Genomic DNA, 115343 nt, shown 5'->3' with positions numbered 1-115343 from the left:
ACCGATTTCAACCGCGAGCTGGTGGGGCAGGGCGCCGCCAATATCGTGTCGGGCACCGTAGGCGGGCTCCCGATCACCGGTGTCATCGTCCGCAGCTCGACAAATGTCAACGCGGGGGCCAAATCCCGCGCTTCGTCGATCATGCACGGTGTCTGGATCCTGTTGTTCACCATCCCGTTCGCCGGGCTGGTCGAGGAGATCCCGACCGCCGCCCTCGCCGGTCTGCTCATCGTCATCGGGATTCAGCTGCTCAAGCCGGCCCACATCGAAACCGCAATGAAGCACGGTGATCTCGCGGTGTACGTCGTGACGGCCGTCTGCGTGATCTTCCTGAACCTGCTGCACGGGGTCATGATCGGGCTCGCGCTGGCCATCACGCTGACCGGCTGGCGGGTGATCCGGGCCAAGATCGAAGCCACGCCGGTGGACGACGAATGGCGGGTGAGCATCCACGGCGCGGCATGCACCTTCCTGGCGCTGCCGAGGCTGACACGGATGCTGGCATCGGTTCCGCAGGGCGCGACGGCGACGGTGGCCATTGCGGTGCATTACCTCGATCATGCTGCGCACCAGGCGATTACCGACTGGCAGCATCAGCATGAGGCGACGGGCGGGACGGTTCACATCCAGGGTTTGATCGAGACGGGTGACCGCGGCGCGGACGAACCGCTGGTCGACGCGCAAAGGCCCGAGGCCGCAGCGTAATTGGAGTCGGGCGCGGGCCCGCTCTGGCACGGTCTCCGGGGACCATATGGGTTGCTCCGATTCCGCTAGCGCATGCGCTATCGGAATCGGAGCTCACTCATTACCCGGAGAGAGCGCCCTGCAACGGTCAGTCGACGTCGATGCGGATGTGCAACCGCTTGCCGCACACCTGCGCCAGCCGTTCCAGCACGTCGACGCGGGGCACTTCGGTCCCGTCCTCCCACGCGGCGACGGCTTCGTGCGTGGTGCCCAGCGCCTCGGCCAATTGGGCCTGATTCATGCCGGCACCGGCACGTGTTTCGAAGATCAAGTCGGGCAGATCCAGCGCCAGCCCGGCTTCGTGGATATCCATCGCGTTGGGTTCAGTCATCGCCATCACCATCCAAATCCGATGGTACGTGCGAACTCGGGCTAGCGCCCGGCCATTTGCTCCAGCCGGCGGATACGGTCCTCCATCGGCGGGTGCGTCGAAAACAGCGACCCGATCCGCTCGCCCGCCCGGAACGGGTTGGCGATCATCAGGTGCGCCTGGCTGGCCAGCTGGGGCTCCGGCGGTAGCGGGGCCGCCTGAACCCCACCGGAAATCTTGCGCAGGGCCGACGCCAGCGCCAGCGGATCGCCGGTCAGCACCGCGCCCGATTCGTCCGCCTGATATTCGCGTGACCGAGACACCGCCAACCGCACCACGGTCGCGGCGATCGGACCGAGCAACGAAACCAGCAGCAGCGCAAAGGGATTCTCGCCATCGCGATCGTTACCGCCGAACATGCCGGCGAACATGGCCATGTTGGCCAGCGCGGTGATCACCGACGCCAGCGCGCCGGCGATGCACGAGATCAGGATGTCGCGGTTGTAGACGTGCGAAAGCTCGTGCCCCAGCACGGCGCGCAGCTCGCGCTCGGTGAGGATGTCCAGAATGCCGGTGGTGCAGCAGACCGCCGCGTTGCGGGGGTTGCGCCCGGTGGCGAACGCGTTGGGTGCGTTGGTGTCGCTGATGTACAGCCGGGGCATCGGCTGGTGCGCGGCGGTGGCCAGCTCACGCACGATCCGGTACATCGCCGGCGCCTGCACCTCGGAGACCGGCTGCGCGCGCATCGCCCGCAGCGCCAGCTTGTCGCTGTTGTAGTACGTGTAGACGTTCATGCCGATGGCGAACAGCACGGCGAGGAACATCGCGGTCCTGCCGAACAGCGAACCGACGAACACGATCAACGCGGACATCCCAACCAACAACGCGAACGTCTTGAACGTGTTGTGATGCGGATGCCAGGTCATCGGTGTCCTCCTTGGAACACTCGGGTGCGCGCGTTATTGCCGATTACAGCTCATTGAACGCGCGAGACGGCCCCGTTGGTTCCACAGGGCTGGTGGAGGCGACGCTAGCCGTGCCGGCTGATGGTGTAGTCGACCAGCGTCTGCAAGGCACGGCGGCCGGGGACGTCGGGCAACAAGGCCAGCTCCTGGTGGGCCTGCGCCGCGTATTCCTGCAGCGAGTGCTTGGCCTTGGCCATGCCTGGCGACGCCCGCAACAGCGCCAGCGCCTCGGCCACCGCCTCGTCGTCGTCGATGGGCCCGACCAGCAGCTCACGCAGCCGCGCCGCCTCGGGGCCTGGTTCGCGCAGCGCGTAGACCATGGGCAAGGTGTGCACGCCTTCGCGGACGTCGGTCCCGGGCAGCTTGCCGGACTCGTGGGAGTCGCTGTCGATGTCGATGATGTCGTCGGAGATCTGGAACGCGGTGCCCACAATGCCGCCGAGGCGGCTCAGCCGCTCCACCTGATCGGGGTCGGCGCCCGAGAACATGGCACCGAACCGGCCCGCCGCGGCGATCAGGCATGCGGTCTTCTCGTACACCACTTTCAGGTAGTGCTCGATCGGGTCGGATCCCCCGACGAACCCCCGCGTCTCGCGCATCTGCCCCGTCACCAGCTGGGCGAACGTCTCGGCGATCAGCCGCACCGCTTCGGGCCCCAGCCGGGAGACCAACCGGGAGGCCGTGGCGAACAGGTAGTCCCCGGCCAGGATCGCGACGTTGTTGCCCCAGCGCACGTTGGCGGTGGGGGTGCCGCGACGAACCTCGGCCTCGTCCATCACGTCGTCGTGGTACAGAGTGGCCAGGTGCACCAGCTCGATGACGGCGCCGGCGATGGTCACGTCCACGCTGTCCGGGTTGGGCCCGATCTGCGCCGACAGCACCGTGAACAGTGGCCGGAACCGCTTGCCGCCGGCCTTGAACAGGTGCGTCAGCGACTCGGTCATGATGTCGTCGGCGCTGCGAAATTCCGCTTCCATGAGCTGCTCGATGCGGCCGACACCGTCCCGCACGGTCGCCGCGAAAGCGGGATCACCGAAGTCAACGCCCGCCACCACCGTCGCCGGAGTACTCACGGGACCAAACATACTGGTGTGCATGAAGACGGCAGCGACCCGAGCCCAAGTGGTGATCGTGGGCGCAGGGCCCGCCGGCTCGGCGGCGGCGGCCTGGGCCGCCCGCGCGGGCAACGACGTACTGGTCATTGATTCGGCGAGCTTCCCCCGCGACAAGGCCTGCGGCGACGGGCTGACCCCCCGCGCGGTCGCCGAGCTGGAACGGCTGGGGCTGAGCGGCTGGCTGGACACCCGCATCCGGCATCGGGGGCTGCGGATGAGCGGGTTCGGCGGCGAGCTGGAGGTCGATTGGCCCGGCCCGTCGTTCCCGTCGACGGGCAGCGCGGTGGCCCGGTTCGAGCTGGACGACCGGATCCGCAAGGTCGCCGAGGATTCCGGGGCGCGGATGCTGCTCGGTACCAAGGCCGTTGCTGCACAACATGATTCATCGGGACGGGTGACGTCGGTGACGCTGGCCGACGGCACCGAGGTCAGCTGCGGCCACGTGATCGTGGCCGACGGCGCGCGTTCGTCGCTGGGCCGCAAGCTCGGCCGGCGCTGGCACCAGGAAACGGTGTACGGCGTCGCCGCGCGCGGATATCTGACCACCACGCGCGCCGACGACCCCTGGCTGACGTCGCATCTGGAACTGCGCGGACCCGACGGCTCCAAGGACAAAGTGCTGCCCGGCTACGGATGGATCTTCCCGCTCGGCAACGGCGAGGTGAACATCGGCGTCGGTGCGTTGTCGACGTCGAAACGGCCCGCCGACCTGGCGCTGCGGCCGCTGATCGACTACTACACCGACCTGCGCCGCGACGAGTGGGGCTTCACCGGCCACCCGCGGGCGGTGGCCTCGGCGCTGCTGCCGATGGGCGGCGCGGTGTCGGGGGTGGCCGGCGCCAACTGGATGCTGATCGGCGACGCCGCGGCCTGCGTGAACCCACTCAACGGCGAAGGCATCGACTACGGGCTCGAGACCGGGCGCCTGGCCGCGGCGCTGCTGGACTGCCCCGACCTGTCACAGGTGTGGCCGTCGCTGCTGCAGCAGCACTACGGTCGCGGCTTCTCGGTGGCGCGCCGGCTGGCGCTGCTGCTGACGTTCCAGCGGTTTCTGCCCTCGACCGGACCGATCGCGATGCGCTCGACGACGTTGATGACCATCGCCGTGCGCGTGATGGCCAACCTGGTCACCGACGACGACGCGGATTGGGTGGCGCGCGCCTGGCGCGGCGGCGGACGGCTGTCCCGGCTGCTCGACCGCCGTACGCCGTTCAGTTGACCGAGCACTCCCATCGTCGCAGGTCGGCGGGGTTCCGCGGCCCGCCGCGGGGCCGTCGATCGGCGATGGACTTTCCTCCGCGCACCCCCGGCGAGGCGTGTATAGTCCAGCTAATGAAGGGAACGAGCCTGGCTACTATCGGAGCCGCTGCTGCAATCGCTCTGGCCGCGCTGGCCATGCCGGCGCAGCTCTCCGTGCCGGCGCAGGCGGATCCGCCGCCGACGGCGCCGTACCCCACCCCGCGCACGCCGTCGCCCCCGAGCGACTACGACGCGCCGTTCAAGAACACCGTCAACGGCTTCGGCATCTACCAGCCGCAGGACCAGTTGGCGTGGCTGGGCAAGATCACCTGCGACCGCATTGGCAGGGGCGTGGACGGCGACGCTTACAAGTCGGCCACTTTCATCCAGCGCAACCTGCCGCGCGGAACCACTCAGGGCCAGGCGTTCCAGTTCCTCGGCGCAGCGGTCGATCACTACTGCCCCGACCAGGTCCCCTTCGTGCAAGCCGCCGGCAATCACTAGGTCTTTCTCAGCGCGACGGTTTGTACCCCGCGTGTAGCGCGACGATGCCGCCGGTCAGATTGCGCCAGCGCACCCCGGTCCAGCCGGCCTGGGTTATCTGCTGCGCCAGCGCCGCCTGATCGGGCCACGCCCTGATCGATTCCGCGAGGTACACGTACGCCTCGGGATTGCTGGACACCGCCCGCGCCACCCGCGGCAGCGCCCGCATCAAGTACTCCTTATAGACGGTGGCGAACAGCCCATTGCTGGGCGTGGAGAACTCGCACACCACCAACCGGCCGCCCGGGCGCGTGACGCGGGCCATCTCGCGCAGCCCGGCCTGGGTGTCGACGACGTTGCGCAACCCGAAACTGATTGTCACGGCATCGAATACGTCGTCGCCGAACGGCAGCCTGGTGGCATCACCGGCGACCTTCGGCACGTCGCGCGCCGCACCCGCCGCCAGCATGCCGACCGAGAAGTCGGCGGCCACACACCACGCCCCGGACTTCTCCAGCTCCACGGTGGACACCGCGGTGCCCGCGGCGAGGTCCAGCACCTTCTGTCCGGGCCCGATGGCCAGCGCCGACCGGGTGGCCCTGCGCCAGTACCGGTCCTGGCCCAGCGAGAGCACGGTGTTGGTCAGGTCGTACCGGCGGGCGACGCCGTCGAACATCGACGCGACATCCCGGGGATCCTTGTCCAACTCCGCACGGCTCACCAGAAAGACGCTACCTCGTGCGGGAATGAGGAGGCGTGGGCGGCGTTGTAGGAGGGCGTGACTGAAAAAGTGTGGTTTATCACCGGTACATCGCGAGGTTTCGGACGGGCGTGGACGATCGCGGCGCTGGAGCGCGGCGTCAAGGTCGCCGCCACGGCACGCAACACGGCCTCCCTGGACGATCTGGCGCAGAAGTACGGCGACGCGCTGCTGCCGATTCGACTCGACGTCACCGACCGGGCGGCCGACTTCGCGGCGATCAAGCAGGCGCACGACCACTTCGGACGGCTCGACATCGTGGTGAACAACGCCGGATACGGGCAATTTGGGTTCGTCGAGGAACTCTCCGAGCAGGACGCACGCGACCAGATCGAGACCAATGTCTTTGGGGCACTGTGGATTACCCAGGCCGCGCTACCATATCTGCGCGAGCAGGGCAGCGGCCACATCATCCAGGTGTCCTCGATCGGGGGCATCACCGCGTTCCCGCTGGTCGGCATTTATCACGCCTCGAAGTGGGCGCTGGAGGGCTTCTCACAGGCGCTGGCGCAGGAGGTCGCGCCGTTCGGTGTGCATGTGACGCTGATCGAGCCCGGCGGTTTCGACACCGACTGGGCCGGGGATTCCGCCAAGCACGCCGATCCGATTTCGGCCTATGACGACGTCCGCGCCGCCGTCCAGGCCGAGCGCCGCCGCCGGTGGGCCAGCCCGGGCGATCCGTCGGCGTCCGCTGCCGCGCTGCTGAAGGTGGTCGACGCCGAAAAGCCGCCACTGCGAGTATTTTTCGGCGCTTCCCCGCTGGAAACCGCGAAGGCCGACTACGAGAGCCGGCTGCGCAACTGGGAGGAATGGCAGCCCGTCGCGGAGCTGGCGCAGGGCTGACTGGCCCGCGGTCGCCTAGTTCGAGGCCGCGTTCAGTTCTGCGCGGGCCCGGTCGATTTGGTCGTACGCGTACGCCACCATGTCCGCGGCAAACCACGAAGCCTGAGGGGAGGCGCGTGGCTCGGCGGGAAAAGGGGTAAGCGCTGTAGTACCACTGAGAACGGAATTGAAGGACACGCTATGAGCGGCGCGGATAAGGCCCGAAACAAGGTGCGGCAGGTCGCGGGCAACCTCAAGGCGGCACTGGGCCGCGCCACCAACGACCCGGCGTTGGAAGCCGAGGGCAGGGCGGACCGGCGGGCGGGCCATTTGAGAGATGCCGGCGAAAAGGTCAAAGACGCATTCCGGCCCCGCCGGCCCCGCCGGCCCCGTCAGGTCTAACCGGCGAACCCCTCGCGGGATGTCAATTCATCTCGTCATGTATGACGGCTAGCGCCGCGGCCCACTTCATGCCGCCGTTAGGCCATCGCGTCGGCTTGCGCCAGATATCCCTCGAAGTCTGCTGCGAACGCCTTCTCCCGGAAGCGCGCCAAGAATTGCCGGTAGGCCACCTCGTCTCCGCTGTTCCTGGCAAGGAGCGCCCGTAGCCGCAGCAGCGGCAGTTCGTGCAGGACGAAGCCCGGGTCGGTCGGCACGGCCGCCAGCCGGTCCACCGATTTCTGGGCTTCATCAACGTCGGATTCTGTACCGCGACGGAGTAATGCCTCGCCCAGCACCGCGATGGCGGGACCACGATAGATCATCTCACCGGTGGCGAACTGTTGGTCAAGAACCTGGCGCGCCAAGGCGATGGCGTCGTCGAGTGCGCCGGACCTGAGTTTGGCCCGAGCGAACTCGAGATCGGTCAGCCGCCGCAGTGTCGTGGTGAGTTCCTCGCGGACGATCATCTGGCGCGCGGCGGCCAATGCCTCGATGCCGGCCGCTTGGTCACCCTCGGGACTGTGCAGCAATGCCGTCGCCCGAATGATGTATGAGAAGGTGACGGCGGTGTTGTCCCCTGACTGCAGCGCGATCTCCAGCGACTCCGACGTCAATGAGATGTCCTCCGCGTCAGGCACTATGGCGTCGTTTGCGATCGCGCCCGCGAATTTGTACACCAGCGCCAGAATTCGGGTCATCGCGTCAAACGACCGCGCCATGGCAATGCCCCGTTCGATATCGGTTCGCCACCCCGGACGGCCCAAGAACATCGACGACGCACCCTTCAGGGCGATGGCCCAGGCAAGCGGAGATCCGATGACGAAGTTCCCCATGGTGGGGTCGCCGTCCGCGAGGTCGATGACGCGCTGCGCCAACCGCCGGCTTTCGACCGCCTCACCGGCTTCGAAATAAGCCTGCGCCGCCCCGAAAAGGAGGCCGACGGCCATGTCTGGCTCTCCTAGCGACTCGACCAGCGCGGCGAACTCGGACGCCGTGCGTACAGCCTCCCGGTGGCGCGAATTGAACGACAACGTGTTGAGGTAGCCGGCCATGCCCACCGCCAGCGACTTCTTGTCCCCGGCCGCGGTCGCGATCTCGCGCAACTCTTCGAAGCCAGTCGTTTCTGGAATGCCTCCCACGCGAAAGGCGCTGCCGCACAACAGAGCTCGCGGTGAGATCCGCATCGCTAAACAGTTGGGATCTTCGCCGGGCATTTGGTCGGCAACGCGTTTGGCCTGTTCCCAGGTTCCGCGTGCCGCCCGGATGTCGCGGGGCCCATACCCGGCCGCTGCGCGCATGAACCATTCATATGCCTCGGGCAGCTCACCCGCGGACTCGTATTGAGTCGCGATCATGGCCGCCCCCTCACCGGTGGCCGCGGCGTTCGTCTGTTGCATCATCGCCGCCACACGCCGATGCAAGTCCGAGCGCGCGGCCTTGAGCTGCGATTCGTACGCCACCTTCTGAGTGAGCGGATGGTGGAAGGCGTATTCGGCATCGTCGCCGTAAGTGACCTGGTCGACGAGTCCGGCTTCGATGAGTGGCGTCAGGTCCGTTCGTTCGAGCAATCGCTCCAATAACTCGGCGCGAAATCGAGCACCGATGACAGCTGCGGCGTTCAACGTCCGCTTCGCCGAGGGAGTGAGCCGGTCGATTCGGTCACCGATGGCGGCCTGCAAGGTGGGTGGTACATGCACGTCGTCTATTTCTCGGCGACACACGTAGTGACCCTGCTCGCCCTCGATCTCGCCCCGCTCAGCCAGATCGCGCACGATCTCTTCGGCGCAGAACGGTATGCCCGCCGTGCGGTGGGCGACCACCGTGGACAACCCGCCTACCGACGAATCCACCCCGAGCAGCTCCCCGAGTAACTCGCTGATGTACGAATCACTCAGCGGTGCAAGCACGATGGCCTCGGCTTCGGCGAGTTCCGACAAGGTCCCCTGATACTCGGGGCGATACGTGATCAACATCATTGCCCGCATTCGAAGGGCGGCGGCCGCGAAATCGGTGAGCATCGATTCACTGACACCGTCTATCCAATGTGCGTCCTCGACGACGTATACGGCGGGGTTGGGCCGGCCCAGCGAAACCGTGCTGATGAGCTCGATGAGCCGCCGGCGCCGCGCGTCCGGGCTTATGTCGGGCACCGGCATATCGGTGTCCCGGATGCCCAGAAGCTCATCGAGCAACAGCAGGTCTTCGGCACCGGCATGGGGCGCCGCTGCACGCACCCGCATCCGGGCGGCCCCTGGTGCGAGTCCGCGGATTCCGAACACCGCGCGTAAGAGTCGCGAGATCACACGGAACGAGATCTCCCGAGTATGCGATTCGCAGTAGGTGGAAAACACCTCGAAACCAAGGCTTGTCGCGACCGAAACTGCTTCGCGGACCAACCGCGTCTTGCCAATGCCCGGCGGCCCCGACACGGTGACCACAGATCCGACCCCATCGAACGCCTTGTCCAGGATCGCCGAGATCGCTGCCGTCTCCGACTCGCGGCCTACGAGGCGAGAATGCCGGCGACCCATCCGGCGTTCAGCCGACGCGGACAACAGGCGACGCGTCGGCACCGCGTCGACGGAACCCTTGATACGAACGAATTCCTCTGCACCCAAGGCGAAACTGTACTCAACGAGGCTGGCTGTCGACGCGCTGAGCATCACCCCGCCTGGCGGTGCGATCGATTCCATCCGCTGAGCCATACCAACTTGTTCACCGACCGCGGTGTAACCGAAAGAGCCTGAGCCGATCTCACCGGCGATCACCTGACCGGAATTCAGGCCGACCCGCAATTGGAGATCCACGCCGTCGTGCTCTTGGACCTCAACGGCAAGCCGCTGTGCCTGCTCCTGAACATCTAAAGCGGCCAGACAGCCGCGAATAGCATGGTCCTCTAACGCGACGGGGGCGCCGAACACCGCCATGATCCCGTCGCCGGTGAAACTGCCTACTGTGCCCCCGAAACGCTTGACCACCCCGGCGCACCTGTCCGCCAGTTCGGCCATGATCTCGCGTAGCCGCTCGGCATCGACCGCGGCGGCGATGTCCATCGAATGCACCACGTCGGCGAACAGAACCGTGACCTGCTTGTACTCGGCGCGGTCATCGCCGTCGTGGATTGGTGAGCCGCAGGCGTGGCAAAACCGGGCGTCCTCCAGAGGCGTGGTGCCACACGTCCGGCACACTGCTATGGCCGCCATCCGACCCTCCGCCAATCCCGACCCCAGCGTTTGCTGCGGTCCTCAAAGGATAGGCCGCTGGCAAACCGCTGCGGACCCGAGTCGCCGTTAATGAAGTAGTCGATTACTCATCCCAGGCGGCACGGTGCGGACGCACAATTGGGTCTCTGCGAGGAAAGGCGCTCCGATGTCCGCACCCAAGCACCAACCCGTGGAAACCTGCGACGTTTGCATCGTCGGAGCCGGCATTGCCGGGCTAAACGCCCTGTTCGCCGCCAGCCGATACCTGTCGCGCGATCAGAAGGTGATCCTGATCGACCGGCGGCCGCGCGTCGGCGGCATGTGGGTCGATGTGTACTCCTACGTCCGGCTGCATCAACCGCACCCCATGTTCACTGCGGGCAACATCGCGTGGACGCTCGGCGAGGACCGCAGCTACCTGGCTACCAAGTGCGAGGTACTCGACCATTTTCAGCACTGCCTCGACGTGATCAAGGAGCGCGTCCAGGTCGACGAGTATTACGGCTGGAACTTCGAGTCGGACGAAGAAGCGAACGGAATCGTGCGTGTCACCGTTGGTGCTGCCGACGGCCGGTGGCTGGTCATCGAGGCCAAGCGATTGATCAAAGCCTATGGCCTGGGAGTCACGCCCAACGAACCGCTCGACATTTCCAGCACGCGCGTCCATTCGGTGTCGCCCGACTACTGCGATGTTCGGGAAGGCGACATCGAGGAAAGTGATGCGCCGGTGTGGATCATCGGCGGCGGGAAGACCGCGATGGACACCGCACACGCACTGATCACCAGCTACCCCGGTCGCGAGGTCAACCTCGTCGCCGGCCGCGGCACCTTCTTCTCCAACCGCGACATCCTGTTGCCGAGCGGCGCCCGGCGGTGGTGGACGGGCACACCGCCGAGCGCCCTCGCCACTCAGCTGAATCGCCGGTACGACGGCACGAACGAATCGCAGGTGCAAGATTGGTACCGCGCCACCCATGGCACGTTCCTGACCCCCCAGGCAGACAACTTCGTGCTGGGGGTGTTGTCCGAGGCCGAGAACCGCACGATCTCCGCCGGGTTGAACGATCTTGTCATGGACTATTTCGAGGATGCAGTCGACCGAAATGGCACCACCGACTTGGTGTTCCGGAGCGGATCGACGAAGACGATCCAGCCGGGTAGCTGGATCGTCAACTGCACGGGTTATGTCAAATTCCCCGCCGAATACGTGTACGAGCCGTACGTTTCGCCCAGTGGCGCAGTCGTTTCCATCAACGTGCGGTCGTCCATACTGCACTTGCCCGCGTTCATGGGCTATTTCCTGGGGCACCTGATGTTCTTGGACAAGCTCGGTGAGATCCCGCTCTACGAAATCGATTGGCAGGCACTGCGGCTGAAGGCACCGATGGCATTTCCGTACGTGCTCTTCGCGCTTGTCCAGCACAACCTCAGCCTGATCTACGACAACGTGCCCAGTCGCGTGTTCAACCAGAACGGCCTCGATTTCGACAAGTGGTACCCACTACCGCGCCGCCTGCCGGGCCTGGCACGGTTCATGCTCACGCATCGCCGGGAACGCGAGCGCCAGCGCCGTGTTCTCGACACAGTCCGGGAACGATTCCAAATCCGTTGCGGCCCACTGGGCGCGGAGCGCGTACCCGGCGCCACCGCGTAGTCACCACACGGAGGCAGACAGTGACCGAAGACGCGATCAGCATCGGTGGCGTCGATCTCGCCGATCCGCACACCTATGCCCAGGGGATACCGTACGAGGCATACCGCGCGCTGCGCGAGCGCATGCCGGTGGCATGGCACCCGTATAAGGACGGCCCGGGATTCCTCGCGCTGACCGGCTACGACGAGGTTTACGCCGTCTCCCGCGACAGCGCCACCTGGTCATCGGAGGCGACGGCCGTGTGGTTCGACACGCCCGATCCGGGCGACCTGTTCGACCCGCGGGGCGTCATGATGATCACGATGGATCCCCCGCGCCATACCGCGCTGCGGGGGCTGATCAGCAAGGGCTTCACGCCGCGGCAGGTCGCCAAGCTCAACGAGCGCATCACGGACATGGCGAAAGACGTGGTCGACACCGTCGTCGAACGGGGTGAGTGCGACTTCGTCAAGGAAGTCGCTGGGGCATTGCCCTCATACGTCATCGCCGAACTGCTCGGCATTCCACTAGAGGACGGCTACCGGCTTTATGAGCTGACCGAGATCATGAACACCGGCGTGCTCGGTGACCAGCACGCGGCGCAGGCGGCGGCGGAGATGATGGCCTACTCCACGGAACTCATGGCCCGCAAACGCGCGCATCCCGAGGATGACATCGCAACATCGCTGCTGCATGCCGAAATCGACGGCCGGCGCCTCACCGATCTGGAATTCAACTCCTTCTTCCTGCTGCTGATCAATGCGGGTGGCGACACGACACGCAACCTGGTCGCCGGCGCCATGTGTGTGCTGGCGGAGAACCCCGAGCAGCGGGCCGAGTTAGAGGCCGACTCGTCGTTGCTGTCGACGGCGGTCGAGGAGCTGCTGCGCTACGTCAGCCCGGTGATAGCGTTCGCCAGAACCGCCATGAAGGACACCGAGCTGCGCGGGACGCCGGTGAAGAAGGGCGACCGGGTGGCGATGTTCTACCCGTCGGCCAACCGGGACGCGGCACACTTCGCCGAGCCCGACCGGCTCGACCTTGCGCGAAACCCCAATTCACACTTGGCCTTTGGTGGTGGCGGGACCCATTTCTGTCTCGGCGCGAACTTAGCAAGGGTGGAGTCATCCGCGCTGATCGCCGAGGTGTTGATGCGGATGAAAGATCTGGAATTGGCCGGACCTATCGAGCGGATGCCATCGACGTTGATCAACGGCATTCACTCGATGCCGGTCCAGTTCACGCCCGGGCGTCCCGCAGCGCTCGGGCGTGAACCGGATCGTGCGAAAAAGCCTGTAAGACAGGTAGTCGGCTACGCATGTGGTGGGCCCTCGCGCCGATAAGACTTGGTGGTGGAAGCACCTCACCGACGACCTATGGGGCACCACCATGACTATCACGGTTGACACGTCGATCCGCCCGAGCGTCTTTGATGCCGGCCTTCCGGAGATCGATTACGAGCAGTGCCAGAGCCTCGACGAGGCCCACAAGATCATCCGCCAGGCGCGACAGCAGGCGTCGATCGCCATCGGCCCCCATGGGCCGGAGTTGCTGACCTATGAACTGGTCCGAACGGTGTTGCGCGACCCGCGATTCCGGGTGCCGCAGGGCATGTTCCTTGCCTCCCAGGGCATCACCACCGGCCCACTGTGGGAGCGCGTCGCCACGAACCTGATCAGTCTCGACGGGGCCGCGCACCAGCGGCTGCGCCGCCTGGTGTCCAAAGCCTTCACACCACGAGCCACCGCGCGGCTGAGCACGACGATCGTCGGGGTGATCACCGAACTGGTGGATCACCACACCCCCGCCGGGCGCTGCGAGGTGGTCACCGACATCGCCCGCCAATATCCGATCCCGATCATCTGTGCGCTTCTGGGCGCCCCGGCCGAGGATTGGAAGCTGTTCTCGGAGTGGACAGACGACATCTTCAAGGCCTTCAGCTGGGAGGTCGCCCCCTACCAGCGGACCATCTTGGCCGCGTGGGACCAACTCGACGCCTACATCGACGACATGGTCGCGCAGCGACGCCACAGGCTGACCGACGACCTCCTCTCCGACCTGATCCGTGCCGAGGAGGGCGACGATCACCTGAGCGCCGACGAACTCCGCATGCTGGCCGCGGGCCTGCTGGTCGCCGGCACCGACACCACCCGCAACCAGCTGGCCGCCTCGGTGCAGGTGTTGTGTGATCACCCCGAACAGTGGGCCCTGCTGGCCGAGCATCCCGAGCTCGCGGCCAACGCGGTTGAAGAGACGATGCGGCATTCACCGATCGCAGGCGCCACCTTGCGCATCGCTCTCGAGGACGTCGAGATCGCCGGCGTGGTAATCTCAACGGGCACAATGGTTATCGCAAACACCGCCGCCGCCAACCGCGATCCCGCCGTCTATGACGACCCCGACCGACTCGACATCGCCCGCGCCGGAGCCCCGGCGATGCAGACGTTCGGCGCCGGCATGCACTATTGCCTGGGCGCCAACCTGGCGCGACTCGAGCTCGCCGAAGCCTTGGCGATCATGACGCGGCGCATGCCCAACGCCCATCGCACCGGCCCCGCCCCGTGGAAGCCCCTCACCGGGCTGAGCGGACCGCTCACGCTGCCAATCGAATTCGACCCGTCATAAGACGCCGGCTCATTCGCCCTGCGCGTACCGCCCGGCGACAAGCTGGCGTCGAACAAACGGCGACAGCACCGCCTCGTAGTGGCCGAGGAGTTCGTCGCAGATGACCGGCCAGCTCCGGCCGACCACGCTACGCCTGGCGGCCAGCGCGTAGCGCGACCGTTCGGCGATCAGGTGTGCGACCGCGTCGGGCAACCGGGGCTCGAACTCGTTGACGGCCAACAGCAGACCGGTTCGCCACGGGGTGACGAGGTCACGTGGGCCGCCGGCGTCGGGGGCGATTACCGGCAACCCCGACGCCAGCGCTTCTTGCACGACCTGACAAAACGTCTCGTGCTCACCGGGATGCACGAACACGTCCATGCTGGCGTACGCCGCGGCGAGTTCGTCGCCGTATAGCGCACCAGTGAAAACCGCTGTCGGCATTGCCGATTGCAGCTTGTCGCGGTCGACACCGTCGCCCACGATGACGAGCTGAACCGCATCGCCGGCGGCCAGCCCGATGAGTCGCTCGACATGTTTCTCGGGCGCGAGCCGGCCCACGAATCCGACGATCGGCTTGCCCTGCGGCGACCACTGTGCGCGCAGCGCCTCGCTGCGCGCGGACGGCGCGAACCGCAGCACGTCGACGCCGCGTGCCCACCGGTGTACCCGGGGAAAGCGATGAGCGACAAGCGATTCCATCGTCACACTGGATGGCGCCAGGGTACGGTCGGCGAGACCGTGCAGATGGCGGAACCAGGCCCAGGCGGCCCGCGCCGTCATCGGAATGCCGTAGCTCGCCGCGAAGCCCGGGACGTCGGTCTGATACACAGCGACCGTCGGCACCCCCAACCACCGCGCCGCCCGCACCCCGCCGTAACCCAGCAGCGCGGGCGAAGCCAGATGCACCACGTGCGGATCGAATCCACGCAACACCTTCACCAGCCGGGGCGTCGGCACGCCCAACGGCAGGGTGGTCACCTTGGGGAACATGCGCGACGGCACCCGGTGAACGCGGATCCCGTCGTAGATGCGATCGGCCCGGGGCTGGCCGGGAGGTGTATCGGGGGCGATGACGAGGGCTTCGTGACCCGTCCGGCGCAGATGCTCGAGCACCCGGATCACCGAGTTGCTGACACCGTTGACTTCGGGGAGGAAGGATTCCGCGACGATGGCAACGCGCACATCACCACCGTGTCAGCGTCGGCTGTCGACAAGGTTGCCTGTGTGTATACGTCACGCGAAATTTGCAGGTCCGACACTATTTTGCGGCCGGGCCGGCCGGTGCGTCGCCAGGCTCGTCGCGACGGTCCAGCCACTTGTCCAGCAGCGCCAGCGCGGCCAGGATCGCCGCCGCGGCCAGCCAGCCCACCACCGCGATGGATCCCGCCGGGATGATCGCCAGCCCGGCGTTGCGATGCTGCACGCGCACCAGGTTGGGGTCGTTCTTGTTGTACTCGACGTAGATGCGCATCCCGGTGGCCAGATGGGACGGATAGAGCACGCCGAGCTCGGGGCGATAGGTGACCCGCTCGGGGGTGACGAATTCGATGGTGGAGCGGCGCGGACCGGCGCTGAGCACCTCGGCCTGCGCGACGCCCATGTTGTGGGTGATCGCGATGTCGTTGCGCCAGGCGCCGGCCACCAACAGCATGGACTGAAGCGTGACCAGGCCGGTCACGATCAGCACCGCAATCCGGGCCCACCGCAACGCAATCCGGGCCCGCGTTTTCGGCGGTTGGTCACTGCGTCCATGAATGAGGATGTGCAGCAGAACTTTTGGAGACACCGCCATCTATTTGCGCCTCACAGCGCGGCCTTGATGGCCGCGTGCAGCTGCCGCAGCGACGACCGGTCGGCCTTGACCTCGAGCACCCGCATCCCGGGGCCTGGTTCGTCGAGGGCCGTGGGCAATTCGCCGACCTCGATCTGGCGGCTCTCGACGTGGTAGGCGCGGCACAGCGCGCCCACGTCGACGTCGTGCGGGGTGCCGAAGACCCGTGACGACACGTCGGAGAACCGCGGGTCGCCCTGCTCGAGCAGTTCGAAGATGCCGCCGCCGTTGTCGTTGGAGACCACGATGGTCAGCCGGCGCGGTGTCGGCTCGGTGGGGCCGATCAGCAACCCGGAGCTGTCGTGCACGAACGTCAGGTCCCCGATCAGCGCGACGGTGCGCGGCGGGCTGTCCGGGCCGCCGTCGCGTTCGTGGGCCAGCGCCGCCCCGATGGCGGTGGAGACCGTCCCGTCGATGCCGGCGACGCCGCGGTTGGACCGCACCCGGATGCCGCGGGTGTCCAGGCCGACCAGCGCCGCGTCGCGGACCGGGTTGGAGGCCCCGAGCACCAGCTGATCGCCGGGCGCCAGCGCGTCGGCCACGGCCGCCGCGACGTGCAGGCCGGTGGTCAGCGGGTGCGCCGCGAGCTGGCTGCGGACGGCGGCCAGCGCATGCCGGTTGGTCTCGGCGCAGCGCTGCAGCCACGCCGGGTTCGGCGCGCCGCTGGTGACCGCCCGAGTCCCGGTGGCCTGCGAATTGCCCGAGACGTCCGGCCAGCGCGGCCCGGTGGTCAGCGCGAACACCGGCACCTGCGGGTCGGCCAGCAGCGCCGACACCGGCCGGTGCAGGGTGGGGCGGCCGAGCATGATCACCTGCTTGGGCCGCAGCAGCGGCAGCGCCAGCGGATGCAGCGGGTTGGCCGGGGCGGGGGCCGTCGGCTCGGCGACGGTCGGCAGCTGCGCCAGGTTGGGCTGCATACCCGCGCCGTGCCCGGCGATGACGACCGTGTCGGGTGACAGGTCGATGTCCAGCGGCTGGTCGAAGCTGACCGGCGGCGTGTAGGTCCACGGCAGCCCGCCCGGGCGGCCCTGCGGCGTCGGCGCCTGAGGTTCGGGATCCGGCACCAGCGGCTCGCGCAGCGGGATGTCGAACTGCACGGGGCCGGCGTTGGCGGTGCGGGATCCGGTGGCGGCCACCAGCACCCGGCAGGTGGCCGATCGCCAGGTGGCGTTGAGGGCGTCCAGCCGTTCGGGGGCGTCCTCGGCCAGGCCGAGGCTGATGGTGGCCCGGACCTGGGTGCCGAAGTAGCCCAGCTGCTCCATGGTCTGGTTGGCCCCGGTGCCCAGCAGCTCGTAGGGCCGGTTGGCCGAGAGCACGATCAGCGGCACCCGGGCATAGTTGGCCTCGATGACCGCCGGGCCGAGGTTGGCGACGGCGGTGCCGGATGTCATGGCGACGCAGACCGGCGCGCCGGCGGCGATGGCCAGGCCGATGGCCAGATAGCCGGCGGTGCGCTCGTCGATGCGGACGTGCAGGCGGATGCGCCCGGAGCGGTCGGCGTCCTGCAACGCGAAGGCCAGCGGAGCATTGCGCGAACCGGGGCAAAGCACCACGTCGCGGACGCCGCCGCGAATCAGCTCGTCAACGACGACGCGAGCCTGTGTCGTCGAGGGGTTCACTCCTACAGCCTGTCACAGGCTCCGCGAAACGCTGTCGGCGCTGGTGAACCGGGCTCAGCCCGTTGCGTCGCCGAAGAACTTCAGCATGGCGGCGTTGACGGCGTCGGGCCGCTCGAAGAAGCCGAGATGGCCGGTGTCGGGGATCTGCACGTAGCGGCCGTTGGGCAGCGCGTCGGCGACCTCGCGGCCCAGATACGGCGGGGTCAGCACGTCGTCGGAGAATCCGATCACCAGCACCGGGGTCGCGATGCTGCGGTAGGCGGTCAATCGGCTGGTATGCGGCGCGATATCCAGCTGGGCGCGAATGCCGGGAGTGGACTTGACGGGCCAGGTGGAGAACATCGCGATCCAGTCGGCGATGGCGGTGTCGTCGTTGAGCGTCTTGCGGGAAAAGTTTTCCAGCAGGCGGATTTTCGCTTCGTACGCGGCCGGCATCGCGACGCCGGCGTCGGCCAGCACGGCCTCGGCGTCGCGGAAGAACTGCCGGGCCCGGTCCATGCGGCCGCGGGTGCCCATCAGCACCGCCGAGGTGACCAGCTCGGGCCGCGCCAGCATGAGTTCCTGGGCGATGAACGCGCCCATCGACATCCCGACGATGCGGGCGGGGGCCGCGTTCAGGCCCTCGATCAGGGCCGCGGTGTCGGCGACCATGGTCTGGGTCGAGAAGCCGTCCGCGTTCTCCGTGGCGCCGATCCCGCGGTTGTCGAAGGTGATGACGCGGTATCCGGCCGCCAGGAACGCGGGGACTTGGTAGGGGTGCCAGGTCCGCCCGGCGCCGCCGTGGCCGGCGATAAAGACCACGGGCTCACCGGAGCCGCGGTCGTCGTAAGCCAGGTTGATCACTCGGTCGACGGTACAAGCAACCGATGGCAGGCCTTGACCCGGTCGATCCACCACTGCCGGCGCTCGGGCGGTGCCGCCAACGCGTGCAGCCGCGCCGGATCGGGCGTGACCGGGCCCACCGGCAGGCAGCCGTCGACCGGCGCGGCGGTCTCGGCAACATCCTCGACGAACAGCCCGCCGGTGCCCAGCCCGCAGGCATGGCGCAGCTGCGGCAGGGCCGCCGCGGCGGTCAGGCCGGCGGCGATGCCCACCGCCGAATCCAGCGCGCTGGACACCACGACCGGGATGTCGATCTGCGCGGCGATCTCGAGCATGGCCGAAATCCCGCCCAGCGGAGCGACTTTCAGCACCGCAATGTCGGCGGCACCGGCGCGGACGACGGCCAGCGGGTCCTCGGCCTTGCGGATGCTTTCGTCGGCGGCGATCGGCACGTCGACCACCCGGCGCAGCTCGGCGAGCTCGTCGACCGTCGCGCAGGGTTGTTCGAGGTATTCCAGCGGGCCGTCGGCGGTCAATGCGGCGGCCGCCGCGGCCGCCTCCTCGACGCTCCAGCCGCCGTTGGCGTCCACCCGCACGGTCGGAACCAGCTCCCGCACGGCGTTGACCCGCGCGACGTCGTCGGCCAGCGTCTGCCCTGGCTCGGCGACCTTCACCTTGGCCGTGCCGGCCCCCGGGAAGCGCGACAGCACCTCGCCCACCTGCGCGGCGGGCACCGCCGGCACGGTTGCGTTGATGGGGATGCGGTCGCGGCGGGTCGGCGGCGGCTCCCGGTAGGCGGCCGCGATGCCCGACGCCAGCCAGTGCGCGGCCTCGTTCGGCTCGTATTCGACGAACGCCCCGAACTCGCCCCAGCCCGCCGGGCCGTCGATCAGCGCGACCTCGCGGGTGGTGATGCCGCGAAACCGCACCCGCATCGGCAGCGCCACCACATGTAGGCGGTCGAGCAGGTCCTCGAGCGTCGGCGTCACGCGCTGTAGACCTGGCGGCCCGCCAGATACGTCGCCCGCACCTCGAGGTCGGCGATCTGCCCGGGCGGCACGATTCGCGGATCGGCCGACAGCACCACCAGATCGGCGTACTTGCCGACCGCCAGCGAGCCGATCACGTCGTCGGAGAACAGCTGCCAGGCCGCGTCGATGGTTTGCGCGCGGATCGCCTGCTCGACGGTCAGCCTTTCCTCGGGCCCGAGCACCCGGCCGCTCGGCGCGGTGCGGGTGACGGCCACGCTGATGTTGCGCAGCGGCTCCTCGGGTGTGACCGGCGGGTCGTTGTGCAGCGAGATGCGCATCCCGGTGGCCACCGCGGATCCGGCCGGCATCCAACGGGTTCCGCGTTCCTCGCCGAACAGCCCGTCGACGATGACGTCGCCCCAGTAGTGGATCTGGTCGACGAAGATGCTGCAGGTGACGCCGAGGTCGTGGGCGCGCTGCAGCTGCTCGGGGCGGATGGCGCCGACGTGTTCGAGCCGCAGCCGATGGTCGTCGCGCGGATGGCGCTTCAGGGCCTCTTCGTACACGTCGAGGATGGTGTCGACGCCGGCGTCACCCTGCACGTGGCAGGCCATCGGCCAGCCCAGCGGGAAGTAGGCGCCGACGATCTCGTGCAGCTGCTCGGCGGTGTAGTTGGCGCAGCCGCAGGAGCCCGGCGCGACGCCGATGGTCCGGGTGGCCTCGGTGTCCAGGTAGGGAAACGAGAGGTCGATGTTGCCGATCCAGGGCGACCCGTCGACCCAGATCTTGATGCCGACCTGACGCAGGAGGTCGTCGCCCTGCCCGGGGGTCGCGGTGGTGGACATCTGCGGGTTGGAGATCTCGTAGGTGCGCAGCCGCACCGTGAGCCGCTGGCGCAGTTGCTCGACCACCGGCCGGAAGTTCGGGTCGAAGGCCATCTCCGAGCAGGTGGTCAGGCCGGCGCGGTTGAGCCGCGCGCATTCGGCGAGCAGCATCCGCGGGTAGTCGGCGAAGTCGATGGCCCCGCCCAGCAGCGGGAACACCGCGCCGGTCTCCTCGGCGGTGCCGTCGAGTTCGCCGTTGGCGTCTCGGCCGTACTTGGCGCCCTTGGGGTCGGGGGTGTCGCGGTTCAGCCCGTGCAGCTTGGCGGCGCGCGAGTTGAAGTAGGCCTTGTGCCCGGAGTTGTGCATGATGACCAGCGGGCTGTCCGGCGCGATGTCGTCCAGCCAGCTCAGCGTCGGTTCCGGCAGGCCGCTCTGCAACAGCGGATCCCAGCCGTTGAGGTAGGCGCCGTCGGGCCCTCGCCGGGCGACCTCGCCGTGGATGGCCGCGACGACGTCGTCCGCGTCGCGCAGGGTGACCGGACGGATGTCGACGATGCGGTCCGACAGGGCGACCGCCTCCATCAACGGATGCCCGTGTGCCTCAACGAAGCCCGGCATGACGCAGCCGTCACCGACGTCGACGGTCCGGGTGTCGGGGCCGGCGAATGCGGCCACCTCGGCGCGGGTGCCGACGGCGACGATCTTGCCGTCGGCCGCGGCGAGCGCCTCGGCGGTGGGCCGCCCCTCGTCGACGGTCAGGATGGTTCCGGTAACGACGAGATCTGCCTGCCCCATGTGCACGGATGCTATCGGCCCGAGGGTGCGGCTGACCTAAATTGCAACACGTTCTAGTCTTGCCACATGACGGACGAGCTGTTGCGCAACCCGACCCATAACGGCCACCTGCTCGTGGGCGCGCTCAAGCGCCACAAGACCAAGCCGGTGCTGTTCCTCGGCGACACCACGCTGACCGGCGGTCAGATGGCCGAGCGGATCAGCCAGTACATCCAGGCGTTCGAGGCGCTGGGCGCGGGCACCGGCGTCGCGGTCGGCCTGCTGTCGCTGAACCGTCCCGAGGTGCTGTTGATCATCGGCGCCGGGCAGACCCGGGGCTACCGGCGCACCGCCCTGCACCCGCTGGGCTCGCTGGACGACCACGCCTACGTGCTCAACGACGCCGGCATCAGCTCGCTGATCATCGACCCCAACCCGATGTTCGTCGAGCGCGCGCTGGCGTTGCTGGAGAAGGTGCCCGGGCTCAAGCAGATCCTCACCATCGGCCCCGTCCCCGAGGCACTCGATGGCGTCGCGGTGGACCTGGCGGCCGAGGCGGCCAAGTACGACCCGCAGCCGCTGACCGCCGCGGACCTGCCGCCCGATCAGGTCATCGGCCTGACCTACACCGGCGGCACCACCGGCAAGCCCAAGGGCGTGATGGGCACCGCGCAGTCGATCTCCTCGATGACCCAGATCCAGCTCAGCGAGTGGGAGTGGCCGGAGGAACCGCGGTTCCTGATGATCACCCCGCTCTCGCACGCCGGGGCGGCGTATTTCCTGCCCACCTTGATCAAGGGCGGCGAGATGCATGTGCTGCCCAAGTTCGATCCCGCCGATGTGTTGAAAACCATTGAGGAGAAGCGCATTACGGCCACGTTCCTGGTGCCGTCGATGTTGTATGCGCTGATGGACCACCCGGATTCGCACACCCGCGACCTGTCGTCGTTGCAGACCGTTTATTACGGCGCGTCGGCGATCAACCCGGTGCGGCTGGCCGAGGCGATCCGCCGGTTCGGCCAGATCTTCGCCCAGAACTACGGCCAGTCCGAGGCGCCGATGGCCATCACCTACCTGGCCAAGGGCGAGCACGACGAGAAGCGGCTGACATCCTGCGGGCGCCCAACGCTTTTCGCGCGGGTGGCGCTGCTGGGTGAGGACGGCAAGCCGGTCCCGCAGGGCGAGCCGGGCGAAATCTGCGTCAGCGGACCGCTTTTGGCGGGCGGTTACTGGAACCTGCCCGAGGCGACGGCCGAGACGTTCAAGGACGGCTGGCTGCACACCGGCGACATGGCCCGCGAGGACGAGGACGGCTTCTACTTCATCGTCGACCGGGTCAAGGACATGATCGTCACCGGCGGCTTCAACGTGTTCCCGCGCGAGGTCGAGGACGTCGTCGCCGAGCACCCGGCGATCGCCCAGGTGTGCGTGGTCGGGGCGCCGGACGAGAAGTGGGGCGAGGCCGTCACCGCGGTCGTGGTGCTGCGCTCCGACGCGCCCCGCGACGACGCGGCGATCGAGAAGATGACCGCCGAGATCCAGGCCGCGGTCAAGGACCGCAAGGGCTCGGTGCAGTCGCCCAAGCGCGTGGTGCTCGCCGAGTCGCTGCCGTTGACCGGGCTGGGCAAGCCGGACAAGAAGGCCGTGCGCGCGCAGTTCTGGGAGGGCGCCGGCCGCTCCGTGGGCTAGGCCTTTTGTTCTGCCGCCGAGTGTGAAACTAACTTCACGCTCGAGCGCGAACGTGAAACTAGCTTCACGTTCGGCAATCAGGCCGCGACGCCCGCCACGAGCAGGTCGAGCATGCGGCCGGTCTGCTCCGGCGAATCGCTGACCAGGAAGATGCCGATCAGGCTGGACACCACGTCGTCGGCCTGCACGTCGGCGCGCAGCGTCGCATCTTCCGCGCCCGCCTGTAAGAGCATTTCGACGGCGCCGACGATGCTGTCGCGCGTCTGCGTGGGTTCCATGGCGCCGGAAGCGAAGATCGCCTGCAAGGACTCGGCCATGCCGCGCTTGGCCGCAACGAAGCCCGCGTACCGATCCATCCAGCGTCGCAGCGCCGTCTTGGGCGGATGCCGCTTGAGTAGCTGCTCGGCGGCCGCGGCCACCTCGGCGAGCTCGGCCCGATAGATCGCCTCGACCAAGGCTTCCCGGTTCGGGAAATGGCGGTAGAGCGTGCCGATGCCGAGCCCGGCGTCGCGGGCGATCGACTCCAGCGACACGGATCCGCCGTGCGCGGTGAACGCCGCGGTAGCCGCCTCCAGCAGCCGTTCGCGATTGCGACGCGCATCCGACCGTCCAACCAAAGCGGAGGTTCCTCCGTTTCTGTTACGCTGACCGAAGCGGAGGGCCCTCCGCATTTTCTCCAGTGTGTCACGAGCCAAGGAGCATCATGACCGACAAATCACCGCCCGGCGGTACCGGAAGCATCGGCGCGGCGCGCGTCGCCCGCATGGGCTACGGCGCCATGCAGCTGTTCGAGGCCTCGCCCGATGACGCGGCCAGTGTGCTGCGCCGCGCCGTCGAACTCGGCGTCAACCACATCGACACCGCGTCGTTCTACGGTCCCGGCGAGGTGAACCGCCGGATCCGGGCAGCGCTGGCCCCCTACCCCGACGACCTCGTCATCGTCAGCAAGGTCGGCGCGCGCTACACCGGTGAACAACCGATTCCGCTGGCCGCCGCCCAACAGCCGGCCGAACTCCGCGCCGCCGTCGAAGATGACCTGCGCCAGCTCGGTCTGGATCGTGTTCCGGTGGTCAATCTGCGGCGAATGGATCTCGGTCCCGGCGCGGCCGCCGACGGCGACCAGATCGTCGACCTCGATGACCAGCTCGCCGAGATGATCGCGCTGCGCGACGAGGGCAAGATCGGCGCAATCGGGATCAGCAGCGTGCCGCTCGACGTGCTGCGGCGAGCGCTGCCTGCCGGGATCGTGTGCGTGCAGAACGCCTACAGCCTGCTGGACCGCTCCCAGGAAGAGATGGTCGATGTCTGCCTGGACGAGGGCATCGCCTGGGTGCCGTACTTCCCGCTCGGGTCGGCGTTCCCGGGGTTCCCGAAGGTCGCCGACACCCCGGTGGTCGCCGACATCGCCGGCGAGCTGAACGTCACCGGTGCCCAGGTGGGGCTGGCGTGGCTGCTGGCCCACACGCCGAACACGTTGCTGATTCCCGGCACGCGGTCGATCGCCCACCTCGAGGAGAACATCGGCGCGGCCGGTGTCGCGCTGAGCGCCGAGGCGATCGCCCGGCTGGACGCCGTCGCCACGCCCGGCGCCGATCCCTGGGCGCACGGTGTCGAACCCTTCCTGGAGGCGCCGCAGGGCTGACTACTGTGTCAGGCATGGGTACGCCCAACGGGCTGAAACCACCGTGGTGGCTGAAGCCGGCGAACAAAGTCTTCATCCGGATGTCGCGGCTCGGCCTGAGCTTCGGCGGCGAAAGCCCGGTGGTGCTGACCGTGCCGGGACGCAAGTCCGGGACGCCCCGGTCGACGCCGGTGACGCCGATGACGGTGGAGGGCAAACGGTATGTGGTGGGCGGCTTCCCGGGTGCGGATTGGATCCGCAACGTCCGCGCGGCCGAGCACGTGACGTTGGCCCGCGGCCGGCACTCCGAGCGCGTGCGGATGGTGGAGTTGTCCGCCGACGCGGCGCGGCCGTTCCTGCGGGCGTACCCCACCGAGGTGCCCACCGGCGTCGGCTTCATGAAACGCTCTGGGTTGGTCACCGACGGTCGCCCCGAGGAGTTCGAGGCGCTGGCCGGCGTGTGTCCGGTATTCCGGCTGGACCCGGCATAGGAGTTCAAACAGATTGAGTGACAACCCTTTTGACGCGCAGGCTTGGCGCCCCGTGGACGGGTTCGGCGACCTGACCGACATCACCTATCACCGGCACGTCGATGACGCCACGGTGCGGGTGGCGTTCGACCGGCCCGAGGTGCGCAACGCGTTTCGGCCGCACACCGTCGACGAGCTCTACCGGGTGCTCGACCACGCCCGGATGTCGCCCGACGTCGGCGTGGTGCTGCTCACCGGCAACGGACCGTCGCCCAAGGACGGTGGCTGGGCGTTCTGCTCGGGCGGCGATCAGCGCATCCGCGGGCGCAGCGGCTACCAGTACGCGAGCGGCGACACCGCCGACACCGTCGACACCGCCCGCGCCGGCCGCCTACACATCCTCGAGGTCCAGCGGCTGATCCGGTTCATGCCCAAGGTGGTCATCTGTCTGGTCAACGGGTGGGCGGCCGGAGGCGGGCACAGCCTGCACGTCGTCTGCGACCTCACCCTGGCCAGCCGCGAGCACGCCCGCTTCAAGCAGACCGACGCCGACGTCGGCAGCTTCGACGGCGGCTACGGCAGCGCCTACCTGGCCCGCCAGGTCGGCCAGAAGTTCGCCCGCGAGATCTTCTTCCTGGGCCGCCCCTACACCGCCGAGCAGATGCATCACATGGGCGCGGTCAACGCGGTCGTCGACCATGCGGACCTGGAATCGGAGGCCATCGCGTGGGCGCGCGAGATCAACGCGAAATCACCTCAGGCGCAACGCATGCTGAAGTTCGCGTTCAACCTGCTCGACGACGGCCTGGTGGGCCAGCAGCTGTTCGCGGGCGAGGCCACCCGGCTGGCCTACATGACCGATGAGGCCGTCGAGGGCCGCGACGCCTTCCTGGAGAAGCGGGATCCCGACTGGAGCCGCTTTCCCCGGTACTTCTGAGGTGCCCGCGCCCGCCTAGACTCCCGTCAGTGAGCAAGAGCCCCCTCCGCCGGATCACCGACCAGTTCGTGCTGGCGACCATGCGACCCCCCATGGCGCCGCAAGTATTGGTCAACCGTCCGCTGATCAAGCCGATCGAGCTGGCCGGCAAGCGCATCCTGCTCACCGGAGCCTCGTCGGGGATCGGCGAGGCCGCGGCCGAACAGTTCGCCCGTGCGGGCGCCACGGTGGTCGTCGTGGCCCGCCGCCAGGATCTGCTGGACGCGCTGGCCGAACGGATCACCACCGCCGGGGGTGAAGCGCTGTCGATCCCGTGCGACGTCTCGGACATGGACGCCGTCGACGCGCTGGTCGCCGACGTCGAAAAGCGTCTCGGCGGGATCGACATCCTGATCAACAACGCCGGCCGGTCCATCCGCCGGCCGCTGGCCGAGTCGCTGGAACGCTGGCACGACGTCGAGCGCACCATGGTGCTCAACTACTACGCGCCGCTGCGGCTGATCCGCGGGCTGGCGCCCGGGATGATCGAGCGCGGCGACGGCCACATCATCAACGTCTCGACGTGGGGCGTGCTGTCGGAGGCCTCGCCGCTGTTCGCGGTGTACAACGCCTCGAAGGCCGCGCTGTCGACGGTCAGCCGGGTGGTGGAAACCGAATGGGGCGACAAGGGCGTGCACTCCACCACGCTGTACTACCCGCTGGTGGCCACCCCGATGATCGCACCGACCAAGGCCTACCAGGGAATGCCGGCGCTGACGTCGGAGGAGGCCGGCGAGTGGATGATCACCGCCGCCCGCACCCGCCCGGTGCGCATCGCCCCACGGATGGCGATCGCCGCCAAGGCCCTGGACACCTTTGGACCCCGGTGGGTTAATACACTCATGCAGCGTCAACGCGTCCAGCCCAACCGCGATAGCTGACCTGCCGACCCGATCGACCGTCGGGAGTTGCCATGTCTGAATTGTGGGCCACCATCGCGTCCGAGCGCGCCGCGCTCGCCGGCGATCTCGCCGACCTGACCCCGGCACAATGGGATACGCCGTCGCTCTGTGCGGGCTGGACGGTCCGCGACATCGTCGCGCACCTGTCAGCGACCGCCTCGCTGAACCCAGCCACGTTCCTACTCGGGATCTCCAAGGCCAAGTTCAATTTCGACAAGTTCGCCAACGACCAGATCGCCAAGCACCGGGGAGCCGACCCGGCCGCGACCCTGGCCGAGTTCCGGGGACTGCAGAATTCCACCTCCGCACCGCCGGGCCCCAAAACCTCCTGGCTGGGTGAGGTTGTGGTGCACGGCGCCGATGTTCGCCGTCCGTTGGGCATCTCGCACACCTATCCGCCCGACGCCGTCCGCCAGGCGATCGACTTCTACAAGGGCTCCAACATGCTGCTCGGCTCCAAAAACCGCGTCGCGGGTCTGGCGTTGTCCGCCACCGACGACGACTGGCGGCACGGAGAGGGCGAAGCGGTCGAGGGCCCGCTGCTGTCGCTGTTGCTCGCCATGACCGGCCGGGCCGCGGCCTGCGACGACCTCACCGGCCCCGGCGTGCCAACGCTCCGCAGCCGATGCGCCCCGGCGCCATAGCCGCGTGGTAGACACGATTTCATGGAGATCCTGGCCAGCCGGATGCTGCTGCGGCCGTCGGACTATCGGCGCTCGCTAGCCTTCTACCGCGACGAGATCGGCCTGGCGATTTGGCGCGACTACGGCGCTGGCACAGTGTTTTTCGCGGGCCAGTCCTTGCTGGAGCTGGCCGGTTACGGCGAGCCCGACCCGTCCCAGGCCGCCTTCCCCGGTGCGCTGTGGCTACAGGTCCGCGACATCGAGGCCACCCAAGCCGAATTGGTGGGCCGCGGGGTGTCGATCGCGCGCGAAGCACGCCGGGAACCATGGGGCTTGAAAGAGATGCACGTGACCGATCCCGATGGGCTCACGCTCATTTTCGTCGAAGTGCCGCCGGAGCACCCGTTACGGCGTGACACCCGTGGTGAACAATAGGGAAACGCCGGTTAACTGAGAGGTAACATCTGGCGACGGTTCAAGGTACACCCGTAATTCGCCTCTCCCAGCATTCGACAATAGAAACCTCCTACCACCAGAATCAGGCGCTGTGAACATCCAATTGTTCCTCTTGATCATTGTCGTAATCACGGCATTGGCTTTCGATTTCACGAATGGCTTCCACGACACGGGCAACGCGATGGCGACCTCGATCGCCAGTGGTGCGCTCAAGCCGAAAGCAGCGGTCGCGCTGTCCGCGGTGCTGAACCTCGTGGGCGCGTTCATGTCCACCGCCGTCGCCGCGACGATCGCCAAGGGCTTGATCGACGGGCACATCGTGACGCTGGAGCTGGTTTTCGCCGGCCTCGTCGGCGGCATCGTGTGGAACTTGCTGACCTGGCTCCTCGGCATCCCCTCGAGTTCGTCGCACGCCTTGATCGGCGGCATCGTCGGCGCCACCATCGCCGCCGTCGGTGCACACGGGGTGATCTGGAAGGGCGTGGTGTCCAAGGCGATCATCCCGGCGGTCGTGTCGGCGATCCTGGCGATCGTGGTCGGCGCGGTCGCGACCTGGCTGGTCTACCGGATCACCCGCGGCATCCCGAACAAGCGCACCGAGGCCGGCTTCCGGTACGGGCAGTGGGGCTCGGCGTCGCTGGTTTCGCTGGCGCACGGCACCAACGACGCGCAGAAGACGATGGGCATCATCTTTCTGGCGCTGATGTCCTACGGCTCGGTCAGCAAGACGGCCTCCATGCCGCCGCTGTGGGTCATCGTCGGCTGTGCGGTGTCGATGGCGCTCGGCACGTATCTGGGCGGCTGGCGGATCATCCGCACCTTGGGCAAGGGCCTGGTGGAGATCCAGTCGCCGCAGGGCATGGCAGCCGAATCCTCTTCGGCCGCAGTGATTTTGCTCTCCGCCCACTTCGGCTACGCGCTGTCGACCACCCAAGTCTGTACCGGCTCGGTGCTGGGCAGCGGGCTGGGCAAGCCGGGCGGCGAGGTCCGCTGGGGCGTCGCCGGCCGCATGGGTGTCGCGTGGCTGGTCACGCTTCCGCTGGCCGGGCTGGTCGGTGCGCTGACCTACTGGATCGTGCACCTGATCGGCGGCTACCCGGGCGCCATCGTGGGCTTCGCGCTGCTGATCGCGGTCTCGGCGACCATCTACATCCGGTCGCGCAAGGTCAAGGTGGACCACAACAACGTCAACGCCGAGTGGAAGGGCGATTTGACCAGCGGGCTCGAGGAGTCCGACGATCACCACCCGCCCTCGGACCCCGGACCCACGGTCGGCGGCGGTACGACCCCCCGATTCGACTCCGACGATCCCACCATTAAGGCGAATGCGTGATGAGTCACTTCAGCGACTGGTTCAACTACCAAGCCTCCCTTAAGATCCTGCTCTTCTCGATGCTGGCCGGCGCCGCGCTGCCGGGTCTGTTCGCGCTGGGGCTGCGATTCCAGGCGATCGGCGGCGGGCAGGCCGGCACCGATGGTGGCTCCCCGCAGAAGAATCCGGCGCTGCTGGCCATCGCCTGGGCGATCTATGCGGTGGTGATCCTGGTGATCGCCTTCGCGCTGGCGTACATCTCGCGGGACTTCATCGCGCATCACACTGGCTACCCTTTCCTCGGAGCCAAAGCGAAGTAGCATCGATTGGTGCCCACGGATTTGCGAAGCCAAACACCGGGGGGTGTAGTCAGAGCGTGAACGGATTCCTGAATTCGATCGTCTCCTGGCTCCGCGCGGGATACCCGGAGGGCGTGCCGGCGACCGACACCTTCCCGGTGCTCGCGTTGCTGGCCCGCCGGCTGTCGAACGACGAAGCCAAGGCGGTGGCCTGCGAGCTGGTTCGGCGCGGCGAGTTCGACGACGTCGACATCGGCGTGCTGATCACCCAAATCACCGATGAGTTGCCGTCACCCGCCGACGTCGAGCGGGTGCGGGTGCGGTTGGCGGCCCAGGGCTGGCCCTTCAACGACGCCGACGAGGCCGGGGACCCGGCATAGCCGTACTGCGCGCACTGGACGTCCCGCCGGGTTCGGCGGCCTCGTCACTGCTGCCCACGCTGGAACGGGTGCTGAACGGGCGTGACCCCGCACTGGTCGCCCTGCCCGCGGGCGACGACCGCGAGTCGGCTGCGCTGCGGGCGGGCCTGCGCGTCGGGGAGGCCATCGACGACGACGTGGCCCTGGTGGCGGCGACGTCGGGAACCACCGGAATTCCCAAGGGCGCGTTGCTGACCGCCGCCGCTTTGACGGCCAGCGCGGCGGCCACCCATGACCGCCTCGGCGGGCCGGGCAGCTGGCTGCTCGCCCTGCCGCCCCACCACATCGCCGGCGTGCAGGTTCTGGTGCGCAGCCTGCTCGCCGGCTCGGCGCCGGTCGAAATGGACGTCTCCGCCGGATTCGACGTCGCCCAATTGCCCGGTGCGATAAGGGCATTGGGCTCGGGGCGGCGTTACACATCGCTGGTTGCCGCGCAACTGGCCAAGGCGCTCGGCGACCCGGCCGCCGCGGGCGCCCTCGCCGAACTGGACGCCGTGCTGCTCGGCGGAGGACCCGCGCCACGACCGGTCCTCGACGACGCGGCCGCGGCGGGCATCACCGTGGTCCGCACCTACGGGATGAGCGAGACCGCCGGGGGCTGCGTGTACGACGGCGTCCCGCTGGACGGGGTGCGGCTGCGCACGGTCGACGGGCGCATCCTCATCGGCGGCGCGACGCTGGCCAAGGGCTACCGCAATCCCGTTGACCCGGATCCGTTCGCCGAGCCGGGCTGGTTTGCGACCGACGATCTCGGCGCCGTCAGCGACGCGGGCGTGCTGACCGTGCTGGGCCGGGCCGACGACGCGATCAGCACGGGCGGGCTGACCGTGCTGCCGCAGCCGGTCGAGGCGGCGCTGTGCACGCATCCGGCCGTGGGCGATTGCGCGGTGTTCGGGGTGGCCGACGACCGGCTGGGCCAGCGGGTGGTCGCCGCGATCGTGGTGCGCGACGGGGCCGCCGCGCCCACCCTGGACGCGCTGCGCGCGCAGGTGACCCGAAGCCTGGATGCCACCGCCGCGCCGCGCGAGCTGCACATCGTCGACGCGCTGCCGCGCCGCCACATCGGCAAGGTCGACCGGGTGGCATTGGTGCGCCGATTCGCCGGCCCGAGCGATCAATAGGCTGTTCGTCCGTGAGGATCGCTCGACGAGACGCGGTGCGCGAGGCGGTAGCGGTCACGGTCGGGGTGTTGCTGGTGGCGGCGGCGTTCGTGCTGCCGCGGGTGAACTCAGGCGTGCGGCCTCGTCTGGACGTCGGTGCCGAGAAGTTCGCCACCCACGCCGGCGCCGCACCGATCTTCGGCGAATGGCTGATCCACGCCGGCTGGGGCACCGGGCCGGCCATCGCCCTCGCGATCGCCGTTGTCGCGTGGGGACCGATTCTGGCGCAACGCCTTTCGTGGCGCGCACTGACGCTGGGCAGCTGGGCCACCGCGTGCGGGTGGGCGTTCGCGCTGGCGATGATCGACGGCTGGCAGCGCGGCTTCGCCGGCCGGCTGACCACCCGTGACGAGTACCTGTCGCAGGTGCCGAGCATCACCGACATCGGTGCGACGCTGCGCACGTTCGCCGGCCGAATCGTGGACTACCAGCCGAACTCGTGGACCACCCACGTGTCCGGGCATCCGCCCGGCGCGCTGCTGACGTTCGTCTGGCTGGACCGGCTCGGCCTGCACGGCGGCGCCTGGGCCGGGCTGCTGTGCCTGCTGGCCGGCTCGAGCGCGGCGGCCGCGGTGGTGATCGCCGTGCGCGCGCTGGCCGACGAGCGGACCGCGCGCCGCGCCGCACCGTTCGTCGCCCTGGCGCCGACGGCGATCTGGGTGGCGGTGTCGGCCGACGGCTACTTCGCCGGGGTGGCGGCGTGGGGCATCGCGCTGCTGGCCGTCGCGGTGCACCGCCCGGTCCGCTTCCCCGCGCTGACGGCCGCGGGCGCGGGACTGCTGCTGGGCTGGGGGGTGTTCTGCAACTACGGCCTGATGCTGATGGGGTTGCCGGCGTTGGCGGTGCTGGCCTCCGCCCAGCGGCCGGGCAACCGCTGGGCGGACTGGCGGGCGATCCTGCGGGCTTTGGGCCCGGCGGCGCTGGCCGCGATCGCGGTGGCGGTGGCCTTCGCCATCGCGGGCTTCTACTGGTTCGACGGCTACGCCCTGGTGCAACAACGCTATTGGCAGGGCATCGCCAAAGACCGCCCTTTCCAGTATTGGAGCTGGGCCAACCTGGCGTCCGTGGTGTGCGCGATCGGGTTGGGCGGGGTCGCCGGAATCAGCAGGGTGTTCGACTGGCCCGCCATCCGCCGCCGCTCCGGTTTTCACCTGCTGCTGTTGGGCATGCTGGCCGCCATCGTCTTCGCGGACCTGAGCATGCTCAGCAAGGCCGAGGTGGAACGCATTTGGCTGCCGTTCACCGTCTGGCTCACCGCGGCGCCCGCACTCCTGCCGGTGCGTTCACACCGGATCTGGTTGGCGCTCAACGCCGTCGGCGCGCTGGCGCTCAACACGATCATCCTGACGAACTGGTAGCCCGCCTAGAGGCCGGCCGCGCGGGTGACGCGCGCGAAGCGGCTGGTGGGTGCGCAGGCGTCGCGCACCACCGCGACGTCGTCGACCACGTCCACGTCGGCCAGCGTCTCGACATTCACCACGTCAATGCCGTTGTCGCGCAATGCCTTCAAGGTCAGATCGCCGGTGTCGGGGGCGGACATCGGCACGGTGCGCAGGCACTGCGCCATGGATGGCTCCCCCACGCCGAGCACCCACCAGCCACCGTCGCGGGCCGGCCCGAGCACGGCCTGCGTCTCGAGCAGCCGGCGCGCGCAGCCGGCCAACAGGTCCGCGCTCACCTGGGGGGTGTCCATGCCGATCTGCAGCACCGGAAACCCGCCGGCCGCGTCGGCGTGCGCGTTGGCGAGCCGGGCCGCGAAATCCGCACCGCGCTGGGCGATCACCGTGAACGACGCCAGCCGCCGCCGGATCTCGGCGGCGTTCGCCGCCCCGTCCAGGTCGCCCGCCAGCGCCACCACCCGCGCGGCCACCGGGGCGGCGGCCACCGCGTCGAGCGTGTCAAGCAGTGCGGCGGCGGCGATTTCGGCGGCGACCCGGTCTCCCACGGTCGCCGCGAGCCGCGTCTTGGCCCGGCCCGGCTCGGGCGCCTTGGCGACCACCAGCAGGGTCACCGGCAGCGCGCTCACGAAATCACCTTCCAGAAGTCGAGGATCGCGGTGATGCTGCCCCGCAGCGAACCGCTGACCTTCGACTTGCCGCCCGTCCGCGGGCCGTAGCTGACATCGAGTTCGACGACGCGCCAGCCGGCGGCCGCGGCGCGCACCAGCAATTCCAGCGGATATCCCGACCGCCGGTCGATGACGCCCAGTTGCAGCAGCGCTTCGCGGCGGGCCACTCGCATCGGTGCGATGTCGTGCACCGGCAGGCCGTGTCGCGTGCGCAGCCGCCAGCTCATGACGACGGTGCCCACCCGGGCCACCCACGGCCAGTGCAGCCCGCGCACCGGGCGGCGCCGGCCGGTCACCAGGTCGGCGCCCCGCTCGAGCTCGGCGACCAGCCTGGGCAGATCGCCGCCGTCCATCGAGCCGTCGGCGTCGATGACCGCCACGATCGGGGTGGTCGCGGCCAGCACGCCCGCGTGGACGGCCGAGCCGTATCCGGCCCGCGGTTCGGCGACGACGCGCGCGCCGTGCCGGCGCGCGACCCCGACGGTGTCATCGGTGCTGTTGTTGTCCACCACCAACGCCCGGTAGCCGGCGGGGATCGCGGCCAGCACCGCGGGCAGCGACTCCTCTTCGTTGAGGCAGGGCAGGACCACCGTCACCAGACCGTCGGCCCCGGGCACGCTCAGAATCCGCGGTGGGGGTGTGGCTCCTGCGGGTACATCGGCTGCTGCGGGTATATCGGCTGCGAATGCGTCGGCGGCAGGCTCTGCTGGGTGTGCGTCGGCGGCGGCGCCTGGGTGGTTTGGTGGGTGCTCGGCGGCGAATAGGTGCTCGTCGGCGGCGCATGCGTGGTGCTCGGCGGCGAATACGTCGTCGTCGGAGGCGAATACGTCGTCGTCGGCGGCTCGTGCGTGGTGGTCGGCGGCGAATACGTCGTCGTCGGAGGCGAATACGTCGTCGTCGGCGGCTGGTACGTGGTGGTCGGCGGCGAGTAGGGCGTGGTCGTCGGCGGCGTGTAAGGCGGGTTGTAGGGAGGGTTGTACGGCGGGTAGTTCGGCCCCCACCCCGGGATCGGGATGGGAATCGGAATAGGCACCGGCACAATGGGATTCGGGCGAGGCGCCCAACCCGGGTTGGGGTTGGGCACCGCACCGGGGTTGACCGGCGCCTCGGGCGCGGGGACGGCCGGCACGCCGCCTCCCGACGGGGGCGCGACCTGCTGGGGGGCATTGTTGGGAGCCGGGACGGTGCCGCCCTGGAATCCCGCGTTGGGCGCATCGGCCGGGGGCGGGGGCAGCGGCGCCTGCTGCTGGCTCGGCAGGATCGGCATGAACTTGCCGGGGGTGCCGTTCTGGACGCCCACCACCGGCTGCCGGCTGGCGGTCGGCTCCACGGCGACCGCGATCGCGGTGGCCAGCGACGCCAATCCGACGACCGCGAAGGCGACGACGGCGTTGCCGATCACCAGCGATCGCCGCGACAGCTTCGTCGGCGCCTCCTCGTCGACGTCGCCGTACTCGTAGTCGTCGAATTCGGGGTCGTACTCGTCGAATTCGCCCGGGTACTGCTCCCCCTCGTCGGCCATCGAATAGGCCAGCTGATGGTCTTCGGCGTTCGGATCGGCGAATTCCGATGCCGGCACCACGGTGGTCTCATCCCCGGCGAGGGCCGCCGCCGGGGCCGCGGCGGTGGCATCCCCGAACGCCGGCGCCATCGCGGTGGCATCCCCTGCCGCCGGCGCCATGGCGGTCTCGTCGCCAGTCAGCCCGATCGCCGGCGCCATGGCCGTCGCGCCGCCGGCCCCCAGCACCGCCGCCGGCGCGGCGGCGATCGCGGCGCCGCGCGCGAGCGCAAAGGTGGGATCCTCGGCGACCCGCACCCGCATGGTCGACCCGTCGCGAAGCTCGTCGGCGACCCGATTCAGATCGGGCGACGCACCGAGCAGATACACATCCTGCGGGGCGTCGGGGTGGGCGCTCAGGTTGGCCATCATGGTGTGGAACGCGGCCGTCGCATCGCCGCCCGACGCACCCGCCAGCGGCTGGCTGGCCAACACGGTCGGCGGCGCGTCGGGATCGCCGTCGCCCGACCCCACCATCGACAGCGTCGCGGTCGCGTCGTCCATCACCAGCGCCGCGCCGGGCCGGCCGGCCGCGCGCATCAGGGCGGCCACCGCCTGCGATTCCGAGAGCACCGCGACGTTGTGCACGCCCGAGTCCTCCAGCGCCCGCCGCAGCTGATCCGCCGCGGGATGGTCGGTCCAGCACAGCCGGGTGCCGACCAGCCGGTGGTTCTCACCGGCCAGCAGCCGGTTCGTGCCGACCACGGTCTCGGTCAGCGTCCCGATCGGATTGTCGGCGAGGTCGACGACGGATTGGTCGATCACGTCGGCCCCCTGCGCGCCCGACCCGACCAGGGCCAAGCGCGCGACGGGTCCGGTGACCGCAACCCCCAAAACGACGTCCATCCCGGTTCTCCTTCAGGCCGGCTACCCCGCAACCAGCAATGTCCCGGCATCATTACACTTGCGATACCGTTGATAATTCAGGCGACGAGCTTCGTCTACTAGCGCAGCGTAACCAGCTTTTCGAACGACAGGACGCCTCACCGCGGAATCATCTCCGCCCCAGCAGCCGGTCACACCCCCTGCCACGGCATCCGAACGGAGAATATGTTCGCAAGCGAGCAGTGCATTTCACTCGGCGGGGTAATCCCTCGCCGAAGGTTCGAAACCGCGCCAAGAATATCCGTCCTTGAATCCGGGGGGGCATGGTGAGCCAGAGCCACGACGAGACGCCGACCGGTCCCATCCGTGGTCAGACGCAGCAGGCACCGACGCCGCGCATCATCCGCCCGCACGCCACGGGTGGCGCCGCGGCCGAGGCCACCGAGACGAAGCGGTACCGGCACGTCGTCGGTGACCTGACCGCGGTGGCGCTGCTGGTCCTCGCGGTGTTCCTGCCGTGGAACCTCTACTTCGGCGTCGGGATCCCGGACAGCAGCACGATCCTGTTCGGGGTGCTGATCGCGGTGACGGTGCTGGCCATCGTCGCGGTCGTGGTCGCCGGTTCGTGGCGGTCGGCCGGCGCGCGGTTCAACCCGGCGCGGGCCGCCCGGATTCGCCTGGCGCTCAACGTCCCCTACCTGCTGCTGGTGCTCGCCTTCGTCGTGTTCGACGCGTACGAGACCGTCCGTTTCGGTGGCACCGTCAACGTGCCGGGCGGTGTCGGGCCGGGTGCCTGGGCCGGGATCGCCGGCTCGCTGTTGAGCGCCCAGGCGGTGCCGGCCGGCGCGCTTGCCGGACCGGTTCCGGCCGGCGACGAGTCCACCGGGTGGCACAGGTCGGCGCGGGTCATCGGCTCGTTGTCGATGCTCGCGGCGGTGCTCAGCTTCGGTTTCAACCTGTACTGGCGGGTGCGGTACGCGCTGCAAAGCACCGGCGGCGCCGAGGAATTCGGCAAGCAGAACATCGCCGTGATCGCGACCGCGGTGGTGTACGGCGTGGTGGCGCTGGTCGCGGTGCTGGTCGCCTCGCGGTGGCTGCTGCGCAGCGCGCGGGAGAGCCGGCTGACGACCGTCGCGCTCGGCGCGTCGACGCTGGCCGCCGGGGTCCTGGTGTGGTTCCTGCCCGTGGGTCGTGACATCGACGCGTTCCACGGCATCGCGCAGAACACGTCCACCGCCGGCGTCGGGTTCGAGGGCTACCTGGCGTGGGCGGCCGGCGCGGCGCTGTTCGCGCCCCGGGCCCTGTTCGGTCACCGGAACGCCTCGCCGACGGAGGAGTCCGCGTGGCGCGCGACGACCCGAAATGGCTTGCTGCTCATCGCCGTTTGGTCCGTCGGGTCGGTGGCGATGCGGATCACCGACCTCGTCGTCGGCGTGATCCTGAACTACCCGTTCTCCCGGTACTCCAGCATCGTGCTGGCCGCGTTCGATCTGGCCACCGCGGTGCTGGCGATCTGGCTGCGCCGCAGGCTGGCCACCCTCTCGGCGAGAATGGTCACATCGCTGTGCGGGCTCGTCGCCACGCTCAGCGTTGCCCGCGTCGTCGTCGGCCTCGAACTGGCGCCGCGATTCGAAGACTCGCCCAATTCGCCGGCGCTGCACCCGGTCTACGGCAACAACCTGGCCCAGCAGATCACCAGCACGTTCGACGTGACGCTGTGCGGACTGGCCCTGGGCATCCTGGTGGCGGCCATCGTCACCGGCCATCTGAGCGGCCGGCGGCTGGCCCGTCGCGCCGCCCGCCGGCGCGCCGCCGCGGCGAATGCGGCGGCAACGACCACCCGGGTCCCAGTGGGCCAGGGCGGCGGCCCGTCGTCGGCGGCGACCACCCGCATCCCGGCCGGCGTCCCCGGCGGGGACAACGAACCGCCCACCACGGAGATACCGCCGCTGGCCAACGCGCCCAGGATCTTCCGCGGCGACGACTCCGGCACGCGCCAGATGCCCGCGCAGAAGCCGCAGATCTACCGTCCCCCGCAGGGTTAGCGAAGGGGTGCGAACGCGAACTCGCGCAGCCCATCACCCGGTGCGACGGCCGCGCGGAAACCGAGCACCTCGGCGGCCCGCGATGGATCGGCGACGATGTGGCGCACGTCGCCGCTGCGGTACTGCCCGGTGATGACCGGGGACAACGAGGCGGCGCGCGCGTCGCACAGCGCGCCGGCCACCTGTGCAATCGAAATGGGTTGTCCCGAGCAGACATTGACTGCGGTGAAACCCTCGCTCCACTGTGTCGCCGCGACGTTGGCGGCGGCCACGTCGTCGACGTGGACGAAGTCGCGCATCTGCCCGCCGTCCTCGAAAACCTCTGGCGGGTCACCCTTTTCCAGTGCCGACCGGAAGATCGCCGCCACCCCGGAGTAGGGGGTGTCACGCGGCATGCCGGGGCCGTAGACGTTGTGGTAGCGCAACGCCATCACCGAGCCGCCGGTGGCCTCCGACCACGCCAGCGCGTAATGCTCCTGGGCCGTCTTGCTGGCGGCGTAGAGGCTTCGCGGCCGCAGGCAGGCGTCCTCGTCGACCAGGCGCCACTGCAGTTCCTCCCCGCCGATCGGGCAGAGGTGCTCGAAGATTCCGGCGTCGAGGTCCGCGCGGCGCCGCGGCAGCGGATCCACGGGTCCGTGTTGTTCGCAGTGATAGCGCCCCTGCCCGTACACCACCATCGACGAGGCCAGCACCAGACGCTGCACCCCGGCGGCGAACATCTGCGCCAGCAGGACGGTGGTGGCCAGGTCGTTGTGGCCGCCGTAGGCGGGGGCGTCGGCGGCGTCCACACCCGCACCCACCATCGCCGCCTGATGGCACACCACGTCCACGCCTGCCAGCAGCGGGGCCAGGGCGTCGGCGTCGCGCACGTCGACGCGATGACATCCCTGCGGCAGCACCGGGTTTGGGCCGTGCGCGGCGGGCAGTAGCGCGTCGACGGAGACCACGTCGTGGCCCGCGGACCGCAGCGCGGCATCCACCCGCGAACCGATGAAGCCGGCCGCCCCGGTCAGCAGCACCCTCACGGCAGCTCGATGGGCAGGGTGACCCCGGCGTGCGGCAGGCAGTGCGTGCAGCTGCGGTCGGCGGCGATCCGGCCGATGGCCCGGCCGACCAGCGTTTTGAACACTTTGATGTTCTTCTCGAATTCGGCGAACACGTCGACGGTCTTCACGCCTTCCCCCGCGCTCACACCGGCATCCAGGTCGGTCACCAAAGCGATTGCCGCATAGCACATTTCAAGCTCGCGGGCGAGCGCCGCCTCCGGATAGCCGGTCATGTTGACCAGCGAGAACCCGGCGGAGGCGAACCACCGGCTCTCGGCGCGGGTGGAAAAGCGCGGCCCCTGGATCACCACCATGGTGCCGCCGTCGACCACGTCGGGCAGGCCGGTCACCGCCTCGCGCAGCGTCGGGCAGTACGGGTCGGCGAAGTCGACGTGGATGCCGCCGGAGTCGAAGTAGGTGTCGGCGCGGCCCCGGGTGCGGTCGACGAGTTGGTCGGGCACCACGACGGTGCCCGGGCCGAGTTCGGGCGTGAGGCTGCCGACCGCGCACGGCGCGAGCACCCGGCGCACGCCGAGCTTGCGCAGCGCCCACATGTTGGCGCGATACGGCACGGTGTGCGCGGAGAATTCGTGCCCGGCGCCGTGGCGGGGCAGGAACGCCACCTCGTGATCGCCGACGGCGCCGACGGTGACCGGGGCGCTGGGCGGCCCGTACGGGGTATCGACGGCGACGTCGCGGGAGTCGGATCCGAAGAACGTGTAGAAGCCGCTGCCGCCGATGACTCCGAGCATCCGACCATTGTGGTGCATGACGCCCGCGGTGATCGCGGGTGCGGGGCCCGGGGATCGACGGCTCGCATCCTGGCAGGATGTTCGTGTGGCCAATTTGGGGCAGTGGGTTTCCGGTGCGCGGCCGCGGACGTTGCCCAACGCGGTAGCGCCGGTCGTCGCGGGGACCGGCGCGGCAGCGTGGCTGCATTCCGCGGTGTGGTGGAAGGCGCTGCTGGCGCTGGCCGTCGCGCTCGCGCTGACCATCGGCGTCAACTACGCCAACGACTACTCGGACGGCGTCCGCGGCACCGACGACGACCGGGCCGGCCCGGTGCGCCTGGTCGGCTCGCGGCTGGCGGCGCCGCGGGCGGTGCTGGCCGCCGCGGTCGCCAGCCTGACCGTCGGCGCGCTCGCCGGGCTCGCGCTCGCGCTGTTCAGCGCGCCGTGGCTGATCGCGGTGGGAGCGGCCTGCATCGCCGGGGCGTGGCTGTACACCGGCGGGTCAAAGCCCTACGGCTACGCCGGTTTTGGCGAGGTCGCGGTGTTCCTGTTCTTCGGGCTCGTCGCCGTGCTGGGCACTCAGTACACCCAGGCGCTGCGGGTGGACTGGGTGGGCCTGGTGCTGGCGGTGTCGACCGGGGCGCTGTCGTCGTCGGTGCTGGTGGCCAACAACCTGCGCGACATCCCGACCGACGCGCGCTCGGGAAAGGTCACGCTGGCGGTGCGGCTGGGCGACGCCCGCACCCGGATCCTGTACCAGGCGCTGCTGGGGACCGCCGGGGCGCTGACCCTGGTGCTGATGCTGGCGACCCCGTGGTGTGCCGCCGGATTGGTGGCCACGCCGCTGGCCCTGCGCGCGGCTGCCCCGGTGCGATCGGGCCGCGGCGGCCCGGAGCTGATCCCGGTGCTGCGCGATACCGGGCTGGCGATGGTGGTGTGGGCGGTCGCGGTGGCCGCGGCGTTGGCGCTGGCTACCTAACGGCCGGGCGCGGGTTACCTATAGTGCAGGCAAAGGCCTCCGAGGGCACCCCGTTTGGGGTACTTTGGCGTCGGCTCGGGCGATAGCGAAGGACCCCAATGAATCAAATTGCCGCGACCAGCGGGCCCAGGAACATCGGCTTGCTCAGCGTGGGGTCGTACCGCCCCGAACGGGTGGTCACCAACGATGAGCTCTGCGAGAACATCGACTCGTCCGACGAGTGGATTTATTCGCGCACCGGAATCAAGACCCGCCGGTTCTCCAGGCGCGACGAATCCGTCACCTCCATGGCGACCACGGCCGGGCTGGAGGCGATCGCCAAGGCCTCACTCGAGCCATCCGACATCGATTGCGTCCTCGTCGCCACCAGCACCCATTTCACCCAGACCCCCCCGTGCGCGCCGGCGGTCGCGACGGCGTTGGGTGCCACCGGCGTACCCGCGTTCGACATCGGGGCCGGCTGCGCGGGCTTCGGCTACGCGCTGGGCGTGGCGGCCGACATGGTTCGCGGCGGGACGGCCGCCAAGGCGTTGGTGCTCGGTTCGGAGAAGCTGTCCTGCACCGTGGACATGCAAGACCGGAGCAACTGCTTCATCTTCGCCGACGGCGCGGCCGGGGTGGTGGTGGGCGAGACACCCGACCAGGGCATCGGACCCACCGTCTGGGGCAGTGACGGCAACCAGGCCAAGGCTATCCGCCAGGACATCGAGTGGATCGATTTCTTGGACAACCGCACCGGCGAGCGCCCGTACCTGCGGCTCGAAGGCAGCGCGGTGTTTCGGTGGGCGGCGTTCGAGATGGGCAAGGTCGGCCGGCAGGCCATGGACGCGGCGGGTGTGCGGCCCGACGAGATCGACGTGTTCCTGCCGCACCAGGCCAACAGCCGGATCAACGAGGTGCTGGCCAAGAGCCTCGATCTGCGCCCGGATGCGGTCGTGGCCAACGACATCGAGCACACCGGAAACACCTCCGCCGCGTCCATCCCCCTGGCGATGGCCGAAGTGCTGGCGACCGGCGCGGCCAAGGCCGGCGACTTGGCCCTGCTGCTCGGTTACGGCGCGGGCCTGAGCTACGCCGCTCAGGTCGTGCGGCTGCCGAGCGGCTAGCCGCGCCCTGATTCTTGGTCGCCGTCCTCATCGGGCGCGGCGTCCCCGTGCAGTCGGGCCTGGAGCAGTTCGCGCTCCCGGCGCCGTCGCTCCCCGGCGATCGCGAGCGCGGCGGTGGCGCGGCGGCGCAGCGGGGCGAACACCCAGATACCCAGCGGCATCGCGATGATCAGGGCGAACAGCACGGCCACCACGATCGGGAACTGTGTGATGCCCGCCAGCCGCGCGACACCGTAGATCACACCGGTCAGCGCCGCCGCCAGCAGCAGCCGCGCCGCCATGTACGCGGCAACGTGGACGGCGACCCGGTTTCCGGCCGGTTGCGCCGTGCCCTCGTCCGCGGCGTGGTTCTCCGTGCTGCCGGTGCTGTCGTCGCTAGCTTCGTGTGACACAGCCTGAGCCTACGGCGCGGGTATATTCGCCCCAAGGAGGTGTTTGGTGCTCTACCTGCTGCTCGTCGTGATTTTGGGGACGCTGATCTATGTCGGCTGGCGTGCGGCCCGGTCGCAGGCCCACCGGCCGAAGACGCGCGTCATCGGGCCCGACGACGATCCAGACTTCTTGCGGCGGTTGGGTCGCGGCGATTAGCAACCCGCGCTAGCCGAGCACTCCCGGATTGTGCTGGTCGCCGGGGAACCCGTCGGCGACGATGGCGGCCAGCTCGGTCAGCGCTTCGCGCGTCCCGCGGCGCAGCCGGTCCAGTTCGATCTCGGCGCCCTCTTCCAGGTGCGGGTCGAACGGCACCAGCTGAACCGCGCGGCAGCGCCGGGAGAAGTGGTCGATCACCTTGTTCATGTCGACCTTGCCCGGGCGGGGCTTCACCCCGTTGATCACCGCGATGGAATTGCGGACCAGCTCCTCGTGGCCGTGGGCGTCCAGCCAGTCCAGCGTCGCCGAGGCGCTGCGCGCGCCGTCGATGGACGCCGAGCTGACGACGACGAGGGCGTCGGCCTTGTCCAGGACCGAGCTCATCACCGAGTGCAGCAGGCCGGGCCCGCAGTCGGTGAGCACCAGGCCATAGAACCGTTCCAGGATGTCCAGGATCCGCACGTAGTCCTCGGCGCTGAACGCGTCCGAGACGGCGGGATCCGTCTCGGAGGCCAGCACCTCGAGGCCGCTCGGGCCCTTGGAGGTGTAGCGGCGCACGTCGCTGTAGCGCTCGATGGTGCCGGCGTCGTGCAGCAGCTGGCGCACCGTCGCCGCCGTCTCCAGCGGGATCTTCTGGCTCAGCGTGCCCCGGTCGGGGTTGGCGTCCACGGCCACCACCCGGTCACCGCGGATCGAGGCGAAGGTGGCGCCCAGCGTCGCGGCGATCGTGGTCTTGCCGACGCCGCCCTTGAGGGACAGGAAGGCGACCCGGTAGGAACCCCGCAGGGGCCGGTTCACCTGGGCGACCAGGTTGTTGTACCGGGTGGCCCGCGGGCTCTCGCCCAGGTTGATCAGGCCGCCGGACAGTTTGAACAGCAGCAGCCGCCAGCCGTCCGACGGCGGCGGGGCGACCGGTCGCAGCAGCATGCCGGTGGACAGTTCCGGGTACGGCGTGTGCGGCAGGTGCTCCGGACGCTGCGGCGGCGCGCCGTGGATCTGGGTGGGCGGCGCGTCCTGACCGTCGTAATAGGCGCCGTATGCGGTCGGGTCGACCCGTGGGATGCCGGTCAGCGGTGTGGGGTCCCACGGCGGCATGCCACCCGGCCTGGGTGCCGTGGGCGGCGCGGCCTGCTGGCGCTCAGGTCCGGGGACGCGGCGTTCGGTGCGGAATCCGGCGAAGGCGCGGGTGGGGGCGTCGTCGCCACCCGATTGGGGCTGCGGCTCCGCGGCCTTCTGCTGGTCCGCCGCCGACGCTGTCTGTGGAGGTATCTGCGTGGTGGGTTGTTCGGGCGACCCCACGCCCGAGGTTGGATGCTCGGTCACTGCACTTCCCCCTTGTTGTGCTTTTTCCGGTGTTGTGCGTTATTCGGGCCGGTTGTGCATCGTCACCCGACGCCGGCATAAGAATGCAGGCCCACAGTGACCAGGTTAACGAAGAACAAATTGAAGACCATGGCCACAAACCCTGCGACATTGATCCAGGCGGCTTTCCGGTCCCGCCATCCGGCGGTCGACCTGGCGTGCAGGTACGCGGCGTAGATCACCCAGGCGACAAATGACACAGTCTCTTTGGGATCCCAGCCCCAATATCTGCCCCAGGCTTCTTCGGCCCAGATGGCCCCGAAAATGACGCCGAAACCGAACACCGGAAAGGCGAAAATCGTCGTGCGATATGCGATGCGGTCGAGGGTCTGCGCGTCGGGAAACCGCTGCACCAGCCGGCTCAGCGCGGTGTGCTCGGTGCGGTCGGAGTCTCCCAGCGGCGACGTCCGCAGCAGGAACAGGATGCTGGCGATGCCGGCGACCAGGAAGACGCCCGATCCCAGGCTGACCACCGACACGTGGATGGGCAGCCAGTAGGACTGCAGCGCGGGCATCACCGGCGCGGCGTTGGTGTAGAGCCAGCGCCCGGACACCGTGAGCAGAATCAGGACCGGCAGCAGCAGAAACACCCACAGCGGGCGGTATTGCGGGCGGCGCAGCACGACCGCCCCGGCGATCAACCCGCACAGGCAGGTCAGGTTGATGAACTCGTACATGTTGCCCCAGGGCACCCGCACGGTGGCCAGGCCGCGCAGCACCAGGCAGGCCAGCAACAGCCCGATGCCCAGGTACACCACGGACAGCCCGGCCCGGCCGACGCGCTCGTCGACCGGGCGCTGGGTGGCCTCTTCCACGACGCCGGGGGTGACCGAGTCGGCGCTGACGGCGCCGGCGAGCACCCGGGCGCGCCGATCGGCGCGGCGCCCGCCGGCGTAGGCCAGCTCGAAGGCCAGCAGCAGCAGCGCGATGACGAGGGCCACCACGGCCGACGTGAACGCCCAGTCGGAGTAGCGCGCCAGCTCGATGTTGACGTGCACCGTATTCATTTGACGTCCACCTCAGGACTCCTCTTGGACGCTGCGGGTGTCGCGTCGGCGTCCGACGCGGTGGGTGTCTCGGCGCGAGCGGCGCCGGAGTCTTCAAGGCCGGTCAGCAGCCGCTCGGACAGCCGCTCGAACTCGTCGCCCCAACCGGAGTTGTCGGTGCGCGCCAGGCCACCCAGTTCGACGTTCACCGTACCGGGCGAGCCGCCACTGTCGGGCGTCAGACGGACCCACACCCGGCGGCGGCGCACCAGCAGCGACACCACCAGACCGCCCATCATCGTGATCGCGAAGAGCAGCACCCAGGTTTGGCCCGGGTCGTGCGAGATCTGCAGGTTGACGAACGGGACGGCGCCGTCGAAGCGGATCACGGTGCCGGCCGCGGGCCCCTGGTCGATCCGGACCGATTGGCCCGCACGCAGATTGACCCGCTTCTCCTTGGTCAACCGATGCTGCTCGATGAGGCGGGGGTCCAGGGTGAACAGCGACTGGGGCCGCCCGGTGTCCAGCCCGGTGTCGCCGCGGTAGATGTCGACGGCGACCGCCGGGGCGTCCAGCGCCGGGAAGCGCGAGGACAACAGCGTGCCTTCCAGCTGCTCGGTCGGGGCCAGCAGGCCCTGGATGGCGATCTCGTGGCTGCGGCGCTCCGCGGCGGTGGGGTAGCTGCCGGCGGGTGGGTCGATGCGCACCACACCCGACGAGAGCAGGGTTTGCGGGTTGTCGGGTCGCCACTGCACGGTCGCCGTGCGGATCTGCCCGTCCGGGTAGGTGACGCTGAAGGTGGGCGCGTAGCCGTGGCCCTGCAGGTACACCCGGTCGCCGCCGAGCCGCAGCGGGTGGTTGACCTCGAGCCGGTAGGGCCGCCACGTGTTGGCGGTCAGGTCCTCGCCGGACTGGTAGTCGATGTTCGCCGCGAACGCGGTGGCCTGCCCCGACGGCAGGTAGTGCGCCGCGAAGTCGTTTACCCGGATGCACAGCGGGTGCAGCGAGGTGCCGTCGACGGTGTTGCCGGCCCGGAACGAGTCGAACGCGGCCGGCGAGGCCGAGCAGAAGCCCGGTCCGCCGTCGGCGATGACGATGACGTTGCCCTCGTAGCCGAACAGCTTGCCGACGGCGACCGCGACCAGCAGGCCCAGCAGCGAGAAGTGGAACAGGATGTTGCCGAACTCGCGCAGGTAGCCCTTCTCGGCGGACACCTCGGCGACCTCGGCACCGGCCGGTTCGGCGCCGTCCTGATGCCGGATGGTGGTGCGCCAGCCGCGCAGCCGTTCGGCCAGCGTGTTGGCCAGGGCGTTCAGCTCGTCGGGCCCGGCCTGCACCTGGTGGCTGGCGTACTTGGGCAGCCGGGCCAGGTTGCGCGGGGCGGCCACCGGGGTGGACCGCAGGCTGCGGACGTGCTCGATCATCCGCGGGGTGAGGCAGCCGACCAGCGACACGAACAGCAGCACGTAGATGGCGGTGAACCAGAAGCTGGAGAACACGTTGAAGGCCTGCAACCGATCCAGCCACGGCCCGATCACCCGGTGCGCCTTCAGGTAGTCGTCGACCTTGCCGGCGTTGAGGTTGCGCTGCGGCAGCAGCGCCCCCGGTATCGCGCCCAGGGCGAGCAGGAACAACAGCACCAGCGCGGTGCCCATCGAGGTCAGCGCGCGCCAGGTGTTGCGGCTCCAGGCGAGAAGGTGCCTCAAATCGGCAACCTCACGTCGGACACGAACGCGTCGCGCAGCCAGGAGATGAAGTCGTTCCACACCCCGGTGACCAGCAGGGCGCCGACCGTGATCAGCAGGACGCCGCCGAAGACCTGGATGGCCCGGGTGTGCCGGCGCAGCCAGCCCAGGCCGCCCACCGCGCCCGCCGAGCCGAACGCCAGCAGCACGAACGGGATGCCCAGGCCGAGGCAGTAGGCGATCACCAGCACGATTCCGCGCGCCACGCTGGCGCCGTCGGTGGCCGAGGCGACGGTGATCACGCCGGCCAGCGTCGGTCCCAGGCACGGCGTCCAGCCCAGCGCGAACACCGCGCCCAGCACCGGCGCGCCGGCGACCGTGCTCAGCTGCCGCGGACTGAACCGGGCCTGGCGTTGCAGAGCCGGGATGAGGCCGACGAACACCAGTCCCATCACGATGGTCAGCACTCCCCCGGCCCGCTGCAGCAGCAGTTGGTTGGTGATCAGCGTGGTCGTCATGCCGAGGACGGCGACGGTGCCGAGCACGAACACGATGGTGAACCCCGCGACGAACAACGCGGCGGATCCCGCGACCCGCCAGCGGGCGCCCGGCGGTGCCTTGATGGCGCCGTCCGGCGGCTGCTCGTCGACGCCGACGACTGCGGCCAGGTACGACAGGTAGCCGGGCACCAGCGGCACCACGCACGGCGAGGCGAACGACACCAGTCCCGCCAGCAGGCACGCACCGAGCGCCACCAGAAGCGGTCCGGCGGCGGCGATCTGGGTGAATCCGCTCATCGCCGTCCCGAGCCGGTCACGACGCCGCCTTCGCGGCCTGGGTCGGCGAGGCCTCGCCGGCCAGCCGCTGCACGACCGGCTTGAGGTCGGTCGCCAGCAATTCGCGCAGGAAGACCGCCGCGACCCGGTGCTGGCGGTCCAGGACGAGCGTGGACGGGATCACGGTGGTCGGGTATTTGCCGCCGAACGCGATCAGCGTGCGCATCGCCGGGTCGTAGATGGACGGGAACGTCACCTGGCGGTCGTTGACGAAGTCCAGCGCCGCCTGCCGGTTGTTGTCCCGGACGTCGATGCCCAGGAAGGACACCCCGGCGCCGCGGGTGGCGTCGTACACCTGCTGCAGCTGGGTGACCTCGGCGCGGCACGGTCCGCACCACTGGCCCCAGATGTTGATGACCACGACCCGGCCGGCGAAGATCGGGTCGCCCAGCGACAGCGTGTGCGCGGGGTCGGCCAGGTCGGGTCCGGCCAGCGGGCCGGGGCGGCCGCGGCCGGACGGCGGGTCGTAGTAGATGTCGGTCTTACCGCCGGGCGAGACGAATTCGAAGGTCCCGCCCTGGGCGACGGCGTCGTGCCCCGAGGAGCAGCCAAGCAGGCCGGGGAGCAGCGCCACCAGCACGGCCCCAGCCATCGCCCGTCGTGTCCAGCTGATCAACGCGCCGCCGGTTCGCTGTACTCGACGCCGGCCAGCCGGTCGCCGTCGTAGACCAGGGTCGTCAGCGAGGCGAGCCCGCATTCCCGCCGCCGCGGGTCGTGCCACAGGCGCCGGCCGGTGACGTGCAGCCGCAGCGTCCACACCGGCAGTTGGTGGCTGACGCACACCACCTCGTGGCCGGCGCCGCGGGCGCGGGCCTTGTCCACGGCCGTCTGCATCCGGGCCGCGATCTCGGCGTACGGCTCACCCCAGGACGGCCGGAATGGGTTGCGCAGCTGCCACCACACCCGCGGGTCGCGCCAGGCGCCGTCGCCCGGGCTGACCCGTTTGCCCTGGAAGAAGTTGGCCGATTCGATCAGGTCCGGGTCGGTGTCCACGGCCAGGCCGTGTTTGGCGGCGATGGGCGCGGCGGTCTCCTGCGCCCGCTGCAGCGGCGAGGCGATCACCGCGACGATGTCGCGGTCGGCCAGCGCGTCGGCCACCGCGACCGCCTGGGCGCGGCCGTTGTCGGAGAGGTGAAATCCGGGCAGCCGTCCGTAGAGGATGCCGCTCGGATTGTAGACCTCGCCGTGCCGCACGACGTGCACCCGGGTCTGCTCGGCCATCAGGACTTCCCCTCCTCGGCCTGCGCGGCGGCCCTGGCCGCGGCGGGCAGGGCGCCGGCGATCCGGTCGAACGCGCTGTCGTCGAGCGCGGTTGAGACGAACCACGCCTCGAAGGCGCTGCACGGCGGGTAGACGCCCGCGTCCAGCAGCGCATGGAAGAACGGCGGATACCGCCACGTCTGGGTGGCCCGCGCGGACGCGAAGTCCGTCACCGGCGTATCCGAGAAGAACACGCTCAGCATATTGCCCGCCCGCGGAATCTGGTGCGCCACACCGGCATTCGTGAGCGATTCGGAGAACAGCCCGGCCAGGCGATCGGCGTTGGCGTCCAAGGCGGCGTAGGCGGCGGCGTCGGCGTTGCGCAACGTGGCCAGCCCGGCCGCCATCGCCACCGGGTTACCCGACAGCGTGCCGGCCTGATACACCGGGCCCAGCGGGGCGAGGCGCTCCATCACGTCGGCCCGGCCGCCGAACGCGGCGGCCGGCAGGCCCCCGCTCATCACCTTGCCGAAGGTGAACAGGTCGGCCTCGACGGGATCGATTCCGTACCAACCACTTCGGCTGACCCGGAAGCCGGTCATCACCTCGTCAATGATCAGCAGCGCGCCGTGCTCGGCGGTGATCGCGCGCAGCGCCGCGTTGTAGCCGGGCGCGGGCGGGACCACGCCCATGTTGCCGGGGCTGGCCTCGGTGATCACCGCCGCGATCTGGTCGCCGAACCGGGCGAAGCTCTGTCGCACGGCGTCGATGTCGTTGTAGGGCAACACGATCGTGTCGGCCGCCGTCGCGCCGGTGACGCCGGGCGAGGACGGCAGGCCGAGCGTCGCCACCCCGGAGCCCGCGTCGGCGAGCAACGCGTCGACATGGCCGTGGTAGCAGCCGGAGAACTTGATGACCTTGGCGCGGCCGGTGAACCCGCGGGCCAGCCGCACCGCGCTCATGGTCGCCTCGGTGCCGGAGTTGACCAGCCGGATCCGCTCGACCGGCGCCACCCGCCCGATCATCTCGGCGGCCAGCTCGCTCTCGGCCGGCGTGGGCGCCCCGAACGACAGGCCCGAGGCGGCGGCCTTGGCTACGGCCTCGACGACGGCCGGGTGCGCGTGACCCAGGATCATCGGCCCCCACGAGCAGACCAGGTCCACGTAATCGTTGCCGTCGGCATCGGTCAGCCGGCACCCGCGCGCCTCGGTGATGAACGGCGGTGTCCCGCCCACCGCGCTGAACGCGCGGACCGGCGAGTTCACCCCACCGGGAATGACGGCGCAGGCATCCTCGAACAACCGCGCCGAGGCCGCCGTGGCCCGCGGGGCCCCGGTGGCGTGCGCGATCGCCTGATCACTGCTTCCCATGACGACTAGTGTCCCAGCCCGTGCGGGCCAATCAACTACAGGGTGTAGCAGAACGTGCTAAAAGGGGCCCGGCGGGGTCCCGGTGTTCGGGTTAATCGGCGTCCTGCTGCCCGGATTCCTGGGCCGCGATGAAGTTGCGGCGCGCGGCCTCGTGTTCTTTGTCGGCCGCCCGCCGGTGCGCGGCGATGTCACCGAGACCCTCGGCGACCGCACGTTCCTCGACTTCGGCAGCACGCTCGTGCGCGACACCGGCTTGATAATGGCGGTCCACTCCGCGACGATGTGCGGCCTGGTCGCGCTCGTGAGAACGCTCGGCGTGTTCGGCGGCACGCTGCACGTCGTCGGCGGTGATGGCCTGTCCTGCCGACAGCTCCTCCCCCCTGCGCAGCAGCTCCTCGGCGCGCTGGGCGGCCTCGTTACCTGCTGCCTCTCCCATGAGACGACAGTAGACCGTTTGCGGCGCCAAAGTGGGGTTGTCCTCGCCCGGCGCCTGCGAGTTGGATAGCGGTATGCAACTCCCACAAGGACTTGCCCGCTTCAACCGTCGCGTCACCAACCCGATTCAGCGGATGTGGGCCGGTTGGCTCCCGCCGTTCGGGATCGTCGAACACGTCGGGCGGCGTTCGGGCAAGCCGTACCACACACCGGTCAACGTGTTCAACACCGAGGTCAATGGCAAACCCGGGGTGGCCATCCTGCTGACGTATGGCCCTGACCGGGATTGGCTGAAGAACCTGAAAGCGGCTGGAGGCGGCCAGGTGCGCAGCAGGGGCAAGACCTTCGGCATCGCCGATCCGCGCGTGGTCAGCAGGGACGAGGCGGCGGCGTACGTAACGCGCCGGACGCGAGCGATTTTGGCGAGGCTGCCGTTCGAGCAAGCGGTACTGCTCACGCGTACTTCCTGACGCCGCGGGTGATGCGGATCACGGCGATCGTCGAGCGGGCGGTCGCCCTCGACGGCGGACGACGCGGCGGGCCCGCCAATGCGGTGGTCAACTTCGCCCACCACACGGTCTCTCTGGTCGCGGTGATCACCGACGTGATCCGGCACGGACGGCCCGTGGTGGGCGTGGCCTTCGATTCGATCGGGCGGTTCGCCCAGAGCGGGATCCTGCGCGACCGGATGATCCCGCGCGTGCTGGCCGCGTCCCCCGACGCCTTAGTGGGCGCGTCCGGATACGTCGATCCCGCCGCGGTTTTGACGTGCGCGCTCACCGATGAGAAGCCCGGTGGACATGGCGACCGGGCGGCGGCCGCGGCCGCGCTCGAACTGGCCTGCTGGGACCTGAACGCCAAGCTGCGCGACGAGCCGGCCTACGCGACCATCGCCCGCCACGCCGGCCGAGAGCCCGCAGCGTCGGTGCCGGTGTACGCCGCCGGCGGCTACTACTACGCCGACGGCGGGGTCGATTCGCTGCGCGCGGAAATGCGGGGATACCTCGATGCGGGTTATGACGCGGTCAAGATGAAGATCGGCGCCGCCGCGCTGGGCGAGGACCTCGCACGGATCGAGGCCGTCGTCGACATCGTCGGCGACGGGAACCGGGTCGCGGTCGACGCAAACGGCCGCTTCGACCGGGCCGAGGCCACCCGCTGGGCGGGCGCGCTGGCCCCCTACGGCCTGCGCTGGTACGAAGAGCCGGGCGATCCGCTGGACTACGCGCTGAACCGGGCGGTGACGGACTGCTATGACGGCGCGGTGGCCACCGGGGAAAACCTCTTCTCGGTGCCGGATGCGACCAACCTGATGCGTTACGGCGGCATGCGCCCCAATCATGATGTCTTCCAGATGGATCCGGGCCTGAGCTACGGGTTGACCGAGTACATCCGGATGCTCGACGTCGCGGCGTCTCACGGCTTCGATCGCCGCTTCGCCTTCCCGCACGGCGGTCACCTGATCAACCTGCACGTCGCGGCGGGGCTGGGTCTGGGCGGCTGCGAGGCGTACCCCGGCGTGTTCGCGCCGTTCGGCGGCTACCCCGATGCCTGCGCGCTGTCGGCGGGCCGGATCTCGCCGACCGACGCCGCCGGCTTCGGGCTCGAGCAGAAGGCCGGCCTGGCCGAACTGATCGCCGAGCTGACCGACGGGACGGCGCAGGGATGAAGATCGCGGTAATCGGTTGCGGAGCAATGGGTTGCATCTACGCCGCCAGGCTGGCCGCAGCGGGCAACGACGTGCTGGCCATCGACCGCTACCAGCCCGGCGTCGATCAGATCGCCCGGCACGGGCTGCGGGTCACCGGTCCGGGCTACGACCGGGTGGTGCCGCTGCGGGCGAGCACCACCGCGCCGGACGAGGCGATGGATCTGATCGTGGTCGCGGTGAAGGCGGCCGACGTGTCAGCGGGTGCGCGACAAGCTCTTTCGATGCTGGGCCCGGCCACGCCGGTGCTGACCATCCAGAACGGCCTGGGATCGGCGGAGACGGTGGCCGGCATCGTCGGCGAGGAGCGGGTCGCGGTCGGGATCGCCAGCGGATTCGGCGCGGCGACCGTGGCCCCCGGGCATGTCCGTCACAACGCCATGAAAGCGATGCGGTTCGGCGCCTACTCGTCGCTGCCGCTCGCCACCGTCGAGTCGATCGCGCAGGCATGGAGCGACGCCGGATTCGATGCGGCCGCGGTCACCGACATCGCCGCCATGCAATGGGAGAAGCTCATCTGCAACGTCGCCTACAGCGCACCGTGCGCGCTGACCGGCATGACCGTCGGCCAGGTGATGGACGACCCGGACATGGCGCCGGTCAGCCAGGCGGCCGCGACGGAGGCGTGCACGGTCGCGCGGGCGTCGGGCATCGCGGTCGCCGTCACCGATGCGGTCGAACACGTTCGCGCCTTCGGCGCACAGATGCCCGACGCCAAACCGTCGGCGCTGCTGGACCACGAGGCGCGCCGGGTCAGCGAGATCGACGTCATCAACGGCGCGGTCCCGCGCCAGGGCGCCCGGGTCGGTGTCGCGGCGCCGGTGAACGCGACCCTGACCGCGCTGATCAAGGCGATCGAAAGCCAATGGAGCTGACTGGGCGCAGCCAGGACGGGTATACCGCACCGGCATACGCCGCGAAGAGAGGAAGCCGCCGATGACTGAGACCGTCACCGACTCGGCCCGCGAGCAGCGGATCGCCGAGCGCGTCGAGCAGCTGTATGCCAACGATCCGCAGTTTCGGGCTGCCGCGTCGCTGCCGGAGGTGACCGACGCCGCGCATCGCCCTGGTCTGCGGCTGGCCGAGGTCGTCGACACCTATCTGAGCGGCTATGCCGACCGGCCGGCGCTGGGGCAGCGCGCCTGCGAGGTGGTGCGCGACGCGTCGACCGACCGGGCGGCGACGACGCTGCTGTCCGGATTCGAAACCATCACCTACCGCGAGTTGGGCGACCGGGTCGCGGCGCTGGCCGCCGCGTGGCAGTCCGGACTGGCCGGTGGCTTCAGCCCCGGCGACTTCGTCGGCGTCCTGGGCTTCACCAGCATCGACTACGTTGTGCACTACCTGGCGTGCATCCGGCTGGGTGCGGTGTTCGTGCCGCTGCAGACCAGTTCCACGGCGGCCCAGCTCGGCCCGATCGTCGCGGAGACGGCGCCGCGCGTTCTTGCCGTCAGCGTCGAGTCCCTCACCACCGCAGTCGATGTCGTCGCCGGCGCGCCCTCGGTCGAGCGCCTGGTGGTGTTCGACTACACCAGCGACGACGACGAGCAGCGGGGCCACTACGACGACGCCCGTGCGCGGCTCCGCGACGCCGGGCACCGCGCGGAGGTGGTGTCGCTGTCCACCGAGCTCGACTCGGGTGGCCGGCTCGCAGCGCCTCCCGTGTTCGCACCGAAAGATGGTGAAAACCCGCTGGCCACACTGATTTACACCTCGGGCAGCACCGGCGCCCCGAAGGGCGCGATGTACACCGCCGACATGATGACCCGGATCTGGCGGCGACCGCACAGTCCCTCGGTGGACATCGGCAGGCCCATTCCGGCGATCCACCTGCAGTACATGCCGCTGTCGCACGTGTACGGGCTGGAGTGGCTGATCGCCACGCTGTCCTCCGGGGGCATCGGCTACTTCGCCGCCAAGAGTGACATGTCCACCCTGTTCGACGACATCGGCCTGGTCCGGCCCACGGCCCTGAACCTCGTTCCCCGGGTGTGCGACATGTTCTTCCGGCGCTACCGCAAGGAGCTCGACGAGCGCTCCGGCGACGAGCTCACCGGCGATCAGCTCGACGACGCCGTGAAAGCCGAACTGCGGCAAGACTTCATCGGCGGGCGGGTGATATCGGCGATGTGCGGCAGCGCCCCGCTGTCCAAGCAGATGCACGCCTTCATGGAATCGCTGCTCGACATCCCGGTGGCCGATGGCTACGGCGCCACCGAGACCGGCGGCGGCATCATGCGTAGCGGCCGGATCAGGCGCCCACCGGTCACCGACTACAAACTGGTCGACGTCCCCGAACTGGGCTATTTCACCACCGACAAGCCCTACCCGCGCGGCGAACTACACCTCAAGGCCAGCAACGTGATTCCCGGCTATTTCAAGCATCCCGAGCTGTCGGCGAAGATCTTCGACGACGAGGGGTTCTACAGGACCGGCGACATCATGGCCGAGCTGGGGCCCGACCACCTGATGTATCTGGACCGCAGCAACAACGTGATCAAACTCTCGCAGGGTGAATTCGTCGCGGTCTCCCAGTTGGAGGCGACCTTCTCGACCAGCCCGTACATCCGGCAGATCTTCCTTTACGGCAGCAGCGAGCAGCCGTTCCTGCTCGCGGTGATCGTGCCGAACAGCGACGCGGTGGGTGACGGGGATGCCCGCGCCCTGATCGCCGACTCGCTGCAGCGGATCGCCGCCGACAACCACCTCCAGCCGTACGAGATCCCACGCGACTTCCTGCTGGAGTCACAACGTTTCACCCGGGACAACGGGCTGCTGTCCGGGGTGGGCAAGCTGTTGCGCCCCGCCCTCAAGGCCCACTACGGTGACCGCCTCGACGCCATGTACGACGACATCGAGGCCAGCCACGGCAACCAACTCGACGAGCTGCGCGCCGCCAGCACCGAGCTGCCCACCATCGACACGGTCCGGCGTGCGGCCGCGGCCACCCTGGGCCTCCCGGCGGACACCGCGCTGCGTGCCGACGCGAAATTCATTGAGCTTGGCGGTGATTCGCTGTCCGCGTTCTCCTTCGCCACACTGCTGTCGGAGATCTTCCACATCGATGTGCCGGTGCAGACCATCGTCAGCCCGACCGCGGACCTGACCACCGTCGCGAACTTCGTTGACGGCGAACGCACCTCGGTGTCGACGCGGCCGACGTTCGCGTCGGTGCACGGCCGCGGTGCCGCGGTGGCCCGCGCCGCGGACCTGACGCTGGACAACTTCATCGACGCCGAGACGTTGGCCGCCGCACCCCGGCTGCCGGCGGCGACCGGCACGATCAACACCGTGCTCTTGACCGGAGCCAACGGCTATCTCGGGCGTTTCCTCTGCCTGGATTGGCTGGAACGCCTGGCCCCGGGCGGCGGCACGGTGATCTGCCTGGCCCGCGGCGCCGACCCGACCGCCGGGCGTCAGCGCATCGAGGCCGCGATCGACAGCGGCGACGCCGAACTGTCCGACCGCTTCCGGCGATTGGCCGACAAGCATCTGCGGGTGCTCGTCGGCGACGTGGGAGCGCCCAATCTCGGCCTGAACACGCCCACCTACCAGCGCCTCGCCGAGTCGGTCGACCTCGTCGTGCATTCGGCCGCCCTGGTCAACCACGTGCTGCCCTACAGCCAGCTGTTCGGGCCCAACGTGGTGGGCACCGCCGAGATCGTCAAACTGGCAATCACCAAGCGGCTCAAGCCGATCAACTACATCTCCACCGTCGCGGTGACCGCGCTACCGGACGGCAGCTTCATCGGCGAGGACGTCGACGTGCGGTCGGCCAGCCCCGCGCGGTCCCTCGACGAGTCGTATGCCAGCGGCTACGCCACGAGTAAGTGGGCGGGCGAGGTGCTGCTGAGGGAGGCACACGACCTGTGCGGGGTGCCGGTAGCGGTGTTCCGGTCCGACATGATCCTGGCGCACAGCAACTTCGCCGGCCAGCTCAATGTGCCCGACATGTTCACCCGCCTGATCCTGAGCCTGGTGGCCACCGGGATCGCGCCGCGCTCGTTCTATCAACTCGATGCGTCCGGCAATCCGCAGCGCGCACATTACGACGGCCTGCCGGCCGATTTCACCGCCGAGGCCATCACCACCCTCGGGGCCCGCGCGCGGCAGGGCTACCACACCTACAACGTGCTCAATACCCACGACGACGGCGTCTCCCTGGACACCTTCGTCGACTGGCTCATCGCCGACGGGCACAGGATCGAGCGCATCGACGACTACCGGCAATGGTTGGCCAGATTCACCGAGGCGATGGAGGCGCTGCCGGAGAAGCAGCGCAAGAGCTCCCTGCTGCCGCTGATGAACGCCTATGCGAAGCCCGGTGAGCCGACGCACGGTACCGGCATGCCCGCCGAAAAGTTCCGTGCCGCAGTGCAATCCGCGGGTATCGGCGCCGACAAGGACGTCCCGCACGTGACCGAGCCCCTGATCGACAAATATGTCACCGATCTGCAGCGACTCGGCCTGCTGAGGACGCGCACCGGGGCGCACGCGGGGTAACTGTTCCTTGGTCACGTGCGCCACCGGGGCGCCGAGAACTCGGGGATTGTGTGTCTCCAGAATCCGATAGCGCATGTGCTAGCGCGTTTCGGAAAGACCTATTTCCTGGAGACCGCGCCGACGCGGCCGCGCGATCGGGCGAGGAAGTACAGCCCGATCACCACCGCCCAGGAGAGCAGGCTGAGCCATAGCTGGCTGCGCGCCGTGTGGTCGAACGCCATTTGCACGAGCACGGCGGTGATTCCAGTCAGCGTGAGAATCGACAGCACCGGGTAGAACCACATCTTCACCGTCAGCTTTTCCGCGGGCGTGCGGCGGCGCAGGATGATCTGCGAGCACGCGATCAGCCAATAGACGAACAGGATGATGGCGCCCGACGAGTTGAGCAGGAAGAGGAACACCGTGTTCGGCGCCACGCGCGCCATGATGACGCAGCCGAACCCGACCGCCGACGAACACAAGATCGCGAAGTGCGGAACGCCGCGTCCGCTCAGTTTGACCAACCGCGTCGGCGCCTCGCCCCGCTCGGCGAGCACGAACAGCATGCGCGACGCGGTGTAGAGGCCGGAGTTCAGGCAGGACAGCACCGCGGTCAGGACGACGGCGTTCATCACCTGATCGGCGCCGGAAAGCCCCATGTGTTTGAGCGCGGCCACGTACGGCGAGGCGCCGAGTTCGACCGAGTTCCAGGGCAACAGCACCACGAGCAGGAAGACCGAACCGACGAAGAAGATCGCGATGCGGGCCACGACCGACCGGGTCGCCTTCTGCACCGCGAGCTCGGGGTCGCGGCTTTCGGCGGCGGCGACGGTGACGATCTCGGCGCCCACCATGGAAAAGATCACCACCACGATGGCGGCGAACACCGCGCCAACCCCGTGCGGAAAGAAGCCACCGTGTGATCCTAAATTGGCCAGACCTCCGTGATGGCCCGGCACCAATCCCAGGACGTACACCGTCCCCACGACCAGAAAGATCACGATCGTCGCGACTTTGATTCCGGCGAACCAGAATTCGAATTCGCCGAAGGACGACACCGAGAACAGGTTGGTCGCGGTCATCAGCAGCATCAGGCATAGCGACAGCAGCCACAGCGGCGCGTGGAACCAGTAGTTGAGCACCTTGCCGCCGGCGACCGCCTCGAAGCCCACCACGATCACCCAGAAGTACCAATACAGCCAGGCGACCGAGAATCCCGCCCAGCCGCCCAGGGCCTTGGCCGCGTAGTCGGCGAACGATCCGGTCGACGGGTTGGCGGCCGCCATCTCGCCCAGCATCCGCATCACCAGGACGATGAGCAGGCCGCAGAGGGCGTAGGTGAGGAAGGCGGCCGGGCCGGTGTCCTTGATCACCACGCCGGACCCGACGAACAAGCCGGCGCCGATCACGCCGCCGAGGGCGATCATGCTCAGCTGCCGCTGCGACAATCCTTGGCGCAGTTGTGGATTGCTAGCCATTCCGGACCACGCTTGTTACCACAGCACATCGGTGACCCGGATGCCAAGCGGCGTCGCCTAAAGATACAGGTCGCGGTCGCGGATCAGCGCGGTGGCGATCACACTGATCACCCCTTAGTGCGCCGAGGCGACGGCGAACGGCGTGGCCGCCGCGGGATGCGATTGCCGGTCGGGGTGCCGCCACAAACCCATCCGCTCCAGAATCGGCAGCACGCCCTCGCCGAACCAGTAGGCCTCTTCCAGATGCGGATAACCCGACAGGATGAAGTGGCTGATGCCCAATTTGGCATATTCGGCCAGCCGCTCGGCGACCTCGGCGTGCGAGCCGACCAGGGCCGTGCCCGCACCCCCGCGAACCAGGCCCACCCCCGCCCACAGGTTGGGCGCGACCAGCAGTTTGCTGCTGTTGCCGCCGTGCAAGTCCAGCATGCGGCGCTGGCCCTCGGATTCGCTGCGCGCCAGGCTGGCCTGCACCCGCTCGACGTCCGCCGGGTCGATCGCGGCCAGCAACCGGTCGGCCTCGGCCCACGCCTCGGCGGCCGTGTCGCGGCTGATCACGTGAATCCGCAAGCCGTACTGCAGGATCCGGCCTTCGTCGACGGCCAGTCCGCGGATCCAGTCGAGCTTTTTCGCGACCGCGGTCAGCGGCTCGCCCCACGTGAGATACACGTCGGAGTGCTTGGCCGCCACCGGTCCGGCCGATGCCGAGGATCCGCCGAAGAACACCGCCGGAGTCGGGTCGGGCGGGTTGTTCAGCTGGGCGCCCTCGACCTGAATGTGTTCTCCCGCAAAGGTGACCGGCTCCTTGGCGGTCCACAGCTCGCGCACCACATGCAAAAACTCGGCGGTGCGCGCGTACCGCGCCTCCTTGTCCAGGAAATCCCCATAGGCCCGTTGCTCGTGCGCTTCGCCGCCAGTGACGACATTGAGCAGCAGCCGCCCCTCCGAGTGCCGCTGGAAGGTGCCGGCCATCTGCGCGGCCAGGGTCGGACTCAGCATCCCGGGACGGAACGCAACCAAGAACTTCAGCGTCTCGGTCGATTCGACCAGCATCGCCGTCGTCAACCACGCGTCCTCGCACCACAATCCGGTGGGCGTGAGGACGGCCTCGAAACCGTTGTCCTCGGCGGCCGTGCAGATCTGGTGTAGGTACTTCAGCGTGGCCGGCCGGTCGCCGGACATCGACGTGCCGTGCCCGCCCGCGACCAGATTCCGCGAATCGCCGTAGGTCGGCAGAAACCAATGAAACGCGAGACTCAATTCACAATCCTTCTTTTCCGCTCCGCTTTCGCCCCGTGCGCAGAGGCCCGTTACATCCTTCTGAATCCGGCGCCGGCGGGCGAGGGTTGAAACCTGCGAGATTGCATCCCCGACGGACGCCGCCATCGCCGCGGGAGCCGCCACCGGCGCAAGTCGGGCCGCGACGGTGCGGCACCGGGCAAGCGGCCGGCGTGACCGCGTCTGTCCCTGTCCCAGAAGGCAATACGATCGCAATCAATTGGACGGCGGCAACCGGCGGATTCGGCGCTACCATGATCACGGTCTCGTGTGATGCCGCAACTCGGCGCCGGCATCGGCCGCGGCCCGGCGGGGGTGCCAAGATCACCGCTTCGGCACCGAAAGATCACGCCAGATCACACAATGCTTCCAATACGGCGTGGCTCGGCGAGTAATCCCCGCTCAGCGCGGCATTATTGCGATCATGCCTGACCTCACACGCCGAGCGGTGCTCCGGATGGGCGCCGGTGCCAGCCTCGGAGCCGCCGGCGTGCTCACCTTCAGCTCCCTGCTTGCTCCGGCCGCTTCGCGTGCCGCGATGCTGCCGCAGGCGCCCGCGCCTTTCGAACCGCCGACGGCGGGCAAGACCCTGCCGACCCGGCTCACCGGGTCGTTCCTGTCGGCGGCCCGCGGCGGGATCAAGACCAATTACGTGATCGCCATGCCGCCGGGCCAGACCGGTTCGCTGCGCCCCGTGATCGCACTGCATGGCGTGGACGGCGACGCCAACCAGATGCTCGACATGGGCGTCCCGGACGGGCTGGCGCAACTGGCCAAGGAGGGCAAGCCGCCGTTCGCGGTGGTCGGCGTCGACGGCGGCAACACGTACTGGCACAAGAGGACTTCCGGCGAGGATTCTGGTGCGATGGTGCTCGACGAGCTGCTGCCGATGCTGTCCACCATGGGTTTCGACACCTCCCGGGTCGGTTTCATGGGGTGGTCGATGGGCGGATACGGGGCGCTTCGCCTGGGCGCCAAGCTGGGGCCGGCACGGACCGCCGGCATCTGCGCGATCAGCCCGGCGCTGTACACCTCCTATCCGCTGAGTGCGCCGGGGGCCTTCGACAGCAACGACGACTTCGTGCAGAACAGCGTGCTGGGTCTGCCGGCGCTGAATGCGATTCCGCTGCGGGTGGACTGCGGCAACTTCGACCGGTTCTATTTCGCCACAAAGCAATTCGTCTACCAGTTGAAGACCCAGCCGGCGGGCAGCTTCTCCCTCGGCGGACACGACGTCGCCTACTGGCGCAGCCAACTGCCCGGTGAACTGGCCTGGATGGCGACCTAGCGCACGCAGATGACACCTCGGGAGAAATCAGTCGCCGGCAGCCCACACACCGTGGAGCGGCGGACTCCCCGAAACGGATTCCGGCCCGACATCGAGGGGCTGCGCGCGGTCGCGGTGATCGCCGTCGTGCTGTACCACGCCGGCATCCCGGGAATCACCGGCGGCTACGTCGGTGTGGACGTCTTCTTCGTCATCTCCGGCTTCCTCATCACCGGGCTGCTCTTCCGGGAGGCGAGCACCACGAATACCATTGCGCTGGGCCGGTTTTACGGTGCGCGCGCCCGGCGGCTGCTGCCGGCCGCGGCCATCGTCGGCACCATCACCGCGATCGGCGCGGCCGCGGTGCTGCCCCCACTGCAGGCGCGCAGCGTGTTTCTCGACGGCACCGCCAGCGCGCTGTACGTCGGCAACTACCGGTTCGCGCTGCGGGGCACCGACTACCTGGCCTCCGACGCACCGTCGCCGTTCCAGCATTACTGGTCGCTGGGGGTGGAGGAACAGTTCTACCTGGTGTGGCCGGTGCTGATCATCGCCGTCGCCTGGTCGGTCCGGCGCATCCCGCTCCTTCGCGGGGCCGCGACGCGCGCGACCCCGTACGCGGTGGTCCTCGCGGTGCTCGCCGCGGCGTCGTTGACGGCGGGCGCGCTGTGGACCCGCACATCGCCGTCGTGGGCGTTCTTCTCGCTGCCCACCCGCGCCTGGGAACTGGCCGCCGGTGGCCTGGTGGCGTTGTCGCTGCAGCAGTGGCGTCGGCTTTCGCTGCGGACCGCGTCGATCGCCGGCTGGGGTGGCCTGGCGTTGATCCTGGTGACCTGCACCCAACTCAACTCCCACACCCCGTATCCCGGCACCCAGGCGCTGCTGCCGGTGCTGGGCACCGCGCTGATCATCGGCGGCGGCGCCGTCACCGGTGGGCTCGGAGTCGGTCGCCTGCTGTGCCGCCCGGCGATGCGCGCAATCGGCCGGATCTCGTACTCGTGGTACCTGTGGCACTGGCCGGTGCTGCTGCTGATGCCGGCGCTGATGGCGGAGCCCGCGGGGCTGCCGGCCAGGCTGAGCGCCACGGCCGTCTCCGCCGGACTCGCCGTCATCACCCTGCACCTGGTGGAGAACCCGGGCCGCTTCGCCGCGGCGTTGCGCCGGTCGGCGAAGGTCAGCCTGGCCGTGGCGGGCGGCGCCAGTGCCGCCACCGCGTGCGCATGCATGCTGCTGCTCAACGTGATCCCGGCCCCGGTCGGCCACGGAGTGGCCGCCCCGCGCGCCAACATCATTGCGGCGCCCCCGGCCAGCGTCCCCGACGTCAGCCCCCAGGAGGCGGCGGTTCGTCGGGCGTTCGACCAGGCGCGCGTGGCGCTCGCGGCGGCCGTCGGCCTGCGAGCCGTACCGTCGAACCTGGACCCGCCGCTGGGCAAGGCGCCCGCCGACAAGGCGGCCGTGTTCGTCAACGGCTGCGTCCGCTCCTGGCGCGACGTCGGACAAAGCGAATGCGCGACGGGCGATACCGCCTCGCCGACCACCGTCGCCCTGATCGGCGACTCGCACGCCGCCATGTGGAATCCGGCCTTCGAGCAGCTCGCCGAGCAGCGGCACTGGCGGCTGGAGACGCTGGCCAAGGTGACCTGCCCGCTGCAGGACCTGCACATCACGAGCCCGTACCTGGGCCGCGAATACACCGAGTGCGAACAGTGGCGCACCCAGATCATGGGCCGGATGAACGCCGAACACCCACGCCTGATCGTGCTGGACATGAGCCGGCGCTACGGCGGGGACTTCGGCTTCACCTCATATGACCCGGCGTGGATCGACACCCTGGGACGCACGGTGGCGCAGCTGCGCGGCACCGGCGCGACCGTCCTGGTGCTGGGGCCCGCCCCCGACCCGCATTCGTCCACGCCGGCGTGCCTGTCCGCCCACCTCGACGACGTGAACGCTTGTACGCCAACCAAACCCGCGGCGGTGGACGGCGACGGCATCGCGGCCGAGCAGGCGGCGACGGCCCGCAGCGGCGGTCACTACGCCGATCTGACCGACATGTTCTGCACCCCCGACCGCTGCCCCATCATCGTCGGCAACACCCTGGTGTTCCGCGACGACAACCATGTGACAACCGAATACGCGCAATTGGTGGCACCGCTGATGGGTGCGCTCGCCGACCGCGCCCTGCGGAACGGGTGATAGCGAATGAACTTCTCATGGCTGACCAACGTCAGATCAATGAAGGGTATTTGGAGGTTTTAGGGTCATGTCTCCGCTGTTGCTGGTCTGTATCGCACTAGCCGCGCCCTTCGCCGGAATCGGCTTCCTGCACGTGCAGGACCGCTTGGAGCGTTGGGACTACCAGCGGCACGCGGACGACTGAGACCGGACACGTCTACGCCAAACTCGCTGTGTCATCACGGGTTCAGCTCGCCCAAGAAGCCGCCCGCCACACCTGAATCAGGTCGACAGCTGCGTGCGGATGAGCGGCGCGATCTTGTCCGCCATGTATTGATGCCCCGCGTCATTCGGATGCACGCCGTCGGCACCGATCAGGTCGGGGCGGCCGACGAACCAGTGTTCGGCGATCGGGTCGATGAACGTCGCCCCCGCGGCCCCGGCGGCGCCGGCAAGGACGTCGCGAATCAGGAACATCGACGGCGGCACATCGGCGGTCGGCCACGGCGGTCCGATCACCAGCAACCGCGCCGCCGGCGCGAGTTGGCGCGCCACATCCAGAGCGGCATGGGTCTTTACGGTCAAAGTCGCGGGATCGACACCCTGGTCGTTGCGGGAGCCGAAGAACACCACCAGCGCATCGTCGGGCTGCACCGCCCTGGCGGTCAGGTCCTCGAAGATGCTGCCGTGGTCGCCGGGCGTGGCATAACCGGCTCTGCCTTCGGCCGCCACGCTGCCCGAGATCCGCGAACCCCGCGAACCGAGCACCTGCCAGGCGCGCACCGGCCACGATCTCGAGCCCAGACCGCCCTCATTGGTTCCGGTGGTATACGAATCCCCCACCACTGCCACATGATTCAGCCGGAAGTCGAGCGTCAGTGTCTCGTAGGTGCGCACCTGCGCCGGGTATGCGATGCCTACGCCCGCCAGAAAACTCAACCCAATGAGAAAGGTGGCCAGACGACTCACTCTCACCTCCACTGTCAACGGCATCGTTGGGTGCCGCCGCGTCCTCATCAAGTATTCCCCGTGAGACGCGGCCGGCCGCTGAGGCGGCCATCACACCGCGCGGGCCGAAACCGCTTCCAGCGGACGGTCGATCGGATGCAGCTTACTGTTTGAATCGCCGGGATCGCTTCGGGCGCTGACCGCCCTGACGTCGACCATCTTGCGCATCCAGCGGCGGGCGGGTTCTTCGACACCGTGATACAGCAGGACCGAGAACGCCAGGGCGATCACGAGCAGGCCGATGACGTTCCATTTCCACGGGTTATCCAGGGTCGGGAGCTCGAATTGCTCCACGGCCCAGCCCCACGCGGTGTGCACCAGCTCATGCACCATGTACAGGCAGAACGAGATCTTGCCGCCGTATACCATCACCCGCGCCGACAACACCCGCGGCAGGCTGCCCAGCCCGATGGCCAGCGATATCACCAGCGGAACGAACAACACGTCGACGACGCCGCCGCTGTCGTTCTCCACCACCCCCGATATCGGGTGCGCGCCAAACCAATACAGCACGCCGACCATCGCGGCCAGGAGCAGCAGGGAGACGTATCCGGCGACGCGGCGGCCACGATCGCTCAGCCGCAGCCTGCGCACCGCGGCACAGGCCAGCGCGCCGGCCGTGAATTGCGTGACGATGCGGGGCAGCCAGCTCCACGGCGTGTAGAAGTGGCCGCTGGCGAGCAGCATCACCACGGGCGGCAGCGACGCCGCGAAGGCCAGGACCATCAGGCTGCGCGCCCTGGTCGCCTGTTTCATCCGCAGCAGGACCAGCACCAGAACGGCGAAGAGCACATAGGCCAGCCATTCCGCACTGATCGACCAGGCCGGCCCGTCCCAACTCGAGTCGTCGAAGAACGGCACAAACCACAACTGCACCAACAGGACCTGGCGCACGTAGCTGATCGCGGTGAGCGAGTCGGCATCCGGCGACGGCACATGACCGACGTGCAGCGTGAAAATCACCCACAGGGCGGCCAGGTGCAAGGTGACCAGGTATACCGGCCACACGCGGGCCAGGCGAAGCCACAGGAAATGCAGGGTCGCGCGGGTCGACCAGGACCGGCCCATGCGGTCGAGATAGTTGTACGTCAGCACGAACCCGCTAAGGATGAAGAAGAGGTCGACGCCTTGGGCGCCGCAGTTGAGCACCGGCGCGAGGGCGTCGCGGAAGTCTGGCGACACGTCGCCGAGCATCGGCCGGAAATGGAACAGGACCACCCACAGCGCGGCGACGATACGGAGCCCGGTCAGGGCGGTGATCTCGCCCTTGATCTCTCCGCCCCGCACGCTGCTCTTCCCGTCCGAATCCTGCCGTTTCGTTCCGCTGCTACTTCGGCCGAGCGGGAAATCTCGCCTTTTCACAAGCCCCCCGACTGGCAACCGGCAGCCTTGGCAGCCTAGCAGCGCAATCGGCGGGATGCGTGGACGGTTGTGGTGTGGCATACGGACTTCCGGGGTAGGCCTATAGCCCGACAGCGCGCTGTGCGTTTGCTCAGCCCCCGATTCGTGGTAATTCCTCAATCGCTTCTTAACAAAGCGTTAGACACGGCTTCCGGTCTCCTTAGGCTTGCGGCCTAACGTCATGAATGCCCTTTGGTGAGCGCGGAGGCGCCCCCCGAAGACGGCGCGAGCGCCACGGAGAGTGAGGGGTCCTCATGACGGTCGCAGGCAGCCGAGCTGGCCACGACAACTGCGTGTTTGACTGCGACGGCGCACAGGTTCGGGCGCACCACCGGCACCTGGCGACGGTGGTGCACATTCGCGGCGAAATCGACGAGAAAAATGTCGATAGCATCAGCGACCACATTGCGCGCTTCACGCTCGGAGAAAATCCCGTGGTGCTCGACGTGGCCGATGTCAACGAATTTGCTGAGGCGGGCATTTCGCTGCTCTACGCATTCGACGCCGATTGTCGTGCCGCCGGGGTGGACTGGACCCTGGTCGCCAGCTCAGCGGTGACCCAGGTGCTGGATGACACCGGTCATGACGAAAGTTTTCCGATCATGCGCTCGGTTCACGAGGCGCTGCAGGATCGGGCCGACGCCATCGAGCTGCGCCGCCGGATGGCGTTGCCGTTCGTCAGGAAGACGCCTTAGCGCGCGAGCGCGCGCGTCGCAGCCTGGCAGTCCCGACGACCGCCAGTACCCCGGCGCTCGTCAGCAGCACCAGCGTCAGCAGCAGCAGCTGCGGGTCGTAGAGCATCGACGTGGTGGAGGGCTGCCCGTCCGCGATCGGTGCCACGGTCACCGTGTGATGCGAGTGCCACCAGGTCAGCCCCGAGCACACCAGTGCGACGCCGGCCACCCCGAGCTCGAGCAGCGCCCGGTAGCGGGTGTTCATGGCGCCGTCCCGATGTCGTCGTCCCGGTCGCCGTCGATCGATCGGGTGGGCTCCACCCGTTCCTGGACCAGCGGGGTCAGAGCGGCGCGCAGCTGACGATGGCGGCGCGCCCAGGCCTGGGCCGTGCGCTCGCCGGTGAGCTTGAGACCGATGCCGACGCGCTTACGCGGCACGCCGACCAGTTCGCCGAGCGCGCGCGACGACTGCCACCGCGCCAGGTCTTTCCCGGAGGCTTCGTGGTTGTCGGGCTCGGGATAGACCTTGAGGATCTCGCGGACCAGGATTGTTTCGGTGCCCTGGCGCAGGGCGTCCTCGGTGAGCTCGACCGACACGTGGATGCGTGCGGCCTTCACCTGTATCCCGAGGAACGCCGATACGAGCACCAGGAAGATCGCGGGCACCACCAGCGACACCGGGGCACCGCTCCAGATCTCGATCAGCACCATCGCCACCGCCGCGGCCGGGCCGCACGCCAGCCACCACCAGCTGGCGCCGGGTTCGTAGAACAACCGCGTGGGTTCGGTGTCGCCGTCGGTAGTCATCGCAAGCCCCATCTCACGAGAGCCACCCTGCCGCATCGGCGGCCCAATAGGTGAGAACAATATCGGCTCCGGCGCGCCGGATGCTGGTCAGCGACTCCAGCGCCGCTGCGCGCTCGTCGATCCAATTGTTGGCGGCCGCAGCGCAAATCATCGCGTACTCCCCCGACACTTGGTAGGCGGCGACGGGGACGGGCGATACGTCGGCCGCGGCCGCGACCACGTCGAGGTAACTCATCGCCGGCTTGATCATCACGATGTCGGCGCCTTCGTCGAGGTCGAGCTCGATCTCGCGCAGCGCCTCGCGGGCGTTGCCCGCCTCCTGCTGGTAGGTGCGCCGGTCTCCGGAGAGGCTGGAAGCGACCGCCTCGCGAAACGGGCCGTAGAACACCGAGGCGAACTTGGCGGCGTAGGCCAGAATCGTCACGTCGGTGAAGCCCGCGGCGTCCAACCCGTCGCGAATCCCGCCCACCTGTCCGTCCATCATGCCGCTCGGCCCCACCACGTGAGCGCCCGATTCAGCTTGCGCCACAGCGAGATCCACATACCGGGCCACGGTGGCGTCATTGTCGACCCGGCCCCGGTCGTCGAGGACGCCGCAGTGTCCGTGGTCGGTGAACTCGTCCAGGCAGGTGTCGGCCATCAACACGGTGGCCTCGCCGAGGTCCTTGGCCAAGTCGCGCAGGGCGACGTTGAGGATGCCATCGGGGTCGGTTCCGGCCGACCCGATCGAATCCTTGTCCTCGTCACGGGGCACGCCGAACAGCATCAGTCCGCCCACGCCCGCGGCGACGGCACTGGCGGCCGCGCTGCGCAACGAATCACGGGTGTGCTGCACCACGCCCGGCATCGACGTGATGGGCCGTGGTTCGTCGATGCCGTCGGCGACGAACATTGGCAACACCAAATGCCGTGGCTCCAAAGACGTTTGGGCCACCAAACGGCGCAAAGCCGGGGTGGTGCGAAGCCGGCGCGGACGGTGCCGCGGGTAGGCCATTAGCTAGCGCCTGCGGCTCTTTTTGCGCGGCGGCGGCAGCGCACCCTCGGCGCGCAACCGCGCGGCGTGTTCGGCCAGCGCGTCGACCAGCGGCCCAACCGCGGCCGTTTCGGGCTGGACATCCACCCGCAGACCGAATTCGGCCGCGGTCTCCGCGGTCTTGGGACCGATGCAGGCGATCATCGTCCGGGCGTGCGGCTTGCCGGCGATGCCGACCAGGTTTCGCACCGTGGAGCTGGACGTGAAGCACACCGCGTCGAACCCACCGGTCTTGATCATTTCCCGCGTTTCCGCCGGCGGCGGTGCGGCCCGCACCGTCCGGTAGGCGGTGACATCCTCGATCTCCCAACCACGTTCGCGCAGACCCTCGGCCAGCGTCTCGGTGGCGATGTCGGCGCGTGGCAGCAGCACCCGGTTGACCGGGTCGAAAATGCTGTCGTAGGGCGGGAAGTCGTCAAGCAGACCCAGTGAGGACTGCTCGCCGGCCGGCACCAGTTCGGGGCTGATCCCGAACGCCCGGACCCGGTCGGCGGTCGACTCGCCCACACACGCGATCTTCACTCCGGAGAACGCGCGCGCGTCCAGACCGAACTCGCCGAACTTCTCCCACACCGCGCGCACCGCGTTGGTCGAGGTGAACACCACCCACTGGAAGCGGCCGTCGACCAAACCCTTGACGGCCCTTTCCATCTGGGCGGGGCTGCGCGGCGGCTCGACCGCGATGGTCGGCACCTCGATCGGCAGCGCGCCGTAGGAGGTCAGCCGCTCGCTCATCTCGCCGGCCTGGTCCTTGGTGCGGGGCACCAGCACGGTCCAGCCGTACAGCGCGCGGCTCTCCCACCAGTTCAGCTTCGCCCGGCTGGCCACCGTCTTGCCGATGGTCACCACCAGCGGACCGGTCAACGGGCCGGCGGGGTCGGTACCGCCCAGCACCGCCGAGTCGGTCAAGCCGTGCAGCGTGGTTTCGATGGAACGCTGCTGACACGTGGTGCCCTGCGCGGTCACCACGCACGGGGTGTTCTCGGCGAGCTCGTGCTCGATCAGGGTGCGCGCCGCGTCGGCCAGATGCGACGACGTGGCCTGCAGAATCAGCGGGCCGGGCGCCGCGGCCAGCGCCTCCCAGTCGACGTCGCCGCGCACGTCGGCGACCGTGTGCGAGGAGCCCAGCGGCAGCCCCGCATACGTCGGCACAGCATCGCTGGGAGCCAGCCCGGGCACGATCTCGATGTGCAGGTGGCTCCGTGCGATGGCGTTGACCTCGGTGATGACCGCGTCGACCGTCAGCGGGTCGCCGGCCACCAGCCGCACCACGTCGACGCCCGTGCGCGCCTCGGTGGTCAGCGTCTTGGCCACCTCGGCGGGGTCACCCAGCGCCGGGCGGATATCGGGACCGCCGGAGATCACCGCCGGCTGCGCCTTGCCCTGGTCGGAACCGCCGTCGCCGTTGGTGGCGGCCGGCTCGGCCGGAGCCGGGCCGGACACCGGTGGCAGGTCTTTGCCGATCAGGGCCAGCACCGGCTCAGGCACGTCGGGGTCGGTGAACACCAACGCCGCGTTCGCCAGCACCGTCGCGGCCCGGGTCGTCAGCAATCCCGGGTCACCCGGGCCGGAGCCCACGTACGTGATGCGGCCGGGTGTCGGCTTACGCCCTCGCGTCGTCATTGTCGCTCCCACGTAACTCGCAATTAATTTCCTCGCGCCGGGTCTTCCCGCGCTTCGCTCATCAGCTCTCGGGCGCCCAGCTCGAACAGCTCCGCGGCCACCGAAAGCCCAAGCTCTCGTGCCCGACCGGGACTGCCGATACCGGACGCACGGATCACGTCGGATCCGTCCAGCGCCGCTACGCAACCGCGCAGCGACAGCTCTTCGAAGATCCGGCCTTCCTCATCGATGGACTCGACCACTTCGGCGATCGCGCCCACCGGTGCGGAGCAACCGGCCTCCAGTTCGGCCAGCAGGGCTCGCTCCGCGGTGACCGACGCCCGCGTGTCGGCGTCGTCCAGTTCCGCCAGCACTGCCGCTAACCGGGTGTCACCGGCACGGCATTCGACGGCGAGCGCGCCCTGAGCCGGTGCTGGCAACATCTGCACCGGCTCTAGCGTCTCGGTGACATCGTCGAGGCGACCGATCCGGGCGAGTCCCGCCCGGGCTACCACGATCGCGTCGAGATCACCACTGCTTACCCTGTTCAACCTGGTATCTAGGTTGCCTCGTAGGGGGCGGATTTCCAAACCGAGACCCAATGCTCTAAGCTGCGCGGCCCGCCGCGGCGACGACGTGCCCACCAGCGAACCGGCTGGCAACTCCGCGAGTACCAGTCCATCGCGCGCGACCACCGCGTCGCGCGGATCGTTGCGCAACGGTATGGCCGCCACAGCAAACCTCGGGTCATCGGCGGTGGGCAGGTCCTTGTGGGAGTGCACGGCGGCGTCGACTCGGCCCTCTTCCATGGCCTCGCGCAGCGCGGTGGTGAAGACACCCACGCCGAGCGACTCGATGGGCGCCGATGAGCGGTCCCCCTCCGTGGTGATGGTCACCAGCTCGGCCGGGTGTCCCAGCGCGATCAAAGCGTCTCTGACGCCCCCGGCCTGGGTGGTGGCCAGCAGGCTGCCCCGGGTACCTATCCGGATCACGTTCGCCAAGCGCCTACTCGGCGGTCTGCTGCGGAGTACCCGCGTCGAATCCGTTTGCAATGACCGGCAATTCGCCCGCGGCCACGGCATCGACCGCGGTCTGGTCGAGTTCGAAGAGTTCGCGCAACGCCTCGGCGTAACTGTCACCGCCGGGCGCGCTGGCCAGCTGTTTGATCCGCACGGTCGGCGCGTGCAGCAGCTTGTCCACCACCCGTCGCACGGTGCGGGCCACCTCCTCGCGCTGGGCGCTCTCCAGCCCGGGCAGCCGGTTGTCGAGGCGCAGCAGTTCCGCTTCGACCACATCGGCGGCCCGCTGGCGCAGTGCCGTGACCGTCGGCGTGACCTCGGCCATCCGCTGTCCGGCCAGATAGGCAGCAACTTCGGTCGCGACGATGGTGCGGGCGGCGTCGACGTCCGCCGCCGTCGCGTGGGCCGAGGGCTCGTGCTGGACGCGGTCCACATCGACGACCCAGACGCCGGGCAGACCAGCCACCGCCGGGTCGACGTCGCGCGGCATCCCCAGGTCGCAGATGACCAGTGGGTTCGTCTCTTCGTCGCGGTGCGCGGCGGCCAGCGCGTGGTGCACGTCGGCCAGCGAGACCACCGGGGTCACCGCGCCGGTGCAGCTGACGACGACATCGGCGCCGGCCAGGGTGTCGGGCAGGCGCTCCAAGGGCACGGCGTCGGCCCGCACGCCGGCGTCGCGGATCTTGCGGACCAAGCGCTGGCCCCGCGACAGCGACCGGTTGACCACGTGGACCTGCCCGATGCCGGCACGGGAAAGGTGCGCCGCGGCCAGGGCGCCCATCGCACCGGCGCCGACCACGACGGCGGTCTTGCCCGACAAGCCCTTCAGGCGGCGTTCGGCCATGCTCAGGGCGACGGACACCACCGAGGCGCCGGCGGCGTCGATGGCGGTCTCGGAATGCACCCGCTTGCCCACCGACAGGGCCCGCTGGGCCAGCTCGTGCAGAATCCGGCCGACGGTGCGGTTGGTCTCGGCGTTGGCATAGGCGCGACGGACCTGACCGAGCACCTGCTGCTCGCCGATCACCGCGGAATCCAGGCCGCTGGCGACCGCGAACAGGTGCTCGACGGCGGCCTCGCTGTACCGCACGTACGCGTACTTGGTGAGGTCGGTCATCGACATCCCGGACTGTTCCGACAGCACCTGCCCGATCACCGCTAACCCGCCGTGGAACGCGTCCACCACCGCGTAGACCTCGACCCGGTTGCATGTAGACAGCACCATCGCCTCGGTCACCAGTGGCGACTGCAACACCCGGTCGACGATCTTGCCCTGATCGGACTCGTCGATGCTGAGTTGTTCCAGGACGGAGACCGGCGCACTGCGGTGCGAAACCCCGAAGAGCAAGACGCTCACGGCAGCATCACCTGGCCAGCTCCCTTGCTTCCTCCAGTAACTGAACTGCTGTCCACGGTAAACGTTTATCAGCTGGGCTACCAAATAATTGCCCCGCGCCGGCCGACCGGGCGGCGCGGGACGGGTCAGGCGCCGAGATCGGCCCGCAGCCGGGGCTCATCGATCTCCCAGTAGCTGTGTTCGCGGCCGTCGAGCAGGATCACTGGCAACCGGTCGCCGAACTCGGCCCGCAGCGCGGTGTTGCCTGCCGCGGCCGCCGCGTCGACGTCGGTGATGGACAACTCGAAGCCCAATTCACCGGCCAGTTCGACCAATCGCGCATGCGCCCGCTCGCAGATGGTGCACCCGCCGCGGGTCAACAGCTCCACCTGCGGCCGGCCGGTCGACTCAGTCATGGGCACCAGTGTGTCATCGGTGACTTGTCAGGCCATCTACCAGGCGTTATGTTCCGACCATGGCCGACGAAACGCTGCGGGTCGATCCCGTCGTCATGCAGGGCGCAGCGGTCTCGCTCAGCGGTGCGGCCGAGCAGCTGTCGGCCCAGCTGTCCCAGCTCGACGATCAAGTGGGTCAGCTGCTGGGCGGTTGGCAGGGCGCGGCGGGCACCGCGTACGGATCCGCGTGGGAGCTGTGGCATAAGGGCGCCCGCGAGGTAGAGCTCGGGTTGTCGATGCTGGCGCACCTGGTGGGCCAGGCCGGCGGGGCGTACCAGAGCAACGAGGCGGGGTCCGCCCAGGCGGAGCGGGCGGTGCGCGGTGGCTGAGGCGTTTCGGGTCGATCCCCAGGCGTTGACCGACGCGGTGCAGCGGATGGCGGCGTTCCAACGCTATGCCGAAGACATGATCGCCGAAATCGATTCTCGCGTAACGCGTTTGCACACATCGTGGACGGGAGCGGCCGCGGCGGCTCATGCCGAGGCGCATCAGCACTGGGTCCGCGGCGAGGCGATGATGCGCGAAGCGCTGGCGCAACTGGAGAAGGTCGCCACGACCGCCCACGGCAACTACACCGGCGCGATGTCGACGAATCTCGGTATGTGGTCGTGAACACAGGGCGCCACTGGCGTGTGACCCCGCCGAACTCATCGACCGGCCCGGGACACGTCAACGCCCGCACGCCATCTGCCCGATAGGGTTGGAGATCGGGCACCCGCTGGGTCGCCAGGCAACACAGCGATCTAGGAGGTTTGACGATGACTTCCTCTGACCCGGCCAACGCGGACCAATCCGGTCACGTCGACCTGGAGTCGCTGGGCGCGGACGCCAGCGCGGCGCGCGCGATCGAGGGCATGCGGGAAGAAGCCGCCGCCTCGGAAGACCGCCCGCAGCCCCCCATCGACCTGACCGCCGCCGCCTTCTTCGACGTGGACAACACACTCGTACAGGGCTCATCGGCGGTGCATTTCGGGCGCGGGCTGGCCGCGCGCAACTACTTCACGTATCGCGACGTGGTCGGATTCATCTACGCGCAGGCCAAGTTCCAGATTCTCGGAACGGAAAACAGCAACGACGTCGCCGCCGGCCGGCGCAAGGCGCTCGCCTTCATCGAGGGCCGATCGGTCGAACAACTGGTCGCCCTGGGCGAGGAGATCTACGACGAGATCATCGCCGACAAGATCTGGCCCGGCACCCGCGAGCTCACGCAGATGCATCTGGACGCCGGCCAGCAGGTGTGGCTGATCACCGCAACGCCCTACGAGCTCGCCGCGACCATCGCGCGGCGGCTCGGCCTGACCGGCGCGCTGGGCACGGTCGCGGAATCGGTGGACGGCGTCTTCACCGGCAGGCTGGTCGGCGACATCTTGCACGGCACCGGCAAGGCGCACGCGGTGCGCTCGCTGGCGATTCGCGAGGGGCTCAACCTCAAACGCTGCACCGCCTACTCGGACAGCTTCAACGACGTCCCGATGCTGTCGCTGGTGGGCACGGCGGTCGCCATCAATCCCGACGCCCGCCTGCGCGCCCTGGCCCGGGAGCGCGGCTGGGAGATTCGCGATTTCCGCACCGCGCGCAAGGCGGCGCGGATCGGGGTGCCGTCGGCGTTGGCGCTGGGCGCGGCCGGTGGTGCACTGGCTGCGCTGGCCTCTCGGCGGCAATCGCGCTGATAGGCTGCGCCGCGCAGGCACAATCGAGCGGAGGGCATACGCCATGACGGTCCCCAAGGAAGCCGAAGGACTCATCGGCAGCCATTACCGCGCACCGGACTACTTCGAGGTCGGTCGCGAGAAGATCCGTGAGTTCGCGCTGGCGATCAAGGACGACCACCCGGCCCACTTCGACGAGAGTGAATCCCACAATGCTGGGTACCCCGACATGGTGGCGCCGTTGACGTTCCTCGCGATCGCTGGGCGCCGGGTGCAGCTGGAGATCTTCACCAAGTTCAGCATTCCGATCAACATCGCCCGCGTCATTCACCGCGACCAGAAATTCAAGTTCCACCGGCCGATCCTGGCCCACGATAGGCTGTACTTCGACACCTATCTCGACTCGGTGATTGAGTCCCACGGCACCGTGCTGGCCGAGATCCGCAGCGAAGTGACCGATGCCGATGGAAAGCCGATCGTCACGAGTGTCGTCACGATGCTGGGAGAGTCTTCGAATCAAGCGGACGTTGAAGCTACCGCCGCGGCAGTGGCATCCATTTCTGCAGGGAAGTTAGGGGCGTTATAAATGTCAGCACACGGGGACACGGGAAGCACGCAACTGAAGCCGCCGGTCGAGAAGGTCCGGTCGCACTACGACAAGTCGAACGAGTTCTTCAAGCTCTGGCTCGACCCGTCGATGACCTACAGCTGCGGTTACTTCGACGAAAACCCGGACCCCCAGAATCTGACCAAGACGCTGGAAGAGGCGCAGTACGCCAAGCGCAAGCTGGCCTTGGACAAGCTGAACCTCGAGCCCGGCATGACGCTGCTGGACATCGGCAGCGGTTGGGGCTCGACGATGCGGCACGCAGTGGCCGAGTACGACGTCAACGTCATCGGCCTGACGCTCAGCGAGAACCAGTACGCCCATTGCGTGGCGGAGTTCGACAAAATGGACAGCCCCCGCCGCAAGGAGGTGCGGATCCAGGGCTGGGAGGAATTCCCCGGCGACGTACCGATCGACCGCATCGTGTCGCTGGGCGCGTTTGAGCACTTCGCCGACGGCGCGGGCGACGCCGGATACGAGCGTTACGCCACCTTTTTCAAGAAGTACTACGACCTGCTGCCCGACGACGGCCGGATGCTGCTGCACAGCATCGTGGTGCCCACCGCCGAAGAGGGCAAAGCGATGGGCTTGCAGGTGAACATGACCCTGCTGCGGTTCATCAGCTTCATCCTGAAGGAGATCTACCCGGGCGGAAAGTTGCCCCAGGTCAACCTGGTCGACAAGTACTCAACCGACGCGGGTTTCAAGATCGAACGCCACCACTACATCGGCAAGAACTACGTTCCGACGCTGACCGCCTGGGGAGACGCCCTCGAGGCGCACAAGGAGGAGGCGATCGCCCTGAAGGGGCAGGAGACCTACGACATCTACCTGAAGTACCTGAGGGGCTGCTCGGACCTGTTCCGCGACGGCTACACCAACGTCTGCCAGTTCACGATGGTCAAGTAGTCGTTCTTGAAAGGTCAACGCCACCGCGGATTTCCGCGGTGGCGTTTCCTTTTGCGGGGCGCGGCCGGATCAGCCGAAGAAGATGTTGCGGCGGCCGGCGAGCAGCCGGTACAGCGTCTGCTGGATGGTCTCGCGCACCTGGTCGGTCAGCTCGAAGGTGACCATCGGGTCCTCGGCGTCGGAGGCCGAGTAGTCATCGGTGTGGATCGGTTCACCGAACGCGATGTGCCATTTCGACGGCAGCGGCACCAGACCCACGGGACCGGCCAGCGGGAACAGCGGCGTGATCGGGAAGTACGGCAGCCCGAACAGCCGCGCCAGCAGCTTGACGTCGGTCAGCATCGGGTAGATCTCCTCGGACCCGATGATCGAGCAGGGGATGATCGGCGCCTTGGTCCGCAGGGCCGCGGTGACGAATCCGCCACGGCCGAACCGCTGCAGCCGGTAGCGGTCCTCGAACCGCTTGCCCAGCCCCTTGTAGCCCTCCGGGAACACGGCGGTGAGCTGGCCGGCGGCGAGCAACCGGTGCGCGTCCGTCGTGCAGGCCATGGTGTGGCCGGCCTTGCGGGCCGCCTCGCCCACCACGGGCAGATCGAACACCATGTCGGCGGCCAGCAGCCGCATGTCCCGCTGCGCGGGGTGCTCGTCGTGGACGGCCACCGACAGCATCAACCCGTCGAACGGCAGCACGCCGGCGTGGTTCGCGACCACCAGCGCGGCGCCGTCATCCGGCAGGTTCTCGATACCGCTCACCTCGACCCGGAACCAGGACCGGAAGAACACCCGCAGCAACGGCCGAACGATCGCGCTGTTGAAGTGCGGGTCGAAACCGAACTCGTCGACGCTGTAGTCGCCCAGCAGCCGCTGGCGGAGGAATCCGGCAACCGAGGCGACGCGCTGCGCCAGGTCGTTCAGCGGTGCATCGGCGGACGATGATCCCGCGGCGCGGCGGTGCTCGTCGATTTCGCGGACCACCGCGGCGATCTGCTCGGCCGACGCACGGCCGTTCGGATCAGACAGTAACGAAGGATGTTGGCGAGTTGACTCTGCTCTTTGATCGGCTCTCCGACGAGCCGCTACCCGACCCCGATTAGTGTGCAGTGGAATGACATTCGCTCTGGTTTCACCCGCCACGATACCTACCTGACCCCACCCCACGGAATTGGATTTCGGCTACCCCAGCGCTGCGCTAGGGATATGGCGCGACCTTCCCAGGAGCGTACCCGATGTGGGTCGATTATGGGAGTTAGGCTTCGGCCGCGAACGTAGTCGTCAAAGGCGTCCGCCGTCGACCATTTCGGGTGATAGCCGAGTTCTGATCGCATTCGACTGGTATCCATGACTCGGCCATAACTCAAGTAATCAAACTGATCACGACTGATCTCGTTGTAACGGTTTGCGCGCCGTAACGAGTCCAGCGCCCACACGCCGAAACCCGGTACCGGCAAAGGAATCCGGCCGGCCCGCCGGATCGCCTGCGACAGCATGATGATGCCGTCGGCGCCGATGTTGAACGTTCCCGCCTTGCCGGCCATCGCCGCACGCTCCAGCGCGCCCAGCGCATCCTGCTCGTGCAGCAGTTGCAGTCGTGCGTCGCGGCCAAACATGGTGGGCACCAAAGGGCCGGCCAGATAACGCGACAACGTGGTGTCCATCGCCGGGCCGATCATGTTGGCCAGCCGCAGGATCGTCACCGCGATGTCCGGCCGGCGCCGTCCCAAACCGCGCGCGTACGCCTCGATGTCGAGGCTGTCTTTGGCGAAGCCGGCGCGGAACGGTCGGCGGCTGGTGCTGTCCTCGGTGAACATCACCGGATCGTGCGCGCTCGAGCCGTACACCTCGGACGTCGACTTGAGCACCACCCGGCGCACGGAGGGCGCCTTCTGGCAGGCCGCGAACAGCTGCATCGCGCCCATCACGTTGATCTCTTTCAGCGCCGCGGTGCCACCGGATCGCGGCGCGTACGATGCCGCCGCCGCATGCACCACCGTGTCGACGTCGCCGTTGCGAATCACCTTGGCTATGAAGGGATTACGAATGTCGGCCCGGACGAACTCGGCGCGCCCCATCCTGCGCAGCATGTCCTTGCTCGGGGCTATCGCATCGACCGCGATGACCCCTTTGATCATCGGGTTCTGCGCGAGCCGAGCCGTCAGGTAGCCGCCCAGAAACCGGCAGGCGCCAGTGACCAACACGATCTTGGGGTAATGCACCGTGTTGCCTGCGGTGTCACCCGGGCCGGCGCTGTCCCCATTCGACGGATCCACCCGGACAGCCTAGCCGCCAGGCGAGATGGCGGCACTATGCCGCGGGCGGGGTTACTTACCGAGTTTTCTGCGCTGCACCCGGGTGCGACGCAGCAGCTTGCGGTGCTTCTTCTTCGACATACGCTTGCGCCGCTTCTTGATTACTGAACCCATGAACTCCGCTATCTGACCGTGACCTGCTTCAAAGATTGGACCCGGACACTTTACCCGGCGGAACGCATCGAACACCAAACCGGCGTCGATCGATCGCCGCGCAACCGCGGAGCCTGGATGCCGCCCGCGAGCGGCACCGTTTCAGGTCAGCCGGCGTCGAAGTAGGACGTCTCCAGCATGTCGTGGACGGCCTTGGCGTGCACCCGGAAGGACCGACCCACCCGGACTGCGGGCAGCTCGCCGTTGTGCACCAGCCGGTACACCGTCATCTTGGAGACCCGCATCAGCGCGGCTACCTCGGCGACGGTGAGGAACTGCGTCCTGCCCTGCTGGCTGTCAACGGAACTGGCGTCCCGTGGCTTACCTGCAGCATCTCGCGCTGATGGCCCGTTACTAGACGTCATCGCAACCCAATCGTGTCAGGCACGCGCATGCCAGCGGCTTCCCCTCCGCTGGCACCCACACGTGCTTACACAAGGAGAATAGCGGGACTAATGGGGTTACTGGTACTGGTGGGGGACAATCCGTTCAAAAAACTTGGATTACTCTGATGTAATTCTTAGCTGCTCAGAGCGCATTTTGGCGGCCTGAACGGCCGCGTCGACCGCCGCTCGCAGGCCCCCCCGTTCCAGCTCACGCAGGCCCGCCGCGGTGGTACCGCCGGGCGAGGTCACCGTCGCCCTCAGCTGCGTCGCCGTGGCGTCCACCCGCAGCCCCGGGGCCTCGGCCTCACCCAGCTGCCGATCGGCGTCCATGCGCTCGAGCAGCATCGCCGCCGAGCCCGCCATGGTCTGCGCGGTCAGGTCGGCGGCCACCTCACGGCTCAGACCCGCGGCGACACCGGCGTCGATCAGGGCCTCGACCAGCAGGAAGAAATACGCGGGGCCGGAGCCCGACAGCGCGGTGACGGCGTCCATCTGGCCCTCCGGCACGCTCAGCACGCCGCCGACGGAGTCGAACAGGGCCGAGACGCCTTCGAGCTGCGGCGCGGTGACGAACCTCCCCTTGGCCAGGGCCGTGACCCCGGCGCCGACCAGGGCCGCCGCGTTCGGCATGGCGCGCACCACCGGCGTCCCGGCCGGAAGCTTCGACTCGAAGTAGGTGATGGTGACCCCGGCCGCGACCGTGACGAAGACCTGCTCGGCGGTGTCGCTCTCGGCGGCGCCCGCCGCGCGGGCGATCTCGGCCATCACCGACTCGACGTCGGCCGGTTTGACCGCGACCACGACGAAAGACGCGTTCTCCACCGCGTCGGACACCGAGCTGATCAGCACCGAATACGTGTCCGCCAGGTACTTGGCGCGCTCGGGAACCCGCTCGACCACCACCAAGTCCTTGACCTGACGGCCCGCCCGCAGCAGACCCGACAGCAGTGCCTCCCCGATGCTGCCGCCACCGATGATCGCGATTCTTGCCATGCCGGACAGCATCGCAGACACCGCGCTCTAGCGAGCGGCAGGGACCAGTGCCAATTGGCGGGCCTGCACCACCAGGCGGCCCAGGCTGTCGACGACGGTGTGGTCCTCGTCGAACCAGTCGTGCCCGATCTCGGTGCAGGTCGCGATGATGCGCAGCCAACCGTCGGCCGGCAGGCCACGCAGAAACGCCGTGAGCTGGATGGTGGGCGCCCAACCGGTGCGGTCCACGGCGAAGGTCACCGGCGCCGACAGGTCGCCGCACATGAGCGCGAACAGCGCGTCCGGGGCCACCCCGCGGGGGCGCGCCCACATCTGGATCACCGGCGGGCGCCCGTCGCTGCGCGGCGCCATCGTCGACAGCACCGGCCGCACGTCGCACCCCTCCCCCAGGTGCACGAGGCCGGCCAGCGGATGACCCGGCCCGATCGGCTCGATGTCGTCGGGTGGCTCGGGCGCCATCAGGTCCAGCACCGGGTTGGCCGACAGCAGCGGCCTGGCTATCCCTTCCGAGCCGTCCCGATGCCAGTGCTCGGGCTCGCCGAGGTTCACCACCGCGTGCACCGCGGTGCGGTCGCCCTGGTTGAGCTCGACGTCGACGACGCTGATCCGGCGGCCCCGCTTGCGGATCGAGGTCACCAGCTGCACCGGGCCGGGGTCGGGCGCCCACAGGAAGCTCGCCGACACCGCGACGGGCTGCTGGGCGGGCTCGAGGCCGTCGGACTGGCCACCCCAGGCGGTGCGGGCGGCGTTGGCGCACAGCGCCAGCATCGCGCCGCCGTGCACCTTGGGACCGATGGTCCAGCGCTTGTCGAGCTCGCCCTCAAAGACGCCCGAATCGACCTCCCGCAACGTCATTGCGGTGGTGAATAACGCACTCATGTTGTCTGGATTTCTCCCGGCTTGGTCAGCGCAGCAGATGCGTGCGGGCAAACTGCAGCGATTCGGCGAGCATGGCCTCGCGCTCGTTGGCGGAACGCGCGCTGGACGTGGACACCTCCAGGATGACGTGCCCGGTGAAATGGCTGCCGGCCAGCATCTGGCACACCTCGGCGGTGGGTTGGGTGCCGCGCCCGGGCACCAGGTGCTCGTCAGCGGGCAGGCCGTTGCCGTCACACAGGTGCAGGTGCACCAGCCCCGACCCCATCCGCTGCGCCATGTCGAGCGAGTCGGTGCCCGCGGTCGCGGTGTGGGACAGGTCCAGCGTGTAGTGCGCGTGGTTGCCGTCGAGCGGGTCGTAGGAGGGCGAGAATGCCGAGATCGCCGGGCCCGGTCCGCCGCCGCGTTTGCGCATCCGTTCCAGCGACTGGCCGGCCCCGAAGAACCGGTCGGCCCGGAACGGGAACATGTTCTCCACCGCGACCAGCACGTCGCTGGACGCTTCCAGCTTCGCCACCTGCTCGGAGAAACCCTCGGCGTAGCGCCGCTGCCACCGAAACGGCGGGTGCACGACCACGGTCTGCGCGCCCAGCTCCTCGGCGGCGCGCACGCTGCGATCGAGCTTGGGGACCGGGTTGGCGCCCCACACCCGCTGCGAGATCAGCAGGCAGGGCGCGTGCACCGACAAGACCGGGATGCGGTAGCGCCGCGACAGTTTCTTGACGGCGGCGACGTCCTGGCTGACCGACTCGGCCCACACCATCAGCTCGACGCCGTCGTAGCCGAGCCGGGCCGCGTACTCGAAAGCCGCCTCGGCCCGCAACGGGTACACCGAAGCCGTGGAAAGGCCGACTTTGATGGCGGGGCGCACTGTCTACGGTGCCGCTTAGCCCGATTGCAACGACAGCGCCAAGGGTCCCAGGGTGATCAGCGCACCCACCGCGACCGCGATCAACGTGCTGGCGATGTCCTCGGTCTTGCGGACCACCCGCACCCCGGCCACCAGGCCCAGGATGACCAGCACCGATAGCACCAGCGCCACCAGGCTGTTCCAGCGCCACAGCTGGTCGAAGGCCACGAACAGCCCGCCGCCGAACGCGACGGCCAGCATCGACTGCAGCACGACCACGCCGCCGCGCCACACGGCGTCGAATCTGCCCTGCTCCGGGTGCGCGTCCGCGGCGGCGTCCGCCTCCCGGTCCTCGAGGTCGAGGTGGTCATCGCCGAGCACCCCGGCCGGCAGCGGTCCCGAGCCGTCCTCGTCGTCCTCGTCATCCCCGGATCGCAGGAAGGAGCGCACGTAGGCGGAGTCCTCCAGCGCCGGTTCGGCCTCGCGCACTTCGGAGTCCATGACGTCCACCGGGACGTCGGCGTAGTGGTCCAGCGGGTCGAAGCTCATGTCCTCGGCCCCGGAGCCGCCCTGGCCGGTGCCATTGGCGGACGAACCGGACGGGCCGGCTTCGGGCAACGGCCGCGGGTATTCGCTGCGCTCGGGCCCCGGCGCGCGCTTGGGCTGCGGCGGTGACTTGGGCCAGCGCGGCTCGGGCTCGGACCAGTAGGGCGCCCTGGGCTCGGCTTTGGTCACCGGCTCGGCGACGGCCTCCCGGGCGGGAGGCGCGGCGGGCGGCGCCGCATCGACTGCGTCGATCGTGTCGGTGGCTTCGTTGGCGTTGCGCGCGGGTTCGTCGTCGTCATCGCGGATCACCGGAAGGTCGCCGGTCAGTTCGGCGACGGTCACCGAGTCGCTGTCGCCGCGCCGGCGGCGACGCCGCCGGGTGACCGCCGGGGCGCCGATGGTTCCGTTTCTTGCCAGCAACTCGGCAACCGAGATGGGCCGGGTGCCGGGGCCCTCAGCCTCGGAGTGCGGTCCGGTCATGGTTTGTCGCCTCTCGATCGGTTCTGATTCCGATCAACTACCTGACCTCCAGCATCGCGCACCGAAGGCTCCATGAGGGCCGATCCGTCGGCTTCGCTGTCGAGTTTGCGCAAGATGAGACCTTCCCGTAATGCCCACGGGCAAATATCCACCGATTCGATCGACAGCGCTCTCATGCTTGCCTCCGCCACCAGAGCACCCGCAACGATCTGCGGTGCCCGCTCGGCGCTCACTCCTTCCAGTTCTGCCCGGTCAGCGGTCGTCATCCTAGAGATGAAAGATATGAGTTGCCTGAGGCCGTTTGCTGTAAGCGTCCTCTTGACCCGCGGCCCAGCGCCCGACGGCGCCGCACCGGTGAGCCGCGCCAGCGAGCGGAAAGTCTTCGACGTCGCCACCGTCAGGTCCGGACTACCCGTCTCCAGGATGTTCACGCTGGCCTCGGACAGCTCGGCGTCCAGCCAGTCCCGCAGCATCGCCACCCGGCGCCGGCCGGGCGGATCGTCGGGCAGCCACTCGCGGGTGAGCCGCCCGGCGCCCAGCGGCAGTGACAACGCGACCTCGGGCTCCTCGTCCACCCCGCTGGACATCTCCAGCGAGCCGCCACCGATGTCCAGGTTGATGATGCGGCCCGCGCTCCACCCGTACCATCGGCGCACCGCCAGGAAGGTCAGCCGCGACTCGTCGACGCCGGTCAGCACCCGCAGTTCGACGCCGGTCTCCTTGCGCACCCGGCTCAGCACGTCCTCGGAGTTGCCGGCGTCGCGGACCGCGGAAGTGGCGAAGGCCATCAGCTCCGCGCAGCCCGAACTGTCGGCGATCTTGGCGAATTCGTCGATCGTGGAGATCAGCTTCTCGGCACCGCGTTTGGTGATTTTGCCGGCGCTGTCGGTGGCCTCGGCCAGACGCAGAGTGGCTTTCGTCGAACTCATCGGCGTCGGATGACCGCCGCGGTGGGCATCGACCACCAGCAGATGCACCGTGTTGCTGCCCACGTCGAGAACGCCCAATCGCACGTAAACAAACTAACGAAGCCTCGGGGGCGATGCTTTGCGCGACCCGGCTAACCCGCCGTGATCGCCGCCATACGGACCCCGAGTGTCAGCGCCTCAAACGGGCCGAACCGTGGTCTAACGTGGACTACGTGGCGAATTCGCACCTGGAACCGGGACAAGAGGTCGAACTGGATTTCGCCCGCGAATGGGTGGAGTTCTACGACCCGGACAACCCCGAGCACCTGATCGCGGCGGACCTGACCTGGCTGCTCTCCCGGTGGACGTGTGTGTTCGGCACCCCGGCCTGCCGGGGCACGGTGGAGGGCCGCCCGGACGACGGGTGCTGCTCGCACGGTGCGTTCCTGTCCGACGACGACGACCGCGCCCGCCTGGACGACGCGGTGAAAAAGCTGACGGACGCCGACTGGCAATTTCGCGAAAAAGGGTTGGGCCGCAAGGGTTATCTCGAGCTCGACGAGCACGACGGCCAACCGCAGTACCGCACCCGCAAGCACAAGGACGCGTGCATCTTCCTGAACCGGCCGGGCTTCGCGGGCGGCGTCGGCTGCGCGCTGCACAGCAAGGCCCTCAAGCTGGGCGTGCCGCCGCTGACCATGAAGCCGGATGTCTGCTGGCAGTTGCCCATCCGCCGCAGCCAGGAGTGGGTGACGCGGCCCGACGGCACCGAGATCCTCAAGACCTGGGTCACCGAATACGACCGCCGCGGTTGGGGTTCCGGCGGCGCCGACCTGCACTGGTACTGCACCGGCGATCCGGCCGCCCATGTCGGCGCCAAGCAGGTGTGGGAGAGCCTGGCCGACGAACTCACCGAGCTGCTGGGCGCCAAGGCATATGCGGAGCTGGCCGCAATGTGCAAGCGCCGCAGCAAGTTAGGGCTTATCGCGGTGCACCCGGCGACTCGGATCGCCGAGTAGCCGCACGTTTCAGGCGGATACCCGGTAAGCCGCGGTCGGCGACGGGAGCAAGCGATGGACGACGAAAAGCGGTCGGCCGCCGCTCCCCGGTGGCGCGGCACGGCGGGGCGCCTCGAAGTCTGGTACGCCACCCTGTCGGACCCGCGGACACGCGCCGGGTTGTGGATTCATTGCGAGACGGTGGCTCCCGTGCAGGGCGCTCCCTACGCACACGGCTGGGTCACCCGGTTTCCGCCCGACGGGTCACCCCGCACCGAACGGTTCGGCCCCGAGCCCACCCGGCCCGCGGCCGGCGCGGACTGGTTCGACGCCGCCGGGGTTCGGCTGGCCGATGGGCGGCTGGCCGGCCGGGCCGGGTCGCTGGCCTGGGATTTGTCCTGGGCGGACACCGCCCGCCCGCTGTGGACGTTCCCCCGCCGGGCGTGGGAGCGCGAGCTGTTGCCCGGCGCGCAGGTCGTCCTCGCCCCCACCGCCGACTTCACCGGCTCGTTGACCGACGAAAACACCGTCACGCCCATCGCGGGATGGCGCGGCGGCATCGCCCACATCTACGGACACGGCAACGCCAGACGCTGGGGATGGATCCACGCCGACCTCGGCGGCGGCGACGTCCTCGAGGTGGTCACCGCCGTCTCACACAAGCCGGGACTGCGCCGGCTCGCACCGCTGGCTTTCGTGCGCTTCCGGCTCGACGGAAAGGATTGGCCCGCAAGCATTTTGCCATCGCTGCGGATGCGGACGCGGCTCGACCCGCGGCACTGGCAGCTGGCGGGACGCATCGGCGGTCGCCGGGTGCTCATCCGCGTCGACCAGCCGCCGGACCGATGCGTGAGCCTGGGCTACACCGATCCCGACGGCGGCACCGCGGTGTGCACCAACACCGAACAGGCCGACATCCACATCGAGATCGATCACCGGCGATGGTCGGTGCTCGGACACGCCGAGGTGGGCCTGCGTGGGACCGAAGCGCCCGAGACCAACGAAAGAATCCCGAGGTGACGCCGGTCCCCGATTTCATCGTCGAGCTTCGCCGCGCCATCGGCCATGCGTCGGCGTATCACGTTGAGCGCCAACGACGATGACCGGACCCTCTTCGACATCACGCCGCCGGCGGAGCCGTCGGGCTAGCCTTCGAGCTTGTAGCCCAGCCCCCGCACCGTCACCAGGTGCACCGGGTTGGCCGGGTCGGATTCGATCTTCGACCGCAGCCGCTTGACGTGCACGTCGAGCGTCTTGGTGTCGCCGACGTAGTCGGCACCCCACACCCGGTCGATCAACTGACCGCGGGTCAGCACCCGGCCGCTGTTGCGCATCAAATACTCGAGAAGGTCAAACTCCTTGAGCGGCAAGGTGATCGTGTCGCCATTGACCGAGACGACGTGACGTTCCACGTCCATCCGCACCGGGCCGGATTCGAGCACGCCATCGCTGATCTCGGAATCGTCGTCACCGCCGCGGCGCAACACCGCCCGGATCCGCGCGATCAACTCGCGCGCCGAATACGGCTTGGTCACATAGTCGTCGGCGCCGAGTTCGAGGCCCACGACCTTGTCGATCTCGCTGTCCCGGGCGGTGACCATGATCACCGGCACGCTGGAACGCGCACGCAGCTGCTTGCATACGTCGGTGCCGGACATTCCCGGCAACATCAGGTCGAGCAGCACGATGTCGGCGCCGCCCCGATCAAACTCGGCCAGCGCGGCCGAACCGTCGGTCACCACGGTGGCCTCGAAACCCTCCTTGCGGAGCAGGAAGGCCAGCGGATCGGCCAGCGACTCCTCGTCCTCCACGATCAGCACACTGGTCATCGACTTAGTTCTTCCTCTCGTTGTGAGCGGTTGGGCCGCACGTCGCGACCCGGTGCTTGCTCGGATTCGTCATGGTCCTGATCAGACGCGATGGCAGCCGGAATGGAAAGGGTGAATGTCGATCCGGTTCCGGGTTTGCTCCACACGCCGATGCTGCCGTTGTGGTTGGCCGCGACGTGCTTGACGATGGCCAGGCCCAGCCCGCTGCCGCCGGTGGCGCGCGAGCGCGCCTTGTCCCCCCGGAAGAACCGCTCGAAAACCCGCTCCTGGTCTTCCAGGGCGATTCCGATGCCGCGGTCGGTCACCGCGATCTCGATGTTGTCGCCGCGGCGGCGGCGGCTGATCGACACCGGCGAACCCGGCGGCGAATAGGCGATCGCGTTGGACACCAGGTTGGCCAGGGCGGTGACCAGCAGCGTCTCGTCGCCCAGCACCCGCAGACCGCTGGGCACGTCAGTGCGCACCTCGATATCGGCGTTGTCGGCTGCCACCTTGTGGCGCGAAATCGCTTCGCCCACAACCTGATCGACGTCGACCTCGATGACGGTGGGCAGCCGTTCGGCGCCCTGCAACCGGGACAGCTCGATGAGCTCGGCGACCATGTCGCCCAGCCGGTTGGCTTCGACGAGCACCTTCTCGGCGAACCGCCGCACGGTTTCGGAGTCGTCGGAGGAGGCCAGCAGGGCCTCGGCGAGCAGCGCCATGGCGCCGACCGGGGTCTTGAGTTCGTGGCTGACGTTGGCCACGAAGTCGCGCCGGGTCGCTTCCATTCGCGCGAAGTCGGACTGATCGTGGGCGAAGACCACGGCGAACCGCCGGTCTTCTTCGCTGAGCAACCGGGCTTGCCCGTGCACCGAGAGCCCGGACCGGCCGCCCGGCCGTTTCGTCGGCTGCAGGTCGAATTCGACGTCGACGCCGGTCAGGGCCTGCTGCGCCGCCTGCCAGGCCTGGTCGTCGAGCTGGCGGTCGCGCACCAGACCCAGCTCCTTGGCCCGGTCATTGAGGTAGACGACGTCGCGGTGGGCGTCCACCACCGCCGCGCCCAGCGGCATCAGCGCCACGATGCGTTGCAGCATCTGCGCGACGGTGATCCCGGTCCACTCGACCCGCTGGCGGCGCTGCACCGCCCGCGGTGACAGCCGGATTCCGACCAATACACCTGCGGCCAGCGCCAGCGCGGACAAAACCCCGGCCAGCAACAGCGCCGAGAACACAGTCACATAGCAAATCCTACAAATCTTCCTGAACGCTGCCCTAGCGGAACGAGGCCAAAATCGGACAAGTCACATCTTGCGCCACAGGTGTTCCGCTCCCGTTCACGCGATGTTTGGCTAAATGGCCTTTATCTGGCCCTACCGGACGGGCCCGCCGGCGTCAGCCGCGCCCCTGGCTGGCAACCGCGGCGGCGCCCGCGGCGGCCGCCTCCGGATCCAGATAGATGCCGCCGGGCACCACGGGCCGCAGGTCAGCGTCCAGGTCGTAGCGCAGCGGGATGCCGGTCGGGATGTTCAATCCGGCGATCTCGTCGTCGGACACCTGGTCGAGGTGCTTGACCAGAGCCCGCAGCGAGTTGCCGTGCGCCACGATCAGCACCGTCTTGCCGCTGCGCAGGTCCGGGACGATGACGTCGGTGAAATACGGCAGGAAACGCACGACCACGTCGGCCAGGCACTCGGTCAGCGGGCCCCCGCCGATGTCCGCGTACCGGGGATCGGCGTCCTGGCTGTAGGTGCTGCCCTTCTCGATGGGCGGGGGCGGCGTGTCGTAGCTGCGCCGCCAGGCCATGAACTGGTCCTCGCCGTAGCGCGCCTTCGTCTCCGCCTTGTCCAGCCCCTGCAGCGCCCCGTAATGACGTTCGTTGAGCCGCCAGGTGCGCCGCACCGGAATCCACAGCCGGTCGGCGGCGTCCAGCGCCAGGTGCGCGGTGGAGATGGCCCGGCGCAGCAGCGAGGTGTAGAGGATGTCGGGCAGCAGGTTGTTCTCGGTCAGCAACTCACCGCTGCGCACGGCCTCGGTGCGGCCCTTCTCGGTGAGGCCGACGTCGACCCAACCGGTGAAGAGGTTCAGCGAGTTCCATTCGCTTTCGCCGTGGCGAAGCAGTACCAGCGTGGCGGTGTCACCCATGCCGGTTAGTCTCTCACGCACTCATTCAGCGGTCGTCAGCGTCATCGTCGTCGTCTTCGATCAGGTGGGCGAACGCCTCCAGGTTCTTCAGCGACTCACCGCGAGACACCCGCCACTCCCACTCCTTCTGGATCGACGAGCGAAAACCCAACTCCAGCAACGTATTGAAGTCCGAATCCACCGCTTCGAGCACCTGCCCGAGCACCCGGTCGAGTTCGTCGGCGTCCACCGAGGCCAGCGACATCCGTCCCACCAGATAGATGTCCCCGACGTTGTCCAGCGTGTAGGCCACGCCGTAGAGGCGGCGGTTGCGCTTGAGCAGGAATCGGTAGACCCCTTCGTGGTTCTCGTCGGGCTTGCGGCACACGAACGCCTCGACCCGCACCGAATGCTCGCCAACGCTCAGGATGGTGTTGGTCTTCAGCTTGCGCTCGCCGGGCAGTTCCACCACCAGTCCCGACAGACCACCATGTGCGCCAGCGTGTTTCGAGTAGTTCAGCCCGCTGGCCTGCAGGGCGTCCTCGATCACGCGCTCCACCGTGGCGGTCATGCGCCCACGTCCCGGCGCTCGTCGATGTACTCGCGGATCGCGCGCCGATAGCTGGCCAACAGCGCGTCGGTGGTGTGGTCCCAGGAAAACGTGGCGGCGTGCGCGGCCGCCGCGCGGGCCATCTCCTCGGCTTGCGGCGCGGGCAACCGCAGCAGCCGGCGCAGCGCATCCGCCCACCGCCCGACGTCGTGCCCGGCCACCAGCGTGCCGGTCACCCCGTCCCGCACGGCCACCGGCAGCCCGCCGACCGCGGCCGCGGCCACCGGCGTCCCGCACGCCTGCGCCTCGAGGGCGACCAAGCCGAAGGACTCCGAATAGCTGGGCACCGCAACGAGATTGGCCGCCTGGAACAGCGTGGCCAGGTTCGGGCGCGACTGCGGGGGCAGGAACGTCACGCGCTCGGTGATGCCGAGTTCGTCGGCCAGCCGCACCAATCCGTCCGGGGAGGCCAGCCCGCTGCCCGAGGGCCCGCCGGCCACCACGATGCGCACGCCGGGCAGTTGCGCGGCGGCGCGCAACACGATGTCGGGCGCCTTCAGCGGCTGGATCCGGCCGACGAACGCCACGATGTCTTCGTCGAGCGGCAGGCCCAGGGCGGCCCGGGCGGCCCCGCGGTCGCCGGGCCGGAACACGTCGAGGTCCACTCCGGGATGGACGACGTCGATCCTCGCCGGGTCGGCGTGGTGAATCGAGATCAGCTGCTTGGCTTCGTCGTCGGTGTTGACGATCAGCCGGTCCGCCTCGTCGACGACCTGCTGCTCGCCGACCGTGCGCAGCGGCGGCTCGGGCGAATCCCCCTTGGCCAGCGCGGCATTCTTGACCGCGGCGAGCGTGTGCGCGGTGTGCACCAACGGCACTGCCCAGCGGTCCCGTGCCAGCCAGCCGACCTGTCCGGACAGCCAATAGTGCGAGTGCACGATGTCGTAGTAGCCGGGCTCGTGCGATGCCTCGGCGCGCAACACCCCGGCGGCGAACGCGCACAGCTGGGTGGGCAGGTCGTATTTGTCGAGGCCTTCGAACGGGCCCGCCACGACGTTGCGGACCAGCACCCCGGGCGCCACCCGGGAGACCGGCGGGTCGGCGGAGGCGGTCGCGCGGGTGAAGATCTCCACCTCGATGCCCCGCCGCGCCAGATGCAGCGCGGTCTGCAGCACATAGACGTTCATGCCGCCCGCGTCGCCGGTGCCGGGCTGGGCCAGTGGTGAGGTGTGGACCGCCAACACGGCGACCCGGCGTGGTTCATTCAGCCGGAAAACCTCATCGTGCCGCACCCTGTCATCTTTACAGGATGGGTTCTCCGCCAGCCCAAGCGCGCTGGACACAAAGTCGCGTCAGGCGGACGACTCGTCGCGAGCCACGTCGTGCAGCCGACCATCCAGCGCCCCGGCGCGCCGCATCGCACCCAGCGGGTCGGCGTACAGCCCGGACAGCGAGACGGTGCCCGCGCCGGCCTCCTGCACCCGGTTGCCGAAGGCGGTGAGGCGGATGTCGCGGGGCCCCAGCACGGAGCGTTCCGCGAAGGCCGCCTCCACCTGCTCCATCGCCTCGGGGTATTCGGTGAAAGCCTGCCCGCCGACCACCAGCTCGTCGGGGTTGAGCATGTCGCGCAGCAACGCCACCGCCTCGCCGAGCACGCGGCCCCGCTCGGCGAGCAGGTCCTTGGCCTGCTGGTTGCCGGCCCGCGCCACCCGCAGCAGCTCGGAGATGCCGGTGGCGGAGCCGTTGACGCGGTTCGCCGGGGCGAACGGCAGGATGCGTTGCTGGCGGGCGACGGCCACGACGGCCTCGTCGCTGACGGTCGACTCCAGCTGACCGGTGCCGCCGAGCAGCTCGGAGTGGGCCGGCAGGGTCGCGATAGTGCCGGGTCCGCTGGCCGGCACGTGCACCCGCCCGCCGATCACCAGCGCGTAGCCCACGGTCTCGCGGGCGTAGACGTACAAGCTGGTCGGCGAGCTGGGCAGGAAGCGTCGCATGCCCAGCAGCAGCTCGGCGCCGGCCATGGCGTCGACGTGCGACGCCACCGACACTGGCAGGCCCAGCGCGTCGGCCAGCACCTGCCCGACCGGCGCCTGGCGCCAGCCCAGCCGCGGGTGGTCCACCTGGCCGGTGCCGCTGTCGACGGTGCCACCGATGGCGACCCCCACCCACAGCGGCCGCCGCCGGTGCCAACGCCGCAGGTAGCGGCGGGCGCTGTCGGCCAGCGTCGCCAGCGCGGGGCCGGCCGGGTTGCGCGGTGTCGGGGTCTCGACCGTGTCGAGGGTGCGGCCGAACAGGTCGGTGGCCACGATGCTGGTGGTTCGCGCACCGATGTGGATGCCGAGCGTCACGAACGGCTCGTGGTTGACCTCCACCGGCACGCGCGGGCGGCCGATGGCGCCGGACACGGCCAGGTCGGCGCGCTCGCGCAGCAGCCCTGCTTCCAGCAGGGCGATGACTTGGCGGTTGACCGTGGCGATGCTCAGCGAGGTGACGCCGGCGATGACGTCACGGCCGACGGGGCCGCGCAACCGCACGGCCCGGAAGACGGAGGCGGCCGCCGAGTCGGGGATGTTCAGCGCCGGCGGCACGATCTGCCGGCGCACCGAGCGGTGGCCCTTTTGACCGGGCAGATGCCCGACGGCACGGCTGGGCGAATGATGGGTATGGGTGAGGGTATTCGTGCGCACGAGCGTCCTTTTGTCCGAATTTTGCTGGCCGTCTTGGCCACACCTGGCTGGGGTCAGGAGCGGCAAAGTGCGCAGCAACAACACGCACCCGCCGCGCACAGACACGCGGCGGTGGTGGTGTTGGACAGGGCGCTAAGGAGCACACGCAAAATCTAGCACGTTCATTAAGGTTGTTTCGATGGTTAAAACTGGCAGGAATAAACGAGTCGCAGTAATCACCGGGGCCAGCTCGGGGATCGGCGCAGCAACCGCCCGCAACCTGGCTGCGCAGGGCTTTCATGTCGTCGCGGTGGCGCGCCGGGCGGACCGGATTGAGGCCCTGGCCAGTGAAATCGGGGGTACCGCCATTGTGGCCGATGTCACAGATGAGGCATCGGTCGAAACATTGGCGAGCAAATTGGACCGCGTCGACGTGCTGGTGAACAACGCCGGTGGCGCCCGGGGCCTGGCGCCGGTCGCCGAGGCCGAACTCGAGCACTGGCAGTGGATGTGGGAGACCAACGTGATCGGCACGCTGCGGGTCACCCGCGCGCTGCTGCCCAAGCTGATCGACTCCGGCGACGGGCTGATCGTCACCGTCACTTCCGTTGCGGCACTTGAGGTTTACGATGGCGGCGCCGGATACACCGCGGCCAAGCACGCCCAGGGGGCGATGCACCGCACGCTGCGTGGCGAGCTACTGGGCAAGCCGGTGCGGCTGACGGAGATCGCCCCGGGCGCGGTCGAAACGGAATTCTCGTTGGTCCGCTTCGACGGCGACCAACAACGCGCCGACGCCGTCTACACCGGCATCACGCCGCTGGTGGCCGACGACGTGGCCGAGGTGATCGGGTTTGTCGCCTCGCGGCCGTCGCACGTCGATCTGGACTTGATCGTGATGAAGCCGCGCGACCAGGCCACGACCTCCCGGTTTAACCGCCAGGGGTAGCGGGGCCGGTGCTGGCCGGTGACGTCGTCGTGGTCGGGGTGCCCGACAGGGTCGGCGCGTTGGACGGCGTGACCGGCGCGGTGACGGGAATCTGGCTGCCCGGCGGGTGCGCGGTCGGCGGCGGCAGCGCGGACATGGCCACCCAGGTGTCCCAGTCCACGGCCCAGTCCCACAGGTCACCGTCGGAGTAGGACAGCTGGATCGAGCTACCGGTCACCTCGACCGGGTCGCCGTACATCGCCGACTGGAAGTACTGCTCGGCGTCTGCCGTGGACAGGTTAATGCACCCGTTGGTGACGTTGGTGTTGCCCTGGGCGCCGGAGCTGGCCGGGTTGGCGTGGATGAACTCGCCGTTGTTGGAGATCCGCACCGCCCAGCGCTCGTGGATGTGGCTGTAGCCGGCGGCCGGGTTGGACATGTAGAAGTCGGCGTACTTCTCGCTGACCACGTGGATACCGTTGCGGGTGACGTTGCGTGCCTTGTCCGCCTCGCCGTAACTGCACGGGAAGTCCATGATGACGCCCTCGTCGCGAATCACCTGGATGCGGTGCGACGAGACCTCGGCCTTGACCACCTGCCGGCGACCGATCTGGATGTTCAGTGAGATGTCGTCGGCGCCGTAGGCGCTGTCGCCGAACGGCAGGCCGTAGAGCTTGGCCTCGACGTTGACCGTGGTGCCCGCCGGGTAGTACTCGCGAGTCCGCCAGTGCGCCCGCGCACCGGCCGCTTCGTCGGGCAGCCAGGCCCAGCTGCCCTCGACGGGCGGATTGGTGGTGACGGTGAGCGCCTTCTCGACGGCGGCCTTGTCGCTGATCGGCGCGTCGAACTGGATGATGATCGGCGCCGCGATCCCGACGGTCTGCCCGTCGCCGAGCTGGAACGACCCGCCGATCTTCTTGGTGGGCGACACCGTGGTGAACTTGCCCGCCACCGGGATCGCCTTGCCGTCATGCCCGACGGCCGAGCCGTTCCAGGTATAGGTCTGGTCGTAGCCCAGCGGCTCGGAGGTCGTGTAGACGGTGCGGTCGGAGTTGAAGGCGCCAGTGACGGCCTTGCCCGACGAGTTCGTCAGTGTGACGTGCTGGAACCAGCCGTCGTTGACCTCGACGCTGACCGGGGCGATCGGCACCACGTTCTCGGTCGCGTTGGCGGGCTGGTACTTGAGCTGGGGTGCGGGCTGCTCTTTCTTCTCGGCCTGCTTCGCGGTCGTGCCGCCGCAGGCGGCCAGCACGTTGGGGGCAAGCACACCCAGTCCGAGGGTCGCTAAAGCCGCACGCCGGTTGAACGGCCGTGGGGCGCTGGACGGGGTCACGAAAATCAAAGATACCGGGGAAAATCGGGCAGTCCGGCCACCACAAACCGGCGCCGCGGGCGCGTCGGCGAATTTTGCGGCTACAGCCTGCAGCCGAGCAGGACGGGCTCGGGGACCAGTGTGATGCCAAACACAGCCCGCACCCCGTCGCGGATGGTGCGGGCCAGCGCAATCACGTCGTCGGAGCCGGCTCCGCCGCGGTTGGTCAGCGCCAGCGCGTGCTTGGTCGACAACCGGCACCGGGCGGTCTCCTCGTCCGGATAACCCTTGCCGAAGCCGGCCCGTTCCACCAGCCAGCCGGCGGCCAGCTTGACCCCGTCGGGCGCCGGATAGTTCGGCACCGGCCCGTCGACGGATGCGGCCAGCCGCTCGTAGACGTCCGGGGTGACCACCGGGTTGGTGAAGAACGAGCCCACGCTCCAGGTGTCGTGGTCGGCCGGGTCGAGCACCATGCCCTTGCGCGCCCGCAATGCCAGCACGGCGTCGCGGACGGCTTGCGGGTCGGCGCGCTCGCCGGCGGCCACGTTGAGCGCGGCCGCCAGCTCGGCGTAGCGCAACGGCGCGCTGCGTCCGGACGCGTCCAGCGCGAACTCCACTTCCAGGACGACAGAAGGGATTTCGAGTCCACCGTGGCCGCCGCGTTTGAACACGCTGGTGCGGTAGCCGAAGCCCAGCTCGCTGCCCGGCACCCAGCGCACCTCGCCGTTGCCGCGATCGAGCACCCGCACCCGGGTGATGGTGTCGGAGACTTCGGCGCCGTAGGCCCCGACGTTCTGGACCGGGGTGGCCCCGGCCGAGCCGGGGATGCCGGACAGGCATTCCAGTCCGCCGAGACCGTGCTCGATGGCGGCCACCACGACGTCGTCCCACACCGCGCCCGCCTGGGCGCGGACCAGGTTGCCGTCGACGGTGATGCCGGCGTTGGCCAGCCGCACCGCGGTCAGGCCGGTCAGGGCGTCGGAGATCACCAGGTTGGAGCCGCCGGCGAAGACCAGCACCGGGTCGCGTTGCCCGCCGGGCGTTTCGGCGTCCAGCCGCCGCAGGGTGGCGATCACCTGTTCGCTGGTCGTGCAGGTGATCAGGCGGCGCGCGGTCGGTCCGACCCGCAGGGTGGTGAGTGGCGCCAGCGGCGCCGCGTCGGCCACCGGCGCACCGGCGAACTCCGATCCGGCTCCGCTGGAATTCATGGCCCGTAACGGTAGCCTGACCTGCTATGCCGCGTTCATTCGACTTGTCGGCCGATTACGACGGCAGTGTTGACGAGGTGCACCGCGCCTTCACCGATGCGAATTACTGGCGGGCCAGGCTGGCCGGGTCCGGCGTCGACGTCGCCACACTGGAGTCGATGCGGGTCGGCGGCGAGTCCGGGGACGACGACACCGTCGAGGTCGTCACGCTGCAGGTGATCCGCAGTGACAAGCTCCCCGGGATGGTCACCCAGCTGCACAGCGGTGACCTGCGCATCCGGCGCGAGGAGACGTGGGGGCCGGTCACCGGGGGCGCCGCGTCGGGGTCGGTCGTGGGTTCGATCGTGGATGCGCCGGTGAACCTGACCGGCAGCGCCGTCCTGGAGCCCATCGAAGCGACCGGCGGCTCCCGGCTGACGTTCCGCGCCACAGTCCAGGTGCGCGTACCGATCATCGGCGGCAAGTTGGAGAACTTCATCGGCACCCGGCTGGCCGAACTGATCGCCGCCGAACAGCGCTTCACCACGGAGTGGATCGCCAAATCGGCCTGAGGCCTCCGGCCCGGCCTAAGCTGGCGCTCATGCGAATCGCCTTGGCGCAGATCCTCAGCGGCACGGACCCGGCAGCAAACCTGCGGCTGGTGGACGAATACAGCCGCCGGGCCGCCGATGCGGGCGCGACGCTGGTGGTGTTCCCCGAGGCGACGATGTGCCGGTTCGGTGTGCCGCTGGGTCCGGTAGCCGAGCCGGTCGACGGGCCCTGGGCCGACGGGGTGCGCCGCGTCGCGGCCGATTCCAACATCACCGTCGTCGCCGGCATGTTCACCCCGTCGGGCGACGGGCGGGTGAAGAACACGCTGATCGCGGCCGGTCCGCGCGATTCCCCCGAGTCGCACGGCCACTACGACAAGATCCACCTCTACGACGCATTCGGCTTCACCGAATCGCGCACGGTCGCGCCGGGCCACGACCCGGTGGTGATCACGGTCGACGGCGTCCGGGTGGGGCTGACGGTTTGCTACGACATTCGTTTTCCCGCGCTCTACACCGAGCTGGCCCGCCGCGGCGCCCAGGTGATCGCGGTCTGCGCATCCTGGGGCTCGGGCCCCGGCAAACTCGATCAGTGGACGCTGCTGGCCCGCGCCCGCGCGCTCGATTCGATGAGCTACGTCGCGGCGGCCGGTCAGGCCGATCCCGGTGCCGCGCACGGACCCGCGTCGGGGGCGCCGACCGGGGTCGGGGGCAGCCTGGTGGTCTCGCCCCTGGGCGAGGTCGTCGCGTCGGCCGGCTCGAACCCGCAGCTCGTGGTTGCCGATCTCGATGTCGACAGGGTCGCAGAGGCCCGCAAGAACATCGCAGTCCTTAGCAACCACTCGGACTTTGCTCAGGTTGATAGGGCAGAATCGGTCGGGTGACGAACCCACAAGGACCACCCAACCCGGACCCGTCGCAGTGGGGCCGTCCCTCCAACCAGGGACCTTTCGGCCAGCCGCCAACCGAGCGGCCGACCGAGCGGATAAGCACCGGCGGCCCGGGTCACGTACCCCCGCCGCCGCCTCCCGCTCACGGGCCCCCACCGGGGCAGACCGAGCGATTCGGGACGCCCCAGCCGCATATGCAGCAGCCCGGCTACCCGCCGCCGCCGACCCCGCCCGCGGGTCCGACTGAGCGCCTGGCCACTCCCCCGCACGACGACGCGACAACGGGGAAGAAGAAGCGCCGCTTCGGCCGTGACCCGGTGTCCGTCCTGCTGATCTTCATCATCGTGATCGCGCTGATCATCGCCGGGCTCATCGGGGCCGAGCTGTACGTGCGCCACCTCGCGGACAGCAAGGTCGCCCAGGCGGTGGCGTGTGAGGTCAAGGACCAGGCCACCGCGTCCTTCGGGGTGACGCCCCTGATGCTGTGGCAACAGGCGACCAAGCACTACACCAACATCTCGGTGCAGACCGCCGGCAACAACATCCGCGACGCCAAGGGCATGAAGCTCTCGATCAACATCAACGACGTCCGGCTCAAGGACACGGGCAACTCCAAGGGCACCCTCGGCTCGCTGGACGCCACGATCGACTGGACCAGTGACGGCATCAAGGAGTCGGTGCAGAACGCGATCCCGGTGCTGGGCCCGTTCGTCACCAACACCGTGACCACGCATCCCGCCGACGGCACCATCGAGTTGAAGGGCATGTTGGACAACATCACCGCCAAGCCGGTGGTGTCGGGCACCGGCTTGCAGCTGCAGATCGTCAGCTTCAACGCGCTCGGCTTCAAAATGCCCAAGGAGTCCGTGCAATCGACGCTGGACGACTTCACCTCGAACCTGACCAAGAACTACCCGCTGGGTATCCACGCCGACAGCGTGCAGGTCACGGATAAGGGTGTGACAAGCCACTTCTCGACGCGGAACGCCACCATTCCGAACGGCAACGACAACGACCCCTGCTTCGCCCACCTCTGACGGCGAGCATCTAGTCCGTTAGCCGAGGCCGTCGAGCACTCCCCGGGTGCCCGACAACCCCAGCCGGGTGGCGCCGGCATCCAGCATCGCGAGCGCGTCCTCGGCGGTGCGGATGCCGCCGCTGGCCTTCACCCCGAGGCGTCCACCGACGGTCTCGGCCATCAGCGCGACCGCGCGCACGGATGCGCCGCCGGCCGGATGGAAACCGGTAGACGTCTTCACGAAGTCTGCGCCGGCGTCTTCGGCGGCCCGGCATACCTGCGCGAGCGTGGGCTCGTCGGCCAGCGCAAGCAGCGCGGCCGACTCCACGATCACCTTGAGCACGGCGCCGCCGATCGCGCCGCGCACGGCGTGGACGTCGGCGCGCACCGCGTCGAGGTCGCCGGCCAGCGCCGCCCCGACATCGATGACCATGTCGATCTCGCCGGCGCCGGACGCGACGGCCAGGGCCGCTTCGTGTGCCTTCACCGCCGGGAGGTGCTTGCCGGACGGGAAGCCCGCGACGCTGGCCACCCGGACGCCGGCGCCGGCTCGCACCGCGACAGGGACCATCGAGGGCGAGACGCACACCGCGTACACGCCGAGTTCGGCCGCTTCGGCGACCAGGGCGGCCACGTCGGCGTCGGTCGCTTCGGGTTTGAGCAGGGTGTGGTCGACGAACGCGGCCAATTGCGCTCGGCTGGGTTGGGGTGCCATCAGAAGGATTCTTCCGGACCGCCGGGATTGCAGCCGGAGGCGACCATTTCGCTGTCGTCGACGACCGGTCGCCAGGGCTCCAGGTTCCAGCTGACCTTGCCGGGCTGGGCGAGTTCGGCGAACTGCCAGTGGCAGAGGAACTGCGCGCGCATGCCGGCGGTGTCGGCGTCCGGCGATAAGGCGAGCACCTCGGCCCAGGCCTCGTCGGCCGGCGCCGTGGTGGCGGGGATTCTCGAGGCGGCCCGCCCGGCCGGCGACGGGAACACCCGCAGGCTGCTTAGGCCCTGCCACTGCGCCCACTGGGTGTGGTCGATGTACGGCGGGGCCGGGGCGGGCGGAACCGCCGCGCCACCGCCCGGGTCGGGGTCGGCAACGGCGTGCGGTACCGGGCAGGACAAGGCGACGAGCGCCGCGATCGGCGCCGTCAGCAGGGCCTTCATTCCACTAGCGCGACTTGCCTTGGATCTCAAGCAGTTTGGGCCGAACGTCGACCAGATACACGCCGGCGGCACAAGCCGCGATCGCCATTCCGAGCACACCGAAAACGAAACCCAAGATGGATGTCAGCGCGACGGCACCACCCAGGATCAGCAACCACACCGGCTTGGTCAGCTTCTCGGCGGCGGTGTAGGCGTCGGGTCGTTGCAGCGCGGCATGCACGAATGCGTAGATCGCCGTGACCAAGACGGCGATCTGCAAGACCAGCATGACGGTTCCCACGAGGTGGTTCACGCCTTAAGGGTATGCGGGCACCCTCCAAAACGTCGACTCCGAGCCACCCGAAGGCGACTCGGAGCCGAACGTCGTGCTGGGTGATGCTTACTTCTGGGTGACCTTCTTGGCCGGAGCCTTTTTAGCCGGAGCCTTCTTGGCCGGAGCCTTCTTGGCGGGGGCCTTCTTGGCGACGGCCTTCTGGGCCTTCTTGGTGGTCACTTCGGTCTTGCCGGGCAGTTCGATGCCGACGAGCTTGGCGGCGCGCTCGCCGACCGCGCGGGTCTGCGACGCGACGGTGCCCAAAGCTTCCTGCGTCAGCTCGACGGCCTGGTCGACGTAGCCCTCGGCGCGCGCGGACGCGTCCTCGAACGCGGTCTGGTTACGCAGCCGCTGCAGGGCAGCCTCGCCGCGCTCGACGAGCTCGTTGTACCGGCTGGTCGCGGCCTCCAGGTAGCCCTCGGCCGCCCGGCGCAGCTCCTCGGTGGTGAACTTGTCGCGCAGCTCGGTGAACTGCTCGGGCAGGTCCTCCTGGAGCTTGGTCAGGCGAGCGCGGCGTTCCTGCACCCGGCCGCGGGTCTCGGCGCGGGTCTCCTCGGCGCGCTCGCGCAGGCCGGCGATCAGGTCGTTGACGGTGGCCAGGGCCAAGTCGGCCGCGCCCAGCGCCGCGAGCAGCGGGGCCCGCAAGTCTTCGATGTTCGTGTTTTCCGCCATGGTCTTTCCTTTCATTGCTTTCGCTATCGGTGTTACTCGGTGTTATTAGCTGTCTGGTCGAGAAGTTAGGTGCAAACGTCTCCTTCGCAACTGGGGCCGCCAGTGCCGGGGCGGTTCGTTCAGCAGTTCAGCCGGAACCGGTGGCTCCTCCCCGTTGGGTAACCGCGACGGCCGGTCGTCTATACATCACCAACTCGCAATCGCGAGGTGGGAAGCCCGCTTCGTGGCGCAAACTCCCAGCACAGATGGCTACGGTGCCGGAAAAAAACGGGCCGATCACTCGCTGTCGGATTCGGTCGGACACTCCTCTTGGATCGATTCGTTTTGCTGGGTGAACGATGTGTAGATGTCGAGCAGAATTTGCTTTTGGCGCTCGGTGATCGCAGTGTCGGTGACGATGGCGTCCCGCACCTGACTCTTGTCACTGGGCTCGAGAATCCCAGCGCGCACATAGAGAACCTCGGCGGAGACCCGGAGGGCCTTCGCGATCTGGTTCAAGACATCGGCGGAGGGCTTACGCAATCCACGCTCCACCTGGCTCAGATATGGATTGCTGACCCCGGACTTTTCGGCGAGTTGGCGCACCGACACCTGCGCGAGTTCACGCTGGCTACGGATGAAACTGCCGATGTCAGAGGCCACTTCGGAGGCAGCGTTGGACACCTTGGCGGAGAGCTTCTCCTCGGGCGTCATCGCGTGCTCCTGGTCGGGCGGCTGATCTGGACGCGCCCAGACTACTACAAGTGCTTGCTATTGCAAGCACTTGTTAGCACTGCTAGAAATGCGCTAGACCAGCAACTGCGCGACGGCGTAGATCACCAGGCCCGCCAGCGAACCGACCACGGTCCCGTTGATCCGGATAAATTGCAGGTCACGGCCCACGTGCAACTCGATGCGCCGGCTGGCCTCCTCGGCGTCCCAGCGCTCGATCGTGTCGGTGATGATCGCTGTGATCTCCACCCCATATTGCGAGACCAGGTGCTGGGCCGCCCGGACCAGCCAGTTGTCGACCTTGTCCCGCAGGTCGGCGTCGTCGCGCAGCGATTCCCCGATCCGGACGACGGTGTCGGCGATCCGGGTGCGCAGGGCGCTGGACGGATCGTCCACGCCCTCGAGCACCAGCCGCTTCAGCGTCTTCCACGCCGTCGCCGCGGCGTTGGCGATCTCGTCGCGCGCCATCAGCTGCTCCTTGATCGCGTCGGCACGAGCAATGGTGTCCGGGTCGTGCTGCAGGTCGTCGGCGAAGTCGAACAGGAAGCGGGTGGCCGACCGGCGCAGTTCGTGGTCCGGATTGCGGCGCACCTTGTCGGTGAAGTCCATCAGCTCGCGGTGGATGCGGTCGCCGACCAGATGGTCGACGAAGCGCGGCGACCAGGTCGGTGAGTCACGCTCGACCACCCGCTGAATGACCTCGCCGGCCTTCAGCGACCATTGAAACGCCCGGTCGGCCAGCAATTGGATCAGCGCCTCCTGCCGGTGCTCGGCCAGCAGGGTGGCCAGCACCCGCCCGACCGGCGGGCCCCACTGCGGTTCGGCGATCCGGCGCACGATCATCCGGTCGATCACCTGTTGGACGTCCTCGCGCAGGAGTTCGACCAGCACCCGCAGTACCGTGGCCGTCTCGCTCGCCACCCGCTCGGCATGGACGGCCTCGGACAGCCACTTGCCGAGCCGGCCGGACACCTGGGCGTCGCGCAGCTTGGTTTCGACGACCTCCGCCGACAGGAAATTCTCCCGGACGAACGTACCCAGGCCCTCGCCCAGCTGGTCTTTCTTGCGCTTGATGATCGCGGTGTGCGGGATGGGAATGCCCAGCGGGTGCCGGAAGAGCGCGGTCACGGCGAACCAGTCCGCCAGGGCGCCGACCATCCCGGCCTCGGCGGCCGCGCCGACATATCCCACCCAGGCCCCCAGGCTGGCATGCGCCTGGGCCCACCGGCAGGCGAGGAACACGCCGGTGGCACCGATCAGAAAACTCAGCGCCACCATTTTCATTCGGCGCAACGCCACCCGGCGCTGCGCATCGGCCTCGGGATCGGCACCGGCGAATGATTCGGCGAAAGACGCGCGAGCGGGTCGGGCGCCGGTCGTCGGCGTCGCCGAATCGGGCCTCGCCCCCGGCGGGCCCGCCGCTTCGCCTCTCACCGAGGCTCGATGTGCCACCACTCCATCATGTATCTTCCCGCGAATTGGTGTGACGACACTGTTCGCGACGTCTCACCCACGCCCGGCCAGGGCAGGAAACCGACCCCCTCACGCCGTAAGATCAAGGGCGTCTAGGGAATGGGAAATCGGCGACTGTGGCAGAGCAAATCACGGCTGTGAGCGTCAAAATGGACGGGCGCAAGCGGCGCTGGCATCAACACAAAGTGGAGCGTCGTAACGAGTTGGTCGACGGCACGATCGACGCGATTCGCCGATTGGGTGGCGCGTTGAGCATGGACGAAATCGCGGCCGAGATCGGTGTCTCCAAGACGGTGCTGTACCGCTATTTCGTCGACAAGAACGACCTGACGACGGCCGTGATGATGCGGTTCACCCAAACCACCCTGATTCCCAATATGGCCGGGGCGCTCACCTCTAACCTCGACGGCTTCGACCTGACCCGCGAAGTCATCCGCGTGTACGTCGAGACCGTCGCGAACGAGCCCGAGCCATACCGGTTCGTGATGTCCAACAGCTCGGCCAGCAAAAGCAAAGTCATCGCCGACTCCGAGCGGATCATCGCGCGCATGCTCGCGGTGCTGATGCGCCGACGCATGCAACACGCCGGAATGGACACCGGTGGCGCGGAACCGTGGGCGTACTTGATCGTCGGAGGCGTCCAGCTGGCCACCCACTCCTGGATGTCGTACCCGCGAATGAGTCGCGATGAATTAATCGACTACCTGACCATGCTGAGCTGGAATGCCCTCAAGGGCATCGTCGAGGTCGGCGGGTCGCTGGAAAAATTCCGCGGGGAGCCTCACCCTCCACCGATCGTGCCGCCCCGCGAGCGTCAGGACGGCTTCGGAGCCTAAAAGGCACCGCCGGTTTCGGGGACTACGCCCGGCCCGTGTGAGTGTGGGACGCGCCTCAGGAGGGCGACTCGGTCCGTGACAGCGGCTAGCATCCTTGGGGGTATCGGGGGATATCGCGGGGTCGCCGTTCGGCCGTTTACGCGTGTCCCCCGCATATAGGAAGGCTCTTGTCGACATGGCTGTGCAGCTCACGCCGTACTTCGGAAATGTGCAAGCCCATTACGACTTGTCCGACGACTTCTTCCGGCTGTTCTTGGATCCCACCCAGACTTACAGCTGCGCCTACTTCGAGCGTGACGAGATGACGCTCGAGCAGGCGCAGATCGCCAAGATCGACCTGGCGCTGGGAAAGCTGAAGCTCGAGCCCGGGATGACGCTGCTGGACATCGGTTGCGGCTGGGGAGCCACCCTGCGGCGCGCCATCGAGAAATACGACGTCAACGTCGTCGGGCTGACGCTGTCGGAGAACCAGGCCGAACACGTGCAGCAGTCCTTCGACCAGATGGACACCACCCGCACCAGGCGGGTGCTGCTGGAAGGCTGGGAGAAATTCCACGAGCCGGTGGACCGCATCGTGTCGATCGGCGCGTTCGAGCACTTCGGCCGCCAGCGCTACGGCCGCTTCTTCAAGATGGCCTATAACGCGCTGCCGCCCGGCGGAGTCATGTTGCTGCACACCATCGTTCGGCCCTCGTTCAAGGACGCCCGGGCCAAGGGCATGACGCTGACCCATGAGATCGTCCAGTTCTCGCAATTCATCCTGTCCGAGATTTTCCCCGGCGGCTGGCTGCCGACGCCCCAGACCGTCGGTGAGTACGGGGTCACGGCGGGCTTCGAGTTGACCCGCGTTCAGTCGCTGCAGCTGCACTACGCCAGGACACTGGACCTGTGGGCCGAGGCACTCGAAGCGAATCGCGAACAGGCCCTGGCCATTCAGTCCCAAGCGGTCTACGACCGCTACATGAAGTACCTCACCGGCTGCGCGAAACTGTTCCGCGAGGGCTACACCGACGTCAATCAATTCACGCTGGAGAAGTAACCGGCTCGCTGAAAACAATCAGCCCCGAACGGATCACCGTTCGGGGCTGAATTGATCTGGCCTACTTCACCATCGTGAATTGCCCCACATTGCAGACGCCCTTGCGGAAGAAGTTCTCGCATCCCGTCAAATAGTGCATGTAACGGTCGTAAACCTCTTGGGACTGGATGGCGATCGCCTGGTCCTTGTTGGCTTCCAGATTGGCCGCCCAGATGTTGAGGGTCCGCTCGTAGTGCTTCTGCAGCAGCTGCACCCGCTCGATCGAGAAGCCGGCGGCCTCACCGAACTTGAAAATGTCTTCCTGCGCCGGCAGCTGTCCGCCCGGGAAAATTTCCTGACCAATAAAACGCATGAATCGTAAATCGCTCATCGTGATCGAAACACCACGCTCATGCTGCTGCTTTTGCGAGTACGCCAAAATCGTGTGCAAAAGCATCCGACCATCATCGGGAAGGATGTCGTAGGCGCGTTCGAAAAATGCGGGATAGCGCTCCGACTTAAATGCCTCGAAGGCGCCGATGGAGACGATCCGGTCGACCTTGTCTTCGAACTCTTCCCAGCCCTGCAGGCGCACCTCGATGTTGCGGTCCGTCGGCAATCCGGCCAGCTTCTTCTTGCTGTACTCGAACTGGTTGCGGCTCAAGGTAATTCCGATGACGTTGACGTCGTACTTCTCGATAGCCCGCTTCAGCGCACCGCCCCAGCCGCAGCCGATGTCCAGCAGCGTCATCCCGGGCTCGAGGTTCAGCTTGCCCAGCGCCAGGTCGAACTTCGCAATCTGGGCTTCTTCGAGCGTCATGTCATCGCGCTCGAAATAGGCACACGTGTAGCCCATCGTGTCGTCAAGGAATAACGCGAAGAATTCATCCGAGACGTCGTAGATGGACTGCGACTCCTCGTAATAGGGTTCCAATCCAGTCATGCTCGGTACAAACCTTTCATCATATTTAACGCGAGCATACTAACTGATGCGTAAATTGCCGGCCATCCAGGGCACCCGTGCGTCATCAGTTGTTACTCAGTAGGTATAAAAGCCCTGGCCCGTCTTCTTGCCCAGCCGGCCGGCCTCCACCATGCGCAGCAGTAGCGGCGGCGGGCCGTACTGCGGTTCCTTGAACTCCTCGAACATCTTGTCCGCGATCAGCTTCAAGGTGTCCAGACCGACCAGGTCGGACAGCCGCAGCGGGCCCATCGGGTGCGACAGCCCGGCCACCACGGCCTTGTCGACGTCCTCGACGGTGGCGAAACCGGCTTCCACCATGCGGATCGCCGACAGCAGGTAGGGCACCAGCAGCGCGTTCACCACGAAGCCGGACCGGTCGGAGCAGCGCACGACCTGCTTGCCCAGCACGGCGCTCGCGAATTCCTCGGTGCGCGCGGCGGCGGCATCGTCGGTGACCAGCGTGCTGACCAGCTCGACCAACGGCAGCACCGGCACGGGGTTGAAGAAGTGCAGACCCAGCACGCGTTGCGGGTTCTTGGTGGCCGCGGCGATCTTCATGATCGGGATGCTGGAGGTGTTGGACGCCAGGACCGCGTCCGGGTCGGTGATGACCCGGTCGAGTTCGGCGAAGACCTGCGCCTTGACGGCGTCGTCTTCGATGATCGCCTCGATGACCAGTTGGCGGTCGGCGAGGTCCTTCAGGTCGGTGGTGAAGGTGAGCTTGCTCAGCGCCCGGTCGCGTTCCCGCTCGGTCACCTTGCCTGCGCTGACGCCGCGCTCCAGCGACTTCACGATGCGGTTGCGCCCGGCCGTGATGAGGGCCTCGGTGGTCTCGAACACGGTCACGTCGACCCCGGCGCGGACCGAGACCTCGGCGATGCCGGACCCCATCTGGCCGGCCCCCACGACTCCTACCCGCTGGATCGCTGCGTCACTCACTGATTTCTCTCCGGTGTCGTATCGTCTTGCACCGCAATAGGCCCCGCCCAGGTTTAGCTGGGCGGGGCCTACGCTACTTCATCTCATTTTCAGGCCGCGGCGTGCGCCGCGCACTCACTCGTCCTCAGTGAAACTGGCCCTCTTCGGTCGAGCCGGTCAGCGCGGTGGTCGACGAGGTCGGGTCCACCGTGGTGGCGATGCGGTCGAAGTAACCGGCGCCCACCTCGCGCTGGTGCTTCGTGGCGGTGTAGCCACGCTCCTCGGCGGCGAACTCGCGCTCCTGCAGCTCGACGTAAGCGGTCATCTGGTTGCGGGCGTAGCCGTAGGCCAGATCGAACATCGAGTAGTTCAGGGCGTGGAAGCCAGCCAGCGTGATGAACTGGAACTTGAATCCCATTGCCGCGAGCTCCTTTTGGAACTTCGCGATGGTGGAGTCGTCCAGGTGCTTGCGCCAGTTGAACGACGGCGAGCAGTTGTAGGCCAGCATCTGGTCCGGGAACTCGGACTTGACGCCCTCGGCGAACTTGGCGGCGAGCTCGAGGTCCGGAGTACCGGTCTCCATCCAGATCAGGTCGGAGAACGGCGCGTAGGCCTTGGCCCGGGCGATGCAGGGCTCCAGGCCGTTGCGGACCCGGTAGAAGCCCTCCTTGGTGCGCTCACCGGTGATGAACGGCTGGTCGCGCTCGTCGACGTCGGAGGTGATCAGCGTGGCGGCCTCGGCGTCGGTCCGGGCGATGACGACGGTCGGCACGTCGCACACGTCGGCGGCCAGGCGGGCCGAGGTCAGGGTGCGGATGTGCTGCTGGGTCGGGATCAGCACCTTGCCACCCAGGTGGCCACACTTCTTCTCCGAGGCCAGCTGGTCCTCCCAGTGCGATCCCGCCACACCGGCGGCGATCATGGCCTTCTGCAGCTCGTACACGTTGAGCGCACCACCAAAGCCGGCCTCACCGTCGGCGACGATCGGCGCCAGCCAGTTCTTCACCGAGGTGTCACCTTCGACCGCGGCGATCTCGTCGGCGCGCAGCAGCGCGTTGTTGATCCGGCGCACCACCTGCGGCACCGAGTTGGCCGGGTACAGGCTCTGGTCGGGGTAGGTGTGGCCGGACAGGTTGGCGTCACCGGCGACCTGCCAACCGGACAGGTAGATGGCCTTCAGGCCGGCGCGCACCTGCTGCACGGCCATGTTGCCGGTCAGGGCGCCGAGCGCGTTGATGTACTCCAGGTCGTGGAGCTGCTCCCACAGCACCTCGGCGCCGCGACGGGCCAGGGTGGCCTCCTCGACGACGGTGCCCTGCAGGGCGACGACGTCCTTGGCGGTGTAGGTCCGGGTCACATCCTTCCAACGCGGGTTGGTGTCCCAGTCCTTCTGGATCTGTTCGGCGCTCTTGGGGGTGCCAACGACAGACATTGGGCATGCTCCTTCACGATCTTCACTACTGAGTTGCTGGACGCCTCACCGGCGGTAGCTAGCGGCTCAACTTCACTGGTGTGCTAACTCGAAGATGACACAGGCCATATGGGCCGGTCCACCCGTTTCAATTGCCAATTTAAGCAACGCGAGCGCGCGAATTTGCGAATCTTGCTAAGTTGCTAACTCACTTAACCGTTTCAGAACCTACCCGCCGGTAACAAAAACGTGCAGGTCAACGGCGGTTAACGGGACGCTTGTCCGATTTAGCGAGCAAAGATCGCGGCGACGGCTTTCGCCTCGTCGCCCACGGCGTATGTGAGCGTTGTAACAGTGCGATCGGCCAGCTCGGGGCCGAATTGGTCGGTGGATCCGGCCGGGTGAACGTGCGAGATGATGTCCAGCTTGTCGCCCAGCGCCACCGGCGCCTCGTGCTCGATCGTGATGCGCAGCGGCGGGTTCATCAGCTCCGGGTGCGACGCCAGGTAGTCCTCGATCACACTCCAGTACACCGAGTTGTTCATGTGATCGAACAGGTCGATGTCGGTGACCCGGACCGGAAACTCGTGGATCTCGACCGCGTCGTCCCGGCTGGCCGGCTTCAGGTAGGACTTCCAGCGCAGCCGGTCCACCGAGGTCGTCTTGCGCAGGCCGGCCAGGAAGTCGTCGGAGATGCGCGAGGGCATCTGGGTCTCGCGGTTGATGTTGATCCAGAAGGCCTCGGACTCGATGAGCCCCGCGCCGCGCTTCCCATCGATGCGAACCCGCATCTCACACCAGCGGTTCGAGGTGCCCGAACACCATCTGCGCAGGCGCAGCATGTCGTTGAACTCGATCGGCCGGATCAGGTCGAGCATGGTGCGCCGGACGATCCACAGCGGGTGGGTCTCCTCGAAGCCCATCTCGCGCAGCTGGTCCTGGCCGATGTCCTGGATGTGGCGCGCGGACGCGTCCAGCCGCAACCGGCCCGTGTGGTCGATGTCGCCGACCCGCAACGGCCACTGGCGATCGAAAACGTCAGGGTGACCGTCGGGCACCGGCATCAGTTGTTTATCCAGGCTCACGGCGTCGCTCCCCGATTCCTCCTCGTGGTCACCCCAGGCTAAGGCCTGAGGCCCGGGTCGCATCATGCCAACGGGGTGCGCCGGACACCAAGCTCGACCCGGCCGTCTGCGATGCCAAGTCTGCGAACCAGATCTTCACATGGCCGGTAATCTCGGTGAAGTGTCCAAGACGTTCGTCGGTTCCCGCGTTCGCCAGCTGCGCAACGAGCGCGGGTTCTCCCAGGCCGCGCTGGCCCAGATGCTGGAGATCTCGCCGAGCTACCTCAACCAGATCGAGCACGACGTCCGCCCGCTGACGGTGGCCGTACTGCTGCGCATCACCGAGGTGTTCGGGGTGGATGCGACCTTCTTCTCCTCGCAGGACGACACCCGGCTGGTCGCCGAGTTGCGCGAGGTCACCATGGACCGCGATCTGGACATCGACGTCGACCCGACGGAGGTCGCCGAGATGGTCAGCGCCCATCCCGGGCTGGCCCGCGCGGTGGTCAACCTGCACCGGCGCTACCGGATCACCACGGCGCAGCTCGCGGCCGCCACCGAGGAGCGGTACTCCGACGGCAGCGGCAGCGGCTCCATCACCATGCCGCACGAGGAAGTGCGCGACTACTTCTACCAACGGCAGAACTACCTGCACGAGCTGGACACCGCCGCCGAGGACCTCACCATCAAGATGCGGTTGCACCACGGCGATCTGGCGCGCGAGCTCACCCGCCGGCTCACCGAGGTGCACGGGGTGCACATCAACCGCCGAATCGACCTGGGCGACACCGTGCTGCACCGCTACGACCCCAAGACCAAGACGCTGGAATTCAGCAATCACCTGTCGGTGGGGCAGCAGGTTTTCAAGATGGCCGCCGAACTGGCCTACCTCGAATTCGGCGATCTGATCGACACTTTGGTCGAGGAGGGCAAGTTCACCAGCGGCGAGTCGCACACGCTGGCGCGGCTCGGGCTGGCCAACTACTTCGCCGCGGCCGCCGTGCTCCCCTACCGTCAGTTTCATGACGTCGCGGAGAACTTCCGCTACGACGTCGAGCGGCTGTCGTCGTTCTACTCGATCAGTTATGAGACCATCGCACACCGGCTTTCGACGTTGCAGCGCCCGTCGATGCGCGGCGTGCCGTTCTCGTTCGTCCGGGTCGACCGGGCCGGAAACATGTCAAAACGTCAGTCCGCCACCGGCTTTCACTTTTCCTCCAGCGGAGGCACCTGCCCGCTGTGGAACGTGTACGAGACGTTCGCCAATCCGGGCAAGATCCTGGTGCAGATCGCGCAGATGCCCGACGGGCGCAACTACATGTGGGTGGCCCGCACGGTGGAACGTCGCGCGGCCCGGTATGGTCAGCCGGGTAAAACCTTCGCGATCGGGTTGGGCTGCGAGCTTCGCCACGCGCACCGGCTCGTCTACTCCGAAGGACTCGACGTTTCGGGGGAACCAGGGACAGTGGCCACACCGATCGGCGCGGGCTGCCGGGTCTGCGAACGCGACAATTGCCCGCAGCGCGCCTTCCCGGCGCTCGGACGCGCACTCGATCTCGACGAGCACCGCAGCACGGTGTCTCCGTACCTGGTGACCCAACCGTGAGCCCGCCGGCGCTGGAGGGACGCATCCCGCCGGGGCGGTTTCGCGAACTGGGACCGATCAATTGGGTGATCGCGAAGCTCGGCGCGCGCACCGTGGCCGCCCCGGAGATGCATCTGTTCACCACGCTGGGTCAGCGCCGGTTGCTGTTCTGGACATGGCTGGCGTACGGGGGCCGGCTGCTGCGCGGGAAGCTTCCCACCATCGACACCGAACTGGTGATCCTGCGGGTCGCGCATCTGCGCGGGTGCGAGTACGAGCTGCAGCATCACCGCCGGATGGCGCGGGCGGCCGGGCTGGACGCGGACCTGCAGGCCGCCATTTTCGCGTGGCCCGAGAAGCTGGACCCGGTCGATGCCCGCCTGACCGTGCGTCAGCAGGCGCTGCTGGCGGCCACCGACGAGTTCGTCAAAGACCGGACCGTCACCGCCGACACCTGGCGACAGCTGGCGACTCACCTGGATCGGCGGCAGCTGATCGAATTCTGTTTACTCGCAAGCCAATACGACGGCCTTGCCGCGACCATGTCGGCGCTCGACATCCCCCTGGACCATCCGCGCCAGCTATAGGTAGACGTCGACGAGGATGGTCAGCGTCAGTATCACCGGAAGTACCGGCAGGGTGAAGCCGAACACCGCCCAGGCCTGCTTGCCGCGCCGGCGCTGCCGCAAGCCCCACAGCGCGGCGCCGATCCCCAGCACCACCGAGGCCAACAGCACCAGCGGGGCCCACTGGCCGGCCGTCGCGTTGTCGCCGTTCGAAATGGCCAGCAACCACAGGACATAACCGGTCGCCAGGCCAGCGACGGCACCCGCGATGGCCTGGGGAGTGACGGTGCGGCGCATCAACTTCGGCTCAGAAATTGATCATGTGCCCGGTCAGGCCGTGGAAGCATTCCTGCAGCGCCTCGGACATGGTCGGATGGGTGTGCACGTTGCGGGCCAGCTCGGTGGCGGTCAGGTCCCACTTCTGGGCCAGCGTCAGCTCCGGAAGCAGCTCGGAGACGTCGTGGCCGACCAGGTGTCCGCCCAGCAGCTCACCGTATCTGGCGTCGGCGATCAGCTTGACGAACCCGCTGGGGTCACCCACACCGTGGGCCTTGCCGTTCGCGGTGAACGGGAACTTTGCCACCACAACGTCATGGCCTTCGTCGCGGGCCTGCTCCTCGGTGAGACCGAAGCTGGCGACGTTGGGCTGGCAGAACGTCGCGCGCGGCATCATCCGGTAATCACCGAGCGCCAAAGTCTCTGCGCCGGCGATGGTTTCGGCGGCCACCACACCCTGGGCCTCGGCGACGTGGGCCAGCTGAAGCTTGCCGGTGACGTCGCCGATCGCGTAGATGTGCTCGATGTTGGTGCGCATGTAGTCGGTGATCCCGATGGCCTTGCTCTCGGTCAGCGCGACGCCGGCCGCCTCCAGGCCGAAGCCCTCCACGTTGGGCGCAAAACCGATGGCCTGCAACACCTTCGCGGCCTTGAGTTCTTCGGAGTTGCCGTCCTTACTGACGGCGACGGTCACCTCCGAGCCGTTGTCGGAGATTGACTCGACTTTGGTTCCGGTGAGAATCTTGACGCCCAGCTTCTTGAACTGCCTCTCGACCTCCTTGGAGACCTCGGCGTCCTCGTTGGGCAGCGCGCGCGCCAAGAACTCGACTACGGTCACCTCCACGCCGTAGTTCTTCAGCACATAGCCGAACTCCATGCCGATCGCTCCGCAACCGGCGATGATGATCGACTCCGGCAACTCCCGGGACAGGATCAGCTCTTCGTAGGTGACCACGTTGGCCGACAGCGACGTGCCGGGGACCAGGCGGGTGCTGCTGCCGGTGGCGATGATGGCGTTGTCGAAGGTGACGGTCTCGGTGCCGCCCTCGTTGAGCTCGACCTCGATCGTGTTGGCGTCGGTAAACCGGCCGTAACCATGGATTTCGGTGATCTTGTTCTTCTTCATCAGGAAGTGCACGCCGGCGACGCGGCCCTCGGCCACCTTGCGGCTGCGGTCGAACGCGACCCCGTAGTCGAACGTCGCCTCGCCGCTGATGCCGAACGTCTTGGCCTCTTTGGTGAAGATGTGGGCGAGTTCGGCGTTGCGCAGCAGCGCCTTGGACGGGATGCAGCCGACGTTGAGGCAGACTCCGCCCCAGTACTTCGGTTCGACGACCGCGGTGTTCAGGCCCAGCTGCGCGGCGCGAATGGCTGCGACATATCCGCCGGGGCCGGCCCCGAGGACGACGACGTCATAGTGAGAAGTCACGAGCCCACCCTAGTTGGCCACCGCCCTCGGTGGCCGCCCGGGCGAGGCGTCAATACGGAATGACGCCGACCAGACAGTGGCCCACCCGCTCGCAGTGGTAATAGCCGTACAGGGGCGCCGCGGCGACCAGCGCGGCGAACGGCCCGGACATCATCGCCACCGAGAGCGCCGAGACCAGCGGCCTGCCCTCGGTCATCGCCAGCATCACCCCGCCGACGATGCACACCACCACGTAGACCAGGACCACGAACAGCGCCGCGGTCTTGTCGACCGAGTGGTGCCACCAATAGAACAGCCCCAGCCCGATCACGGCCGCCGCGGCCCACACGCCGAGCAGCACCAGGGCCAGCTTCCACCACTTGAGGTAGAGGTACCGGCCGGGCACGTTGACCGGTTGCACCGGGCCGACCGGCTCGGCCGACTCCGGCTCGCCGGCATCCGCGGTGGGTGTCGCCGCCGCGTCCTCGACCGTGCCAGGCTCGGGCTCTTTTGCGGCGGGGTGTTCGCCGGTGTCGTCATCGAAATCGGGCACCCACGACTGGGTGCCAGTGTGCTCGGCGGCGTCCTCGTCATCGGAGAAGTCCGGCACGAATGCCTCGGTGCCCGGGTTCGAGGCGTCCTTGTCGTCAGGCACCGGCGGCCACCCGCAGCGCGACCAGCACGCCGAACCAGCCCGGCGCCACCGACAGCAGGAAAGCGCCCAGCATGGTGACCCAGCGGCGTCCGGAAAACAGGATCATCGTCAGCCCGACGACGCTGAGGATGCCGACCACCGACGCGATCGCGATGCCCGGGCGGACGCCGGTGTGGACGGCCACGGTGCACGCCACACCCGCCAAAAGTCCGACCGCACTGCCGATCAGCATGGCGCTGGCCAACAACCAGGGGCGCGGAAGTGGGATCACTTTCCCGACTGTACTGCGGCTACCGGCGCGGGGGGCACGCCGCCGAGGCCGCGTCAGCCACCACCGCGCCCCGCGCCCCGGGGCGTTGACCGCGCTCGTAGTCGGCGCCGGTGATCACCGCCGCGGTGGCCAGCGACGCCTGCTCTTCATCGGTGAAGGCGCGGCCACGGGACAGGAACCGGACCCCGTCGGGCGCCTCCAGGCTGAAGCCGCCGCCGCGGCCCGGCACCACGTCGATGACCAGTTGGGTGTGCTTGTCGCGATAGTGCGCCGCGTACTGCGGGCCCGAAATCCACACCGGCACGCCGTCCGTCCCGACGTCGAGCACACCGAGCAGCACGTCGCGGTCACCGACGAGGAAGTCGCCGAGCGGGTAACACATCGGCGACGAGCCGTCGCAGCAGCCGCCGGACTGATGGAACATCACCGGGCCGTGGGTGGCCTGCAGCCGCGTCAGCACCTCGGCGGCCGGGGCGGTGATGACCACCCCAGCGGGCACGACCATCAGAAGAACCCTTGCGCCTTCTCGGAGTAGGACACCAGCATGTTCTTGGTCTGCTGATAGTGATCGAGCATCATCTTGTGGTTCTCCCGGCCGATGCCGGACTGCTTGTAGCCGCCGAACGCCGCGTGTGCGGGGTAGACGTGATAGCAGTTCACCCACACCCGGCCGGCCTGGATGTCGCGCCCGGCCCGGTACGCGGTGTTGCCGTCGCGGCTCCACACCCCGGCGCCCAGGCCGTAGAGGGTGTCGTTGGCGATCGAGATTGCGTCGTCGTAATCGGCAAAGGAGGTCACCGTCACCACCGGCCCGAAGATCTCCTCCTGGAACACCCGCATCTTGTTGTTGCCGCCGAAGATGGTGGGCTGCATGTAGAAGCCGCCGGACAGGTCGCCGCCGAGCTCGGCGCGTTCGCCGCCGGTGATCACCTTGGCGCCCTCGTCCTTGCCGATCTCGATGTAGGACAACACCTTTTCCAGCTGATCGTTGGACGCCTGCGACCCCAACATGGTCTCGCTGTCCAGCGGATCACCCTGCCGGACCGCTTTGGTGCGGATCGCGGCCAGCTCGAGGAACTCGTCGTAGATGTCGGCCTGGACCAGGCTGCGTGACGGGCAGGTGCACACCTCGCCCTGGTTGAGGGCGAACATGGTGAAGCCCTCCAGCGCCTTGTCCTGGTAATCGTCGGCCTTGGCCATCACGTCGGAGAAGAAGATGTTGGGGCTCTTGCCCCCGAGTTCCAGGGTGACCGGGATCAGGTTCTGCGAGGCGTACTGCATGATCAGCCGCCCGGTGGTGGTCTCGCCAGTGAACGCGACCTTGGCGATCCGGTTGTTCGACGCCAGCGGCTTGCCGGCCTCGGCGCCGAAGCCGTTGACGACGTTGATCACTCCGGCCGGCAACAGGTCGCCGATCAAAGACATCAAATAGAGGATCGAAACCGGCGTTTGCTCAGCGGGTTTGAGCACCACCGCGTTGCCGGCGGCCAGCGCGGGCGCCAGTTTCCAGGCGCCCATCAGGATCGGGAAGTTCCACGGGATGATCTGTCCGACCACACCGAGCGGCTCGTGGAAGTGGTAGGCCACGGTGTCGTCGTCGATTTGCGACAGCGAGCCCTCCTGCGCGCGCAGCGCCCCGGCGAAGTACCGGAAGTGGTCGGCGGCCAAGGGAATGTCGGCGGCCAGCGCCTCGCGGATGGGCTTGCCGTTGTCCCAGACCTCGGCCACCGCCAGCGCGGCGGTGTGCTCCTCGATGCGGTCCGCGATCTTGTTCAGGATCGCCGCCCGCTCGGCCGGCGCCGTCTTGCCCCACGCCGGAGCCGCCGCGTGCGCGGCGTCGAGCGCCTTCTCGATGTCGGCCTCATCGGAGCGGGCCACCTCGCAGAACGTCTGGCCGGTGACCGGTGTCGGGTTCTCGAAGTAGCGCCCCTTCACCGGGGCGACCCACTGCCCGCCGATGAAGTTGTGGTAGCGGGATTCATATGACATCAATGCCCCGGCAGAACCTGGACGTGCGAAAACAGTCATCTGCTCTCACCCCTCACTCGGCTGTGTAATTCACCTCACACTACCGCCGGCGCCACAATGGCTTCCATGACGTCGCAAGCTCACGCCGCCCCCGAAGACAACCAAGATCCGTACCTGTGGCTCGAGGACGTCACCGGCGACGAGGCGCTGGACTGGGTGCGGGCGCGCAACGAGCCGACGCTGGCGCGTTTTCGCGACGAGAACTTCGAACGGATGCGCACCGAGGCGCTCGAGGTGCTCGACACCGACGCCCGCATCCCCTACGTGGTCCGTCGGGGCGAGCACCTCTACAACTTCTGGCGTGACGCGGCCAACCCCCGGGGCCTGTGGCGGCGCACCACGCTGGACAGCTACCGCACCGAGACCCCCGAGTGGGACGTGCTGATCGACGTCGACGAGCTCGGCCGGGCCGACGGCGAGAAGTGGGTGTGGGCGGGCGCAGGCGTCATCTACCCCGAATACACCCGCGCGCTGGTCAGCCTGTCCCGCGGCGGCTCGGACGCCTCCATCGTGCGCGAATTCGACATGCTGACACGGCAATTCGTCGACGACGGGTTCGAGCTTCCAGAGGCGAAGTCGCAGGTCAGCTGGGCCGATCCGAATACCGTGCTGGTGGGCACCGACTTCGGCCCCGGTTCGCTGACCGATTCCGGCTATCCGCGGGTCGTCAAGCGCTGGCGCCGCGGCACCCCCCTCGCCGAGGCCGAGACGGTGTTCGAGGGGGCGCGTTCGGACGTCAACGTGGTGGCGAGCACCAGCCGGGTCCCCGGCTACGAACGCACCCTGATCGGCCGGGCGCTCGACTTCTGGAACGAAGAGGTCTACGAGTTGCGCGGCTCGGAACTCATCCGCATCGACGCGCCCACCGATGCCAGCGTGAGCCCGCACCGCGAGTGGCTGTTGATCGAGTTGCGCAGCGACTGGTCGTTGGGCGAGGACACCTACACCGCCGGGTCGCTGCTGGCCGCGAATTACGACGAATTCCTCGCCGGCACAGCGCAACTGCAGGTGGTCTTCGAGCCCGACGAGCACACCGCCCTCAACCATTACGCGTGGACCGAGGATCGGCTGCTGATCGTCTCACTGGCCGACGTGGCCAGCCGGGTGGAGATCGTCACGCCCGGTGACTGGCGGCGCGAGCCGGTGGCCGGCATTCCCGCCGCGACCAACACAGTGGTCGTTTCCGCCGACGACACCGGTGACGAGTTCTTCCTGGATTCCAGCGGATTCGACTCTCCGTCGCGGCTGATGCGCGGAACCGACGACGGGAAACTCGAACAGATCAAGTCGGCCCCGGGCTTCTTCGATGCCGAAAACATCTCGGTGACACAGAATTTCGCCACGTCGCAGGACGGCACCTCGATCCCCTACTTCGTGGTGCGGCCCGGCGGTCCGCAGGCTTCGGACGGGCCGACGCCCACCCTGCTCTACGGCTACGGTGGCTTCGAATCGTCCAACACGCCGGGCTACAGTGGTGTGCTGGGCCGGCTGTGGCTGGCCCGCGGCGGCACGTACGTGTTGGCCAACATTCGCGGCGGCGGCGAATACGGCCCCGGCTGGCACACGCAGGCGATGCGCGAGGGCCGGCACAAGGTTGCCGAGGACTTCGCCGCCGTGGCAACCGATTTGGTGGATCGCGGCATCACCACGGTCGAGCAGCTCGGGGCGCAGGGCGGCAGCAACGGGGGCCT

At 68.5% G+C, this 115343-nt stretch carries 117 protein-coding genes (2 of these 117 only partly in view); 47 read left to right on the top strand and 70 right to left on the bottom strand.

What is annotated here, in order from left to right; translation table 11 throughout:
* Nucleotides 1–705, top strand: partial view of a SulP family inorganic anion transporter gene (locus tag A5732_RS12485; protein WP_076050859.1) — the end only. Its footprint begins 846 nt before the window's first position; the window shows 705 of its 1551 coding nt (coding positions 847–1551); its start codon lies off the left edge, out of view; it ends in the stop codon at nt 703–705.
* Between the two features lie 127 nt (nt 706–832).
* Here the strand turns inward: A5732_RS12485 and A5732_RS12480 are convergent, their stop codons facing one another.
* The 3 genes from A5732_RS12480 to grcC1 all read right to left on the bottom strand — a co-directional run bounded on the left by A5732_RS12480 (nt 833) and on the right by grcC1 (nt 3092).
* On the bottom strand, nt 833–1093 hold the full coding sequence (locus tag A5732_RS12480) for a helix-turn-helix domain-containing protein (protein ID WP_139334493.1): 261 nt from the start codon (nt 1091–1093) through the stop codon (nt 833–835).
* A gap of 23 nt (nt 1094–1116) precedes the next feature.
* Nucleotides 1117–1980, bottom strand: coding sequence for a zinc metalloprotease HtpX (htpX, locus tag A5732_RS12475; protein ID WP_076050861.1), 864 nt, complete (start codon nt 1978–1980; stop codon nt 1117–1119).
* A 104-nt stretch (nt 1981–2084) separates the two neighbouring features.
* Nucleotides 2085–3092 carry a nonaprenyl/(2E,6E)-farnesyl/geranylgeranyl diphosphat synthase gene (gene grcC1 / locus A5732_RS12470; protein WP_076102370.1) on the bottom strand — a complete coding sequence of 336 codons (1008 nt, stop codon included), beginning with the start codon at nt 3090–3092 and terminating at the stop codon, nt 2085–2087.
* 22 nt (nt 3093–3114) lie between these two features.
* Here grcC1 and menJ point away from each other — a divergent pair, with 22 nt between their 5' ends.
* Both menJ and A5732_RS12460 read left to right on the top strand, forming a co-directional pair.
* Entirely contained in the window at nt 3115–4353 is a 1239-nt protein-coding gene (menJ, locus tag A5732_RS12465; protein WP_076050862.1) for a menaquinone reductase, read from the top strand.
* A 113-nt stretch (nt 4354–4466) separates the two neighbouring features.
* Complete coding sequence (locus A5732_RS12460; protein WP_064951145.1) at nt 4467–4877, top strand: DUF732 domain-containing protein; 411 nt, start codon at nt 4467–4469, stop codon at nt 4875–4877.
* Between the two features lie 7 nt (nt 4878–4884).
* Here the strand turns inward: A5732_RS12460 and A5732_RS12455 are convergent, their stop codons facing one another.
* On the bottom strand, nt 4885–5577 hold the full coding sequence (locus tag A5732_RS12455) for a demethylmenaquinone methyltransferase (RefSeq protein WP_076050863.1): 693 nt from the start codon (nt 5575–5577) through the stop codon (nt 4885–4887).
* Nucleotides 5578–5634: 57 nt separating this feature from the next.
* Between A5732_RS12455 and A5732_RS12450 the strand changes: the two genes are divergently transcribed.
* Both A5732_RS12450 and A5732_RS12445 read left to right on the top strand, forming a co-directional pair.
* The gene (locus A5732_RS12450; protein ID WP_076102341.1) at nt 5635–6459 is read left to right on the top strand and encodes an SDR family oxidoreductase; all 825 of its coding nucleotides are present in this window, start codon (nt 5635–5637) and stop codon (nt 6457–6459) included.
* Nucleotides 6460–6639: 180 nt separating this feature from the next.
* Nucleotides 6640–6840, top strand: coding sequence for a CsbD family protein (locus A5732_RS12445; protein WP_076050865.1), 201 nt, complete (start codon nt 6640–6642; stop codon nt 6838–6840).
* Nucleotides 6841–6917: 77 nt separating this feature from the next.
* Here A5732_RS12445 and A5732_RS12440 read toward each other — a convergent pair whose 3' ends face one another.
* Nucleotides 6918–10082, bottom strand: a complete 3165-nt coding sequence (locus A5732_RS12440; protein ID WP_076102340.1) for an ATP-binding protein — start codon at nt 10080–10082, stop codon at nt 6918–6920.
* A 166-nt stretch (nt 10083–10248) separates the two neighbouring features.
* On the opposite strand from A5732_RS12440, the gene A5732_RS12435 reads away from it, so the two are divergent.
* Genes A5732_RS12435 through A5732_RS12425 form a run of 3 tightly spaced genes read left to right on the top strand, consistent with a single transcriptional unit; the run spans nt 10249 to nt 14340 of the window.
* On the top strand, nt 10249–11736 hold the full coding sequence (locus A5732_RS12435; protein ID WP_076102339.1) for an FAD-dependent oxidoreductase: 1488 nt from the start codon (nt 10249–10251) through the stop codon (nt 11734–11736).
* A 20-nt stretch (nt 11737–11756) separates the two neighbouring features.
* The gene (locus A5732_RS12430) at nt 11757–13058 is read left to right on the top strand and encodes a cytochrome P450 (RefSeq protein ID WP_081396034.1); all 1302 of its coding nucleotides are present in this window, start codon (nt 11757–11759) and stop codon (nt 13056–13058) included.
* Nucleotides 13059–13104: 46 nt separating this feature from the next.
* Nucleotides 13105–14340, top strand: a complete 1236-nt coding sequence (locus tag A5732_RS12425) for a cytochrome P450 (RefSeq protein ID WP_076102369.1) — start codon at nt 13105–13107, stop codon at nt 14338–14340.
* Between the two features lie 9 nt (nt 14341–14349).
* Here the strand turns inward: A5732_RS12425 and A5732_RS12420 are convergent, their stop codons facing one another.
* From A5732_RS12420 to A5732_RS12395, 6 genes are all read right to left on the bottom strand, one after another.
* A complete protein-coding gene (locus A5732_RS12420) occupies nt 14350–15504 on the bottom strand; it encodes a glycosyltransferase family 4 protein (protein WP_065076153.1) in 1155 nt (384 codons plus the stop codon).
* Between the two features lie 76 nt (nt 15505–15580).
* Nucleotides 15581–16114: a DUF3592 domain-containing protein gene (locus A5732_RS12415; RefSeq protein ID WP_076050868.1), complete on the bottom strand. Its 534-nt coding sequence runs from the start codon at nt 16112–16114 to the stop codon at nt 15581–15583.
* An 11-nt stretch (nt 16115–16125) separates the two neighbouring features.
* The gene (gene menD, locus A5732_RS12410; RefSeq protein WP_076102338.1) at nt 16126–17772 is read right to left on the bottom strand and encodes a 2-succinyl-5-enolpyruvyl-6-hydroxy-3-cyclohexene-1-carboxylic-acid synthase; all 1647 of its coding nucleotides are present in this window, start codon (nt 17770–17772) and stop codon (nt 16126–16128) included.
* Between the two features lie 54 nt (nt 17773–17826).
* Nucleotides 17827–18615, bottom strand: a complete 789-nt coding sequence (locus tag A5732_RS12405; protein ID WP_076102337.1) for an alpha/beta fold hydrolase — start codon at nt 18613–18615, stop codon at nt 17827–17829.
* Nucleotides 18612–19583, bottom strand: a complete 972-nt coding sequence (locus A5732_RS12400) for an o-succinylbenzoate synthase (protein WP_076102336.1) — start codon at nt 19581–19583, stop codon at nt 18612–18614. Before A5732_RS12400 ends, A5732_RS12405 begins: the two co-directional genes overlap by 4 nt.
* Nucleotides 19580–21184, bottom strand: coding sequence for an amidohydrolase (locus A5732_RS12395; RefSeq protein WP_076102335.1), 1605 nt, complete (start codon nt 21182–21184; stop codon nt 19580–19582). The genes A5732_RS12400 and A5732_RS12395 overlap by 4 nt, the downstream gene beginning before the upstream one ends.
* 66 nt (nt 21185–21250) lie before the next feature.
* Here A5732_RS12395 and fadD8 point away from each other — a divergent pair, with 66 nt between their 5' ends.
* Complete coding sequence (gene fadD8 / locus A5732_RS12390) at nt 21251–22852, top strand: fatty-acid--CoA ligase FadD8 (protein WP_076102334.1); 1602 nt, start codon at nt 21251–21253, stop codon at nt 22850–22852.
* A 77-nt stretch (nt 22853–22929) separates the two neighbouring features.
* Here fadD8 and A5732_RS12385 read toward each other — a convergent pair whose 3' ends face one another.
* Entirely contained in the window at nt 22930–23469 is a 540-nt protein-coding gene (locus tag A5732_RS12385) for a TetR/AcrR family transcriptional regulator (RefSeq protein ID WP_076102333.1), read from the bottom strand.
* Nucleotides 23470–23555: 86 nt separating this feature from the next.
* Between A5732_RS12385 and A5732_RS12380 the strand changes: the two genes are divergently transcribed.
* The 11 genes from A5732_RS12380 (at nt 23556) to A5732_RS12330 (ending at nt 32448) form a co-directional block, all read left to right on the top strand.
* A complete protein-coding gene (locus A5732_RS12380) occupies nt 23556–24494 on the top strand; it encodes an aldo/keto reductase (protein ID WP_076102332.1) in 939 nt (312 codons plus the stop codon).
* Nucleotides 24495–24508: 14 nt separating this feature from the next.
* Nucleotides 24509–24964, top strand: a complete 456-nt coding sequence (locus tag A5732_RS12375; RefSeq protein WP_076050876.1) for a nitroreductase family deazaflavin-dependent oxidoreductase — start codon at nt 24509–24511, stop codon at nt 24962–24964.
* Between the two features lie 13 nt (nt 24965–24977).
* On the top strand, nt 24978–25880 hold the full coding sequence (locus tag A5732_RS12370; protein WP_064951604.1) for a 1,4-dihydroxy-2-naphthoyl-CoA synthase: 903 nt from the start codon (nt 24978–24980) through the stop codon (nt 25878–25880).
* Between the two features lie 29 nt (nt 25881–25909).
* On the top strand, nt 25910–26800 hold the full coding sequence (locus A5732_RS12365) for an SDR family oxidoreductase (protein ID WP_065125131.1): 891 nt from the start codon (nt 25910–25912) through the stop codon (nt 26798–26800).
* 32 nt (nt 26801–26832) lie between these two features.
* Nucleotides 26833–27465: a maleylpyruvate isomerase family mycothiol-dependent enzyme gene (locus A5732_RS12360; protein ID WP_076102331.1), complete on the top strand. Its 633-nt coding sequence runs from the start codon at nt 26833–26835 to the stop codon at nt 27463–27465.
* Between the two features lie 21 nt (nt 27466–27486).
* A complete protein-coding gene (locus A5732_RS12355; protein ID WP_076050879.1) occupies nt 27487–27879 on the top strand; it encodes a VOC family protein in 393 nt (130 codons plus the stop codon).
* A gap of 112 nt (nt 27880–27991) precedes the next feature.
* Entirely contained in the window at nt 27992–29233 is a 1242-nt protein-coding gene (locus A5732_RS12350) for an inorganic phosphate transporter (protein ID WP_076050880.1), read from the top strand.
* Nucleotides 29233–29532, top strand: a complete 300-nt coding sequence (locus A5732_RS12345; RefSeq protein ID WP_076102330.1) for a hypothetical protein — start codon at nt 29233–29235, stop codon at nt 29530–29532. The genes A5732_RS12350 and A5732_RS12345 overlap by 1 nt, the downstream gene beginning before the upstream one ends.
* 56 nt (nt 29533–29588) lie before the next feature.
* Nucleotides 29589–29891 (top strand): DUF3349 domain-containing protein, encoded by a 303-nt coding sequence (locus tag A5732_RS12340; protein WP_064951610.1) that lies wholly within the window; start codon nt 29589–29591, stop codon nt 29889–29891.
* A 68-nt stretch (nt 29892–29959) separates the two neighbouring features.
* Entirely contained in the window at nt 29960–31051 is a 1092-nt protein-coding gene (gene menE / locus A5732_RS12335) for an o-succinylbenzoate--CoA ligase (protein WP_253189052.1), read from the top strand.
* Between the two features lie 35 nt (nt 31052–31086).
* Entirely contained in the window at nt 31087–32448 is a 1362-nt protein-coding gene (locus tag A5732_RS12330; RefSeq protein WP_081396033.1) for a hypothetical protein, read from the top strand.
* A 5-nt stretch (nt 32449–32453) separates the two neighbouring features.
* Here the strand turns inward: A5732_RS12330 and A5732_RS12325 are convergent, their stop codons facing one another.
* Genes A5732_RS12325 through A5732_RS12315 form a run of 3 tightly spaced genes read right to left on the bottom strand, consistent with a single transcriptional unit; the run spans nt 32454 to nt 35562 of the window.
* Complete coding sequence (locus A5732_RS12325) at nt 32454–33116, bottom strand: TIGR04282 family arsenosugar biosynthesis glycosyltransferase (RefSeq protein WP_076102327.1); 663 nt, start codon at nt 33114–33116, stop codon at nt 32454–32456.
* Nucleotides 33113–33775 carry a glycosyltransferase family 2 protein gene (locus tag A5732_RS12320; RefSeq protein ID WP_076050885.1) on the bottom strand — a complete coding sequence of 221 codons (663 nt, stop codon included), beginning with the start codon at nt 33773–33775 and terminating at the stop codon, nt 33113–33115. The genes A5732_RS12325 and A5732_RS12320 overlap by 4 nt, the downstream gene beginning before the upstream one ends.
* Nucleotides 33776–33777: 2 nt before the next feature.
* Complete coding sequence (locus A5732_RS12315) at nt 33778–35562, bottom strand: hypothetical protein (protein WP_076102326.1); 1785 nt, start codon at nt 35560–35562, stop codon at nt 33778–33780.
* A gap of 302 nt (nt 35563–35864) precedes the next feature.
* Here A5732_RS12315 and A5732_RS12310 point away from each other — a divergent pair, with 302 nt between their 5' ends.
* Nucleotides 35865–37586 carry a hypothetical protein gene (locus A5732_RS12310; protein ID WP_076102325.1) on the top strand — a complete coding sequence of 574 codons (1722 nt, stop codon included), beginning with the start codon at nt 35865–35867 and terminating at the stop codon, nt 37584–37586.
* Here A5732_RS12310 and A5732_RS12305 read toward each other — a convergent pair.
* Nucleotides 37583–38611 carry an NAD-dependent epimerase/dehydratase family protein gene (locus A5732_RS12305; RefSeq protein ID WP_076102324.1) on the bottom strand — a complete coding sequence of 343 codons (1029 nt, stop codon included), beginning with the start codon at nt 38609–38611 and terminating at the stop codon, nt 37583–37585. The genes A5732_RS12310 and A5732_RS12305 overlap by 4 nt on opposite strands.
* The gene (locus tag A5732_RS12300; protein ID WP_249266682.1) at nt 38608–39384 is read right to left on the bottom strand and encodes an S-methyl-5'-thioadenosine phosphorylase; all 777 of its coding nucleotides are present in this window, start codon (nt 39382–39384) and stop codon (nt 38608–38610) included. Before A5732_RS12300 ends, A5732_RS12305 begins: the two co-directional genes overlap by 4 nt.
* A gap of 85 nt (nt 39385–39469) precedes the next feature.
* Here A5732_RS12300 and A5732_RS12295 point away from each other — a divergent pair, with 85 nt between their 5' ends.
* Nucleotides 39470–40342 (top strand): 1,4-dihydroxy-2-naphthoate polyprenyltransferase, encoded by an 873-nt coding sequence (locus A5732_RS12295; protein WP_076102323.1) that lies wholly within the window; start codon nt 39470–39472, stop codon nt 40340–40342.
* Between the two features lie 98 nt (nt 40343–40440).
* Nucleotides 40441–41448 carry a beta-ketoacyl-ACP synthase III gene (locus A5732_RS12290; RefSeq protein WP_076051349.1) on the top strand — a complete coding sequence of 336 codons (1008 nt, stop codon included), beginning with the start codon at nt 40441–40443 and terminating at the stop codon, nt 41446–41448.
* Here the strand turns inward: A5732_RS12290 and A5732_RS12285 are convergent.
* Complete coding sequence (locus tag A5732_RS12285) at nt 41445–41840, bottom strand: DUF4229 domain-containing protein (RefSeq protein WP_076051350.1); 396 nt, start codon at nt 41838–41840, stop codon at nt 41445–41447. The genes A5732_RS12290 and A5732_RS12285 overlap by 4 nt on opposite strands.
* A gap of 46 nt (nt 41841–41886) precedes the next feature.
* Here A5732_RS12285 and A5732_RS27040 point away from each other — a divergent pair, with 46 nt between their 5' ends.
* Nucleotides 41887–42036 (top strand): hypothetical protein, encoded by a 150-nt coding sequence (locus A5732_RS27040; RefSeq protein ID WP_139334537.1) that lies wholly within the window; start codon nt 41887–41889, stop codon nt 42034–42036.
* A 9-nt stretch (nt 42037–42045) separates the two neighbouring features.
* Here the strand turns inward: A5732_RS27040 and A5732_RS12280 are convergent, their stop codons facing one another.
* The 8 genes from A5732_RS12280 to A5732_RS12245 all read right to left on the bottom strand — a co-directional run bounded on the left by A5732_RS12280 (nt 42046) and on the right by A5732_RS12245 (nt 49911).
* On the bottom strand, nt 42046–43359 hold the full coding sequence (locus tag A5732_RS12280; protein ID WP_076102322.1) for a MinD/ParA family ATP-binding protein: 1314 nt from the start codon (nt 43357–43359) through the stop codon (nt 42046–42048).
* Between the two features lie 62 nt (nt 43360–43421).
* Entirely contained in the window at nt 43422–44405 is a 984-nt protein-coding gene (gene ccsB, locus A5732_RS12275; RefSeq protein WP_076102321.1) for a c-type cytochrome biogenesis protein CcsB, read from the bottom strand.
* The gene (locus A5732_RS12270; protein ID WP_076102368.1) at nt 44402–46039 is read right to left on the bottom strand and encodes a cytochrome c biogenesis protein ResB; all 1638 of its coding nucleotides are present in this window, start codon (nt 46037–46039) and stop codon (nt 44402–44404) included. Before A5732_RS12270 ends, ccsB begins: the two co-directional genes overlap by 4 nt.
* Before the next feature lie 47 nt (nt 46040–46086).
* Nucleotides 46087–46866 (bottom strand): cytochrome c biogenesis CcdA family protein, encoded by a 780-nt coding sequence (locus tag A5732_RS12265; protein ID WP_076051353.1) that lies wholly within the window; start codon nt 46864–46866, stop codon nt 46087–46089.
* 16 nt (nt 46867–46882) lie between these two features.
* Complete coding sequence (locus tag A5732_RS12260; protein ID WP_076102320.1) at nt 46883–47497, bottom strand: TlpA disulfide reductase family protein; 615 nt, start codon at nt 47495–47497, stop codon at nt 46883–46885.
* 20 nt (nt 47498–47517) lie between these two features.
* Nucleotides 47518–48126 carry a histidine phosphatase family protein gene (locus A5732_RS12255; RefSeq protein ID WP_064951626.1) on the bottom strand — a complete coding sequence of 203 codons (609 nt, stop codon included), beginning with the start codon at nt 48124–48126 and terminating at the stop codon, nt 47518–47520.
* Nucleotides 48126–49475, bottom strand: a complete 1350-nt coding sequence (gene hemL / locus A5732_RS12250) for a glutamate-1-semialdehyde 2,1-aminomutase (protein ID WP_076052498.1) — start codon at nt 49473–49475, stop codon at nt 48126–48128. The genes A5732_RS12255 and hemL overlap by 1 nt, the downstream gene beginning before the upstream one ends.
* 91 nt (nt 49476–49566) lie before the next feature.
* On the bottom strand, nt 49567–49911 hold the full coding sequence (locus A5732_RS12245) for a hypothetical protein (protein ID WP_076052497.1): 345 nt from the start codon (nt 49909–49911) through the stop codon (nt 49567–49569).
* 73 nt (nt 49912–49984) lie between these two features.
* On the opposite strand from A5732_RS12245, the gene A5732_RS12240 reads away from it, so the two are divergent.
* From A5732_RS12240 to car, 4 genes are all read left to right on the top strand, one after another.
* A complete protein-coding gene (locus A5732_RS12240; protein WP_076052496.1) occupies nt 49985–50380 on the top strand; it encodes a nitroreductase family deazaflavin-dependent oxidoreductase in 396 nt (131 codons plus the stop codon).
* Between the two features lie 11 nt (nt 50381–50391).
* Complete coding sequence (locus tag A5732_RS12235; protein ID WP_076102319.1) at nt 50392–51579, top strand: enolase C-terminal domain-like protein; 1188 nt, start codon at nt 50392–50394, stop codon at nt 51577–51579.
* Complete coding sequence (locus A5732_RS12230; RefSeq protein WP_076102318.1) at nt 51576–52493, top strand: ketopantoate reductase family protein; 918 nt, start codon at nt 51576–51578, stop codon at nt 52491–52493. Before A5732_RS12235 ends, A5732_RS12230 begins: the two co-directional genes overlap by 4 nt.
* 61 nt (nt 52494–52554) lie before the next feature.
* Nucleotides 52555–56121: a carboxylic acid reductase gene (gene car / locus A5732_RS12225; RefSeq protein ID WP_076102317.1), complete on the top strand. Its 3567-nt coding sequence runs from the start codon at nt 52555–52557 to the stop codon at nt 56119–56121.
* A 98-nt stretch (nt 56122–56219) separates the two neighbouring features.
* Here the strand turns inward: car and A5732_RS12220 are convergent, their stop codons facing one another.
* A complete protein-coding gene (locus A5732_RS12220) occupies nt 56220–57578 on the bottom strand; it encodes an amino acid permease (RefSeq protein WP_076102316.1) in 1359 nt (452 codons plus the stop codon).
* A 114-nt stretch (nt 57579–57692) separates the two neighbouring features.
* Nucleotides 57693–58838: an LLM class flavin-dependent oxidoreductase gene (locus A5732_RS12215; protein ID WP_076052491.1), complete on the bottom strand. Its 1146-nt coding sequence runs from the start codon at nt 58836–58838 to the stop codon at nt 57693–57695.
* Between the two features lie 433 nt (nt 58839–59271).
* On the opposite strand from A5732_RS12215, the gene A5732_RS12210 reads away from it, so the two are divergent.
* Complete coding sequence (locus tag A5732_RS12210; RefSeq protein ID WP_216351575.1) at nt 59272–60144, top strand: alpha/beta hydrolase; 873 nt, start codon at nt 59272–59274, stop codon at nt 60142–60144.
* Between the two features lie 51 nt (nt 60145–60195).
* Nucleotides 60196–62319, top strand: coding sequence for an acyltransferase family protein (locus A5732_RS12205; protein ID WP_081396032.1), 2124 nt, complete (start codon nt 60196–60198; stop codon nt 62317–62319).
* 261 nt (nt 62320–62580) lie between these two features.
* Here the strand turns inward: A5732_RS12205 and A5732_RS12200 are convergent, their stop codons facing one another.
* The gene (locus A5732_RS12200; protein WP_076052488.1) at nt 62581–63267 is read right to left on the bottom strand and encodes an Rv0518 family GDSL lipase; all 687 of its coding nucleotides are present in this window, start codon (nt 63265–63267) and stop codon (nt 62581–62583) included.
* 90 nt (nt 63268–63357) lie between these two features.
* Complete coding sequence (locus A5732_RS12195) at nt 63358–64593, bottom strand: acyltransferase family protein (protein WP_076052487.1); 1236 nt, start codon at nt 64591–64593, stop codon at nt 63358–63360.
* A gap of 368 nt (nt 64594–64961) precedes the next feature.
* On the opposite strand from A5732_RS12195, the gene A5732_RS12190 reads away from it, so the two are divergent.
* The gene (locus A5732_RS12190; protein WP_076102313.1) at nt 64962–65402 is read left to right on the top strand and encodes an STAS domain-containing protein; all 441 of its coding nucleotides are present in this window, start codon (nt 64962–64964) and stop codon (nt 65400–65402) included.
* On the opposite strand, the gene A5732_RS12185 is transcribed toward A5732_RS12190, so the two are convergent.
* The 7 genes from A5732_RS12185 to A5732_RS12155 all read right to left on the bottom strand — a co-directional run bounded on the left by A5732_RS12185 (nt 65386) and on the right by A5732_RS12155 (nt 71594).
* Nucleotides 65386–65646 carry a hypothetical protein gene (locus A5732_RS12185; protein ID WP_076102312.1) on the bottom strand — a complete coding sequence of 87 codons (261 nt, stop codon included), beginning with the start codon at nt 65644–65646 and terminating at the stop codon, nt 65386–65388. The two genes, A5732_RS12190 and A5732_RS12185, sit on opposite strands and share 17 nt — an antisense overlap.
* Nucleotides 65643–66188 (bottom strand): DUF3093 family protein, encoded by a 546-nt coding sequence (locus A5732_RS12180; protein WP_076102367.1) that lies wholly within the window; start codon nt 66186–66188, stop codon nt 65643–65645. Before A5732_RS12180 ends, A5732_RS12185 begins: the two co-directional genes overlap by 4 nt.
* Before the next feature lie 13 nt (nt 66189–66201).
* Nucleotides 66202–67182 carry a porphobilinogen synthase gene (hemB, locus tag A5732_RS12175; protein ID WP_076102311.1) on the bottom strand — a complete coding sequence of 327 codons (981 nt, stop codon included), beginning with the start codon at nt 67180–67182 and terminating at the stop codon, nt 66202–66204.
* Between the two features lie 3 nt (nt 67183–67185).
* Nucleotides 67186–68844: a uroporphyrinogen-III synthase gene (locus A5732_RS12170; protein WP_076102310.1), complete on the bottom strand. Its 1659-nt coding sequence runs from the start codon at nt 68842–68844 to the stop codon at nt 67186–67188.
* Nucleotides 68845–68867: 23 nt separating this feature from the next.
* Nucleotides 68868–69815 (bottom strand): hydroxymethylbilane synthase, encoded by a 948-nt coding sequence (gene hemC / locus A5732_RS12165; protein WP_076102366.1) that lies wholly within the window; start codon nt 69813–69815, stop codon nt 68868–68870.
* A gap of 13 nt (nt 69816–69828) precedes the next feature.
* Nucleotides 69829–71199 carry a glutamyl-tRNA reductase gene (locus A5732_RS12160; protein WP_076102309.1) on the bottom strand — a complete coding sequence of 457 codons (1371 nt, stop codon included), beginning with the start codon at nt 71197–71199 and terminating at the stop codon, nt 69829–69831.
* Between the two features lie 125 nt (nt 71200–71324).
* Complete coding sequence (locus A5732_RS12155) at nt 71325–71594, bottom strand: glutaredoxin family protein (protein ID WP_076102308.1); 270 nt, start codon at nt 71592–71594, stop codon at nt 71325–71327.
* A 59-nt stretch (nt 71595–71653) separates the two neighbouring features.
* Here A5732_RS12155 and A5732_RS12150 point away from each other — a divergent pair, with 59 nt between their 5' ends.
* The 5 genes from A5732_RS12150 (at nt 71654) to A5732_RS12130 (ending at nt 74798) form a co-directional block, all read left to right on the top strand.
* On the top strand, nt 71654–71962 hold the full coding sequence (locus tag A5732_RS12150; RefSeq protein WP_076102307.1) for a WXG100 family type VII secretion target: 309 nt from the start codon (nt 71654–71656) through the stop codon (nt 71960–71962).
* Nucleotides 71955–72245: a WXG100 family type VII secretion target gene (locus tag A5732_RS12145; RefSeq protein WP_076102306.1), complete on the top strand. Its 291-nt coding sequence runs from the start codon at nt 71955–71957 to the stop codon at nt 72243–72245. Before A5732_RS12150 ends, A5732_RS12145 begins: the two co-directional genes overlap by 8 nt.
* 146 nt (nt 72246–72391) lie before the next feature.
* The gene (locus A5732_RS12140) at nt 72392–73303 is read left to right on the top strand and encodes an HAD family hydrolase (protein ID WP_076052478.1); all 912 of its coding nucleotides are present in this window, start codon (nt 72392–72394) and stop codon (nt 73301–73303) included.
* 43 nt (nt 73304–73346) lie between these two features.
* Nucleotides 73347–73868 carry an FAS1-like dehydratase domain-containing protein gene (locus A5732_RS12135; RefSeq protein ID WP_064952671.1) on the top strand — a complete coding sequence of 174 codons (522 nt, stop codon included), beginning with the start codon at nt 73347–73349 and terminating at the stop codon, nt 73866–73868.
* Nucleotides 73869–74798, top strand: coding sequence for a cyclopropane mycolic acid synthase family methyltransferase (locus tag A5732_RS12130; RefSeq protein ID WP_076052477.1), 930 nt, complete (start codon nt 73869–73871; stop codon nt 74796–74798).
* Nucleotides 74799–74867: 69 nt separating this feature from the next.
* Here the strand turns inward: A5732_RS12130 and A5732_RS12125 are convergent, their stop codons facing one another.
* The 9 genes from A5732_RS12125 to A5732_RS12085 form a co-directional block, all read right to left on the bottom strand.
* Complete coding sequence (locus A5732_RS12125; RefSeq protein ID WP_170880017.1) at nt 74868–75956, bottom strand: lysophospholipid acyltransferase family protein; 1089 nt, start codon at nt 75954–75956, stop codon at nt 74868–74870.
* The gene (locus A5732_RS12120) at nt 75938–77065 is read right to left on the bottom strand and encodes an SDR family oxidoreductase (RefSeq protein ID WP_076052475.1); all 1128 of its coding nucleotides are present in this window, start codon (nt 77063–77065) and stop codon (nt 75938–75940) included. Before A5732_RS12120 ends, A5732_RS12125 begins: the two co-directional genes overlap by 19 nt.
* A 51-nt stretch (nt 77066–77116) precedes the next feature.
* Entirely contained in the window at nt 77117–77218 is a 102-nt protein-coding gene (locus A5732_RS12115; RefSeq protein WP_003402602.1) for a 30S ribosomal protein bS22, read from the bottom strand.
* Nucleotides 77219–77364: 146 nt separating this feature from the next.
* Nucleotides 77365–77622, bottom strand: a complete 258-nt coding sequence (locus A5732_RS12110) for a cell division/environmental response transcriptional regulator (protein WP_040629292.1) — start codon at nt 77620–77622, stop codon at nt 77365–77367.
* Between the two features lie 138 nt (nt 77623–77760).
* Nucleotides 77761–78636, bottom strand: coding sequence for a pyrroline-5-carboxylate reductase (proC, locus tag A5732_RS12105; RefSeq protein WP_171975011.1), 876 nt, complete (start codon nt 78634–78636; stop codon nt 77761–77763).
* Between the two features lie 27 nt (nt 78637–78663).
* The gene (locus tag A5732_RS12100) at nt 78664–79515 is read right to left on the bottom strand and encodes a thioesterase family protein (RefSeq protein WP_076102305.1); all 852 of its coding nucleotides are present in this window, start codon (nt 79513–79515) and stop codon (nt 78664–78666) included.
* 25 nt (nt 79516–79540) lie between these two features.
* A complete protein-coding gene (locus A5732_RS12095) occupies nt 79541–80383 on the bottom strand; it encodes a sugar phosphate isomerase/epimerase family protein (protein ID WP_065055130.1) in 843 nt (280 codons plus the stop codon).
* 15 nt (nt 80384–80398) lie between these two features.
* Entirely contained in the window at nt 80399–81388 is a 990-nt protein-coding gene (locus tag A5732_RS12090; RefSeq protein WP_076052472.1) for a hypothetical protein, read from the bottom strand.
* The gene (locus A5732_RS12085; RefSeq protein WP_064952679.1) at nt 81385–82401 is read right to left on the bottom strand and encodes a Ppx/GppA phosphatase family protein; all 1017 of its coding nucleotides are present in this window, start codon (nt 82399–82401) and stop codon (nt 81385–81387) included. Before A5732_RS12085 ends, A5732_RS12090 begins: the two co-directional genes overlap by 4 nt.
* 119 nt (nt 82402–82520) lie before the next feature.
* Here A5732_RS12085 and A5732_RS12080 point away from each other — a divergent pair, with 119 nt between their 5' ends.
* Nucleotides 82521–83315: a hypothetical protein gene (locus A5732_RS12080; protein ID WP_064952680.1), complete on the top strand. Its 795-nt coding sequence runs from the start codon at nt 82521–82523 to the stop codon at nt 83313–83315.
* 54 nt (nt 83316–83369) lie between these two features.
* Nucleotides 83370–84314 carry a hypothetical protein gene (locus tag A5732_RS12075; RefSeq protein ID WP_076102304.1) on the top strand — a complete coding sequence of 315 codons (945 nt, stop codon included), beginning with the start codon at nt 83370–83372 and terminating at the stop codon, nt 84312–84314.
* 125 nt (nt 84315–84439) lie between these two features.
* Here A5732_RS12075 and regX read toward each other — a convergent pair whose 3' ends face one another.
* From regX to A5732_RS12045, 6 genes are all read right to left on the bottom strand, one after another.
* Entirely contained in the window at nt 84440–85123 is a 684-nt protein-coding gene (gene regX, locus A5732_RS12070; RefSeq protein WP_064952683.1) for a two-component sensory transduction protein RegX, read from the bottom strand.
* Nucleotides 85120–86343 carry a sensor histidine kinase gene (locus A5732_RS12065; RefSeq protein WP_142256595.1) on the bottom strand — a complete coding sequence of 408 codons (1224 nt, stop codon included), beginning with the start codon at nt 86341–86343 and terminating at the stop codon, nt 85120–85122. The genes regX and A5732_RS12065 overlap by 4 nt, the downstream gene beginning before the upstream one ends.
* A gap of 154 nt (nt 86344–86497) precedes the next feature.
* On the bottom strand, nt 86498–87247 hold the full coding sequence (locus A5732_RS12060) for a phosphoglyceromutase (RefSeq protein WP_076102302.1): 750 nt from the start codon (nt 87245–87247) through the stop codon (nt 86498–86500).
* Between the two features lie 25 nt (nt 87248–87272).
* Entirely contained in the window at nt 87273–87797 is a 525-nt protein-coding gene (locus tag A5732_RS12055; RefSeq protein ID WP_064952686.1) for a YbjN domain-containing protein, read from the bottom strand.
* On the bottom strand, nt 87794–89068 hold the full coding sequence (gene mshA / locus A5732_RS12050) for a D-inositol-3-phosphate glycosyltransferase (RefSeq protein ID WP_076102301.1): 1275 nt from the start codon (nt 89066–89068) through the stop codon (nt 87794–87796). The genes A5732_RS12055 and mshA overlap by 4 nt, the downstream gene beginning before the upstream one ends.
* A 60-nt stretch (nt 89069–89128) precedes the next feature.
* Nucleotides 89129–90406 (bottom strand): ROK family protein, encoded by a 1278-nt coding sequence (locus A5732_RS12045; RefSeq protein WP_212568084.1) that lies wholly within the window; start codon nt 90404–90406, stop codon nt 89129–89131.
* Between the two features lie 235 nt (nt 90407–90641).
* On the opposite strand from A5732_RS12045, the gene A5732_RS12035 reads away from it, so the two are divergent.
* The gene (locus tag A5732_RS12035; protein WP_065075008.1) at nt 90642–91391 is read left to right on the top strand and encodes an SDR family NAD(P)-dependent oxidoreductase; all 750 of its coding nucleotides are present in this window, start codon (nt 90642–90644) and stop codon (nt 91389–91391) included.
* Here the strand turns inward: A5732_RS12035 and A5732_RS12030 are convergent.
* Nucleotides 91375–92712: a L,D-transpeptidase gene (locus A5732_RS12030; RefSeq protein ID WP_076052467.1), complete on the bottom strand. Its 1338-nt coding sequence runs from the start codon at nt 92710–92712 to the stop codon at nt 91375–91377. The genes A5732_RS12035 and A5732_RS12030 overlap by 17 nt on opposite strands.
* A 71-nt stretch (nt 92713–92783) precedes the next feature.
* Nucleotides 92784–93890 carry a UDP-N-acetylmuramate dehydrogenase gene (locus tag A5732_RS12025; protein ID WP_076102300.1) on the bottom strand — a complete coding sequence of 369 codons (1107 nt, stop codon included), beginning with the start codon at nt 93888–93890 and terminating at the stop codon, nt 92784–92786.
* 26 nt (nt 93891–93916) lie between these two features.
* Here A5732_RS12025 and A5732_RS12020 point away from each other — a divergent pair, with 26 nt between their 5' ends.
* The 3 genes from A5732_RS12020 to A5732_RS12010 are packed head-to-tail and all read left to right on the top strand — an operon-like array spanning nt 93917 to nt 96347.
* Nucleotides 93917–94441: a DUF2505 domain-containing protein gene (locus A5732_RS12020; protein ID WP_076102299.1), complete on the top strand. Its 525-nt coding sequence runs from the start codon at nt 93917–93919 to the stop codon at nt 94439–94441.
* Nucleotides 94442–94470: 29 nt separating this feature from the next.
* Complete coding sequence (locus A5732_RS12015) at nt 94471–95304, top strand: carbon-nitrogen hydrolase family protein (RefSeq protein ID WP_076052464.1); 834 nt, start codon at nt 94471–94473, stop codon at nt 95302–95304.
* On the top strand, nt 95301–96347 hold the full coding sequence (locus tag A5732_RS12010) for an LmeA family phospholipid-binding protein (protein ID WP_171975010.1): 1047 nt from the start codon (nt 95301–95303) through the stop codon (nt 96345–96347). The genes A5732_RS12015 and A5732_RS12010 overlap by 4 nt, the downstream gene beginning before the upstream one ends.
* 18 nt (nt 96348–96365) lie before the next feature.
* On the opposite strand, the gene deoC is transcribed toward A5732_RS12010, so the two are convergent.
* The 6 genes from deoC to A5732_RS11980 all read right to left on the bottom strand — a co-directional run bounded on the left by deoC (nt 96366) and on the right by A5732_RS11980 (nt 100634).
* A complete protein-coding gene (gene deoC / locus A5732_RS12005) occupies nt 96366–97043 on the bottom strand; it encodes a deoxyribose-phosphate aldolase (protein ID WP_076052462.1) in 678 nt (225 codons plus the stop codon).
* Nucleotides 97043–97483 (bottom strand): DUF2599 domain-containing protein, encoded by a 441-nt coding sequence (locus A5732_RS12000; RefSeq protein WP_076052461.1) that lies wholly within the window; start codon nt 97481–97483, stop codon nt 97043–97045. Before A5732_RS12000 ends, deoC begins: the two co-directional genes overlap by 1 nt.
* 4 nt (nt 97484–97487) lie before the next feature.
* Complete coding sequence (locus tag A5732_RS11995; protein WP_040629303.1) at nt 97488–97775, bottom strand: DUF2516 family protein; 288 nt, start codon at nt 97773–97775, stop codon at nt 97488–97490.
* Between the two features lie 87 nt (nt 97776–97862).
* Nucleotides 97863–98468 (bottom strand): heparin-binding hemagglutinin HbhA, encoded by a 606-nt coding sequence (gene hbhA / locus A5732_RS11990; RefSeq protein ID WP_076052502.1) that lies wholly within the window; start codon nt 98466–98468, stop codon nt 97863–97865.
* A 276-nt stretch (nt 98469–98744) separates the two neighbouring features.
* Nucleotides 98745–99161, bottom strand: a complete 417-nt coding sequence (locus A5732_RS11985) for a helix-turn-helix domain-containing protein (RefSeq protein WP_064952697.1) — start codon at nt 99159–99161, stop codon at nt 98745–98747.
* A 93-nt stretch (nt 99162–99254) separates the two neighbouring features.
* Nucleotides 99255–100634: a DUF445 domain-containing protein gene (locus tag A5732_RS11980; protein ID WP_142256594.1), complete on the bottom strand. Its 1380-nt coding sequence runs from the start codon at nt 100632–100634 to the stop codon at nt 99255–99257.
* 134 nt (nt 100635–100768) lie between these two features.
* On the opposite strand from A5732_RS11980, the gene A5732_RS11975 reads away from it, so the two are divergent.
* The gene (locus tag A5732_RS11975) at nt 100769–101488 is read left to right on the top strand and encodes a TetR/AcrR family transcriptional regulator (protein WP_064950497.1); all 720 of its coding nucleotides are present in this window, start codon (nt 100769–100771) and stop codon (nt 101486–101488) included.
* A gap of 175 nt (nt 101489–101663) precedes the next feature.
* On the top strand, nt 101664–102527 hold the full coding sequence (gene pcaA, locus A5732_RS11970; protein WP_076102297.1) for a cyclopropane mycolic acid synthase PcaA: 864 nt from the start codon (nt 101664–101666) through the stop codon (nt 102525–102527).
* A gap of 61 nt (nt 102528–102588) precedes the next feature.
* Here the strand turns inward: pcaA and A5732_RS11965 are convergent, their stop codons facing one another.
* From A5732_RS11965 to A5732_RS11950, 4 genes are all read right to left on the bottom strand, one after another.
* Nucleotides 102589–103449 carry a cyclopropane mycolic acid synthase family methyltransferase gene (locus A5732_RS11965; RefSeq protein WP_076052458.1) on the bottom strand — a complete coding sequence of 287 codons (861 nt, stop codon included), beginning with the start codon at nt 103447–103449 and terminating at the stop codon, nt 102589–102591.
* Between the two features lie 96 nt (nt 103450–103545).
* Nucleotides 103546–104409, bottom strand: a complete 864-nt coding sequence (locus tag A5732_RS11960; RefSeq protein ID WP_064951936.1) for a 3-hydroxybutyryl-CoA dehydrogenase — start codon at nt 104407–104409, stop codon at nt 103546–103548.
* Between the two features lie 124 nt (nt 104410–104533).
* Nucleotides 104534–105820 (bottom strand): isocitrate lyase, encoded by a 1287-nt coding sequence (gene aceA, locus A5732_RS11955; protein WP_064951935.1) that lies wholly within the window; start codon nt 105818–105820, stop codon nt 104534–104536.
* A gap of 266 nt (nt 105821–106086) precedes the next feature.
* The gene (locus A5732_RS11950) at nt 106087–106884 is read right to left on the bottom strand and encodes an acyl-[acyl-carrier-protein] thioesterase (RefSeq protein ID WP_076052501.1); all 798 of its coding nucleotides are present in this window, start codon (nt 106882–106884) and stop codon (nt 106087–106089) included.
* Nucleotides 106885–107044: 160 nt separating this feature from the next.
* Here A5732_RS11950 and ramB point away from each other — a divergent pair, with 160 nt between their 5' ends.
* The gene (ramB, locus tag A5732_RS11945; RefSeq protein ID WP_076102364.1) at nt 107045–108469 is read left to right on the top strand and encodes an acetate metabolism transcriptional regulator RamB; all 1425 of its coding nucleotides are present in this window, start codon (nt 107045–107047) and stop codon (nt 108467–108469) included.
* Complete coding sequence (locus A5732_RS11940) at nt 108466–109035, top strand: carboxymuconolactone decarboxylase family protein (protein WP_076102296.1); 570 nt, start codon at nt 108466–108468, stop codon at nt 109033–109035. The genes ramB and A5732_RS11940 overlap by 4 nt, the downstream gene beginning before the upstream one ends.
* Here A5732_RS11940 and A5732_RS11935 read toward each other — a convergent pair.
* The 6 genes from A5732_RS11935 to adh are packed head-to-tail and all read right to left on the bottom strand — an operon-like array spanning nt 109030 to nt 113652.
* On the bottom strand, nt 109030–109311 hold the full coding sequence (locus tag A5732_RS11935) for a hypothetical protein (protein ID WP_076052456.1): 282 nt from the start codon (nt 109309–109311) through the stop codon (nt 109030–109032). The two genes, A5732_RS11940 and A5732_RS11935, sit on opposite strands and share 6 nt — an antisense overlap.
* A 10-nt stretch (nt 109312–109321) precedes the next feature.
* Complete coding sequence (gene lpdA, locus A5732_RS11930; protein ID WP_076052455.1) at nt 109322–110719, bottom strand: dihydrolipoyl dehydrogenase; 1398 nt, start codon at nt 110717–110719, stop codon at nt 109322–109324.
* Between the two features lie 49 nt (nt 110720–110768).
* Nucleotides 110769–111353, bottom strand: coding sequence for a hypothetical protein (locus A5732_RS11925; protein WP_076052454.1), 585 nt, complete (start codon nt 111351–111353; stop codon nt 110769–110771).
* Nucleotides 111346–111624 (bottom strand): putative holin, encoded by a 279-nt coding sequence (locus A5732_RS11920; RefSeq protein WP_171975009.1) that lies wholly within the window; start codon nt 111622–111624, stop codon nt 111346–111348. The genes A5732_RS11925 and A5732_RS11920 overlap by 8 nt, the downstream gene beginning before the upstream one ends.
* Nucleotides 111625–111643: 19 nt before the next feature.
* Nucleotides 111644–112129 (bottom strand): DUF779 domain-containing protein, encoded by a 486-nt coding sequence (locus A5732_RS11915; protein WP_076052452.1) that lies wholly within the window; start codon nt 112127–112129, stop codon nt 111644–111646.
* Nucleotides 112129–113652, bottom strand: coding sequence for an aldehyde dehydrogenase (adh, locus tag A5732_RS11910; RefSeq protein WP_064950635.1), 1524 nt, complete (start codon nt 113650–113652; stop codon nt 112129–112131). The genes A5732_RS11915 and adh overlap by 1 nt, the downstream gene beginning before the upstream one ends.
* Nucleotides 113653–113718: 66 nt before the next feature.
* Here adh and A5732_RS11905 point away from each other — a divergent pair, with 66 nt between their 5' ends.
* On the top strand, nt 113719–115343 hold the 5' portion of the coding sequence (locus A5732_RS11905; protein WP_076102295.1) for a prolyl oligopeptidase family serine peptidase. Its footprint extends 418 nt past the window's final position; 1625 of the gene's 2043 nt are visible here — the first part of the coding sequence; its start codon is at nt 113719–113721; its stop codon lies beyond the right edge, outside the window.

Origin of the sequence: Mycobacterium colombiense (assembly GCF_001953985.1) — a bacterium.
Taxonomy (GTDB): Bacteria; Actinomycetota; Actinomycetes; order Mycobacteriales; family Mycobacteriaceae; genus Mycobacterium; species Mycobacterium colombiense_B.
The sequence above is the reverse complement of the archived record's forward strand: the minus strand, read 5'-3'. Positions and strand labels throughout refer to the sequence as shown.

Coding starts and splice junctions, on each gene's coding strand:
- A5732_RS12170 (WP_076102310.1), bottom strand. CDS start 68,844: ATGACGACGCGAGGGCGTAAGCCGACACCCGGCCGCATCACGTACGTG.
- A5732_RS12075 (WP_076102304.1), top strand. CDS start 83,370: ATGGACGACGAAAAGCGGTCGGCCGCCGCTCCCCGGTGGCGCGGCACG.
- A5732_RS12440 (WP_076102340.1), bottom strand. CDS start 10,082: ATGGCGGCCATAGCAGTGTGCCGGACGTGTGGCACCACGCCTCTGGAG.
- proC (WP_171975011.1), bottom strand. CDS start 78,636: ATGGCAAGAATCGCGATCATCGGTGGCGGCAGCATCGGGGAGGCACTG.
- A5732_RS12380 (WP_076102332.1), top strand. CDS start 23,556: ATGACCGACAAATCACCGCCCGGCGGTACCGGAAGCATCGGCGCGGCG.
- A5732_RS12110 (WP_040629292.1), bottom strand. CDS start 77,622: ATGACGTCTAGTAACGGGCCATCAGCGCGAGATGCTGCAGGTAAGCCA.
- A5732_RS12395 (WP_076102335.1), bottom strand. CDS start 21,184: ATGGGGCAGGCAGATCTCGTCGTTACCGGAACCATCCTGACCGTCGAC.
- A5732_RS12180 (WP_076102367.1), bottom strand. CDS start 66,188: ATGACTACCGACGGCGACACCGAACCCACGCGGTTGTTCTACGAACCC.
- A5732_RS12055 (WP_064952686.1), bottom strand. CDS start 87,797: ATGACCGCCACGGTGGAGCGCGTGATCGAGGACGCCCTGCAGGCCAGC.
- A5732_RS12300 (WP_249266682.1), bottom strand. CDS start 39,384: ATGCTCGGAGTCATCGGCGGCAGCGGCTTCTACACGTTCTTCGGATCC.
- A5732_RS12140 (WP_076052478.1), top strand. CDS start 72,392: ATGACTTCCTCTGACCCGGCCAACGCGGACCAATCCGGTCACGTCGAC.
- A5732_RS12015 (WP_076052464.1), top strand. CDS start 94,471: ATGCGAATCGCCTTGGCGCAGATCCTCAGCGGCACGGACCCGGCAGCA.
- A5732_RS11985 (WP_064952697.1), bottom strand. CDS start 99,161: ATGACGCCCGAGGAGAAGCTCTCCGCCAAGGTGTCCAACGCTGCCTCC.
- A5732_RS12130 (WP_076052477.1), top strand. CDS start 73,869: ATGTCAGCACACGGGGACACGGGAAGCACGCAACTGAAGCCGCCGGTC.
- A5732_RS11915 (WP_076052452.1), bottom strand. CDS start 112,129: ATGGTCGTGCCCGCTGGGGTGGTCATCACCGCCCCGGCCGCCGAGGTG.
- A5732_RS12090 (WP_076052472.1), bottom strand. CDS start 81,388: ATGACCGGACCGCACTCCGAGGCTGAGGGCCCCGGCACCCGGCCCATC.
- A5732_RS12460 (WP_064951145.1), top strand. CDS start 4,467: ATGAAGGGAACGAGCCTGGCTACTATCGGAGCCGCTGCTGCAATCGCT.
- A5732_RS12355 (WP_076050879.1), top strand. CDS start 27,487: ATGGAGATCCTGGCCAGCCGGATGCTGCTGCGGCCGTCGGACTATCGG.
- A5732_RS12020 (WP_076102299.1), top strand. CDS start 93,917: ATGCCGCGTTCATTCGACTTGTCGGCCGATTACGACGGCAGTGTTGAC.
- A5732_RS12025 (WP_076102300.1), bottom strand. CDS start 93,890: ATGAATTCCAGCGGAGCCGGATCGGAGTTCGCCGGTGCGCCGGTGGCC.
- A5732_RS12150 (WP_076102307.1), top strand. CDS start 71,654: ATGGCCGACGAAACGCTGCGGGTCGATCCCGTCGTCATGCAGGGCGCA.
- A5732_RS12190 (WP_076102313.1), top strand. CDS start 64,962: ATGACGGTCGCAGGCAGCCGAGCTGGCCACGACAACTGCGTGTTTGAC.
- deoC (WP_076052462.1), bottom strand. CDS start 97,043: ATGGCACCCCAACCCAGCCGAGCGCAATTGGCCGCGTTCGTCGACCAC.
- regX (WP_064952683.1), bottom strand. CDS start 85,123: ATGACCAGTGTGCTGATCGTGGAGGACGAGGAGTCGCTGGCCGATCCG.
- htpX (WP_076050861.1), bottom strand. CDS start 1,980: ATGACCTGGCATCCGCATCACAACACGTTCAAGACGTTCGCGTTGTTG.
- A5732_RS12155 (WP_076102308.1), bottom strand. CDS start 71,594: ATGACTGAGTCGACCGGCCGGCCGCAGGTGGAGCTGTTGACCCGCGGC.
- hbhA (WP_076052502.1), bottom strand. CDS start 98,468: ATGGCGGAAAACACGAACATCGAAGACTTGCGGGCCCCGCTGCTCGCG.
- menJ (WP_076050862.1), top strand. CDS start 3,115: ATGAAGACGGCAGCGACCCGAGCCCAAGTGGTGATCGTGGGCGCAGGG.
- pcaA (WP_076102297.1), top strand. CDS start 101,664: ATGGCTGTGCAGCTCACGCCGTACTTCGGAAATGTGCAAGCCCATTAC.
- A5732_RS12220 (WP_076102316.1), bottom strand. CDS start 57,578: ATGGCTAGCAATCCACAACTGCGCCAAGGATTGTCGCAGCGGCAGCTG.
- A5732_RS12230 (WP_076102318.1), top strand. CDS start 51,576: ATGAAGATCGCGGTAATCGGTTGCGGAGCAATGGGTTGCATCTACGCC.
- A5732_RS12245 (WP_076052497.1), bottom strand. CDS start 49,911: ATGGGAGAGGCAGCAGGTAACGAGGCCGCCCAGCGCGCCGAGGAGCTG.
- A5732_RS12185 (WP_076102312.1), bottom strand. CDS start 65,646: ATGAACACCCGCTACCGGGCGCTGCTCGAGCTCGGGGTGGCCGGCGTC.
- A5732_RS12115 (WP_003402602.1), bottom strand. CDS start 77,218: ATGGGTTCAGTAATCAAGAAGCGGCGCAAGCGTATGTCGAAGAAGAAG.
- A5732_RS12435 (WP_076102339.1), top strand. CDS start 10,249: ATGTCCGCACCCAAGCACCAACCCGTGGAAACCTGCGACGTTTGCATC.
- A5732_RS12345 (WP_076102330.1), top strand. CDS start 29,233: ATGAGTCACTTCAGCGACTGGTTCAACTACCAAGCCTCCCTTAAGATC.
- A5732_RS12235 (WP_076102319.1), top strand. CDS start 50,392: ATGCGGATCACGGCGATCGTCGAGCGGGCGGTCGCCCTCGACGGCGGA.
- aceA (WP_064951935.1), bottom strand. CDS start 105,820: ATGTCTGTCGTTGGCACCCCCAAGAGCGCCGAACAGATCCAGAAGGAC.
- A5732_RS12060 (WP_076102302.1), bottom strand. CDS start 87,247: ATGGGTGACACCGCCACGCTGGTACTGCTTCGCCACGGCGAAAGCGAA.
- A5732_RS12000 (WP_076052461.1), bottom strand. CDS start 97,483: ATGAAGGCCCTGCTGACGGCGCCGATCGCGGCGCTCGTCGCCTTGTCC.
- adh (WP_064950635.1), bottom strand. CDS start 113,652: ATGACTGTTTTCGCACGTCCAGGTTCTGCCGGGGCATTGATGTCATAT.
- car (WP_076102317.1), top strand. CDS start 52,555: ATGACTGAGACCGTCACCGACTCGGCCCGCGAGCAGCGGATCGCCGAG.
- A5732_RS12260 (WP_076102320.1), bottom strand. CDS start 47,497: ATGGCTGGGGCCGTGCTGGTGGCGCTGCTCCCCGGCCTGCTTGGCTGC.
- A5732_RS12100 (WP_076102305.1), bottom strand. CDS start 79,515: ATGAGTGCGTTATTCACCACCGCAATGACGTTGCGGGAGGTCGATTCG.
- A5732_RS12240 (WP_076052496.1), top strand. CDS start 49,985: ATGCAACTCCCACAAGGACTTGCCCGCTTCAACCGTCGCGTCACCAAC.
- A5732_RS12290 (WP_076051349.1), top strand. CDS start 40,441: ATGAATCAAATTGCCGCGACCAGCGGGCCCAGGAACATCGGCTTGCTC.
- fadD8 (WP_076102334.1), top strand. CDS start 21,251: ATGACGGACGAGCTGTTGCGCAACCCGACCCATAACGGCCACCTGCTC.
- A5732_RS12035 (WP_065075008.1), top strand. CDS start 90,642: ATGGTTAAAACTGGCAGGAATAAACGAGTCGCAGTAATCACCGGGGCC.
- hemL (WP_076052498.1), bottom strand. CDS start 49,475: ATGGGAAGCAGTGATCAGGCGATCGCGCACGCCACCGGGGCCCCGCGG.
- A5732_RS12270 (WP_076102368.1), bottom strand. CDS start 46,039: ATGGGCACCGCGCTGGTGCTGTTGTTCCTGCTCGCCCTGGGCGCGATA.
- A5732_RS11935 (WP_076052456.1), bottom strand. CDS start 109,311: ATGCGCCGCACCGTCACTCCCCAGGCCATCGCGGGTGCCGTCGCTGGC.
- A5732_RS12415 (WP_076050868.1), bottom strand. CDS start 16,114: ATGGCGGTGTCTCCAAAAGTTCTGCTGCACATCCTCATTCATGGACGC.
- A5732_RS12360 (WP_076102331.1), top strand. CDS start 26,833: ATGTCTGAATTGTGGGCCACCATCGCGTCCGAGCGCGCCGCGCTCGCC.
- A5732_RS12135 (WP_064952671.1), top strand. CDS start 73,347: ATGACGGTCCCCAAGGAAGCCGAAGGACTCATCGGCAGCCATTACCGC.
- A5732_RS12265 (WP_076051353.1), bottom strand. CDS start 46,866: ATGAGCGGATTCACCCAGATCGCCGCCGCCGGACCGCTTCTGGTGGCG.
- A5732_RS12255 (WP_064951626.1), bottom strand. CDS start 48,126: ATGGCCGAGCAGACCCGGGTGCACGTCGTGCGGCACGGCGAGGTCTAC.
- A5732_RS12445 (WP_076050865.1), top strand. CDS start 6,640: ATGAGCGGCGCGGATAAGGCCCGAAACAAGGTGCGGCAGGTCGCGGGC.
- A5732_RS12375 (WP_076050876.1), top strand. CDS start 24,509: ATGGGTACGCCCAACGGGCTGAAACCACCGTGGTGGCTGAAGCCGGCG.
- hemB (WP_076102311.1), bottom strand. CDS start 67,182: ATGGCCTACCCGCGGCACCGTCCGCGCCGGCTTCGCACCACCCCGGCT.
- A5732_RS12425 (WP_076102369.1), top strand. CDS start 13,105: ATGACTATCACGGTTGACACGTCGATCCGCCCGAGCGTCTTTGATGCC.
- A5732_RS12315 (WP_076102326.1), bottom strand. CDS start 35,562: ATGGACGTCGTTTTGGGGGTTGCGGTCACCGGACCCGTCGCGCGCTTG.
- A5732_RS11965 (WP_076052458.1), bottom strand. CDS start 103,449: ATGACTGGATTGGAACCCTATTACGAGGAGTCGCAGTCCATCTACGAC.
- A5732_RS12310 (WP_076102325.1), top strand. CDS start 35,865: ATGGTGAGCCAGAGCCACGACGAGACGCCGACCGGTCCCATCCGTGGT.
- ccsB (WP_076102321.1), bottom strand. CDS start 44,405: ATGAATACGGTGCACGTCAACATCGAGCTGGCGCGCTACTCCGACTGG.